The organism is Streptomyces sp. NRRL S-37, assembly GCF_000721605.1.
GTDB lineage: Bacteria > Actinomycetota > Actinomycetes > Streptomycetales > Streptomycetaceae > Streptomyces.
In genome coordinates, this window is the sequence record NZ_JOIZ01000021.1 from 1 (window position 1) to 114770 (window position 114770).

Here is a 114770-nt window from a genome sequence, read left to right on the forward strand (position 1 = left end):
CGGCATACGAGATTTCTGCCTGTCTCGTGGGCTCGGAGATGTGTATAAGAGAGCGGTGCTGGGCTCTGGTCATGACCTTGCGCATGGGGGACCCCGTTCGACGGGCCCGGAGCGGCCGGGGCTGTACCGGGCGGTAACTTCGTGGTTGGGGATCTTGTACGGGGGCATGCGGTGCGGTGGCAAGGAGGCTGAGGGCGGGCCGGAAGGGCGGGGGAATTCACTTATCAGGGTGATTCAGGGGGTCCCGGCCCCGTGATCACACGGGCGTGCCGGGTGAATTCCCGGACGTGGGTGGACGCGGCCGGGGGTGTGGGCGGGGACCCGATGGGGGACGCCCGCACGTATCCTGAAAGCCCTTCCGGAGCCCCGATCACACGAAAGCGGCCTACCATGCGCGTCTACGTCCCCCTGACCCTTCCCGGGCTTGCCGAGGCGTACCGGACGGGCGCGCTGGGCGACGGGCCGTTCCGCGCGTACGCCGTGACGCCCGCGCTGCGCGAGTGGTACCTCTCCGACGACATCGAAGAGCTGGAGTACGCCGCGCTCAGCCGCGCCGCGCTGGCCTCCCTGCGGCTGCTGGCGGCGGACGCCGGTGCGCCGCGCCGCCGGGTCGTGGTCGCCGTGGACGTGTCCGACGACGCCGCCTCGACCGACCCCGACCGGGGCCTCGACCCGGCCGCCCTCGGCGAGGTGCGGGTCGCCGGCGCCGTACGGCTGGCCAAGGCGGCGGCGGTGCACGTGGACGCGGCGGACGCGGAGGCGGACGTGGCGGCCGCCGCCGACGCGCTGCCCGCGGCGGACGCCGGGGACGACGACGCGCAGTACACGGTGGACGGCGCGGAGGACCACGAACTGCTCTGGTACGCCACCCAGGAGATCCCCAACCTGGTGGGCTGACCTGCGGGTCTCCTCATTGTCAGTGAGGGCGGGTACGTTTTCGGGCATGGGGATGCACACGGACGCGCACATCGTCTGGGACTGGAACGGCACGCTGTTCCACGACGTCGACGCGGTCATCGGAGCGACGAACGCGGCCTTCGCCGAGCTGGGCCTGGAGCCGCTCACGCTGGAGCGGTACCGGGAGCTGTACTGCGTGCCGGTGCCCAAGTTCTACGAGCGGCTGATGGGGCGGCTGCCCAGCGCGGCCGAGTGGGAGCTGATGGACTCCACCTTCCACCGCCACTACACGGAGCACCACGTGCGGTGCGGGCTCGCCGAGGGCGTGGAGGAGCTGCTGACGGAGTGGGCGTCGGCCGGCCGCAGCCAGTCGATCCTCAGCCTGTACGGGCACGAGGACCTGATCCCGCTGGTGCGGGGCTTCGGGATCGAGGCGCACTTCATACGGGTCGACGGGCGGACCGGACCGTCCGGGGGCGGCAAGGCGGAGCACATGGTGCGTCACCTGGCCGCGCTGACCGGGGTCGACCCGGTGCGCACGGTGGTGATCGGTGACGCGGCGGACGACGCGGTGGCGGCCCTGCACGCGGGGGCGCGTGCGGTGCTGTACACCGGGGGGTCGCATGGGCGGGCCAGTCTGGAGGCGGTGGGGGTGCCGGTGGTGGACACCCTGCGGGAGGCCGTCGCGGAGGCGGAGCGGCTGGCGGCCGCGGCCTGACGCTGACGTGGGCTCGGGCCGCTGTAGCGGGTGCCGGGGTGGGGCTGGGCCGGGGGGTGTTGCGCAGCCCGGCGCTTACGGGGTGCCTCCCCCACTCTCGGCTTCGCTCGAGCGGGGGGACCCCCATCGCCCACCCGTGCCGCCCTGGGGGTACCTCCCAGGCCCTTAAGGCACTGGGGGAGGCACGACTGCCCGCAGCTAGGAGCGGTGCGGCTGCCCGCAGCCCCAGCGGCACGACTGCCCGCAGCTGCGGCGGTGCACTGTGCAGAACGTCAAAGTTCGCGACCTGGTTTTGTACACATACGGCTCATGACGGGGGGCCTGTAGGGGGCGATAGCCTTGGTGGCGTGATCAGCGCGATAGCTCGCGGGGACCTCGGTGTCCCTGCTGTGCGCCCGGAGAGCACGGACGACATCCGTGACCGGGCGACGGCCGCTGGTCTTCGCGGGCGGCACGGGGCCAAGAGGGCACCCGGGGCGCGGCGCACCTCCCGGGGAAAGGCGTCGCAGAGAGCGACGTCACACCCGTCGGGCGCATCGAATTCGGCCGAGAAGCCCCCGCTCCTCCCACCTCACGGCATAGCGTCGGCACAGACCGGACACCCCGTGTCGTACCACCGCACCACGAGGTCGGAGACCGTACTTCCTTCTACGTCACGCAACGGCGCGCGACAGGAGCCAGAGGACCATGCAGACCAAGCTGGACGAAGCCAAGGCCGAGCTGCTCGAAAGGGCGGCCCGGGTAGCTGAGAACAGCCCGGCCGGGGGGAAACTGCCGACTGGGACGACGGACAAGGGCATGCCCGACCGGGACACCGTGCTCGAGTTCCTCCAGCGCTACTACCTGCACACCGCCCCGGAGGACCTGACCGACCGCGACCCGGTCGACCTCTTCGGCGCCGCCTACTCGCACTACCGGCTCGCCGAGAGCCGCCCCCAGGGCACCGCCAACGTCCGTGTCCACACCCCGACCGTCGAGGAGAACGGCTGGACCTGCAGCCACTCCGTCGTCGAGGTGGTCACCGACGACATGCCCTTCCTGGTCGACTCCGTCACCAACGAGCTGACCCGCCAGGGCCGCGGCATCCACGTCGTCATCCACCCCCAGGTCGTGGTCCGCCGGGACGTCACCGGCAAGCTGATCGAGGTGCTCACCGCCCCCGTCGGCGGCGACCTCCCCCAGGACACCCGCGACCTGCCGCACGACGCGCACGTCGAGTCCTGGATCCACGTGGAGATCGACCGCGAGACCGACCGCGGCGACCTCAAGCAGATCACCGCCGACCTGCTGCGGGTCCTCTCCGACGTCCGCGAGGCCGTCGAGGACTGGGGCAAGATGCGTCAGGCCGCGACCGCGCTGGCCGAGGCGCTGCCCGGCGAGCCCGTTCCCGCCGACCTGCCCGCACCGCAGGTCGAGGAGGCCCGCGAGCTGCTGCGCTGGCTCGCCGACGACCACTTCACCTTCCTCGGCTACCGCGAGTACCAGCTGCGCGAGGACGACTCGCTGGCCGCCGTCCCCGGCACCGGCCTCGGCATACTGCGTTCCGACCCGCACCACGTCACCGACGAGAGCCACCCGGTCAGCCCCTCCTTCGAGCGGCTGCCCGCCGACGCCCGCGCCAAGGCCCGCGAGCACAAGCTGCTGGTGCTGACCAAGGCGAACAGCCGGGCCACCGTGCACCGGCCGTCGTACCTGGACTACATCGGCGTCAAGAAGTTCGACGCGGACGGCAACGTCGTCGGTGAGCGCCGCTTCCTCGGACTGTTCTCGTCCGCCGCCTACACCGAGTCCGTGCGCCGGGTGCCGGTGATCCGCCGCAAGGTCGAGGAGGTCCTGGAGCGCGCCGGCTTCTCGCCGCACAGCCACGACGGGCGCGACCTGCTCCAGATCCTGGAGACCTACCCGCGCGACGAGCTGTTCCAGACCCCGGCCGGCGAGCTCCAGTCCATCGTGACCTCGGTGCTCTACCTCCAGGAGCGCCGCCGGCTCCGGCTCTACCTGCGCCAGGACGAGTACGGGCGCTACTACTCCGCCCTCGTCTACCTGCCGCGCGACCGCTACACCACCGGCGTCCGGCTGCGGATCATCGACATCCTCAAGGAGGAGCTCGGCGGCATCAGCGTCGACTTCACCGCCTGGAACACCGAGTCGGTCCTCTCCCGGCTGCACTTCGTGGTCCGCGTCCCGCAGGGCACCGAACTGCCCGAGCTGTCCGACGCCGACAAGGAGCGCATCGAGGCCCGCCTCGTCGCGGCCGCCCGCTCCTGGGCCGACGGCTTCGCCGAGGCGCTGAACGCCGAGTTCGGCGAGGAGCGCGCCGCCGAGCTGCTGCGCCGCTACTCCGGCGCCTTCGCCGAGGGCTACAAGGCCGACCACACCCCGCGCAGCGCCGTCGCCGACCTGGTCCGCATCGAGGAGCTCGGCGAGGAGCGCGACTTCGCGCTCAGCCTGTACGAACCGGTGGGCGCGGGCGCCCAGGAGCGCCGCTTCAAGATCTACCGCAAGGGGGAGGCCGTCTCCCTGTCCGAGGTGCTGCCGGTGCTCCAGCGGCTCGGCGTCGAGGTCGTCGACGAGCGGCCGTACGAGCTGCGCTGCGCCGACCGCAGCGTGGCCTGGATCTACGACTTCGGCCTGCGGATGCCCCAGGGAGCCGGCGCCGACCAGCTCGGTGACGACGCCCGTGAGCGGTTCCAGGACACCTTCGCGGCGACCTGGACCGGCAAGGCGGAGAACGACGGCTTCAACGCCCTCGTGCTCAGCGCCGGACTGACCTGGCGGCAGGCCGTGGTGCTGCGGGCGTACGCCAAGTACCTGCGCCAGGCGGGCTCCACCTTCAGCCAGGACTACATGGAGGACACCCTCCGTCACAACGTCCACACCACCCGGCTGCTCGTCTCCCTCTTCGAGGCGCGGATGTCCCCGGACCGGCAGCGCGCCGGGTACGAGCTGGTGGACGCGCTCCTCGAAGAGGTCGACGCCGCCCTCGACCAGGTCGCCTCGCTCGACGAGGACCGCATCCTGCGCTCCTTCCTCACCGTCATCAAGGCGACGCTGCGCACCAACTTCTTCCAGGAGACCAGCGGCGGCGTGCCGCACGACTACGTCTCCATGAAGTTCGACCCGACGGCCATCCCCGACCTCCCGGCGCCGCGCCCGGCGTTCGAGATCTGGGTGTACTCGCCGCGCGTCGAGGGCGTGCACCTGCGCTTCGGCAAGGTCGCACGCGGCGGTCTGCGCTGGTCGGACCGCCGGGAGGACTTCCGTACGGAGATCCTCGGCCTGGTCAAGGCGCAGATGGTGAAGAACACCGTCATCGTGCCGGTCGGCGCCAAGGGCGGCTTCGTCGCCAAGCAGCTCCCCGACCCGGCCGTGGACCGCGACGCCTGGCTGGCCGAGGGCATCGCCAGCTACCGGACGTTCATCTCGGCACTGCTCGACATCACCGACAACATGGTGGCCGGCGAGGTCGTGCACCCGGCGGACGTCGTCCGGCACGACGAGGACGACACGTACCTGGTCGTCGCCGCCGACAAGGGCACCGCGACCTTCTCGGACATCGCCAACGAGGTCGCCGAGTCGTACAACTTCTGGCTCGGTGACGCCTTCGCCTCCGGCGGCAGCGCGGGCTACGACCACAAGGGCATGGGCATCACCGCCCGCGGCGCCTGGGAGTCCGTGAAGCGGCACTTCCGGGAGCTGGGCGTGGACACCCAGACCCAGGACTTCACGGTCGTCGGCATCGGCGACATGTCCGGTGACGTGTTCGGCAACGGCATGCTGCTCAGCGAGCACATCCGCCTGGTCGCCGCCTTCGACCACCGGCACATCATCATCGACCCGAACCCCGACGCGGCCGTCTCCTACGCCGAGCGCCGCCGGCTGTTCGAGCTGCCGCGCAGCTCCTGGGAGGACTACGACACCGGGCTGCTGTCGGCCGGCGGCGGGATCTTCCCGCGCAGCGCCAAGTCCATCCCGGTCAACTCGCAGATCCGCGAGGCCCTCGGCATCGAGCCCGGCGTCACCAAGATGACCCCGGCCGACCTGATGAAGGCGATCCTCAAGGCGCCGGTGGACCTGCTGTGGAACGGCGGCATCGGCACGTACGTCAAGGCCTCCACCGAGTCCAACGCCGACGTCGGCGACAAGGGCAACGACGCCATCCGCGTCGACGGCAAGGACCTGCGGGTCTCCGTCGTCGGCGAGGGCGGCAACCTGGGCTGCACCCAGCTCGGCCGCATCGAGTTCGCGTCGCACGGCGGCCGGATCAACACCGACGCGATCGACAACAGCGCCGGTGTGGACACCTCCGACCACGAGGTGAACATCAAGATCCTGCTCAACGGTCTCGTCAAGGACGGCGACATGACCGTGAAGCAGCGCAACAAGCTGCTCGCCGGGATGACCGACGAGGTCGGCCGGCTGGTGCTGCGCAACAATTACGCGCAGAACACCGCCATCGCCAACGCGCTGGCGCAGTCGAAGGACATGGTCCACGCCCAGCAGCGGTTCCTGAAGCACCTGGTGCGCGAGGGCCGGCTGGACCGGGCCCTGGAGTTCCTGCCCACCGACCGCCAGATCCGCGAGCGGCTCGCCTCCGGGCGGGGTCTGACCGGTCCGGAGACGGCCGTGCTGCTGGCGTACACGAAGATCACGGTCGCCGAGGAGCTGCTGGCCACCTCGCTGCCCGACGACCCGTATCTGAAGGTGCTGCTGCACGCGTACTTCCCGACGGAGCTGCGCGAGCAGTTCCCCGACCGGATCGACACCCACCCGCTGCGCCGTGAGATCACCACGACGGTGCTGGTCAACGACACGGTCAACACGGGCGGTACGACGTATCTGCACCGGCTGCGCGAGGAGACCGGCGCGTCGCTGGAGGAGATCGTCCGGGCGCAGACCGCGGCCCGCGCGATCTTCCGCGCCTCGGTGGTGTGGGACGGGGTCGAGGCGCTCGACAACACGGTCGACGCGGACGTCCAGACCCGCATCCGGCTGCACTCGCGCCGCCTGGTGGAGCGCGGTACGCGGTGGCTGCTCAACAACCGGCCGCAGCCGCTGGAGCTCGCGGAGACGGTGGAGTTCTTCGCCGAGCGCGTCGAGCAGGTCTGGTCCCAGCTGCCGAAGCTGCTGCGCGGCGCGGACCTGGACTGGTACCAGAAGATCTACGACGAGCTGAGCGGCGCCGGTGTCCCCGACGAGCTGGCCACCCGGGTCGCCGGGTTCTCCTCCGCCTTCCCGACGCTCGACATCGTGTCGGTGGCCGACCGGACGGGCAAGGAGCCGCTGGACGTCGCCGAGGTGTACTACGACCTCGGTGACCGGCTGCGCATCACCCAGCTGATGGACCGCATCATCGAGCTGCCGCGCGCCGACCGCTGGCAGTCCATGGCCCGCGCGGCGATCCGCGAGGACCTGTACGCGGCGCACGCGGCGGTGACCGCGGACGTGCTGGCGGAGGGCAACGGCTCCTCGACGCCGCAGCAGCGCTTCACCCAGTGGGAGCGGAAGAACGCGGCGCTGCTGGGCCGGGCCCGTACCACGCTGGAGGAGATCCACGGCTCCGACGCGTTCGACCTCGCCAACCTGTCGGTGGCGATGCGGACGATGCGGACGCTGCTGCGGTCGCACTCGTAGACGCGGACGTGTGAGGGCGCCCCGGGCCGTGTCGGGCCCGGGGCGCCCTCGTGTTGTGGTGCCTTGGGTGGGCATCGGCGGGGATCCGGTGCGGGGGCGCCGTTCCGGGCAAGGGTTTATGTGTGACTGTCCGATTTTTGCCGTCCGCTCCACCGGGGGAAGCCGGTGCGCGCCGTGCCGCGGTCCGGCCGGCGGTGGTCGGCCGGACCGCGGCCCTGGCCGTCGCCGGACTCGTTCTCGTCCTGATGGTCCTGGTGATCGTGCGGCTCCCGTGGGCCGGCGACCTGGGCGTGCACGCGGCGACCGTGCAGCGGCTGCGGCACAGCCCGCTCGACCCCGGCGACCCGCTGGTCGACGCGGACACGCCGAGCCCGTACTACTCGCCGTGGACGCTGCTGCTGGGTGCCGTCGCCCGGTGGCCGGGTCTTTCGGTATTCGTGGTGCTGCGGCTGGCCGCCGTCGCCGGACTGGCGCTGCTGGTGACGGGCGTACGGCGGTACGTGCGGACGCTGAGCGCGCACCGGGCCGCGCCCGCGCTCGCCCTGCTGAGCCTGCTGCTGCTGTGGGGCACGACGCCGATGCTGTGGAGCGGCTTCCCGGGGCTGCACTCGCTCGCGCTGACGGTGTCGTATCCGAGTACCTTCGCGCTCGGGCTCGCCTTCCACTTCTGGGCGTGGCTGGCGGGAGCGCTGCGCCGGGGGGCCGGGTGGCCGGTGTGGACCGGACTGGGGGCGCTGTGGGGGGTGATCCTGCTCTGCCACCAGTTCTCGGGGGTCGTGGCCACGGTGGGTGCCGCCGCCACGGTGCTCGCGGCGGGGCGGGCCCGGCGCGTGGTGTGGCCGTGGCTCGGTACCGGGGTGGCGGCGGGGGCGGTGGTGCTGTGGGCGTGGCCGTACTACGACTTCTTCGCGCTGTTCGGCGCGGCGGGGGGCGGGCTGGACGCGGTGCACCGGGGGTTGTACGGGCATCCGGTCGCGCGGTACGGGCTGGTGCTGCTCGGGGTGGCCGCGCTGGTGCCGCGGTGGCGGCGGGACCGGTGGGATCCGCTGGTTCTCTTCGCCGGGCTGGCGGTGGCGGTCGTGGGGGCGGGATGGGTGAGCGGCCACTACGCGTGGGGGCGTGCGCTGCCGGCCGTGGTGATCCCGGCGCAGCTCGCGGTGGCGCTGGAGGCGGTGGGGGCGGGGCGGCGGGGGCTGCGTGCCGGGTGGACGGTCCTGCTGGCCGGAGGGCTGCTGGTCGGGGGGTGGGGGCAGGCGGGGGTGCTGGGGTACGTGGTGCCGCGCGGTGCCCTGCCGGCGGTGGTGGAGGGCCGGTACCGGCCGCCGTGGACGGGGTATCACTGGATCACCCCGTGGGTGCGGTACGGGGACGTGGTCATGGCGGAGGGGCGGGCGGCCCGTCAGGTACCGGCGTACGGCGCCTATACGGTCGCTCCTGGGTATCCCGGCTTCTTCCTGGCGGACGAGGAGCGCCGGGGGGCGGCTACACGGGTGTACTTCGGGGAGCGGACGCCGGCGTCCGTGCGGCGGGGGATCGAGCGGGAGTACGGGGTGCGGTGGGTGGTCGACGGGGGTGGTGTGCTGGGCTCCGCCGGGTTGCGGGAGGTGGCGCGGGGGCCGGAGGGGCAGGTGCTGTATGCGGTGCCCTGAGCTGTGACGGGGGGTGGGGGGCCGGTTTGTTTTTTCGCCCCCGCCGCCCCTTCCCGTCCCGTCCCCGGGGGCTGCGCCCCTGGACCCCCCTTCGGCCTGAACGGCCTCGTCCTCAAACGCCGGACGGGCTGGGAGATCAGGCGCCGGACGGGCTGAGAATGCTCGCCATCAGGCGGGCCGCCCGGCGTACCCGGGGGACGGCCATGCGGCGGGCCGCCGGGTGCAGCACGGTCGCCGTGAGGCCGGTCGGCTGCCAGCGGAGCTGGAGGCGGCCCGGGGGGTGGCCCTCGGGTTCGATGGTGAGCCGGTGGCGTGGGACGCGGGCGGTCAGGGACGGGAAGGCCAGGGGGGCCAGGAGCAGGCCCCGGTTGCCGTGACCCCGGCAGGTCAGGCGGACCATCGGGTGACGCACCCCGGTGAAGCCGCTCAGCGGGAGGCGCGCGGTCGCCGGGTCGAGACGGACGCGGCCCTCGAAGACACCGGGGCGGACCGGGGAGAGCCGGAAGGGGACGGTCAGGCGGCGCCGGCCGGGGGAGACGATCAGGCTCGCGCGCTGGGGGCCGACCGGGAGGCGCAGAGCCGGGTCGTAGGTGCGGACGGTCAGGTCGACGGAAGCCCCGGGCCCCCGGGTAATCTCCGTGATCTCGTGGCGGAACCGGGCGACGGAGAACGGGCGGGTGCCGAGCTCCAGCTCGGTCAGGTCCAGTTCGCGGCGGGCGCCCGCCGACCCGGGGACCCGCCCGCCCCAGTACGTACGGCCGTCCGGGCCCGTGGTCAGCTCCCTCGGGGCGACACCGTCCCCCAGTTCCCGGGCCGCCCACCGGGCCTCGGCCAGCCGCCGGTCGCGGACGAGCTGGAGCACCACCCGCTCGGCGCGGGGCAGCCGGGCGTACGCGCCCGGCGACAGGGTCTCCAGGTACGGGTTCACCAGGTCCGCGAAGGCCGCCAGCCACTCCTCGTCCCGGTAGGGCAGGTCGCCCGCGTACATCCGGAAGTCGTGCTTCAGGAACTTGTGGTCCTTGTCCTCGCGCAGCCCCTCGTGCCCGCTCTCGGCCAGGAAGGCGTCGATCAGCCGCTGGACGTGGATCCGGTCGCGGACGTTGCCGATCAGATGCCGCTGGTTGGAGATGGACGCGGCGCCGGAGCCGGCGTACGGGGCGACGTACCAGAGGTACACCGGCTCGGGGATGATCGTGAACCGCTTCGCCAGGCAGTACGCCTGGGCCGAGAAGAGCTGGTCCTCGTAGTGGATGCCCTCGGGGAAGCGCAGGCCGTGCCGGTCGAGGAAGGCGCGGGCGTACATCTTGCCGGTGGACAGGTGCTCGAAGAACAGCCGCGGATCGGCCTCGATGCCGTCCAGGGTGCGGCGTTCGCGCACGAGGTGCGGCATCCAGGTGGAGCGGCGGCCGGTGTCCACCCGGATCCGCCGCACCGCGCCCATCGCGAAGTCGAGGTCGCGCTCGCGGTGCGCGGCGAGCAGCGAGGCGACCGACTCCGGCGGGAGCTCGTCGTCGCTGTCGAGGAACATCAGGTACGGCGCCCGCGCGATCTCCAGGGCGCGGTTGCGCGGCGCGCTGCACCCGCCGCTGTTCTCCGGCAGCCGCAGGTACCGGATACGGCCGTCGCGGGCCGCCAGCGCCCGCGCCACCCGGGGGGTGTCGTCCGTGGAGTGGTCGTCGCTGATGACGATCTCGATGTTCCGGTGGGTCTGGCGGCGCACGGACTCCACCGCGCGGGGGAGCCGTCCGGCGTCGTTGTGCACGATCACCGTGACGGTCACGTCGGGGAGCCGGGGAGTGTTCATGACGCCTCCTCGGGGGTCGGCGCCGGGGTGCGTTCGCCGAGCGGCAGCACCGGCGGCAGCGACGCCTCGTCCTGGCCGAGGAAGACCCGGCGCACGACGCGTTCGGCGGCGCGGCCGTCGTCGTACTCGCAGAACCGGCGCCGGAAGACGGCCCGCGCCTTCGCCGCGCCGTCGTCGCGCCAGGCGTCGGTGGTGAGGATCCCGGTCAGCTCGTCCTGGGTGCGGGCCACCGGGCCGGGTGCCTCGGCCATCAGGTCGAAGTAGACGCCGCGCGTGGTGCGGTACGTCTCCCAGTCGTCGGCGTGGACGACGATCGGGCGGTCGAGGTTGGCGTAGTCGAACATGATCGACGAGTAGTCCGTGACCAGGACGTCGGCGGCCAGGCACAGCTCCTCCACCGGGTCGTAGGACGAGACGTCCACGACGCGGCCGGAGCGGCGCGGGCCGGCCGGCGGGGAGGCGGGGGAGGCGGCACCGTCGTAGAAGTAGTGGCCGCGCACCAGCAGCACGGTGTCCTCGCCGAGCCGTTCGGCGAGGGCGGCGAGGTCCAGGCGCGGGGTCCAGCCGGCCTCGTAGTCGCGGTGCGTGGGCGCGTACAGGACGGCCCGGCGGCCGGGCGCGATGCCGAGGCGTTCGCGGACCGCGCGGATGTCGTCGGCGCCGGCCGTGTAGTAGACGTCGTTGCGCGGATAGCCGTGATCGAGCGAGACGAACCGCGACGGGTACGCCCTCTCCCACATGCGGGTGGTGTGGCTGTTGGCGGAGATGCTGAAGTCCCATTTGTCGACGCGTTCCAGCAGCGCGTCGAAGTCCAGGCCCTGGGCGGCGGCCGGGAACGGCATCTGGTCCACGCCCATGCGCTTGAGCGGGGTGCCGTGGTGGGTCTGGAGGTGGACCGTGCCGGGGCGTTTGACCACGGCGTTCGGGAAGTTGACGTTGTTGACGAGGTACTTCGCGGTGGCGAGCGTCTCCCAGTAGCGGCGGGTGCCGGGGACGACGTGGTCGGTGCCGGGCGGGAGCAGGGCGGCGTTCTCGGCGGTCACCACCCACACCGGGTGGATGTGCGGGGCGAGTTCGGCGAGCTTCGCGGCGATCGCGGCCGGGTTGCAGGCGACCCCGCGGTTCCAGTAGGCGGCGAACACCGCCAGGCGGGGGTCGACGGGGCGGCGCAGGGCCCTGCGGTACTGCTGCTCGCGGACCTGTGCGCCGAGCCGGCGCCGGCCGGTGCGCACGGTGGACCGCACGGCGCGGCGGGCCCGGTTGGCGGTCTGGAAGGCGCGGTATCTGCCGTAGGCGTCCTCTTCGAGCAGGGAGCGGCGGATGCCCTCGGGGCCGGCGGGGCGCCGGTGGCCCTCGGGGCGGCGGCGCAGGGCGGCGGCCGAGGCCCGGTGGAAGAACTCCCGGGCCACGTCCTCGGGCATGTCGCCGCGGGTGAAGGCGCGCAGGCAGTCACGGACCATGATCTCGTAGAGCACGGTGTAGACGGCGGGGCGTTCGCGGGCGAGGTCGAGGAGGCTCTCGTAGCGGTCGACGAGCGCGTAGTGCTGTGCGGGGGTGAGCGGCGGGAGGGCGGCGGGGCGCAGCCGGCGGTCCTCGTGGGCGATGTGCGGCAGGGCGGCGATGCGGCCGGCGAGCAGCAGGGCGGCGAGGGCCGCGTGCGGTTCGTCGTCGGTGGTGAGCTGCTCCTCGTGCGCCCGCCAGAAACCGGCGCGCAGGACGCGGGTGCCGAGCAGCGGGGTCAGGCGCAGCAGGTAGGCGCTGTCGTCGAGGGCGAGGTCGGTGCGGCCCGCGCGGGCGAGCAGGGGGCCGTCCGCCGAGGGGAGCCCGGAACGGCGCCAGGTGCCGCGCAGGTGGTCCAGGAGCAGGACGTCCACGGCGGCGGGGAGCCCGGCGACCCGTTCGGCGACGGTACGGGTGCTGCCGGGCGGCAGGCCGTCCTTGGCGCGGACGAAGTGCAGCCAGCGGCCGGCGGCCCGCGCCGCCCCCGCCGCCCTGGCCGTCGCGTCGGACGTGCCGTCGGGCAGGGGCAGCACCCGGACGTGCGGGGCGTGCCGCCGGGCGGTCTCGTGGGCCCAGTCGCCGACGGCGGCGACGACGACCTCGGTGTCCGGGAGGGGCCGGTCGGTGAGGGAGTCGAGCAGGCCGGTCAGGTGGTCCTGGGTGTTCGGCCCGTGGACGATGACGCTGAGCTCGGGCATCGCGGGACTCCTTCGGCTGCTCGTCGCTCCGGACGGTCCTCTTCGGTCATATTGGCATCAATACGATGAAGTGGCCGCGCGGGCGTGAGCCTCAGGAGGACACCGGTACCGCCTTCGGCTTGGGCTGCGGCTTGCGGGCCGTGGCCTTGCCCGAGGTGAACGCCTCGTACTCCTTGAGCACGTCCTCCGTCGGTCCGTCCATCAGCAGCTCGCCCCGCTCCAGCCAGAGCACGCGGTCGCAGGTGTCGCGGATCGACTTGTTGTTGTGGCTGACCAGGAACACCGTCCCCGCCCGCTTGCGCAGCTCCCGGATGCGGGCCTCGGAGCGCTTCTGGAAGGAGCGGTCGCCGGTGGCCAGCGCCTCGTCGACGAGGAGGACGTCGTGGTCCTTGGAGGAGGGTCGACTTGCCCGAGCCGTTGGTGCCGATGAGCCCGATCGCCTCGCCCCGGTACGCCACGAAGGAGACCCCGCGCACGGCGTGCACCGTGCGCACACCGGACGCCTTCTCGGCCTGCTTGCGGCGCAGCATGCGGTTGAGGGCGGCGGTGGCGGAGCCGCGTCCGGCGCCGGTGCCGTTGACCCGGTAGACGATGTCGACGCGGTCGGCGACGACCGTGGGGATCCTGGTGTCGCTGCTGTCAGCCACGGCCGTATTTCTCCTCTGCCTTCCAGAAGTACACGAAGCCGATCACACCGGCCAGCAGCGCCCAGCCCACCGCGAACGCCCACACGTGCCCGCACCAGCCCCAGGTTCCCGGAGATGGCCCGGACCCCGGCAAGCACCGAGCTCTGGGTGAAGGTGAACACGAACACGCCCGTCACCAGGAACGGCACGTACACGTCGTGCGGGATGCCCCGGCGGGCGCCCAGCAGCAGGCCGAAGATGAAGAAGTACACGGCCGCGTTCAGCAGCGGGGTCGCCACCTGCCAGAGCTGGCCGAGCTTGGCCTGGCTGTACTGGGCGGTCTCGGCGGGGGGTACCGGGGCGCCCGGTGCGGGGGGAGGTGTGTGGAGGACCTGACTCACATCCGGCGCTTTCGCTAGAGAGAGGGGGTGGCGACGGGCCGGTCGTACGTCGGAACGGCACCGTACCGTCGCAACGGGAGCGTAAGTCGAAAGAACGTCGGAACGCAACCGTTTCGTCGTGACGGTATCGGCCTATGCTGTCCGCATGACGACGAACGCCGACGAGCCCCAGCCGCGTCCGCGCCGCAGGGCGCCCGCCGGGGCCGCCGTACTGCGCGAGGACGTGACGGAGGCCATCCGGGCGGCCGTCTTCGAGGAACTGGCCGCGGCCGGCTACGCGCGGATGTCGATCGAGGGGATCGCGCGCCGCGCGGGCGTCGGCAAGACCGCGGTGTACCGCCGCTGGCGCTCCAAACTGCACCTCGTCCTCGACCTGGTCTCCGCGATCGCCGTCCAGGGCCTGCCCGCGCCGGACACCGGCTCCCTGGAGGGCGACCTGCGCCTGCTGTACGAGGTCACCTCCCGCGCCCTGCGCCACCCCGTCGCCTCGCAGATCCTCCCCGACCTCCAGGCCGAGGCCGCCCGCAACCCCGAGATCGCCGAGGCCCTGCAGAAGGCGCTGCGCGAGGGCCAGGACTCCGTCGCCCGGGGGATCGTCGCGGCGGCACAGGAGCGCGGCGACCTCCGTCCCGGCGCCGACCACGCCCTGGCCCTCGACCTGATCTCGGGCCCCCTGTACTGGCGCTCGGTGGTCATCCGCGGCCCGAAGCCGCCGAAGGGCTACCTGGAGGCGCTGACCCGGGCGACGGCGGAGGCGCTGAAGGCGCTGTGAAGAGGCGCTTCGCGCCCTGAGCTCCCCTCTGCCCGCCGCCGTACGGCGTTGTCAGCGCCCGTTGTGAAGGTGGCCGGCCACGGTCACGCGGAGGTCGCCGGAGGTCAGTTGAGCAGGGTGGTGTCGGCGACCTGCTGGAGGTCGTCGCGGTCGACGCCGCTCGCGGCCTGGACGGCGATCCCGTAGGAGAGGGAGACGACATACCGGGCGAGCCGGTCCCGGCCACTGCCGTGTGACGCGGCGATGACTTTTCCCGGCCCGAGGAGTCTCACCCTTGTTGTCCGACAACACGGGAGGAACGCGTGACTCAGCTCCTGAGAGTCCAGAACTTCAACGTCTCGAGCGACGGCATCGCCGCCGGCAAGAACCAGAGCCTCGAGCTGCCGTTCGGTCTCGAGCATCCCGAGCGGCTGTTCGCGTGGGCCGGCGCCACGGCGAGCTGGCCCATGCGCACCGACCCCGGGGGCAGCCGGGGTCTCGACGACTACTTCACCCGGGACTTCGCGCGCAACATCGGCGCCGAGATCATGGGCCGCAACAAGTTCGGGCCCCAGCGCGGGCCCTGGCAGGACCACGAGTGGCGCGGCTGGTGGGGGGAGGAGCCCCCGTTCCGCACCCCGGTGTTCGTCATGACCCACCACGAGCGTCCTTCGTTCACGCTCTCCGACACCACGTTCCACTTCGTCGCCGGCGACCCGGCCGCGGTCCTCGAGCGGGCGCGAGAAGCGGCGCGGGGCAAGGACGTCCGGCTCGGCGGCGGGGTCACCACCATCAGGCAGTTCCTCGACGCGGACCTCGTCGACACCCTGCACGTGGTGGTCTCCCCGGTGAAGCTCGGGTCCGGACTGCGCCTGTGGGAGTCCCCCGACGAACTGCGCGACCGGTACCACCTGGAGGTCGTGCCCAGCCCGAGCGGCGTGACCCACCACCTGTTCTGGCGGAAGTGACCGGCCCTCGGGGCCGCACTAGAAGGGGGCGCCCAGGGCGTCGCCCACGGCGGAGCCGATGACGGCGCCCAGGGCGCGTTCGGTGCGGGTCGGCATCAGGGGCGGGCCGCCGTCGGCGGGTGCAGGCGCAGCCAGCCGGCCCACGCCGAGGTGATCATGTCGTCGATGTCGTGGCGGGCCTTCCAGCCCAGTTCCGTGGCCGCGCGGTCGGCGGAGGCGACTACGCGGGGCGGGTCGCCGGGGCGGCGCGGGGCGACCACGGGCGGGAGGTCGTGGCCGGTGAGGGCGTTGACGCGGTCGATCATCTCCCGCACGGAGACGCCCTCACCGCGGCCGATGTTGAGGGTGAGGTCCCGGCCGGGGGCGGAGCGCAGCGCGCGGGCCGCCGCGACATGGGCCTCGGCCAGGTCGACGACGTGGATGTAGTCGCGGACACAGGTGCCGTCGGGGGTCGGGTAGTCGTCGCCGAACACGCGCGGGGGCAGACCGTCCGTCAGCCTCTCGAAGATCATGGGGACGAGGTTGGAGACGCCCGTGTCGGCGAGGTCCGGGCGGGCGGCGCCGGCGACGTTGAAGTAGCGCAGGCAGGCCGTCGAGAGCCCGGCCGCTCTGCCGGTCGCGCGGACCAGCCACTCGCCGGCCAGTTTCGTCTCACCGTACGGCGACAGGGGCGCGCACGGGGTCTCCTCCGTCACGAGGGCCACGTCCGGCATGCCGTACACGGCTGCCGAGGAGGAGAAGACGAAGGAGCGGACCCCGGCCGACGTGACCGCGTCCAGCAGGACCCGCAGGCCCTCCACGTTCTCCCGGTAGTAGTGCAGGGGCAGCGACACCGACTCGGCCACCTGCTTCTTCGCCGCCAGGTGGACGACCCCGGTGACCTCGTGGTCCGCGAGGGCGCGCGCCACCCGCTCACCGTCCAGGGTGGAGCCGACCACCAGCGGCACCCCGTCCGGCACCCGGTCGGCGAGGCCGGTGGACAGGTCGTCGTACACCACCGCCCGTTCGCCCGCCTCGGTCATCGCCCGTACGACGTGCGCCCCGATGTAGCCGGCGCCGCCGGTGATCAACCAGGTCATGGACGGCCGTCCCCTCGTCGTTGGCCCGTGCTTCCGCAATCGAACAGGTCGACCCTCAGTGAAGCAGGCGCCACAGCCTTCCGCGCAATACCGGGACGATTCCGCGGACCCCGGCCGCCACGCGCAGGGCCAGCGCACCCGAGTGCGTGGCGTACGGCCGCACCAGCACCACGCCGTGCCGCCGGCTCGGCAGCACACAGCGGCGCAGCAGGCCCGGCCCGGCGAGCGCGTGCGCGGTCACCCGGCGGCTCGAACCGTCCCGGAAGCGCACCCGCAGCCGCAGGTCCCAGGTGCCCGTGCCGAGCGTGGCCAGCCGGTCCGGCCGCACGGTCGTCTCCGCGACCCAGGTGCCGTCGGCGGCCGTCCGCAGCGGCACCGTACGGCGGACCCGGGCGCCGCCCCGGTCCCGGTGGCGCCACTCCACCTCCGCCGCCACCGGTCCGGCCCGTGCCACCCGGCCGTACAGCTCGTGCAGGCGCACCCGCAGCCGTGGGCCGTGCGCGCGGGGGCGCAGTTCCGCGTCCACGGCGAGCGGGAGGAGGGGGACGGGACGGGTCAGCAGGTGTTCCAGGGTGAGTCCGGGCAGGGCGGTTGACCAGCAGGGCGTGCCGTCCGCCGCGCGGGCGTACGGCGGGCACAGCCGGGCCGGCCGGGCCGCCAGCTCCCGCAGCCGGGGCAGGTCGCACGGCTCGGGGGAGGCCAGCACGACCCGCCCGATCAGCCGGCCGGGGGCGACCGGGTCGCGGGCCCGGTCGGCGGCGTCGTACTCCGCGAGGAACGCCCGTGTGTGCGCCCACCACCGGCGCCGGTACTCCTCGTCGTGCAGCGGCAGCTCACGGGCGTACATGCGCAGGTCGTGGTCGAGGAACTTGGCCCGCGCCCTGCGTGCCAGCCGTTTCTGCCCGGCGTCCAGCAGGATCGTGTGGGCGGTGCGGCACGCGCGCGTGCGGGCCCGCCAGTTGTCGACGCCCGCGCGGTCCAGCGAGATCGACAGCCGCCGCGCGGACCGGCGGACGTGCCAGACGTACACCGGGCCGGGGACCAGCGCGACGCGCGGGGCGGCGGCCCACACCCGCGCGGTGAACACGACGTCCTCGTAGGGGAAGCGGCCGTCGGGGAAGCGGATGCCGTGCGCGCGCAGGAAGGCCGTGTCGTAGAGCTTGTTGACGCACAGCGTGTCGTGGACCAGGCGCGGGCGCAGCGCGGGGCGGGCGAGCACGGCGGGCGCGGCGTACAGGGCCGGCTCCCACGGTTCCTCGTGCCCCGACGGCAGCTCGCGGCGCACGCACAGGCCGCCCGCGACCTGCGCGCGGGCCCCGGTCGCGGCGGTGAGCAGCGCGTCCACCGCGCCGGGCGGCAGTACGTCGTCGCTGTCCAGGAACATCACGTACGGCGAGGTCACCGCGGCGAGCCCGGTGTTGCGCGGGGTGCCGCAGCCGCCGCTGTTGACGGGGAGCCGGATCACCCGCAGCCGGGGTTCGCCCTCGGCGAGCCGGTCCAGCAGGCCGGCGCTGCCGTCCGTCGAGCAGTCGTCGACGGCGACGACCTCCCGTACGGCGGGCCCCTGCCCGAGCGCCGAGCGCACGGCGTCGGTCACATGGGCGGCGTCGTCGTAGCCGATGACGACGACGGAGACCTGGGGCTGAGGGGGCTGCATGGCGTCCTCGGGCGCGTCACGGGGCTGCTCCTGCCTCCATTGAGGACGCTCGGCGCGCGCGGCGCACGCCGGCCGCCGTTACGCGCCCTCCGCCACCGCCGTGTCCAGTGCCGCCGTGAGCCGGTGCAGACGGGTGCTGAGGTCGCGGATCTCGTCGATGCCGAAGCCGGTCGCGGCCATGATCCGGCGCGGCACCTCCAGGGCCCGCTCCCGCAGCGCGGTGCCCTCCTCGGTGGGCCGGACCTCCACCGACCGCTCGTCGCGCGCACTGCGCTCCCGGCTCACCAGGCCGGCCGTCTCCAGCCGCTTGAGCAGCGGGGACAGGGTGCCGGAGTCCAGCCGCAGATGCTCGCCGAGCTTCTTCACCGGCAGCGTGCCGTGCTCCCACAGCACCAGCATGACCAGGTACTGCGGATAGGTGAGCCCGAGATCCTTGAGGACCACCCGGTAGACGCCGTTGAAGGCGCGGGAGGCCGCGTTCAGGTTGAAGCAGATCTGCTGGTCGAGGCGGAGCCAGTCGTCCGCGGCGCCCGGCAGCGGGGCCGTCGCGGGGGGTGGGCTCGGGGTGGCTGTCATGGCTCCAGGGTAGCGCTCGCGGGCCATTTGGTTGCGCACAATTCAATTGCGTGCTCTACTTGTGGTCGTACGGCGGCCGGACCCACCGAACCGAAGGGCCCGGCCGCGCCACGACTCGAGAGGGAAGGTCCTTTCCATGGACGCGCTCTACACCGCTGTCGCCACCGCCACCCACGGCCGCGAGGGCCGCGCCGTCACCTCCGACGGCAAGCTGGACCTCGGTCTGAGCGCCCCCGTGGAGCTCGGCGGCAACGGCCAGGGCACCAACCCCGAGCAGCTCTTCGCCGCCGGGTACGCGGCCTGCTTCGGCAGCGCCCTCGGCGTGGTCGGCCGGGCGGCGAAGGTCGACGTCAGCGACGCCGCGGTGACCGCCGAGGTCGTCCTCGGCAAGCAGGGCGAGGGCTTCGCGCTCGCGGTGACGCTGCGCGTCGAGCTGCCCGAGGGCATCGAGGAGGAGACCGGCCGCAAGCTGGTCGAGCAGGCCCACCAGGTCTGCCCCTACTCCAACGCCACCCGCGGCAACATCCCCGTCGACCTCGTCATCGAGTAGTCCCCGGCACCCGCGCCAGCACCTCCCCCGTCCGCCGGCTCCACGCCACCACCACCGCCTCCTCGGGCACCCGCTGCGCGGGCGTCAGCAGCAGCCAGCGCGCGTGGTACCGGCGGACGACCGCGGCCCGCTCCGCGCGGGTCGCACCGGGGTCCAGATACGCGCGCACGTCGGCCGCCCGCCGCAGCCGCTCCGCCTCGTCCAGCGAGGCGTCCGGCCAGGCGGGCGCGGCGAGGTTCGGGCCGTACCCGGCGAGCGCGTGGACGGCGTGGTAGCCGTCGGTGATCACCACCTCGCCCGGTCCGATGTACCGCGCGGCCCAGTCGTACGACGGCCAGTCCGGCGGCCGTGCGAAGCCCGCCGGCACCACCGCCCCCGCGTGCACGGTCAGGAACGCCGCGCACGCCCCCGCCGCCGCGGCCCCGCCCAGCAGCCGCCGCCGCACCGGCCACGGCCGCGGCGCCGCCAGCTCCACCGCCAGCGCGAACTGCAGCGGCACCGGCGTCAGCCCGAGGATCCCGCCGTAGGTGTAGTGGCCGCCGACCCAGCCGTACGCCACCACCAGGCAGTCCAGGACGAACATCAGCACCAGCGGATCGCGCCACGAGGTGCGCCGGGCCCGCAGCCACAGCGCCGGCAACCCGAGCAGCGCCAGCCCGAACCGCCCGCCGAGGTCCAGGTACAGCCGCCGGTGCAGCGCGTCCACGCTGTCGTCCCCGGTCAGCGCGAACACGTCGAAGTACGGCCAGCACGCGGCCGTCAGCAGCGCCACCGCCCCGGTCACCGCCCACCGCCCGGCGACCGCGGCCCCCCACCGCCGCTGCCAGCCGGCGACCAGTGCCACCGCACCCAGCGCCGCCGCGACCGCGGTGATCGGGTGCACCAGCAGGACCAGCCCGTACAGCGTGCCCAGCACCACGTACCCGTGGACCGGGCGCAGCCCGCCCGGCCCCACGTACCGCACGGCCCCCGCGTTCCGGGCCCGCGCCCCCGTCAGCGCCCACGCCCAGAAGGTGAGCCCGATCGCGCACGCCGACGGGTAGGCCAGGTTGCCCGTCATCGACATCAGGTTCAGGTAGCCGCTCCACCAGGCCCGTTCCACTCCCCACAGCAGCGTCATCGCGCCGAGCGCCAGCACCGGCGCCCAGGGGCGCGGGGTCAGCACCCGCACGAAGCGGCCGATCCCGGTCAGCAGCACCAGCAGGTTCAGCGGCCCGGTGAGCCTGAGCACCTCCCAGCCGCCCAGCCCCGTCAGCCGGGCCGCCACGCCCTGCGCCAGCGCGAACGGCGAGTAGGAGGGGCTGCCCGCCCCCGGCAGGTCCGCCATCGGATGCCGGGGGTTCAGCAGGTCGTCCTTGAGGCGCTCGACGACCGCCGCGTGCTGCCCGGCGTCGCAGCACAGCGGCACCCTCCAGTACGCCAGCGACATCAGGAGCCAGAACAGGAAGCCGAAGAACTGGTACGGGGAGGGACGCCAGGTCCCGCCGCCGCGCAGCGCCGTGGCACCGCGCACGGCCGGCCGGACGAGGACTCCGGAGCTCATCGGGCGGTGAGGGAGAAGGGGAGCGTCTCGGGCATCTGCCGTATGTTCCCGGCGAGGTCGACGACATGACCTCGCCTCACCTCATCGAGTGATACGACGGTTCAGCGCGCCGGCTCCACCGGAGCCCCCTGCGCCGGCACCACCACCCGCCGCACCACCGGCTCCAGCAGCAGCGGCACCCCCACCAGCACCAGCCCCGCCCGTGTCCTGTGCCCCTCCGGCACCCGCAGTTCCACCGGGACCGTCACACCCTCCGGCCGGCGCGCCCGGAACTCTCGGCCGTACGGCGGAAGAACTCGCCCTTGCCGGACGGCGGCAGCCGGTCCGGCTTGGAGAGGATGTCGAGGCAGTGCTCACCCGTCTTGGTGTGCGGGAAGGGACGCCAGTGCGCGAGCTCCGGGCGGGCGTCGACGAACCGGAACACCCGCGCGACGAAGTCGTGGCAGTAGACCTTTTGGTTACGCGCCCTGCGGCATCCGGGGGACGCCCGTCACACGAAGGGGCGGACCCGTGACGGCCCGCCCCTTCAACTTCTTTCGTGTTCCCGCTACTTCACCGCGCCCGCCATCACACCGGAGACGAACTGCCGCTGGAACGCGAAGAACACGACCAGCGGAACCACCATCGAGATGAACGCGCCGGGTGCCAGGACGTCGATGTTGTTGCCGAACTGCCGTACCTGGGTCTGCAGGGCGACCGTGATCGGCTGGCTCCCCGAGTCGGTGAAGATCAGCGCGACCAGCATGTCGTTCCACACCCACAGGAACTGGAAGATGCCGAGCGCGGCGATGGCCGGACCGGCCAGCGGCATCACGACCCGTACGAACAGCCGCAGTTCGCCCGCACCGTCCAGCCGGGCCGCCTCCAGCAGCTCCTTCGGGATCTCCGCGAAGAAGTTCCGCAGCAGGAACACCGCGAACGGCAGGCCGAAACCGACGTGGAAGAGGACCACACCGGCCACGGAACCGAAGAGGCCGATGCTGCCGAAGAGTTCGGCGATCGGGATCAGCGCCACCTGCACCGGCACCACCAGCAGCCCCACCACGGCCAGGAACCACCAGTCCCGGCCCGGGAACTCCATCCAGGCGAAGGCGTACCCGGCGAGGGAGCCGATCACCACCACCAGCACGGTCGCCGGGACGGTGATGTACACCGTGTTCAGCAGCGAGCCGGTGATGTCGTCGTTCTCCAGCAGCGTCTCGTAGGCGCCGAAGGTGAGCTGCGAGGGCTCGGTGAACACCTTCCACCAGCCGTCGGCGGCCATGTCCTGCGGGGTGCGCAGGCTGGCCAGCAGCAGCCCGACCGTCGGGACCAGCCAGAACAGGCCCACCACGATCAGGAAGACGCGGACCAGTCCGCCGCTGACCCACTCGCTCAGCCGGGAGCCCAGCGACCGCTCGGCCCTGACGGCGGGGACCGCCTTGGTGACGCCGCCGGTGTCCGCACTCATCGCCGCACCTCCCGCCGCAGCCGCCTGACGTTGAACCACATCACCGGGATGACGAGCAGCAGCAGGAACACCGCGATCGCGCTGGCGATGCCCGGCTGGTCCGACGCGAAGCCCTTGCGGTACAGCTCCAGCGCGAGGACGTTCGCGTCGTCCTGGGACGAGCCCGGCGCGATGATGAAGACCAGGTCGAACACCTTCAGCACGTTGATCATCAGGGTGACGGTGACGACCGCGAGGACCGGCGCCAGCAGCGGCACCGTGACCCGTCGGAACACCTGCCACTCGTTCGCGCCGTCCACCCGCGCGGCCTCCAGCAGCTCCCGGGGCATCCCCGCGAGCCCGGCCGAGATCAGCACCATCGCGAAGCCCGCCCACATCCAGATGTACGAGCCGATGATCGCCGGCGTGACCAGCGACGGGCCGAGCCAGTCGAGGCCGTTGTACGGCTCGGCGAAGTTGCCCGCCGGAAGCCGCAGCCGGGCCCCGTCGGCCTTCGAGGAGAAGGAGAACGCGCCGTCGTCGCCCGCGGTGGCCGTCTCCACCACCTCGCCGTCCTTGACGGCCTCGATCCGCATCCCCGGATAGCCCAGCTCGGCCGCGTCGACGCCGTTCAGCGTGCCGACGCCCTTGCCGCGGGTGAAGTCCTGCCAGGTGGTGCCGGTGATCCGGTCGTCCTCCGGCTCCGGCGGCGCCGCCCGCTCCGCCTCGTCCGGCATCAGGTCGGGGGCGACCCCGACCAGCGGCAGCGTCACCGTCCCACCGGTGCTCACCGTCCCCTTGGTGATGAACGCGCCCCCGCCGGCCGGCTCCAGCGGCGACTCGCGGCCCGGGTGCGCCTTCGGGAACGCCGACGACTGGGCGAAGGTGTCGTGCACCCCCACCCACACCGCGTTCGCCACGCCCTTGTCGGGGTCCTGGTCGTACACCAGGCGGAAGATGATGCCGGCGGCCAGCATCGAGATCGCCATCGGCATGAAGACGACCAGCTTGAACGCCGTTCCCCAGCGCACCCGTTCGGTCAGCACCGCGAAGACCAGACCGAGCGCGGTCGCGATCGTCGGCGCGAACACCACCCAGACGACGTTGTTCTTCAGGGCCGTGCGGATGCCGTCGTCGGTGAACAGGGCCCGGTAGTTGTCGATTCCGGCGAAGCCGTCGCCGGACTGGTCGTAGAAGCTGCGGACGACGGAGTACCCGATCGGGTAGACCACGAGCGCACCGAGCAGCACGAGCGCGGGCAGCAGGAACAGCGCCGCCACGGTGGTGCGGGTGCCGGTGACGCTCTTGCGCGACTTGGGAGCGGCAGGGGCCGCCTTCGGTGCCCCTGCCGCGGTGTCCGACGCCATCGCCGGATCAGTTCCCGTACGCCGCGGCCGCGTCGGCCTCCAGCTTCGCCTGCGTCCCCGCGATGTCCTTGGGGTTCTTCAGGAAGTCCTGGAGGATCTTCCACTCACCCTTGCCGGGCGTGCCGCCGAACGCCTGCGGGGCCTGGTCGGACATGTCGAAGCGGAAGTCGTCACCGGCCGCGACCAGCGCCTCGGCGATCTTCTTCTGCACGTCGTTCGGATACGCCGACGAGTCGACGCTCTTGTTCGGGGAGAGGAAGCCGCCCAGCTTCGCGTGGATCGCCGCCGCGTCGGGGGAGGCCAGGAAGGTGACCAGCGCCTGTGCCGCCTTCGAGTCCTCCAGGATCACGGCCGCGTCACCGCCGGAGACCACCGGCGCGGTGTCACCGACGGCCGGGAACGGGAACACCTTCGCGTCCGTGCCCACCTCCGCCTTGGTCTCGCCGATGTTGACCTGCGCGAAGTCGCCCTCGTAGACCATGCCGGCCTTGGGCTGGTCGCCGCCGGTGAAGGTCTGCGTCACGGACGTCGGGAAGTCGGTCCCCAGTGCGCCGGAGGCGACGTAGTCCTTCTTGCCCCAGATCCCGGCGAGCGTGGTCAGCGCCTCCTTGACGGACGGGTCCGTCCACTTGATCTCGTGCTTCGCGAGCTGGTCGTACTTCTCCGGCCCGGCCTGCGAGAGGTAGACGTTCTCGAACCAGTCGGTCAGCGTCCAGCCCTCGGCGCCGCCGACCGAGAACGGGGTGACACCGGAGTCGTACACCGTCTGCGCGGTGGTGAGCAGTTCGTCCCACGTCTTGGGTTCGGCGGCGCCCGCGTTCTCGAAGACCTGGGCGTTGTACCAGATCAGCGACTTGTTGGCGGCCTTGTAGTAGACGCCGTACTGCTTGCCGTCGACCTTGCCGATGTCCTGCCAGCCCTGCGAGTAGTTCTCGCCGAGCTCCTTGGCCGCCTCGGCGCCGAGCGGCTTGGCCCAGCCCTTGTCGACGGCCTGCTTGATGGCGCCCGGCTGCGGCAGCATCGCCACGTCCGGCGGTGCGCCGCCCGCGACCTTCGAGCCGAGGAAGTTGATGATCGGGTCCTGGGCGGGGACGAAGGTCACCTTGGCGCCGGTGCGCTTCTCGAACTCCGCGAGGACCTTCTTGAAGTTGGCCTGCTCGGCGCCGGTCCACACGGCGGCCACCTCGAGGCTCTCGCCGTCCAGCTTGGGCAAGGTGACGGTGGTTCCGGTGGCGCCGGTCCCACCGCCCTTGTCCTCGTCGTCGCTCTTGTCGTCGTCGCCACCGCCGCACGCGGTGAGCGAGACCGCGAGCACCCCCGCGGCGAGCACCGCGGCGGCCCTGCGGGTGCGGGGGGCCGCCAGGTGGTTCTCAGACGGCCTGCGTGTCCGGATGATCCTGCTCGTCCTGCGCATCACTGCCCCGTTCTTCGTACTCCGTCGAACGCCCAGCGCTGTCCCGTGCGCTCTGGTCTACGCCCGGGGGGTGGGGGTGGCAAGACCGCGTCCCGTGTCAAGTAGGGGATCGTGACCGCGTCGTGACCACGGGTCACGGGCCGGTGAGTACCCCGACTCATGACAGCGCGGACCCCGGGCGGAATGCTGTGGACATGCTCATCAGACGATCGGTCACCGCGGTCGCCCTCCTGGCGGTCACCATGACGGCCTGCGGGACCCAGCAGGGCGGCGGGCAGGCGGCGCAGCCGTCGAGTCCCCGGCCGTCCTTCAGCCCCCGGCCGAAGTGCGCCCAGCCCGCCGGGGCGCCCACGGGGCTGCCCTCCCCCTCCGCGTCCTCCGCGTCCCCCACCGGGAGCACGGACGGTGGCCGGGAGCAGAGCGGGGACGGCGCCCCGCACTATGCCGAGAACCACGCCTACCGGATGCGGGCGTCGATGACACCGGAGAAGAGGGCCTCGGGAGCGGCGTCGGCGAAGCTCATCCGCGCGGAGCTGGAGAAGGTGCGCGAGGAGGGCGGCGCCGGTGAGTACGGCCGCTTCGACGACGAGCGGGTCGCGGCGGCACTGGCCCGTCTCGGCTGCGGCGAGGAGCACGGCGTCTCCATCGGCAACGGGTACTACCACGTGCACACGGGGATCGTCTGTGTGTCCGGCCGGGTGACGGAGGACGAGCTGACCACCGAGGTGCACGGCGCCTACGCCGAGCCTCAGCCCGGAATGGGCCCCTGTGTCGAGAACCGGGGAGGCCACTGACGGGCCTCCGTCCCAGGAGCTAGAGCAGCGACGGCACCTCCGCCGCCGCGACCTGACGGGCCGCCCGCTCCAACGCGCTGGCGAGCAGCGCCAGATCGGTGGGCCCGTTGCCGAGCTCGCGCACCTGCCGGCGGGCCGGCGGATCCCCCATGCGGTGCCACTCCAGGGGCACGACCGTCGGCCGCAGCGTCGCCGTCCGCGGGATACGGCCGGTCACCCGGCCCCCCTGGAACGCCGTCTCCCGCCCGTCCGGCCGGACCACCCGCCCCCGCCCCGGCGCCGGCGCCTCCGGTCCGCCGCCCGGCACCACCGCGTCGAGCGCGACCCGCAGCGACGCCTGCCGCACCGGCTCGCTCTGCGCCGTACGGGCGCAGGGTCCGGTGGCCATCACCAGGTGCACGCCCAGCCGCTCACCGTCCCGCGCCACCGCCTCCAGCGCCCGCATCACCGATCCGGCGGCGGGCCGCCCCGGCGAACCGAGCGCAGGGGACACCAGCGCGTCCAGGTCGTCCACGACCACCACCAGCCGGGGCAGCGGCGGCGCGGCCTCCGTCCTGCGCCGGTCCGCGCCCGGCCGCAGCCGCAGCGTCGAACTGGGCGGGGTGTCGAGGTCCCCGTTGTGCTGCTCCGCGCGGGACGCGACCGCCGTGCGCTGGGCGACCATACGGTCGGACAGCTCCCGCCCGGTGTGCCACTCCGTGAAGTCCGACCGGCCCAGCAGCTCCGCGCGCCGCTTCAGCTCGGCGCTCAGGGACTGCGCGAACTCCCGCATCCGCACCGGGTCGTTGGCGCACAGGTGCGTGGTGACGTGCGGTACGTCCGTACAGACGCGCAGGTCCTCGCCGGGCGCGTCGTCCGTCGTGGGCACGCCCCGGCCGTCGACCAGCACGACGGCCAGCCGGTCGGGACGCTCGGCGGCGGCCAGCGAGGCGACGACCGCCCGCAGCAGTTCCGTACGGCCGCTGCCGGGCGGCCCCTCGACCAGCAGATGCGGTCCGTCGGCGGCGAGGTCGGCGGTGACCGGGCCGCGCGGTCCGGCGCCCAGGACGGCGGTGACGCGTCCGCCGAGCGCCCGGGTGTCGTCGGCCGCGTCCGCCCAGCGGGCCATCAGCGAGGCCGGGGTGGCCCGGGCCAGGCCCAGCTCGTCGAGGAGCCGCGCCGACCGGGGCAGCGGCGCCGACACGTGCGCGTGCCCCTCCCCGTCGGTGCCGTCCGTGCGCAGCGGCGCGAGCGCCCGCGCGAACCGCTCGGCCCAGGCGGGGGAGACCGCGTCGACCGTGGCGAGGGTGCCGTGGCCGACGGGGCCGGTCCCGGTGACCCGCAGCAGCCGCAGGGCGGTCGCCACGTCCCCGCTGAGCAGGGCGACGGCCCCGCACCGCCGGAACGCCGGCGCCGCCGCGCAGGCCGCCTCGTAGGTCTCCGTCACCGGGGACGCGGGGGAGGCGGCGGCCGTCTCGGCGAGGCACACCACGTGGATCCCGGCCCGGGGCCCTTCCAGGGCCAGCCGCGTCACCGCCTCGCGCGCGTCGGGGCCGCCGGGGTCGCCGTCCACGACGACCACGGTGTACGGCCCTTCACCGCCGGATATGCGGGGGGCCGCGTGGGCGTGGTCCGCGAGCCGGCGCAGCAGTTCCCCGGCGCGGGCCGTGGCCTGTTCGTGGTCGTGTGCGAGGAGCAGGCGGCAGTCCTGGCCGTGCCCCGGGCGTACGTGCGGCAGCCAGCCCAGCCAGGACCACTCGGCGGTGCGCTCCGCGAGGGGGCGGGAGCGGTCCGCGGCGATCAGGACGATCTCCAGGGCGTCGGGGGAGTGCAGCGCGGCGAGCTGGGCGAGCACCGCGCGGGCCAGCCCGGCGAGCCGCTCGCGCGGGCCGGCCAGCCCCAGCGAGCCGGCCTCGCGCAGCCCCGAGGTCACCGGTACGGCGGGCAGCAGACCCGAGCCGTCCGGCGCCGGCCGGTCCGCCGTGCCGAGCCGCACCGCGAGCGCCTCCGGGTGGTCCGGCCCGCGCTCCCACAGCCGGGGGCCGGGGCCGAGCGCGGTCAGCAGCAGCGTGGCGGGGTCCGGCCAGGTCTCGGGCAGTACGGGGGTGAAGGGGGCCGGTCCGGCCGTGAACCCGCCCGGCTCCTCACGGCGCCCGTCCCACGCGCCCGCGGCCTCCCGCTCCTGCCGTCCCCCGGTCAGCCGCCGGGCCCAGGCCCCGATACCCCCCCGCTTCCGCCCGGCGGGCGGCTGCGGGACCTCGGTCCCCCGCGGAGGAGTGTCCGTACGGGAACCGCCCCCGCTCCCGCCGAGCCCGTCACCGGCCACGGAAGCGGAACCCCGGCCGGCACGCCGCCCGTCCTGCGCGTCGTCGGCCGTGCGGGCGGGGCCACGGCCCGGCACCTCACCGTGCCGCCCGCCACGGGCATCGTCGGCGTACCACCCGTCCTGCACGTCGTCATCCGCCCGGACGAGGCCGCGGTCCGGCACCCCGCCGTGCCGCCCGCCACGGGCATCGTCGGCGTACCGGCCGTACTGCGCGTCGTCGGCCGCGCGGGAGGAGCCACGGTCCGGCACCTCACCGTGCCGCCCGGCGGCGGGTGCCTCGTCCCGGGAGTCGCCGTGGGCCGCGTCGGAGGGCCGGTGTCCCGGGGCGACGGCACCGTGACCGAAACCGCCGTCGAGGGAGCCGCTGCCCGCGTGGGTCTCGTCACCGACGGGCCCGGGCTGCGACACGCGCCGCCCCTTGGGCACCCGGGGCACGTCCCCGCGCGCCACGACGCGCACCGCCCGCCGGCCGGTGGCGCGTTCCTCCGCCTCGATGTCCGGCGCGCCCCCCTGCCCGGGCACCAGCGGTGCCCGGCCCGTGCGCGGGCCGGGCGGGTCCTGGACGCCGGGAGCGTGCCCGGCGCCGTCGCCGGAGGCGGCCCACTCCGCCGAGCCGTAGGTGTGATGGGTCCGCGCGCGCGGCGGGGACACCGGCTCCGTACGCTCCGCACGCGCGCGTGCGGAGTCGGCGGCGCCCGGGGAACCGCCGGCGTGCCCGGACGCCCCGGCCCCCTCCCCGCCCCGCGCCCCCGGTACCCGTACGTACCCCTCGCCGTCCGGTGTCGTGGCCGCTCGCGCGGAGGGACCCGCCGCCGGGGTCAGGCGCAGGGCCGACTCGCCGATGCGCAGGAGCGCGCCCGGGGCGAGGCGGACCGGGCGGGGGCCCACGCGCCGGCCGTCCAGGGTCGTGCCGTTGGTGGAGTCGAGGTCGGCGACCGAGACGCCGCCGTCCGGGGCGACCGTCACGGCGCAGTGCAGCCGGGAGACGTCCGGGTCGTCGAGCGGCACGTCGGCGTCGGCGGAACGGCCTATGCGGATCTCGCCGCCGTGCAGCAGGTGCACCCCGCCCGCGTCGGGCCCGGCGACCACGTGCAGCCGGGTCGGGGCCTCGTCCAGCTCGGGATGTGGCTCGGGCTCGCCGGGGGCGCCCACGGCCAGCACCGCGCCGTCGATCAGCGGCGGCTCGCCCAGTGTGCAGCGCTGGGCGTCGAGCCGCTGGTCACCGGCGTACAGCACCGGTGAGCCGGACGAGCCGTCACCGCCGGAGACCGCCGCGGCCAGCGCGGAGGCGACCGCGGCCAGGGCCGTGCCCGCGGGTGCCGTGACCAGCACGTCGCAGCTCGCGGCCCGCTCCCGCGCGGGGGAGGAGGGGCCCAGCGGGTCTACGACGGTCAGCCGGATCTGCATCGCCGTCAGCGGTCCCTTCTGCGCGAGCGCCCGCGACGCGGGGGACACCACCGCCCCGCGGATCCCCCGACCGCGGACCTCCCCCACCGCCACACGCGCACGTACGGCCAGTACTGCACGCATCCTCGCACCTGCCACCGACAACGCGCCCGCCCTCCGGCAGCAAATGATCTTGATTGGTCGGCTCTGCCCTCAAAAGTGCCTGACCGGTGAGGAGCGAATGATCGTTCCGAGCCCACTTGAGATCGGTCACGTTCGGCATGCGGCAACCAACGGATCGAGTCGAGCGTCTTTCCTTCGAAAGATTCGGACCCTTCGAACCCGGACGGGGGCCGGTACGTAGGACCCGTCGTGGGATCACCCGCGCAGGATCCGCCGCGAGATCACCGTGAGATCACGTCGAGGACGACCAGCCGGTATCCCGCGCGGCGGCACTACAGTGGGTCGGAACATTCCGTAAGACGGTGGACCACGGTGTACGCCAGGCAAGCAGCAGGGAGCGCGACGTGCGGCCGGTTGGCAGCAAGTACCTCCTCGAGGAGCCGCTCGGTCGCGGCGCCACGGGGACCGTCTGGCGAGCCCGCCAGCGGGAGACCGCGGGCGCCGAGGCGGCCGTGCCCGGACAGCCCGGCGAGACCGTCGCGATCAAGGTCCTCAAGGAGGAGCTCGCGGGCGACGCCGACGTCGTGATGCGCTTCCTCCGCGAGCGGTCCGTCCTGCTCCGGCTCACCCACCCCAACATCGTCCGGGTCCGCGACCTGGTCGTCGAGGGTGATCTGCTGGCACTGGTCATGGACCTCGTCGAGGGCCCCGACCTGCACCGCCACCTCCGCGAGAACGGCCCCTTCACCCCCGTCGCCGCCGCCCTGCTGACCGCGCAGATCGCCGACGCGCTCGGCGCCAGCCACGCCGACGGCGTGGTGCACCGCGACCTGAAGCCCGCCAACGTCCTGCTCAAGCAGCAGAACGGCGAGATGCACCCGATGCTGACCGACTTCGGCATCGCCCGCCTCGCCGACTCCCCGGGCCTGACCCGCACCCACGAGTTCGTCGGCACGCCCGCGTACATCGCGCCCGAGTCCGCCGAGGGCCGCCCGCAGACCTCCGCCGTCGACATCTACGGTGCCGGCATCCTGCTCTACGAGCTGGTCACCGGCCGTCCGCCGTTCTCCGGCGGCTCCGCCCTGGAGGTGCTGCACCAGCACCTGAGCGCCGAACCGCGCCGCCCCTCCACGGTCCCCGACCCGCTGTGGACGGTCATCGAGCGCTGCCTGCGCAAGAACCCCGACCAGCGGCCCAGCGCCGAGAACCTCGCGCGCGGCCTGCGCGTCGTCGCCGACGGCATCGGCGTGCACGCGAACTCCGCGCAGATCGCCGCCGCCGAGAACGTCGGCGCGCTCCTCGCCCCCGACCCGGCCCCCGCGCCCGTACCCGGTACGCCCGGAGCGCCCGGCGACGCCGACCCGACGCAGGTGCTGCCGCACGGCGCGGGCGCCTACGACCCCAACGGCGCGACCAGTGTCCTGCCGCAGACCGGCGGTCCGGCGGGCGCCGCCGACCCCACGGCCGTCATGCCCCCCGTGCCGCCCGGACAGCCCGGCGGCCCCGGAGCCGGCCCGGAGGACCCGCACCCCTGGCAGAGCCAGCTCCGCGCGGCCCGCGACCGCAACGAGCAGACCCAGGTCCAGTACCTCGACCCGAGCGAGGACCCGCTGCGCCGCCGCCCCCAGCGGCAGGTCGCCCGCCCCCAGCAGCCGCCGCAGCAACCGCAGCAGCCGCAGCAGCGACGCCCGCAGCCCCAGCAGCGGCCCGGCCCGGGATACGGCTACCCGCAACAGCCCCCGCCGCAGCAGTACGCCCCGCCGCCGGAGCCGCAGCGCCGGCAGCAGCCCCAGCCGCAGCCGCAGCGTTACGCCCCGCCGCCCCCGCCGCCGGAGCAGCAGCGTCCGGTCCGGGAGCCGCGCCAGCCCCGGCAGCGCGGCGCCAACCCGATGCGCATCCCCGGCCTGGGCTGCCTGAAGGGCTGCCTGTTCACGCTCCTCATCCTGTTCGTCGCGAGCTGGCTCATCTGGGAGCTGAGCCCGCTCCAGGACTGGATCGGCACCGGCAAGGGCTACTGGGACCAGCTCAGCGACTGGTTCGGCTCGGTGACGGGCTGGTTCGAGGACCTGGGCGGCTCCGACGAGCCCTCGGTGCCCTCCGGGACGAACTGAACCGAGCTTGTTTACTGATTTGTCGACACCTGGGGGCTGATTTCCGGATCCGCTGTGAAGGCCGGCGCCCCGGACGCGTAGCTTTGGCGACAACACGCGTCGGTAGGAGCAGTCTTGGCACGGAGAATCGGCAGCCGGTACACCGCCCACCAGATCCTCGGGCGGGGCAGCGCCGGCACGGTGTGGCTGGGCGAGGGCCCCGACGGGCCCGTCGCCATCAAGCTGCTGCGTGAGGATCTCTCCTCGGACCAGGAGCTCGTCGGCCGCTTCGTGCAGGAGCGGACGGCGCTGCTCGGTCTGGAGCACCCGCACGTCGTCTCCGTGCGCGACCTGGTGGTCGACGGCAACGACCTCGCCCTCGTGATGGACCTCGTCCGGGGCACGGACCTGCGCACCCGCCTCGACCGGGACCGCAGGCTGGCCCCCGAGGCCGCCGTGGCGATCGTCGCCGACGTCGCCGACGGCCTGGCGGCGGCCCACGCGGCCGGGGTCGTGCACCGGGACGTGAAGCCGGAGAACATCCTGCTCGACATGGAGGGCCCGCTCGGCCCCGGCGGCTCCCACCACGCCCTGCTCACCGACTTCGGCGTGGCGAAACTCATCGACACCCCGCGCCGCACCCGCGCCACGAAGATCATCGGAACGCCCGACTACCTGGCCCCGGAGATCGTCGAGGGCCTGCCCCCGCGCGCGTCGGTCGACATCTACGCGCTGGCCACGGTCCTGTACGAGCTGCTCGCCGGCTTCACACCGTTCGGCGGCGGCCACCCGGGCGCGGTCCTGCGCCGTCACGTCACCGAGACGGTCGTCCCCCTCCCCGGCATCCCGGACGAGCTGTGGCAGCTGCTGGTGCAGTGCCTGGCGAAGGCCCCGGCGTCCCGGCTGCGCGCCTCCGAGCTGGGCGCGCGGCTGCGGGAGCTGCTGCCGATGCTGGCGGGGATGCCGCCGCTGGACGTGGACGAGCCGGACACCGAGCCCGCGGAAGAGGCGGGCGAGGAGCTCCAGTCCTCCGGGCCCGCCCCGGCCGCCGGGGCGCCGGTGCGGCGCCGCGGCGCGGTCCCGCTGGTGCCGGGCGCGAAACCGGCCGACTCCAACCGTGACACGCACACCTCGATGAGGGTGCCGTCCCCCGACGAGCTGGCCGGCGGCGCCCGGGGCACGGCCCGCGCCCCCCGCGCGGCAGGCGCCCGCCGCCCGGGCTCCGCCCGCAACCGCGCGGTCACCCGCCGCCGCCGGCTCACCCTGGCGGTGGCGGCGGCGGTACTCGTGGCGGCGGGCGTGGGCACGTGGCTGGCCACGACGGAGGACGAGGCGGCCCCGCCCCAGGACACGCGGAACTCGGCCCCCGCGAACCCCTGACCCCCCATAGGGGCGCGGGGAACTGCGCGAACGGGGGTCTGGGGGCGGAGCCCCCAGGGACGGGACGGGAAGGGGCGGCGGGGGCGAAACAAACGACCGCCCCACGGCCGGAAGCCGCCCTGCCCCCACGGGCCCAGCCGGGTAATGCCCCGCCCCGGCCCCGCCGCACTGCGTGGGCCGACGCGCGGAGCCGTTACGCTGGAGGGCGTGGCAGTCGTCGATGTATCCGAAGAGCTCAAGTCCCTCTCCTCGACCATGGAGTCGATCGAGGCCGTTCTGGACCTCGACAAGCTGAGGGCAGACATCGCCGTGCTCGAGGAGCAGGCAGCCGCGCCGTCCCTGTGGGACAACCCGGACGACGCGCAGAAGATCACCAGCAAGCTCTCCCACCTCCAGGCCGAGGTGCGGAAGGCCGAAGCGCTCCGGGGCCGGATCGACGATCTCTCCGTGCTCTTCGAGATGGCCGAGGAGGAGGACGACCCGGACACCCGCGCGGAGGCCGAGGCCGAGCTCGCCGCGGTCCGGAAGGCGCTGGACGAGATGGAGGTCCGGACGCTGCTCAGCGGCGAGTACGACTCCCGTGAGGCGCTCGTCAACATCCGCGCGGAGGCCGGTGGCGTCGACGCCGCCGACTTCGCCGAGAAGCTCCAGCGCATGTACCTGCGCTGGGCCGAGCAGCACGGCTACAAGACCGAGCTGATCGAGACGTCGTACGCGGAGGAGGCCGGCATCAAGTCGACCACCTTCTCCGTCCAGGCGCCCTACGCCTACGGCACCCTCTCCGTCGAGCAGGGCACGCACCGCCTGGTGCGCATCTCACCCTTCGACAACCAGGGCCGCCGCCAGACCTCCTTCGCGGGCGTCGAGATCCTCCCCGTGGTCGAGCAGACCGACCACATCGAGATCGACGAGTCCGAGCTGCGGGTGGACGTGTACCGCTCGTCCGGCCCCGGCGGCCAGGGCGTGAACACCACCGACTCCGCGGTGCGCCTCACCCACCTCCCCACCGGCATCGTGGTCTCCTGCCAGAACGAGCGCTCCCAGATCCAGAACAAGGCCACCGCGATGAACGTCCTCCAGGCCAAGCTCCTGGAGCGGCGCCGTCAGGAGGAGCAGGCCAAGATGGACGCCCTCAAGGGCGACGGCGGCAACTCCTGGGGCAACCAGATGCGTTCGTACGTGCTGCACCCGTACCAGATGGTCAAGGACCTGCGCACGGAGCACGAGGTCGGCAACCCCGAGTCCGTGTTCAACGGCGAGATCGACGGCTTCCTGGAGGCCGGAATTCGCTGGCGCAAGCAGCAGGAGAAGTAACCTCCCGCGCGAACACTGATTTGTCGACAAGGCAACTGCCGTCACTTGGACGGCGGTTGCCTTTTTCGTCCGGTGGTATCCGGGATTTACATCACACTCACAGTTTCGTTTTCGCGCAAAGCGTGCGTAGGGGGACATCGCGTACGCAACGGCCTTGACGTTCTTTTGGAAAATGGGAAGGGTGAAGCGTGGCATGCGTATCTCTGGGGCGCATGTGAACCGGGGGGCGTTTCATCGCAGTTACCCCCGTTGATCACCGCCCCGAGCGCGGCCTCATTGACGATGAGCTACTGGGGGTAGCAACCATATGACGAAGAAGACGCGGATCCGTGTCGCTCGGATCGCGGCCGGCGCCGTGATCGCGGCCGGTGCCTCGCTGTCGGCGGCGGGTGCCGCTTCGGCGCTCGACTTCAACATCGGCATCACCGCCGGCGATGAGCCGGACCCGGGCTGCGACCTCGTGGTCGACCCGGAGTGTGAAGACGAGGGTGAGGAGAACCCGGGCGGGGAGAACCCGGGCGGGGAGAACCCCGGTGGGGAGAACCCGGGCGGGGAGAACCCCGGTGGGGAGAACCCGGGCGGGGAGAACCCCGGTGGGGAGAACCCGGGCGGGGAGAACCCGGGCGGGGAGAACCCCGGTGGCGAGAACCCGGGTGGCGAGAACCCCGGTGGCGAGAACCCAGGTGGCGAGAACCCGGGCGGGGAGAACCCGGGCGGGGAGAACCCCGTAGAGGAGGAGCCCACCCCGGACGACAACGGTGACGGCAACACCGGCACCACCCCGGACGGCGGCAACAACGCCTCTCCGCAGGACCAGGGCTCCTCGGCCCTCACCGAGACCGGCGACGACGTCCCGGCCACCTCGGCCCAGGGCGGCGACGGCAAGGAGCTCGCCGAGACCGGTGCCGCCGAGACCACGTTCCTGCTGATCGGCGCCGCCACGATGATCGCCGGCGGTATCGGCTTCCGGGTGCTGCCGCGCATGATGTCCGGCCGCGGCGGCGCCGCCGCCTGACGGTGGCCGCGCGCGTACGCACCGTACGCATGACGTAGGGCGAAGGGCCCGGAGCGCAACCACGCTCCGGGCCCTTCGCCCATGTCTGCGTGACCGGCGTCAGACGGTCTGGTGGGCGAGCAGCGCCACCGCCGCGACCAGCACCGCCAGCAGCGCGATCAGCGTCATGGGGTTCAGTCCCGCGAAGAAGTTCCCTTGCTGCAGCCGCTCGCGGTTCGCGCGGCACACCGGGCACCGGCCCTCGCTCACGGGCGCGGCGCAGTTCGCGCACACCAGCCGGTCGTACGTCATGCGCTCGCCCTCCTCGCACCGGTTCCAGATGAACAACGCCCACCTTCTCGCGAACGTTCCCCTCCACTGTGCCAGGTTCCCGCGGAAGCTGCGCCGGGTCGCTCCCAGAGGGGTGGTTCCGGGGGTTCGCGGCTGCGGCGCCGTCGGGGTTGCTCGCGCCCACGCGGCGGAGCCGCACACGTCACGGCCCCGCGCCCTCAGGGAGCTGCCCTTACCCCTGGCGCTGGAACAAAAGGGCGCATCTCTTCCACAACCCCTACCGGTGCCTGCGCACGCCTGCCCGGGTCGCGTATGGTCACGCTCATCTACCCCCGGCTAACCGTGGTGCATCCGTGATCCGATTCGACAACGTGTCCAAGGCCTACCCCAAGCAGAACCGCCCCGCACTCAGGGACGTCTCCCTGGAAGTGGAGAAGGGCGAGTTCGTGTTCCTCGTGGGGTCCTCCGGCTCCGGAAAGTCCACCTTCCTGCGGCTGATCCTCCGCGAGGAGCGGGCCAGCCACGGACAGGTGCACGTCCTGGGCAAGGACCTCGCCCGCGTCTCCAACTGGAAGGTGCCGCAGATCCGGCGCCAGCTGGGGACCGTGTTCCAGGACTTCCGTCTGCTGCCGAACAAGACGGTCGCCGAGAACGTCGCCTTCGCGCAGGAGGTGATCGGCAAGTCGCGCGGTGAGATCCGCAAGTCCGTGCCGCAGGTGCTCGACCTCGTCGGGCTCGGCGGCAAGGAGGAGCGGATGCCCGGCGAGCTCTCCGGTGGTGAGCAGCAGCGCGTCGCCATCGCGCGGGCCTTCGTCAACCGGCCCAAGCTGCTCATCTGCGACGAGCCCACCGGCAACCTCGACCCGCAGACCTCCGTCGGCATCATGAAGCTGCTCGACCGCATCAACCGGACGGGCACCACCGTGGTGATGGCGACGCACGACCAGAACATCGTGGACCAGATGCGCAAGCGCGTCATCGAGCTGGAGAAGGGCCGTCTCGTCCGCGACCAGGCACGCGGCGTCTACGGCTACCAGCACTGACGCTCCACGGAAAGGCTTGATCAGACGCCATGCGCGCCCAGTTCGTCCTGTCGGAGATCGGCGTCGGTCTCCGCCGCAACCTGACGATGACCTTCGCCGTCGTCGTCTCCGTTGCCCTGTCGCTAGCCCTGTTCGGCGGGTCGCTCCTGATGAACGACCAGGTGAACACCATGAAGGGCTACTGGTACGACAAGGTCAACGTCTCCATCTTCCTGTGCAACAAGGCTGACGCCGAGTCCGACCCCAACTGCGCCAAGGGCGCGGTGACCGACGACCAGAAGGGTCAGATCAAGACCGACCTGGAGAAGATGTCGGTCGTCGACTCGGTGTCGTACGAGTCGCAGGACGAGGCGTACAAGCACTACAAGGAGCAGTTCGGCGACTCCCCGCTGGCCAGTTCCCTGACGCCGGACCAGATGCAGGAGTCGTACCGCATCAAGCTGAAGGACCCGGAGAAGTACCAGGTCATCGCGACCGCCTTCGACGGGCGGGACGGCGTGCAGTCGGTGCAGGACCAGAAGGGCATCCTGGACAACCTCTTCGGGCTGCTGGAGGGCATGAACATCGCCGCCCTCGCGATGATGGCGCTCATGCTGGTCGTCGCCCTGATGCTGATCGTGAACACGGTGCGCGTCTCCGCGTTCAGCCGGCGCCGCGAGACCGGCATCATGCGCCTGGTCGGCGCCTCCGGCTTCTACATCCAGACGCCGTTCATCATGGAGGCCGCGGTCGCCGGACTCATCGGCGGCATCCTCGCGTGCGGGTTCCTGGTGCTCGGCCGGTACTTCATCATCGACCACGGACTGGCCCTGTCGGAGAAGCTGAACCTGATCAACTTCATCGGCTGGGACGCCGTCCTGACGAAGCTTCCGCTGATCCTCGCGACCAGTCTGCTGATGCCGGCGTTGGCCGCGTTCTTCGCGTTGCGCAAGTACCTGAAGGTGTGACTCTTGCCAAGAGGGGCGTGCGGCCAACCGGCCGTGCGCCCCTTCGCGTTGTCCTAGACTCACCGGCATGTCAGGTCGTGCCCTGTTCTGTCAGCCCCGCCGCATCCGCCGCGGGGCCGCCCTGACCTTGGTGTTCGCGAGCGTGCTCGTCGCCGGCGCGGCCACGGGCAACCTCCCCGAGGCCGACGGCGGGACCACGGCGGAGGGAACCGGTCCGGCCGCTCCCGTCGGCCACCAGGCCGACGTCACCAGGGCGGCCGAGGAAGCCGCCGCCGACGGAACCTCCCCCATGGAGGCCGCCCAGCGGGCCGTCAGCCGCAGCGGGGACCGCTGGGCCGCCGTCTACTCCCCGGACGAGTACGAGGAGTTCGAGGAGGCCCTGGACGGCTGGTACACCGGCGTCGGCCTGTGGGCCCGCGAGCGGGAGGGCCGTATCGAGGTGACGAAGGTGGGCGACGACACGCCCGCCGCCGACGCCGGTATCCGCGCGGGCGACCGGCTGCGCAGCGTCGACGGCGAGCGGGTCGACGGCCGGCCCGTCACGGAGGTCGTCTCCTTACTGCGCGGCGAGACCACCGGCGAGTCCGCCGGCACCACCGTCCGGCTCGGTCTGGAGCGCGGCACGCGCACATGGCACGAGACCGTACGCCGGACCAGGCTGTCCCGGGACACCGTCACGGTCCGCGAGCTCGCCTCCGGGGTGACCGTCGTCAAGGTCGGCGCCTTCACCAAGGGCTCCGGCGACGAGGTCCGCACCGCCGTACGGCAGGCCCCCGCCGGCGCCGGCGTCGTCCTCGACCTGCGCGGCAACTCCGGCGGCCTGGTCGCCGAGGCGGTCACCGCCGCCTCCGCCTTCCTCGACGGCGGCCTGGTCGCCACGTACGACGTCGAGGGCGAGCAGCGCGCCCTGCACGCCGAGCCCGGAGGCGACACCACCAGACCCCTGGTCGCGCTCGTCGACGGCGGCACGATGAGCGCGGCCGAACTCCTCACCGGCGCCCTCCAGGACCGCGGCCGCGCGGTCGTCGTGGGCTCCCGCACCTTCGGCAAGGGCTCGGTCCAGATGCCGACCGAGCTGCCCGACGGCTCCGTCGCCGAGCTGACCGTCGGCCACTACCGCACCCCTTCCGGCCGCGGCGTCGACGGCCATGGCCTCACCCCCGACCTGGAGGCCGACGAAGAGGCCCTCCAGCGGGCCGAGACGGTCCTCAGCGGGCTCGGCCGATAGGGCACCGTCGATAATCGGCTTCCCGCCGGCCCCCTCCGTAGTGCGAAAATGGGCGGCACTATGGCTAAGGAAAAAGGGCGCAAGCTGATCGCGCAGAACAAGAAGGCGCGGCACGACTATCTCGTCATCGACACCTACGAGGCCGGCCTGGTCCTCACCGGCACCGAGGTGAAGTCCCTGCGCCAGGGCCGGGCGTCGCTGGTGGACGGCTTCGTCCAGCTCGACGGCAACGAGGCGTGGCTGCACAACGTGCACGTCCCGGAGTACAGCCAGGGCACCTGGACGAACCACAGCGCGCGGCGCAAGCGGAAGCTGCTGCTGCACCGCGAGGAGATCGACAAGCTGGAGTCCAAGTCCCAGGAGACGGGCCACACCATCGTGCCGCTCGCCCTGTACTTCAAGGACGGCCGCGCGAAGGTCGAGATCGCGCTGGCCAAGGGCAAGAAGGAGTACGACAAGCGGCAGACGCTCCGGGAGAAGCAGGACCGGCGCGAGACCGAGCGGGCGATCTCGGCGGTCCGCAGGAAGCAGCGCGCGTAGGCCCGCGCGGAGCGCCGGGGAATACGCTGGCACCGACCCGCGTTGGTCACGTACGATGGCGACAGCACCCACAGCGGGTGCGGCCCCCTCCTCGGAGGGACTTGAAAAATCAACATGGGGATGATCGGTTTCGACAGCGGCTGTCGAAGCAGGGGAAGCGTGTCGAGGAAGCGGCCATGATCTCGTAAACCACAGGCCGAAAAAAATAATCGCCAATTCCAAGCGATCTGTCTCCCAGGGCGAGCTCGCCCTCGCTGCCTGATCTTCAGGTAGCGAGCAGCGGCTCCCCTACTTAAGGGAGTGTCAGCCCGGGGATGTTCCCGACCCGGATCCTGGCATCAGCTAGGGAACTAAACCTTGATCCCGGTCACGGGGTGAAGAGGGAAACCACACAGTGACTGGGCCCGTCGGAGACTTGTCGGCGTGATCTCCGGGGCCGAGAAAAGCACAGCCGACTGCACACGGAGAAGCCCTGGTTCCGCACCGTTGGACGCGGGTTCGATTCCCGCCATCTCCACTCCACCCCATGTGGGCACAGGCCCCGTCGCTTCGAGCGACGGGGCCTTTGTCATGCGCTCCGGGAAGCCGAGGTGCCGGGCCGATGCCGCCCCGGCCGGTCACGCCCCGCGCGGTGCCGTGCTCGCCCGTTCCGTCAGCCGGGGCGGCAGCAGCGTGGCCTCCGGCACGGGGGCACCGGACAGTTTCCGCAGGAGCAGGTGCACCGCGCGGGTGCCCAGTTCCGCCGACGGCACGGCGACCGAGGTGACCGGGACGCGGGCCGACGCGGCGACGGGGGACGGGCAGACGGCGGTCAGGGACAGATCGCCGGGGACGCTCAGCCCCAGCTCCTCGAAGGCGTCGATCAGCGGATCGATCAGCGGTTCGTTGTGCACGACCACCCCCGTCAGCGACGGCAGCTCACGCACCAGCCGCCCGGCGATCGCGCGGGCGGCGTCACGGCCGGCCCCGCACGGACGCACGGCCGAGGTGAGCCGGTGCCGGTCGGCGGCCGCCGTGAAGCCCTCCACCAGCCGCCGCGCGAACGCGGTCCGCCGCACGTACACCTCCGGCGGCGAGCCGACCAGCGCCACCACCCGGTGCCCGAGCCGCGCCAGATGGTCCACGCACAGTTCACCGGCCGCCCGGAAATCCAGGTCGACACAGGTCAGCCCGTCCGGCTCGGCGGGCACGCCGATCAGCACGGACGGCAAGGACCCCGCGCGTAACAACGGCAGCCGGGAGTCCTGGAGCTGTACGTCCATCACGATCACCCCGTCCGCCAGCCGGGCACCCGCGACGCGCCCGAGGCCCTCCTCGCCCTCGCCCTGGGTGAGCATCAGCACGTCGTGGTCGTGCGCGCGGGCGGCGGTGACCACCGACACCGCGAACTGGGTGACCACCGGCACATGGACACCGGAACGCATCGGGACCGCCAGGGCCAGCACCTTCGACCGGTGGCCGGCCGCGCCCCGGCCACCGCCGTCCGCGCGGTAACCCAGCTCGCGGACGGCCGCCTGCACCCGCAGCCGGGTCGCGTCGGAGATCGGACGCTTGCCGCTGAGCGCGTACGAGACCGTACTGGGGGAGACCCCGGCGCGCCGGGCCACATCCGTGATCTTCACCATCGGGCGTCCTCATCTGCACGGTCCGCGGGGATGCAGAAAGCGGTTTCGAAGCGCTTCGACGGGTGAAGGTATGTGCGGGATCCGTGACCGTCAATGGGCCGGGAGGGAATCGGTGGAGCGGTTCGACGGCCCGAACGGGACAAAGGCACAGAGGGCCACGAGAAGGGCGATCACGGCCGCCGCCACCGGCACGCCGTACCCGGCCGTCGGGGAGGAGGAGTTCCAGCAGATCATGGCCAGGACGCGTCACCCGATCCTCGCCGTGGTCGATTTTCCGCCACTGCCTTCGACGGTTCTGCGCCCTCTCGTGGACCCGGTTCCGCTGTCACCTGTGTCCCTGGTGTGGCGGAAAGGGCTGACTCATCCCGCTCTGGACGCCCTGTGGCGGGCGGCGGCTGTCGTCGCCGCCGAGGAGGGCCGGCTGCGGCTGCCGGGCCGGGGGTGGCTGCCCGAGCGGGACATTGTCGTGATGGCGGCCCGGTGATGTCTCACTCCTGACACGAACGGCCGCCCCGGGAACACGGGACCTCCACGTACGCTACATTCGGTTCCCGAGCACAGTGTGATAACCGGGGCGCTCGGAGCGGGTGGGGGCCCGGTCCGTCGGCGGGTGCTCGGGTCGTACGCGCGCCGGAAGTGTCCTCTGGGGGGAAGTGCGTGCGCGTGGAGAACTGGCGAGAAGACGCCCAACCGAATCGGCCCGAGGCCGTGCCGGCGTTCGACGGGAACGCTGAGGACGAGGACCTGCGTGAGACGAGAGTCCTCCCCCTGAGAGACAAGCCCGCCGACGCGGACGTACGCGACGCCGGTTCCCTCGACGACCGCTGGGCCCGCCTCGGGGTCTTCCCCGGCGGCGACGACAGGACCCAGGTCCTGCCCGACACCACTCACCGCGCGGAGCCCCCCGTCCGGCCCGGACCGCGGACCGGCGACACCCGTGGCCCCGCGGCGCCGACGCCGGGCCGTCCGGACGCTCCCTGGACCTCCGAGCGCCCCGCGGCGCCGAGGCGGACGACGCCGTCCGGAAGCCCGGTGGGCGGTCCCCGGCACGCCGGGCGCCCCGCGGCGCCGCACCGGGCCGCGCCGTCCGAGAGCCGGCCGGACGTTCCCTGGGACACCGAGCGCACCACCGCCCTGCGCGTCCCCCGCCAGCCGGCCGACCCCTCCCCCCGACCGGGCGGGGCACGTCCCTCGGGCGACCGGGGCGCGACCGGCGCCCCGCCGTTCGGCACCGGAGCGGCCGGCTTCCCGCCGGCTTCCGCGGGCCCGTCGTCCGAGGCCAGGACCGCCGTCTTCCCCGCGGCCTCCGGGCACGCGTCGTCCGTCCCCGGTGCGGTCGACGCCCCGACCGAGTTCCTGAGCCCTTCTCCGGACTCCGGCGCCCCGACGGCCTCCCGTACCCCCGTCCGCGACCCCTGGCAGGAGGAGGCCGGCGGCTCCGCCGCGGCCACCCACGACCCGCACGAGGTGACGGTCCAGCTCGACTCCGTGCAGATAGGGGAGGGCCTGGAACTGCGCCGCGCGCCGGGCCGGGCGAGCGGCGGCGGGCAGGACGCCGCCGGCGGTCCCGTGTTCGTCGACGAGTCCGGCCGCCGCAGCCGGCTCTACCGCCGTATCGGCCTGGCCGTCGGCCTCGCCTGCACCGGCTACGCCGTCGTCATGGTCGCCACGCTGCTGTCCGGCAACTCCGACGCCCCCTGGATGCCCGTCCCCGGCCAGGAGGACAAGCCCGCCGGTCAGGTCGAGACGACGCCCCAGCCCACCGGGACGGACACCACACCCGGTTCCGGCACCGGCCTCCTCCCGGGCGGCACGCCGACCACCGGCACCCCGACCCTGCCCGCGCCCGACACCAACGCCCCCGTGGCGGGTGGTGGAACCGGCACCGGGAACCAGCCGGACACCACCGACCCGACACCGCCGACGACCGGGCAGAACAGCACGGACCCGGCCGCCGGCGGTGACGAGGACACCTCCTCCTCACCCTCGGACGACACCGTGAGCGCACCGCCCGCGGACCAGCCGGTGTCGGAGAGCCCCGACCCCGTGACGACCGCCCCCACAGGCGGCGGAGAGGTCAACGGCACCGACGACCGCGCCGATGGCCCCGCCGACCAGCCGGTCGTCGCCGACGACGGCTCCGGCGCACAGCCGGACCCGTCCACCACCCCCGCCGCACAGTCCCCGGAGAACGTCGTCTGATGGCATCCCGCTCCCCCCGTCACCGGCCTCCTCGCCAGGCCCGTGGCGGCTCCCTGCGTCGCCGTGTACCCCTGCGCCTGCTGCTCCCGGTGCTCGTCCTCGTCGCCCTGGCGGCGATGCTCATGCTGCGCGGATACGTGCACAGCGAGATCCTCGCCGACCACCGCGTCCAGAAACCCGCACCCACCACCCAGGTGCCGAAGGACATACTGGAGGGCGGCCCGGTCATCGACGCCCGCACGGGCAAGCCCCAGAGCCTGAGCGTGCCCGACCACCACCTCGTCCTCACCTTCGACGACGGCCCGGACCCGACCTGGACCCCGAAGGTGCTCGACGTGCTGAAGAAGCACGACGCGCACGCGGTCTTCTTCGTCACCGGCACCATGGCCTCCCGCTACCCGGACCTCGTCCAGCGCATGGTCGACGAGGGCCACGAGGTCGGCCTGCACACCTTCAACCACCCCGACCTCGCCCTCCAGTCCACCAAGCGCATCGACTGGGAGCTGTCGCAGAACCAGCTCGCGATCACCGGCGCGGCCGGCATCCGCACCTCGCTGTTCCGCCCGCCGTACTCCTCCTTCGCCGACGCCATGGACAACGAGTCCTGGCCGGTCACCGAGTACATCGGCAGCCGCGGCTACCTCACCGTCGTCAACAACACCGACAGCGAGGACTGGAAGCGGCCCGGCGTCGACGAGATCATCCGCCGCGCCACGCCGCACCATGGCAAGGGCGCCATCGTCCTGATGCACGACTCCGGCGGCGACCGCAGCCAGACCGTCGCGGCGCTCGACGAGTTCCTGCCCGGCCTGAAGGACAAGGGCTACGAGTTCGACAACCTCACCGAGGCCCTGGACGCGCCCAGCGCGCACAGCCCGGTCACCGGCGCCGAACTCTGGAAGGGCAAGGCGTGGATCTTCCTGGTCCAGGCCTCCGAGCACATCACCGACGTCCTGGTGGTCGGCCTCGCGATCATCGGCACCCTGGTCATCGCCCGCTTCGTCCTGATGCTCCTCCTCTCCGGCATCCACGCCCGCCGGGTCCGCCGGAAGAACTTCCGCTGGGGCCCGCCGGTCAACGAACCGGTGACGGTGCTGGTCCCGGCGTACAACGAGGCCAAGTGCATCGAGAACACCGTCAACTCCCTGATGGCGAGCGAGCACCCGATCGAGGTCCTCGTCATCGACGACGGTTCCACCGACGGCACCGCCCGCATCGTCGAGGCGATGGGCCTGCCCAACGTACGGGTGATCCGCCAGCTCAACGCGGGCAAGCCGGCCGCGCTCAACCGGGGTCTGGCCAACGCCCGTTACGACATCGTCGTGATGATGGACGGCGACACCGTCTTCGAGCCGTCCACCGTCCGCGAACTCGTCCAGCCCTTCGGCGACCCCAGGGTCGGCGCGGTGGCGGGCAACGCCAAGGTCGGCAACAAGGACACCCTCATCGGCGCCTGGCAGCACATCGAGTACGTGATGGGCTTCAACCTGGACCGCCGGATGTACGACATCCTCCGCTGCATGCCGACCATCCCCGGCGCGGTCGGCGCCTTCCGCCGCTCCGCCCTGGAGCCCATCGGCGGCATGAGCGACGACACCCTCGCCGAGGACACCGACGTCACCATGGCGCTGCACCGCGCCGGCTGGCGCGTGGTCTACGCCGAGAACGCCCGCGCCTGGACCGAGGCCCCGGAGTCCGTCAGCCAGCTGTGGTCCCAGCGCTACCGCTGGTCGTACGGCACCATGCAGGCCATCTGGAAGCACCGCCGCGCGGTGATCGACAAGGGCCCCTCCGGCCGCTTCGGCCGCGTCGGCCTGCCCTTCGTCTCCCTGTTCATGATCGTGGCCCCGCTGCTGGCCCCGCTGATCGACGTCTTCCTGCTCTACGGCGTCGTCTTCGGCCCGACCCAGAAGACGATCACGGCGTGGCTGGGCGTCCTCGCCATCCAGGCGGTCTGCGCGGCCTTCGCCTTCCGCCTCGACCGCGAACGCATGACCCACCTGATCTCGCTGCCGCTGCAGCAGATCCTCTACCGCCAGCTCATGTACGTCGTGCTGCTCCAGTCCTGGATCACCGCGCTCACCGGAGGCCGCCTGCGCTGGCAGAAGCTGCGGCGCACCGGCGTCGTCGAGGCGCCCGTCGGCGGAGCGGTACCGAGCCAGAGCCGGCGCAGCGATGATCGGAGGCCCGTGGCATGACCCACGGATACACGACCGGTACGGGCACGAGCCCGGAACCGGCGGGCCCGTACGGAACACCGCACGCGGGGAACACGGGCGCGGCCCCGGAGACGCCGTACACGCTCCCGCAGCAGCGCGCGTCCGAGCCGGCACCCGAGCCGGCTCCCGCCCCGGCGGCCAAGAAGCCGGGCCGGGACCGGTATCTGGACCTGCTGCGCTCCATCGCCCTGGTCCGCGTCGTGGTGTACCACCTCTTCGGCTGGGCCTGGCTGTCGGTGCTGTTCCCGTCGATGGGCGTGATGTTCGCGCTGGCGGGCTCGCTGATGGCGCGGTCGCTGAAGCGTCCGGCGTGGAGCGTGATCCGCGGTCGCGTCCGGCGTCTCCTGCCGCCCATGTGGGCGTTCGCGGCGGTCGTGCTGGTGCTGCTGTTCGCGGGTGGCTGGGATCCGGGCGAGGACCCGGACCAGGGCGGCGGTGCCTGGGGTCTGATCAAGCTCTTCAACTACCTCGTGCCGATCGGCGCGCCGCCCTATCCCTGGGAGGCGGGTGCCCCGCTGGACTGGCTGGAGGGCAGCTGGGCCGACCAGGCGGTGGGACCGCTGTGGTACCTGCGCGCCTACCTGTGGTTCGTCATCGCGTCGCCGCTGCTGCTGTGGCTGTTCCGCAAGGCTCCCTGGCCGACGCTGCTCGCTCCGCTCGGTCTGACGGCGATCGTCGGCACCGGCCTGGTGACCATCCCCGGCGAAACGGGCAACGCGGTCACCGACTTCGCGGTCTACGGAAGCTGCTGGATCCTGGGCTTCGCCCATCACGAGGGCATGCTGAAGCAGATCCCGAGGTACGTCTCCGTGTCCTGCGCGTCCCTGGTGATGGCCTTCGGCCTGTGGTGGGCCTCGAACCACCTGGGCTCCGAGGGCTGGGACCTCAACGACATCCCGCTGGCCCAGGCCACCTGGTCGTTCGGCTTCGTCGTGATCCTGCTCCAGTACTCCCCGTCCTGGCAGGAACTCCCCGGCCGGCTGGCCAAGTGGGACAAGCTGGTGACCCTCTCCAACAACCGCGCGGTCACCATCTACCTGTGGCACAACCTGCTGATCATGGCGACGGTCCCGATCATCGACCTGGCCTACCGGCTGCCCTTCATGCAGAGTGAGCGGGCGATGGGCGCTCTGGACAGCGCCTACACGATCTGGATGTTCGTCCTGGTCTGGCCGCTCATCGGCCTGATGATCCTCGCGGTCGGCTGGGTCGAGGACCTCGCGGCGAAGCGCAGGCCACGCCTGTGGCCGAACGGCAGCAAGAGCAAGCGCCCCCAGCCGGGCACCGGGGCGCACCGGGGCTGACGTCACGGCGCTGACACGCGAAACGGGCGAGGGCCGTCGGACAACACTTCCGACGGCCCTCACCCGTTCACTGCCTGGCCGCCTCGGACAGCGGGAAAGTCGTCATGAGCGTCTCCCCGGTGGGCGCACTGCCCGCCCGCGGGATCGCCCTGGACACCTACGGAGCCCGGGGCAGCGGTGAAGAGGAGTTCAACCACGTGGTCGGCACGGCCGGCTCCGACGTCGAGAAGGTGGTCGTGCACGATCCCGGAAAGACGGTCCACGTCACACTCCAGGACGGCCGCTGGACCGCGTGGTGGCCCGACGGCCGGCTGGAGGGCCTGCTCACCGGCACGTTCACCGTCACCTTCACGGACGGGTCGAGTCACACGGTCACCGCGAAGTCGTTGACCGACGGGGGGTGAGGCCGCAGCCTCACGCGCCCTCGCCCCTGGGGACCGTCCCCGTGCACGGGTCGGCTTCAGTCGGCGGCCTCGGTGGGCGTCTGCCCCTGCCGGTCGACGACCCCGCGTTCCATGACGGCGTCGGTACCGAACAGCACGTCGCCCGCGGTACCCGCGGCTCCCTCGACGAAGTACACCTGCGAGCCGATGTAGGCGAGAGTCTTCTCGTCGAATATCAGCACGGATCGGGTCGCGGAACCGGAGGCCTGGTGGGTGATGCCGATGCCGTGGCGCCCGGCCGCGTCGACGGCGTCGGGGATCCAGGTGACGCCGGGGGTGCGGGCGACGGCCCGGTACAGGGCGGAAGCGGTCTCGGGCGGCATGATCACGCTGCCCAGCAGGTCTCCGATCGTCCTGAAGACGGCCTCGTCCTTCGAATCGCCCTTCTCCACCACGGTCCGGGTGCGCAGCAGCTCGAGAAGGTCGTCGGGATCGGTGGGCAGCGAGGCCAGCCATGCGTAGGTGGGATACCGCAGACCGGGGCCCACGGGTGCCGCGGACGTGACGGGGATCAGCTGACCGGGCATCACAGCGTCCTTCCCGCTCGACCGGAGCCAGCCGGTCGTGGTCGTGCGTCCGCGCTTCTGAGTCGTCCAGAGTTCCTCCTTGTGCGCCGCACCGAGCACCACACGACCGCCGAAGGCGCCCTTGTTCTCGCGCGCCAGGCGCTGGACGTACACGAACTGGTTCTCCTCCACCGGCGTCGCGTCCGTCTTCATGGCCGCGGCGGCGATCCGGTCGAGAGTGACGGTTGCGCCGTCGGCTCGGGCCGGTGCGGAAGCGGTGGGCCCGGCCGCCGGTGCGGAGCCGTGGTCGCCGCCGGAGAACGTGACGACCATGGCACCGGCCAGGGCCAGAGCCAGTGCCGTGACGGGCAACGCCAGGGCCGGGCGCGGCAGCCTGCGGCGGGAAGGGGTGGGCGGCATCGCACCGGAAGCGCTGTGGTCGTGGTCGATCTGCTGCATCAGAAGGTCCTTGCAGTGGAGACGGCGGCTCGGCGGAAGGTCCCAGTCGGCCGAAGCAGCCAGCAATTCCTCCGCCTCGCTCCGGGCGGAGCCGGCGCGCGGGTTGTCGGCGTTCATCGGGTTTCCTCCTGCAGAAACAGGGCCGCGATCGCGGCCTCACCTTCTTCCTCTCCGCGACGCTCACGCGGTTCCGCACTTCTTTCGGACGCCGGACCGGCGCTGTACCGGGCCAGTCGCGTCCGGGCGCGGGAGAGCCGGGACCGCACGGTGCCGACCGGAATGCCCAGTGCCTCGGCGGCCTGCCGGTAGTCGAGCCCGGCACCCACGCACAGGGCGATCACCTCACGGTCCCGGCGACTCAGCCGGCGCAGGGCGGCGTGGACCGACGCCAGGCGGTGGGCGTCGTCGATCCGGCCGGCCGTCTCGTCCGCGAAGTCCGCCACCGACCGGGGCTCCGGGGCACGTGCCAGAAAGGCGAGCCGTCGGCGCAGACCGCGGTTGGCGTTGTGCGCCTTGTGCGTGGCGATGCCGAGCAGCCACGGCGTGAGTGAACCGCCGTCCGGTTCCAGCGACCGCCGGGTGCGCCAGGCACCGAGGAAGGTCTCGGACATCACTTCCTCGGCCTCCGACCAGTTGCCGGTCAGTCGCAGGGCATGGCTGTAGACGGCGCGGGCGTTCTGGTCGTACAGGTCCGCGAACGCCGCACGGTCTCCCGCCCGTACTCGCGCCCGCAACGACTCGCTGGGTTCTGTAGGACTCACACCTTCTTCTCTCCGCCCGCCCGGCCGCGTTCCCGTGTCCTACGCCACACCGGCGGTCGCCCGCGATGCTTCCGGCCGACGGCGCCGTCTCGCGCGCCGGATCCCTGCCGCACCCTCAGACTCCCAGCCGGCCAAGGCGCCCGCGTTCTCACCTGCCGGGCGGGACGAGGTCGAGCGCGTGGTCCGGGTACGACACGCAGTGGCCGGTGGCGCGGGCGGTGCCGGCCCAGCCGGTGAGGCGGGCCGGAGCGATCGCGAGATCGCGGCAAGCGGCCGTCGCGCGGCATCCTGGACGTGACCGTAAGGCGACCCGTGCTCATCCGACCGGCAATCAGGTCCCTGACCGGCGACGTCCGTCCGGCCTTGCGGGGTGTGGACGACGAACTTCGTCGCCCCGCACACCGGCCGGCTCCAGCGCACGGTCACGGACCGTGAGACCTCCGGTCCGCACGGAGCCTGCCGGGGCGGCGCCTTCGCGGGCCGCGCCGGGGGCGGATGGCGGGGACGCCCGGGACCAGCGGCAGCAGCGCCTGGCTGTCGCGAACGTTGGCGCCGGACACGCCAAGTGCGAGAGGCAGCCCCTGCCCGTCGGACAGGACGTGCAGTTTGCTGCCCTTCTTGCCCCGGTCGACCGGATTGCGCCCGGTCAGCGATCCCCCCTTTTCGCGCGGACGGAGGCCGCGTCCACGATGGCCGAGGTCCAGTCCACCTCGCCCAAAGTTCGTCAGGAACCAACCGCTGCGACAAACCAACACCCACGGCAAAGCGTCATGCCGCATCAACCTCACACCACGTGAGACACCCTCTAAAAGCGTGAGCATTTCAGCCCGAAGTGTTCACATCCCGCTCATATGAGTGCGTCGGATACGCAAGCCCGCCGAATGCTCACGCTTTTCGGCGCAGTGAGAGACCATGGCCCCTCCAGGGAGGTCGTGTCCGTCGGGTGATGTGGCCGGTCACGTACAGGGAACGTGCGGGTCGCCGCCGAGACGGCCCGGCGTGCGGGCGAGGCGCGGACGCGTCGCGAACTCCGCAGGCCCGGCAGCCGACGGTGGATCGCGGACATGCCCGGGCCCCCGCCTTTCTCCGGCCGCTCGCTCGCTTCCCTCCCGTGCTGGAGCGAGCCGAGTCAAGGGTGGCCCGGAGGGCCATCGGCGGAGCCGACGCGGAGTGGAGCGCAGCGGAACGCAGCGCCCTTTGCTCGGGTCGTGGAGGCACGACCCTGCAAGGAAGCGAGTGGCCCCGACGGTCACTTCATGATGTGCGTGAGGAAGGCGACCCACGTAGTGGGGGAGAGGTCGAGTTGAGGGCCGGGTGTCGTCTTCGAGTCGCGTATGAGGACGGCGGTAGGGGTGGTGGCCACTTCGACGCAGTTGGAGGCGTCGGGGCTGTAGGAAGACTTGCGCCATGGGTAATCGGACATGGTGACTTCAGGTCTCCTGGGCGAGGCGGTGGATCAGGTCGCGGGACTCGGCAGGCTTGAGGGCGTTCGACTCCATGCGGTCGAGCACTGAACGGTACTTGTTCAACTGGGCTTCCGCGTCCAGGAACTCGCACCCGTGGTGGGTGTCCAACTGCACGGTGTCGAGCTGTGGGACGGGACCCAGCAGGTAGTCGATCGACTGTCCCGTTCCAGGGAAGGAACCCTTGCCGAACGGGATGATCCGGACGGTGACGTGTTCCAGTTCGCTCATGTCCAGCAGGTGTCGGAGTTGGGCGCGGACGGTCGTGGAGCCGCCGTACCCCATGTGCAGCGCGGACTCGTGGATCACCGCCGTATAGGGCGGTGGGTCCTCGCGGTGGAGAATGCCTTGCCGCTTGATGCGGTGGGTCACGCGGTGCTCGATCTCGTACTGCCGCAGCGGCGGCACCGCTTCGCAGAAGAGCGCACGGGCGTGGTCCGTGGTCTGTAGCAGCGCTGGGATGTGGACGACCAACGCCACACGCAGGGCTGCCGCGTGGTGCTCTAGTTCGGCGAGGTCGATGAGGCCCACCGGAAGATGCTCGCGGTACTCCTCCCACCAGCCCCGTGACCGCCGCCCGGTCATCGCGGCCAGCGCGTCGACCAGCGCGGTGTCGGGACAGGCGTAGGCGTGTGCCATGGAGTGGATCCGGTCGGCACTGACGGGTGTACGGCCTGTCTCGATCATGCTGATGCGCGCTTGGTTGACGCCGAGTAGTTCACCGGCGCCAGTTGCGGTGAGGCCTGCCCGTTCACGGAGCTTGCGCAGCTCAGCGCCCAGTCTCCGCTGCCGCAGCGTCGGATTGTTCGTGGGCGGCAAAGTGTGTCCCTCCCGGCCGCGAGGCGGCGCGTTTCTCCCTCACGCGAGTGAAGCATGGATGGTTTCCGCTGATTCCGTAGGAACCATCTAACCATCGGCTCTACGGTGGTCACGCAACGCTCGACCGTCCGCTCCGTAAGCCGGAAGTGCACCGCAAACTGCGGCACCGCCACCGTCCGACGGAGTTGTTGAGCGAGCCCAAGTCCCTCCAACTCCCCGGAGACAACCATGGTCACCGTAGCCCCGCCCCACCCCTGGGTGTACGCCCTTCGCCTCCCCCATGACCCCCGCGCGGTACGCGTCGCACGCATGACGGTGCGGGCCGCGCTCGACGGGCACGGCAGGCGGGACGCTCTCGACGTCGTGGAGTTGCTGACGTCGGAGCTGGTCACCAACGCCTACCTGCACACCAAGGGGCCCGCCTCCCTGCGGCTCACCGGGCTGAGCGACGGCCGGCTGAGGGTCGGCGTGTGGGACAGCCACCCGTACGTCCCCGCCCCGTTCGGCGGGGCCGGTGGCGACTCCGTTCCGCCCGCTCGGCCCGGCGCCGAATCCGGGCGTGGGCTGCTTCTCGTCCAGCAGTACGCCGACTCCTGGGGCGGGTGGTCCCTCGGCGACGGCGGGCTGGGGCGAGGGGCCGGGAAGCTGCTCTGGTTCCAGGTGGGCGGGCCTGCCGCACAGCCCCCGCGGCGCTGAAGCCGTCGTACCTCTCACCTGGTCCCCGTGCCGGGTGAGCGCAACGTTCCCTGCCGGTCACCGCCTGCCACAGCGACGAAACGCCCCCTCCCTACCGTCGGGACCAGCCCCTCGCGGCACCGCCCGCGCCCCCGGAGAGCAGTGGAGGCCTCATGACAGCCCGCAGCGGCCGCTGGATTCAGGAGTGGGACCCGGAGGACGAGACCTTCTGGAACCGCGGCGGAGAGAAGATCGCCCGCCGTAATCTCCTCTTCTCCGTGCTGTCCGAGCACATCGGGTTCTCGGTCTGGACGATGTGGTCCGTGCTGGTGCTCTTCATGGGCCCGGAGTACGGGCTGACGCCCGCCGACAAGTTCCTGCTGACGTCGGTGGTCACGCTGGTCGGCGCCGTGGTCAGGGTGCCGTACACCTTCGCCGTCGCGGTCTTCGGCGGACGGAACTGGACGGTGATCAGCGCGGGGCTGCTGCTCGTGCCCACCGTCGCCGCGTTCGCCGTGATGGAACCGGGGACGTCCTTCTCCACGTTCCTGCTGGTCGGCCTGCTGGCGGGGATCGGCGGCGGCAACTTCGCCTCCTCCATGACCAACATCAACGCCTTCTTCCCGCTCAGGAAGAAGGGCTGGGCGCTCGGACTGAACGCCGGCGGCGGCAACATCGGCGTCCCGGTGATCCAGCTCGCCGCCCTCGCGATCATCGGCGCGAGCGGCGGGCCGCGCGTGCTGCTCGGCATCTACATCCCGCTGATCGTCGTCGCCGCCGTGCTCGCCGCGCGGTACATGGACAACCTCGCCTCGGTGAGGAACGACACCGGCGCCGCCAAGGACGCCGCCAGGGAAGCGCACACCTGGATCATGTCCTTCCTCTACATCGGCACCTTCGGCTCGTTCATCGGCTACAGCTTCGCCTTCGGACAGGTGCTGCAGAGCCAGTTCGACCGCACCCCGCTCGAAGCCGCGTACGTCACCTTCATCGGCCCGCTGCTCGGCTCCCTGATCCGCCCGGTGGGCGGCTCGCTCGCCGACCGGTACGGCGGCGCGCGGATCACGCTGTGGAACTTCGTCGCCATGGGCGCGGCGACGATGGTGCTGATCGTCGCCTCCGTGCGGGAGTCGCTGGCGCTGTTCACCGTCGCCTTCGTGGTGCTGTTCGTGCTGACCGGCCTCGGCAACGGGTCGACGTACAAGATGATCCCCGGCATCTTCCAGGCGAAGGCCCTGGCCAGGGGGCTCGTGGGTGAGGAGGCGGCCGCGTACGGGCGGCGGCTGTCCGGGGCCTCCATGGGGCTGATCGGCGCGGTGGGCGCGCTCGGCGGGGTCGGCATCAACCTGGCCTTCCGCCAGTCCTTCCTCTCCTACGGCTCCGGCACCGGCGCGTTCGTCGTCTTCCTGGCCTGTTACGCGGTCTGCTTCGCGGTCACCTGGGCCGTATACCTGCGCCGCCCGGCGGCCCGGCCCACGGACACGGACGCCGCTCCGCAGGAGAAGCCGCAGCTCAGCTACGCCGATGTGTGACGCGAAGTGACGTAACACTGGTGACATGAAGCCGAACCGAGCCTGTCATGGATCGTTGACAGGCTCGATCGGCATGGAGGCGGAGCCGCGCTTTCATGCACGCGGGACGCACCTCCGCGCAGTACACCGACTCGAGCCGGGACGAGAGCCATGTACGACGAACAAGAGCAGCCACCGGAACACGGGCCCCTCGCGGGGTTCACCGTGGGGGTGACCGCGGCACGCCGGGCCGACGAGCTGGGCGCGCTGCTGGAGCGGCGCGGAGCCGCCGTGCTGCACGCCCCCGCCCTGCGGATCGTGCCGCTCGCCGACGACAGCGAACTGCTGGCCGCCACCAAGGACATCATCGGGCAGGCCCCGGACATCGCGGTCGCCACCACCGCCATCGGGTTCCGGGGCTGGGTGGAGGCCGCCGACGGCTGGGGGCTGGGCGAGGACCTGCTGGCGCGGCTGCGCGGGGTGCGGATCCTGGCGCGCGGGCCCAAGGTGAAGGGCGCGATCCGGGCCGCCGGGCTGACCGAGGAGTGGTCTCCGGCGTCGGAGTCCCTGGCGGAGGTGCTCGACCGGCTCCTGGAGGAGGGCGTCGACGGGCTGCGGATCGCCGTACAGCTCCACGGTGAGCCGCTGCCCGGGTTCGTGGAGTCGCTGCGGGCCGGGGGAGCGGAGGTGGTGGGCGTGCCGGTCTACCGGTGGCTGCCGCCGGAGGACCTCGGTCCCGTCGACCGTCTCATCGACGGATGCGTCGCCCGCACCCTGGACGCGGTCACCTTCACCAGCGCGCCCGCCGCCGCGTCCCTGCTGTCCCGCGCGGGGGAACGCGGACTGCTCGACGACCTGCTCGCCGCGCTCGGCCACGACGTGCTGTCCGCCTGCGTCGGCCCGGTCACCGCGCTGCCGTTGCAGGCCCGCGGCATCGACACGGTGCAGCCCGAACGCTTCCGGCTCGGCCCGCTGGTCCAGCTCCTCTGCCGGGAACTGCCCGCGCGGGCGCGCGCGTTGCCCGTCGCCGGGCACCGGGTGGAGATCCGGGGGCACGCGGTCCTGGTGGACGGCGCGCTCCGGCCCGTACCGCCGGCCGGGATGTCGCTGCTGCGGGCGCTGTCCCGGCGGCCCGGCTGGGTCGTCTCCCGCGCGGAGCTGCTGCGCGCCCTTCCGGGCGCGGGCCGCGACGAACACGCGGTGGAGACCGCCATGGCCCGCCTCCGCTCCGCCCTGGGCACCCCGAAGCTGATCCAGACGGTCGTCAAACGCGGCTACCGCCTCGCCCTGGACCCGGTGGCGGAGACGAAGTACGGGGAGGGCTGAGCGCGGCGCGGGGGTTCCGGCGGCCGGGGCGGGCGGGCACTGTGGAAGGGGAACGGCTTCCCGGATCGCTCACCGGCCCCCCTCGCGCGGGGCCACCCTAGGCGGTGGCAGGAACATGGCACTGGGTACGGTCACGGCGGCCTCCTACGAGCTGCGGTTCGACACCGGGCGGGTCTGCCTGGACCTGCTCGCGACCACCCATCCCGTGGAACGGCTCGGCTCCGTGGAGGTGCTGCGCGCCTGGATCACCGGGGCCGGGCTCGTGCCCGCGGGCACCGCGCTCGCCCACGCCGACGCGTCCTGGCCGGTGGCCTTCCGCGAACTGCGCGGGTGGCTCGCCCCGTTGGTGCGTGGCCGGCCGGCGCCCGGTGTCCCCGCGTACGACCTCGCGCTCGCCCGGATCAACGAACTGGCCCGTGCCGCGCCGCCGGTGCCCCGCGCGGTGCCCGGTGAGGGCGGCGTGCTGGTGCGCCGCCTCGACGGCCCGCCCGGCCGCGCGGCGCTGCTCGCGGCCGTCGCGCGGGACGCGGTGGAGCTGCTGACCGACCCCGTCGCGCTCGGGAGCCTGCGGCAGTGCGAGGGCGACAACTGCCCGATCGTGTACGTCGACACGTCCCGGGGGCGCAGGCGGCGCTGGTGCTCCAGCGAGGTCTGCGGCAACCGGGAGCGGGTCGCCCGCCACCGCCGGCGCGCGGCACTCGCGCGGGCCTGAGGGACTCCCGCGCGGTTCACGAAGGGGCGGTCGGAGCGCCTCCCGCGGAAGAGCGCCGAAGTGACGTCGGTTACACCGCAGTTCACCGTCCTCGTGTTGTGATCGGCATCACACCCATGTCGTTGTGTCGGAAATGTAAAGAACCGACGGGGGGATTGTGGGCTCATGTCCCGGTCGTCACCTGACCTCGTGGAAAACTGTCATCTCGCTTTGAACACACGCCTCCTGACGTCCGTACCGGTTGTCGAGCGACCGACTGGGGGATCCCCCGGACACCGGAGGTGGGCGTGCGCAAGGATGCGGCCGTGGCCAATGAACGTGGAGCGAGGGCCCGACATCGCATGTCCTCACAGCCCTCGGAACCAGACGAGGAGCTGATGCGCGCGCTGTACCGCGAGCACGCCGGACCTCTGCTGGCCTACGTCCTGCGGCTGGTCGCCGGAGACCGGCAGCGCGCCGAGGACGTCGTTCAGGAAACGCTCATCCGTGCCTGGAAGAACGCCGGTCAGCTCAATCGGGCGACCGGTTCGGTACGCCCCTGGCTGGTGACGGTCGCCCGGCGCATCGTCATCGACGGCCACCGCAGCCGGCAGGCCCGGCCGCAGGAGGTCGATCCGTCGCCGCTGGAGGTCATCCCCGCGGAGGACGAGATCGACAAGGCGCTGTGGCTGATGACGCTGTCGGACGCACTCGACGACCTGACCCCGGCTCACCGGGAGGTACTCGTCGAGACGTACTTCAAGGGGCGTACCGTCAATGAGGCGGCGCAGACACTCGGCATACCCAGCGGCACCGTCCGCTCCCGGGTCTTCTACGCCCTGCGGTCGATGAAGCTGGCTCTGGAGGAGCGGGGGGTGACGGCGTGACGAGGGTCTACGGGGGATACGGAGAGGGCGGCACGGGTATGTCTGGTCCCATGCAGGGATCACCGGTGCCGAACGAGCACGAGACCGTCGGCGCCTACGCCCTCGGCATCCTCGACGACGCCGAGGCGACCGCCTTCGAGGCGCACCTCGCGACCTGCGAGTGGTGCGCCCAGCAGCTCGACGAGCTCGCCGGCATGGAACCGATGCTGGCCGCGCTCGCGGACCTGCCCGGCACCGGGACGCCCGCGCTGGGCGAGTCGCTGTCCGCCAGGCCCTCCCCGCGCGTGGTGGAGAAGCTGGTCGACGAGGTGGCCGAGCGCCGCGCGCGCAAGCGCCGCCGCAACTTCTACATGGTGGCGGCCGCCGGCGCGCTGATCGTCAGTGGGCCGTTCGTGGCCGTCGCGGCCAGCGGCGGGGGCGACGAAGGGGGTGGTGGGAGCGGTACCAACCAGACGCTCGCGGCCAACCCGGCCAAGGAGGCCTTCGACAAGAGCTCCGACAAGATCATGGCGACCGACCCCACCACCCAGGTCACCGCGACGGTGGCCCTGGAGAAGAAGCTCTGGGGCACCGAGATCGTCTCGGAGCTGAAGAACGTCAAGGGCCCCCAGAAGTGCTCGCTCGTCGCCGTCGGCAAGAACGGCGAGCGCGAGACGGTGAACTCCTGGTCCGTGCCCGGCGAGGGATACGGCCTGCCCGACGCCAAGACGGACAAGGCCAGGCAGCCCCTGTACGTCCAGGGCGGCGCCGCCTTCGCGCCGAACGAGATCGACCACTTCCAGTTCATCACCTTCGACGGTGAGCTGCTCGTCGAGGTCGACGCGTAGGGCCCGCCCGGAGGAGAACCGCGGTTCCGGCCGGCACCGCTCGCGCGGGGGCGACGAGATCGCCCCCGCGCGAGCACGGCCGGGCGCGGGCGTGAGGGCGCCGGCGGCCGGCGACGACGCGGCCGGGGTTCCCCTCCGGAGGGAGCACGTGCCGGGCCCCGCGGGATCCGCGAGGGCGGTCCCGTAGCCGACCGGGGTCCCCTTCGCGTACGGTTGACGGCTGCCCAGCACGTCAGAAGGGGGCCCGGTGGCCGCTCAGGCTCAACAGGAAACCGCGGTCGATCCGGTTCACGACTCCGTTCGCGACCGGGAGATCCGAGTCGAACAGGAACACCTCGACCGGGTGTACCTGCGCCTCGAGGAGAAGATCCACGAGGCCGAGTTCCTCATGCGCGACGCCGCCCGGCGCGGCCAGGTCGGCACGCCCGGTGCCCTCGCCGAACGGGACGCCCAGGTCTTCCGGGCCGGCATCCACCTCAACCGGCTGAACAACGAGTACGAGGACTTCCTCTTCGGCCGGATCGACCTGCTGCCCGGCAAGGACGGCAAGAAGGGCCCCGACGGCGCGTACACCGCCGTCGAGCCCGCGGAGGGCGCCGTACGGCCCGACAACACCGCCGACATCGCCGAGACCCTGCACATCGGCCGTATCGGCGTCCTGGACGAGGACTACGCCCCGCTGGTCATCGACTGGCGGGCGCCGGCCGCCGCCCCCTTCTACCGGTCCACCCCGGTCGACCCCGGCCGGGTCGTGCGGCGCCGCGTCATCCGCTCCAAGGGCCGCCGGGTCCAGAGCGTCGAGGACGACCTGATGCGCCCCGAGCTGACCGCGTCCCTGGACGGCCGCGAGCTGCCCGTGATCGGCGACGGCGCCCTGATGGCCGCGCTCGGCCAGGCCCGTACGCACACCATGCGGGACATCGTGGCGTCCATCCAGGCCGAGCAGGACCTGGTGATCCGCGCCCCCGCCGCCTCCGTCACGTACGTCGAGGGCGGCCCCGGCACCGGCAAGACCGCCGTCGCCCTGCACCGCGCGGCCTACCTCCTCTACCAGGACCGGCGCCGGTACGCGGGCGGCATTCTCATCGTCTCGCCCACCCCGCTGCTCGTCGCCTACACCGAGGGCGTGCTGCCCTCGCTCGGCGAGGAGGGCCAGGTCGCCATCCGCGCCATCGGCTCGCTGGTCGACGGCGCCGAGGCCACGCTGTACGACTCCCCGTCGGTGGCCCGCGCCAAGGGCTCGTACCGCATGCTGAAGGTGCTGCGGAAGGCCGCGCGCGGAGCGCTGGAGCGACACGACGCACCGCAGCGGCTGCGCGTCGTCGCCTTCGGCCGGCGCCTGGAACTGGAGGCGGAGGAACTGGCGGACATCCGCCGCACCGCCCTCGGCGGCACCGCCCCGGTCAACCTGCTGCGCCCCCGCGCCCGCAAGCTGCTCCTGGACGCCCTGTGGGAGCGCTCCGGCGCCGGGAACCGGCACACCGACCCGCAGCTCGCCGCCGAACTGCGCTCCTCCTTCGACGAGGACGTCACCACCGAGGACGACTTCATCGCCTTCCTCGACGCCTGGTGGCCCGAGCTGACCCCGGCGGCCGTCCTGGACGCCATGGCCGACGAGCGGCGCCTCGGCCGCTGGGCCCGGCGGATCCTCAACCCGGGCGAGGTCCGCAAGGTCGCCCGCGCGCTGAAGCGCGACGGGCACTCCGTGCACGACATCGCGATGCTCGACGAGCTCCAGGCGATCCTCGGCGCCCCGGCCCGCCCCCGCAGGAAGCGCGAGCTCGACCCGCTGGACCAGCTCACCGGCCTGGAGGAGCTGATGCCGGTGCGCGAGGAGACGCAGCGGGAGCGGGCCGAACGGCTCGCCCAGGAGCGCGTCGAGTACGCGCACGTCATCGTCGACGAGGCGCAGGACCTCACCCCGATGCAGTGGCGCATGGTCGGCCGCCGCGGCCGGCACGCCACCTGGACGGTCGTGGGCGATCCGGCCCAGTCCTCCTGGTCCGACCCCGACGAAGCCGCCCAGGCCCGCGACGAGGCCCTCGGCACCCGCCCGCGCCGCCGCTTCGAGCTCACCGTGAACTACCGCAACCCCGCCGAGATCGCCGAACTGGCGTCGAAGGTGCTCGCCCTCGCCATGCCGGGGTCGCGGTCACCGAGGGCGGTGCGCTCCACCGGCGTCGAGCCGCGCTTCTCCGTCGCGGAGGGCCCGCTGGGCGAGACCGTGCGCGCGGAGGCGGCCCGGCTGCTGGAGCGCGTGGACGGCACCGTCGGCGTGGTCGTCGCCATGCAGCGCCGCGAGGAGGCCCGGCGCTGGCTCGACGGGCTCGGCGACCGCGTGGTGGCGCTCGGCAGCCTGGAGGCCAAGGGCCTGGAGTACGACGCGACGATCGTCGTCTCCCCCGCGGAGATCGCCGACGAGTCCCCGGCCGGCCTGCGGGTCCTGTACGTCGCCCTGACCCGGGCCACGCAGCAGCTCACCGTGGTCTCGGCGGAGCGCGACGAGCCGGACGCGGCCGGGGTGCCGGATCTGCTGAGGGAGTGAGAGGCGATCGGGGGCGTTCGGAAAAACCGGTTGCGCCACGGGAATGGCCATACCGGATCCGTTTGTTAGCCTGGGTGTGGCACCGGCCCGATCCAAGCCCCCGGGCCCAACCTTAGTCGCTTCGAGCGACCACTTGCCGCGAGGCGAGCATGGCGGGTCGGTGTCACTCAAGCGTTCGAGAGGTCCGCGTCACGCGTCGTGACGCGGGCCTCTTTGTGTGACATGCGTCTCTCCCGTCGTCCGGATCCCTCTCGTGCGAGGGAAGAAATCTTCCGCCGGACGGCACGATCCGATGAACAAAACGTCCGCAATCCGGGGCGGCTACCGCGTACTCAGGGGTAGGTGCGACGATCGGACCGCACGTTCAGCGACACGGTAAAAGCAGAGGAAGTCGGCCATGGCAACGGCGCCCAGCGTCTCCTACTCGATGACGATCCGGCTGGAGGTGCCCGCGAGCGGAACCGCCGTATCGCAGCTCACCACCGCCGTGGAGTCCTCCGGAGGCTCGGTGACCGGCCTCGACGTCACCGCGTCCGGCCACGAGAAGCTCCGTATCGACGTCACCATCGCGGCCTCCTCCACCGCGCACGCCGACGAGATCGTCGAGCAGCTGCGCGGCATCGAGGGCGTCACCCTGGGCAAGGTCTCCGACCGTACGTTCCTGATGCACCTCGGCGGCAAGATCGAGATGGCGTCGAAGCATCCCATCCGCAACCGTGACGACCTGTCCATGGTCTACACGCCCGGCGTGGCCCGCGTGTGCATGGCGATCGCGGAGAATCCCGAGGACGCCCGCCGCCTGACCATCAAGCGCAATTCCGTTGCGGTCGTGACGGACGGCTCGGCGGTGCTGGGCCTGGGCAACATCGGCCCGAAGGCCGCGCTGCCGGTGATGGAGGGCAAGGCGGCCCTGTTCAAGCGGTTCGCCGGCATCGACGCCTGGCCGCTCTGCCTGGACACCCAGGACACCGACGCGATCGTCGAGATCGTCAAGGCCATCGCCCCCGGCTTCGCCGGCATCAACCTCGAGGACATCTCCGCCCCCCGCTGCTTCGAGATCGAGGCGCGGCTGCGTGAGGCCCTGGACATCCCCGTCTTCCACGACGACCAGCACGGCACCGCGATCGTCGTCCTCGCCGCCCTGACCAACGCCCTGCGGGTCACCGGCAAGGCCATCGAGAACATCCGCGTCGTGATGTCGGGGGCCGGCGCCGCCGGCACGGCCATCCTCAAGCTGCTGATCGCCGCCGGGGTGAAGAACGCCGTGGTGGCCGACATCCACGGCGTCGTGCACGCCGGCCGCGCCGACCTCGTCGACGCCGCCCCCGGCTCCGCGCTGCGCTGGATCGCCGACAACACCAACCCCGAGAACCTCACCGGCACCCTCAAGGAGGCCGTGCGCGGCGCGGACGTCTTCATCGGCGTCTCCGCCCCGAACGTCCTCGACGGCACGGACGTGTCCGCGATGGCCGAGGACGCGATCGTGTTCGCGCTCGCGAACCCCGACCCCGAGGTGGACCCGGCAATCGCCCGCCAGACGGCGGCCGTTGTGGCCACCGGCCGCTCCGACTTCCCCAACCAGATCAACAACGTGCTGGTCTTCCCGGGCGTCTTCCGCGGCCTGCTCGACGCCCAGTCCCGCACCGTCAACACCGAGATGATGCTCGCCGCCGCCCAGGCCCTCGCCGACGTGGTCACCGAGGACGAGCTCAACCCGAACTACATCATCCCCAGCGTCTTCAACGACAAGGTCGCGGGCGCCGTCGCCGGCGCGGTGCGCGACGCGGCGAAGGCGGCGGGGGCGTCGGCCTCGTAGGGCACGGGGACGCCATGAGGGCTGTGAGGATCACCACGGCCGGTTGGAAACGGCGCGTCGGGGCACCCGGAGATCCTGGCCGCCCTCTATGGTGGCGGCCGGGCCGTGGCGCTCTTCGTGTGACTCCCCGGGGTGTTCTCACGACTCCTGCGGGTGCCGGATTGGCATTACCGCCGCAGGTAGAGGCAGGATGCGTCCCTGGGCGCGAGGGTCCGACGAGGGACCCGGGTCCGGGGACCCACCGAGGAACCTGGCAGCATCGGCTTGGCCGTGCCCGACATGCGGCTCCGCCGCGTGGCACGCCTCAACGGCAAGAAGAACACGGGAGTAACAACATGAACCGCAGTGAGCTGGTGGCCGCGCTGGCCGACCGCGCCGAGGTGACCCGCAAGGACGCCGACGCCGTGCTGGCCGCGTTCGCCGAGGTCGTCGGCGACATCGTCTCCAAGGGCGACGAGAAGGTCACCGTCCCCGGCTTCCTGACCTTCGAGCGCACCCACCGGGCCGCGCGCACCGCGCGCAACCCGCAGACCGGTGAGCCGATTCAGATCCCCGCGGGGTACAGCGTGAAGGTGTCGGCGGGCTCGAAGCTCAAGGAAGCCGCCAAGGGCAAGTGACCTTGCCTTTTTAAGAGCGTCGTGGGCAACTGCGGGCCGGCTGTGGCTGGTCGCGCAGTTCCCCGCGCCCCTTCGGGGCGCTTTCGCTTACGCCGATGGGGCGGTCACCCGAACTCGGGTGACCGCCCCATCGGCGTTCGTGTGGCGGCTTGTGTCAGCCCAGGGCCTTGCCCGGGAGTTCGACCTTCGCGCCCAGTTCCACGAGCTTTTCCATGAAGTTCTCGTAGCCGCGGTTGATCAGGCCGATGCCGTGGACGCGGGAGGTGCCCTGGGCGGCGAGGGCGGCGATGAGGTACGAGAAGCCGCCGCGCAGGTCGGGGATGACCAGATCCGCGCCCTGGAGCTTCGTCGGGCCCGAGACGACCGCCGAGTGGAGGAAGTTGCGCTGGCCGAAGCGGCAGTCGGAGCCGCCCAGGCACTCGCGGTAGAGCTGGATGTGCGCGCCCATCTGGTTGAGCGCGGAGGTGAAGCCCAGCCGGGACTCGTAGACCGTCTCGTGGACGATGGACAGGCCCGTCGCCTGGGTCAGCGCGACCACCAGCGGCTGCTGCCAGTCCGTCTGGAAGCCCGGGTGCACGTCCGTCTCCAGCGCGATGGACTTCAACTGCCCGCCGGGGTGCCAGAATCGGATGCCCTGGTCGTCGATCTCGAAGGCGCCGCCGACCTTCCGGAAGGTGTTCAGGAACGTCATCATCGAGCGCTGCTGGGCGCCGCGGACGTAGATGTTGCCCTCGGTCGCCAGCGCCGCGGACGCCCAGGAGGCGGCCTCCAGGCGGTCGGGCAGGGCACGGTGGGTGTAACCGCCGAGCTTGTCCACACCGGTGACGCGGATGGTCCGGTCGGTGTCCATCGCGATGATGGCGCCCATCTTCTGCAGGACGCAGATCAGGTCCTCGATCTCCGGCTCCACCGCCGCGTTGGACAGCACGGTGACGCCCTCCGCGAGGACCGCCGTCAGCAGCACCTGCTCGGTCGCGCCGACCGAGGGGTACGGCAGCCGGATCTTGGTGCCACGCAGCCGCTGCGGGGCCTCCAGGTACTGGCCGTCCGCCCGCTTCTCGATCGTCGCGCCGAACTGCCGCAGCACGTCGAAGTGGAAGTCGATGGGCCGGCCGCCGATGTCGCAGCCGCCGAGACCCGGGATGAACGCGTGCCCGAGCCGGTGCAGCAGCGGGCCGCAGAACAGGATCGGGATCCGCGAGGACCCGGCGTGGGCATCGATGTCAGCGACATTGGCGCTCTCCACATGCGTGGGGTCGAGCACCAGTTCGCCGGGCTCCTCGCCCGGACGGACCGTCACGCCGTGCAGTTGCAGCAGACCCCGTACGACCCGGACGTCGCGGATGTCGGGCACGTTGCCCAGACGGCTCGGTGCGCTGCCCAGCAGCGCGGCGACCATGGCCTTCGGTACGAGGTTCTTCGCACCGCGGACACGGATCTCGCCCTCCAGCGGGGTCCCGCCGTGGACAAGCAGTACGTCATCGACGTCGTTGACGGTCATGAATCTCGCGTTCCGTGGGGAGTGGGGCAGGGGCCAGAAGGGAAAGGGTAATCGCCCCCGGCCCCCCTTCCGTAAGCCCGGACAGGGCCCCGGAACGTCATGGGTCTGTCACAACACGAAGCGTTTGCGGCCGGGCACACGGGGTCACCGCCCCCGTCGTGCGCCGGGCGTGCTCCGGTCCGCCCTGAGCTGCGTTCACTCGCGTACCCCCGTTGCCTCCCCACGCGGGAGCGAGATGCGGGATCATGTCTGGCATGACCGAGGTGTCCTCGCTCACAGGGCGGCTGCTCGTGGCCACTCCCGCCCTGGCGGACCCGAACTTCGACCGCGCGGTGGTGCTCCTCCTCGACCACGACGAGGAGGGCTCCCTCGGTGTCGTTCTCAACCGTCCGACGCCGGTGGACGTGGGCGACATCCTGGAGGGCTGGGGGGACCTGGCCGGCGAACCGGGTGTCGTCTTCCAGGGCGGCCCGGTGTCGCTGGACTCGGCCCTCGGGGTCGCCGTCGTCCCCGGCGGTACGGCCGCGGAGGCCGCGCCGCTGGGCTGGCGCCGGGTGCACGGCGCGATCGGGCTGGTCGACCTGGAGGCCCCGCCGGAGCTGCTCGCCTCCGTCCTCGGCTCGCTGCGCATCTTCGCCGGGTACGCCGGCTGGGGGCCCGGCCAGCTCGAGGACGAGCTGGTGGACGGCGCCTGGTACGTCGTGGAGTCGGAGCCCGGTGACGTCTCCTCCCCGTCCCCGGAGCGGCTCTGGCGCGAGGTGCTGCGCCGCCAGCGCAACGAGCTGGCGATGGTGGCCACGTATCCGGACGACCCTTCGCTCAACTGATGCGTGCGGGCTTCAGTACCCTTGGCAGTTATGAGCACTCTTGAGCCCGAGCGCGGGACTGGTACGGGGACCCTCGTCGAGCCGACGCCGCAGACCTCCCACGGCGACGGTGACCACGAGCGCTTCGCCCACTACGTCCAGAAGGACAAGATCATGGCGAGTGCCCTCGACGGGACCCCCGTCGTGGCGCTGTGCGGCAAGGTGTGGGTGCCCGGCCGCGACCCGAAGAAGTACCCGGTGTGTCCCATGTGCAAGGAGATCTACGAGTCCATGGGCGCCGGCGACGACGGCAAGGGCAAGGGCGACAAGTAGTCCGTCCTCTCCCCTCCGTCGGTCCGGTCCTCTCGGGCCCCCGGGGCGCGCTTTGCGTGCCCTGGGGGCCTTTGTGCTGTCCGCGCGTTGCGCAGGGCGCTTCCGCCGGTCACGGAGTGGTGGAGACCTCTTGTGGTGCGGTTCACCCAGTCCCTAACCTCCGGTGTGTTGTGCACAGCGAAATCGCCATTGCATATGTTGCAACGCGTTCGGAGGAGCTACTCCATGAAGCTGTCCGCCCGCCTGGCCGTCGTCGCGGCCGTCCTCGCCACCGCCGCCTGCGCACCCCAGACCTCCGGCACCTCCTCCTCCGACAAGGACGAGAAGACCGGCACCCTCCGCGTCTGGCTCTTCCAGGAGGTCAACAACAAGCCCAAGGAACAGGTCGTCGACTCCGTCCTCGCCGCGTTCGAGAAGGCGCACGACGACACCGACGTCACCGTCGAGTACATCCCCGTCGAGACCCGCGCCCAGCGCATCAAGGCCGCCTTCAACGACCCGAAGTCCGCGCCCGACCTCATCGAGTACGGCAACACCGACACCGCCGGCTACGTGAAGGACGGCGGACTCGCCGACATCACCGAGGAGTTCGGCGCCTGGGACGAGGCCGAGGACACCGACCCGACCGCCAGACAGTCGGTCACCGTCGACGGCAAGGTCTACGGAGCCCCGTACTTCGTCGGCGTCCGCGCGCTCTACTACCGCACCGACGTCTTCGACGAACTCGGCCTCGGCGTCCCGAAGACCCAGGCCGAACTGATCTCCACCGCGAAGGAGATCCACACCGCCAGACCCGGGCTGTACGGCATCGCGGTCGGCGGCGCCTACACCTACGGCGCGATGCCCTTCATCTGGGCCCACGGCGGCGAACTCGCCACCGGCAAGGAGGGCTCGTACGCCTCCGCCATCGACAGCGCCGCATCCCGCAAGGGCATCGAGGCGTACACCTCCCTCTTCGGCGACGACAACTGCCCGGCCGCCAAGTGCGCCGGGATGGGCGGCAACGACACGGTGACCGCCTTCGCCGCGGGCAAGGCCGCCATGGCGATCGGCGGCGACTTCAGCCACGCGGCCGTCGAGGCCGGGAAGGTCAAGGGCAAGTACGCCGTCGTGCCGCTGCCGGGCGTCGAGGCCGGGTCCATCGCCCCCGCGTTCGCCGGCGGCAACAACCTCGGCGTGCTGAAGTCCACCTCGCACCGCACCCTCGCCGTCGACCTGATGAAGCGGCTCGCCTCGAAGGAGGCGCAGGGCGCGCTCTTCGAGGGCATGGGGTTCCTGCCCACCTTCTCCGACGTGCGGGAGCAGGTGGCCGCGAAGGAGGCCTTCGTGAAGCCGTTCGTCGAGACGCTGGCGGCCGACACGAAGTTCGTGCCGGCGTCGGCGGCGTGGGCGCGGATCGACTCGTCGCTGGTGCTGCCGACGATGTTCCAGGAGGTCGTGAGCGGTAAGAAGAGCGTGGCCGCCGCCTCGGCGGACGCGGCGAAGAAGATGAACGAGGCGTTCGGATCCGCCGGATGACCGTGCCTACGAGCTCGAGGGCTGTGAAGCCCGGGCGGGTGCGGGTGGTCCGTGGTTCCTCGCGCCCACGCGGCGGCAGCCGCGGATCCAGTACAGCCCCGCGCCCCTTTCGGGGACGCTCCAGCGCACCCTGGCTGTATCTCGCGCCCGCTCTTGTCGTCCTTGGAGGGCTGCTCGCCTACCCGGTCTATCAGCTCGGGCTGATTTCGCTCTTTCACTACACCCAAGCCCAGGTCAGTGGCGGTGAGCCCACCACCTTCGAAGGGTTCGGGAACTATGCCGAACTCTTTGCCGATGAGCAGTTCTGGCAGGTGTTGCTGGCCACCGTGGTGTTCGCGGCTGCCTGTGTGGTGTGCACGCTGACTGTGGGGTGTGCGCTCGCCGTGCTGCTCACCCGCGTGCGGGCCGTGCCCCGGCTGACGTTGATGCTGGCCGCGCTCGGCGCGTGGGCGACCCCCGCGATCACCGGGTCCACGGTCTGGCTGTTCCTCTTCGACGCCGACTTCGGGCCGGTCAACCGGGTACTGGGACTCGGCGACCACTCGTGGACGTACGGCAGGTTCAGCGCCTTCTTCCTCGTCCTGCTCGAAGTGGTCTGGTGCTCCTTCCCGTTCGTGATGGTGACGGTCTACGCCGGGATCCGCGCCGTACCGTCCGAGGTGCTGGAGGCCGCCTCCCTGGACGGGGCCTCGCAGTGGCGGATCTGGCGCTCGGTGCTCGCCCCGATGCTCCGGCCGATCCTGGTCGTCGTCACCATCCAGTCGGTCATCTGGGACTTCAAGGTCTTCACCCAGATCTACGTCATGACGAACGGCGGGGGCATCGCCGGCCAGAACCTGGTCCTGAACGTCTACGCCTACCAGCAGGCGTTCGCGTCCTCGCAGTACAGCCTCGGCGCGGCGATCGGCGTGGTGATGCTGCTGATCCTGCTCGTCGTGACGCTGGTGTACCTGCGACTGCTGCGCCGCCAAGGAGAGGAACTGTGAGCCTTGTGAGCCGGAACGGGAAACCCCGGGTGAATCCTGTGCGCCGGTTCGTACGGCGTCCGGGGCGGGCGGCGGCCGAGGCGGCGGCGCTGCTGACCGCCGCCGTGGTGGCCTTCCCGTTGTACTGGATGGTGCTGAGCGCCTTCAGACCGGCCGGGGAGATCGAGTCGGCCGAGCCGCGGCCCTGGACGCTCGCGCCCACACTGGACTCGTTCCGGCGGGTGTTCGGACAGCAGGAATTCGGCCGGTACTTTCTCAACAGCGTCGTCGTCGCTCTCGCCGTGGTGATCGCCTCCGCGCTGATCGCCTTTCTCGCCGCGACCGCCGTGACGCGATTCCGGTTCCGGCTGCGGACCACCTTGCTGATCATGTTTCTGGTGGCCCAGATGGTGCCCGTGGAGGCGCTGACCATCCCGTTGTTCTTCGTCATGCGGGACTTCGGCCAGTTGAACACGCTGTGGTCGCTGATCCTGCCGCACATCGCGTTCTCCCTGCCCTTCGCGATCTGGATGCTGCGGGGGTTCGTGAAGGCCGTTCCACAGGCGCTGGAGGAGGCCGCCTACATCGACGGAGCGAGCCGCGCGCGCTTTCTCTGGCAGATCCTTTTCCCGCTCGTCCTGCCGGGCCTCGTGGCCACCAGCGTGTTTTCTTTCATCTCCACCTGGAACGACTTCCTGTTCGCCAAGTCCTTCATCATCAGCGACATTTCGCAGTCGACCCTGCCGATGGCGCTGCTGGTCTTCTACAAACCCGACGAGCCGGACTGGGGCGGCGTCATGGCGGCGTCCACGGTGATGACGATTCCGGTACTGGTCTTCTTCGTACTCGTACAGCGACGTCTGGTCTCCGGACTGGGCGGCGCGGTAAAGGACTGACATGACCGACGTGACCTCGACTACGGATCTCGTCCCCGCGCCCCGGGCCGTGGAGGGGCCGATGCGCTGCGGTGTCGAACTGACCCCCGCCACCACACTGTGGGCCGGGTCCGGTACGGAAACCACGGAACGCTGGCTGCGCTCCACACTCGGACCCGCCCTGGGGCTGCCGCTGCGGCCGGGCCCCGAGGACGCCCGCGACAGCCTGCGGCTGCGCGTCGACGACACGCTCGCCCCCGAGGCCTACCGCCTCGCCGTCGTCACCAACTGGGGCATCGAGATCACCGGCGGGAGCGCCGCCGGTGTCTTCTGGGGCGCCCAGACCCTGCGCCAGCTGCTCGGGCCGGACGCCTTCCGCAAGGCGCCCGTGCGGCCCGGCATCACCCGTGGAATCCCGCACCAGATCATCGACGACGCGCCCCGCTTCCGCTGGCGCGGACTCATGCTCGACGTGGCCCGGCACTTCATGCCCAAGGAAGGCGTGCTGCGCTATCTCGATCTGATGGCGGCGCACAAACTCAACGTCCTCCACTTCCACCTGACGGACGACCAGGGCTGGCGCATCGAGATCCAGCGGTATCCGGAGCTCACCGGGACCGGATCCTGGCGCGCCCGGACGAAAATCGGCCACCGCGCCTCACCGCTGTGGGACGACAGGCCGCACGGCGGTCACTACACCCGGGACGACATCCGCGAGATCGTCGCCTACGCCGCCGAGCGGCATATCAGCGTCGTCCCGGAAATCGACGTACCCGGCCACTCGCAGGCCGCCATCGCCGCGTATCCGGAACTCGGCAACTCCGATGTCATCGACACCGCCTCCCTGACCGTCTGGGACACCTGGGGGATCAATCCGAACGTACTCGCCCCCACTGACAACACCCTGCGCTTCTACGAAGGGGTGCTCGAGGAAGTCCTGGAACTGTTCCCCGCGGACGCCGGACCGTTCTCGCCGTTCGTGCACATCGGCGGCGACGAATGCCTCAAGGACCAGTGGCGCGAGTCGGACGCCGCGCAGAAACAGATCGGCAACCTCGGTCTGCCGGACGAGGACGCGCTCCAGTCCTGGTTCATCGGGCACTTCGACCAGTGGCTCACCGCGCGGGGGCGGCGGCTGATCGGCTGGGACGAGATCCTGGAGGGCGGCCTGGCGCCGGGCGCCGCGGTGTCGTCCTGGCGCGGCTACTCCGGCGGGGTCGCCGCCGCCCGCGCGGGGCACGACGTGGTCATGTGCCCCCAGCAGTACGTGTACCTGGACTACCGTCAGGACGCGGGCCCCGACGAGCCGGTGCCGATCGGGTACGTGCGCACCCTGGAGGACGTCTACCGGTTCGAGCCCGTGCCGTCGGAGCTGACCGGCGAGGAGGCCGCGCGGGTGCTGGGCACCCAGGCCAACGTGTGGACCGAGGTGATGGAGGACCAGGGGCGGGTCGACTACCAGACGTTCCCCCGGCTGGCCGCGTTCTGCGAGGTCGCCTGGAGCGATCTGCCCGCCCCCGCCGACCGGGACTTCGCCGGCTTCGAACGGCGGATGACCGCCCACTACCGGCGCCTGGACGCCCTCGGGGTCGCCTACCGGCCGCCCACCGGACCGCTGCCCTGGCAGCGGCGTCCGGGCATCCTGGGGCGCCCGATCGACGGCCCGCCGCCGGGCCTGTAGCCCGCCCGTTCCGGGTTCCCGGCGCGGGGCGGCCCGCCCGGCGCCGGGAACCCGGAACGGGGTGTGCGCACCTGTTCGGTCCGTCCCGAACGGGTCATGCGAAACGGGTGGAAAAGTCACTGAAGAGTATCGATCCCGAGCGCATCGGTGATGAGGGGAGAAATCGACCACGCCCGGGGTGAGGTGGGCGAATGCCTCCTAGCGGACCCCCGTCCTCGGCACCTGCCAAGATGTGCCAGAGTTGCCACGTCCGCCCTGTCAGGCCGTACCGTACGGCAGCACAGGTGGGACCAGGTGGGGCAGCGGGAAGGGGCAGCCGGACTTGAGCACGCACGCACCGCAGGCGGCGCAGGCCGTGACGCTGCCCACGACACTCGACGAGGCGGTGGCGGCCCTCACGGCGATGCCCGCCGCCGTGCCCGTCGCGGGCGGCACCGACCTGATGGCCGCCGTCAACTCCGGGCAGCTCAGGCCCGCCGCGCTGGTCGGCCTCGGCAAGATCAGCGAGATCCGCGGCTGGCAGTACCTGGACGGACACGCGCTGCTCGGCGCCGGTCTCACCCACGCGCGCATGGGCCGCCCCGACTTCGCCGCCCTCATCCCGGCGCTCGCCGCCTCCGCGCGGGCGGCCGGACCGCCGCACATCCGCAACGCGGGCACCCTGGGCGGCAACATCGCCTCCGCCGCCCCCACCGGGGACGCGCTGCCGGTGCTGGCCGCGCTGGAGGCGACGCTGATCATCGCGGGCCCGGGCGGAGTCCGCCGCGAACTCCCGGTGTCGCACCTGCTGGCCGGGATGGACCTGCTGCGCCCCGGCGAACTCATCGGCTACGTGCGCGTGCCGCTGCTGCACGCCCCCCAGGTCTTCCTGAAGGCGACCGGCCGCACCGGCCCCGGCCGCGCGGTCGCCTCCGTCGCCCTGGTGCTCGACCCGGCCCGCCGCGGGGTGCGCTGCGCGGTGGGCGCCATAGCTCCGATGCCGCTGCGGCCCCTGCAGGCCGAGCAGTGGGTCGCGCAGCTCATCGACTGGGACAACAACCGCGCGATCGTGCCCGAGGCACTGAACGCGTTCGGGGAGTACGTCGCCGCGGCCTGCATCCCCGACGCCGCCCCCGGCGAGGACGGCACCGTCCCACCGCTTCCGCCCGCGGTACTGCACCTGCGGCGCACCGTCGCCGCGCTGGCCCGACGAGCACTGGGGAGGGCGCTGTCGTGACCGACGACCAGCACGGACAGGGCACGCCCCCGGGCGGCAGCCGCTGGGACCCGCTGCCCCAGGGCGACTACGACGACGGCGCCACGGCCTTCGTGAACCTCCCCGAGGGCGGCATAGACGCCCTGCTGGACGCCATGGAGAGCCCGCTCGCCGCGCCCGGCCACGGCTACGTGCCGCCGCAGATCACGGTCGACCCGGCGGCCGGCGCGGGCACCCACCCGGCCGCCACCGGCTCCTGGGGGGTGCCCGGCGCGCCCGTCGACGGCGCCCAGTGGCACGACCCGCAGGCTCCCGGGGCGGGCGCGGCACCGGGGGACCGGTTCACGTACCACCCCGGCGCGACCGGGCAGTGGACCTACGAGGAGCCGGCCGCGGAGAACCCGGCGCCGGGGCACGACGTCACCGGACAGTGGTCGATCCCCGTGGCCGACGGCGACCTGCCGGACGAGTCGGGCGAGTTCACCACGTCCTCCCTGGTCGAGCAGTGGGGCGGCACCCCGCCGGCCACCCTGCCGGGCGGCGCCCCCGCCCCCTGGGCGCCCACGGAGTCCATCGGCCGCCCGTGGGGGCCCGGCGTACCCGGGGTCCCGCAGGACGAGGACCAGGAGCCGCGGAGCGGCGAACACGCCCCCGCGCGGGACCCGCGGGAACCCGGCCCCCGGCCCCACACCGACGCCCCCGCCCCCCAGCGGCCGCCCGGCGCGGTCGCGTACGGCGGACAGCCCCTGCCCGCCGCCGAACCCCTTCCGTACGCCGAGCCGGGAAACCGGGACGAGACCCTCGCGGGTCAGGACGTGTACGGCGGGACGCCGGCTCAGGGCACGCCCGTGCAGCCGTACGCCGAGCCCGGTGACCGGGGCGAGGCCCCCGTGGGTCAGGACGTGTACGGCGGGACGCCGGCTCAGGGCACGCCCGTGCAGCCCGCCGGCGAGCACGCGCCGGAGCGGCCCGGAGCGGATGCCGCTCACGGGCGGCCGGACGCCGGACCCGCGCCGGAGGCCCCGGACACACCCGCTCACACCGCGGAGTTCCACGGCGAGCCCGGCGGCCGGGGCGACGGCCCCGCGTCCCAGGAGCCGTCCGGGCACGCCGGTGGTCACCGGCCGTTCGCCGCCGAGGGTGCCTCGGCCGAACCCCGGGAGCACCCGCACCCCGGCGGCCAGGACGCCCCGGAGCCCGCTCCCGGGGCCGGTGAGGACTCCGAGGCCGCCGAGGACACCCACGGTGCCCCCGAGGCCGCCGAGGGCCCGTCGGAGCCCTCCGCGGCTCCCGCCGAGCCCGCTCCGGACGCGGAACCGGCGACAGGACCCGCCGACGCCGGGTCCCCGGACACCGGCACGGCACCCGGCGCTCCGGACACCCCGGACGACCGGGGCGAGCCGGTCGCACCCCACGACGACCACCCCCTCGCCTCCTACGTGCTCCGCGTCAACGGCACCGACCGGCCCGTCACCGGCGCCTGGATCGGCGAGTCGCTGCTCTACGTGCTGCGCGAACGGCTCGGTCTCGCCGGTGCCAAGGACGGCTGCTCCCAGGGCGAGTGCGGGGCCTGCAACGTGCAGGTCGACGGCCGGCTCGTGGCGTCCTGCCTGGTCCCGGCCGTCACCGCGGCCGGCAGCGAGGTCCGTACCGTCGAGGGACTGGCCCGGGACGGCCACCCCTCGGACGTGCAGCGGGCGCTCGCGCGGTGCGGCGCCGTGCAGTGCGGCTTCTGCGTGCCGGGCATGGCGATGACCGTGCACGACCTGCTGGAGGGCAACCCGGCGCCCACCGAACTGGAGACACGCCAGGCCCTGTGCGGCAACCTCTGCCGCTGCTCCGGCTACCGGGGCGTGGTGAACGCCGTCAAGGAGGTCGTCGCCGAACGCGAGGCGTACGCCGCCTCCGGCGAGGACGACTCCGACGACGAGGCGGAAGCGCCCCGCATCCCGCACCAGGCGGGCCCCGGCGCCGGCGGTGTCAACCCCGCCGCGTTCGGCACCCCCGGACCCGACGAGCAGCCCCATGACCAGCCGTACGGCGAGGACGGAGGCCAGGCGTGACCGACGAAGCAGCCACCGCGCAGGCCGTGCGGGCCGCGGAGGCCGCCCCCGAACCGGAACCGCTCCCGCACGGGCTCGGCGTCTCCCTCCCGGCCGCCGACACCCGCGCCAAGACCGAGGGCACCTTCCCGTACGCCGCCGACCTGTGGGCCGAGGGCCTGCTGTGGGCGGCCGTGCTGCGCTCACCGCACCCGCACGCGCGCATCGTGTCCATCGACACCACCCACGCGCGGGAGATGCCCGGCGTCCGCGCGGTGGTCACGCACGAGGACGTCCCCGGCGACCCGCTGCACGGCCGCGGCACGGCCGACCGCCCGGTCTTCGCCTCCGAGGTCGTACGCCACCACGGCGAGCCCATCGCGGCCGTCGCCGCCGACCACCCCGACACCGCGCGGATGGCCGCCGCCGCCGTCATCGTCGAGTACGAGGTGCTCGACCCGGTGACCGACCCCGAGCAGGCGTTCGAGGCCGAACCGCTGCACCCCGACGGCAACCTGATCCGGCACATCCCGCTGCGCCACGGCGACCCCGACGCGGCCGGCGAGATCGTCGTCGAGGGCCTGTACCGCATCGGCCGCCAGGACCCCGCCCCCATCGGCGCCGAGGCCGGTCTCGCCGTGCCCCGCCCGGACGGCGGCGTCGAGCTGTACCTGGCCTCCACCGACCCGCACGGCGACCGGGACACCGCCGCCGCCGCGTTCGGCCTGGCACCCGATCGGGTGAAGGTCGTCGTCACCGGGGTGCCCGGCGCCACCGCCGACCGCGAGGACCGCGGCTTCCAGCTCCCGCTCGGCCTGCTGGCGCTGAAGACCGGCCTCCCGGTGAAACTCGCCGCCACGCGCGAGGAGTCCTTCCTCGGCCACACCCACCGCCACCCCACGCTGCTGCGCTACCGCCACCACGCCGACGCCGAGGGCAGGCTGGTGAAGGTCGAGGCGCAGATCCTGCTCGACGCGGGCGCCTACGCCGACACCTCCTCCGACGCCCTGGCCGCCGCCGTCGCCTTCGCCTGCGGCCCGTACGTCGTGCCCAACGCCTTCATCGAGGGCTGGGCCGTGCGCACCAACAACCCGCCCTCCGGCCATGTGCGCGGCGAGGGCGCGATGCAGGTGTGCGCCGCCTACGAGGCGCAGATGGACAAGCTGGCCAAGAAGCTCGGCGTCGACCCGGCGGAGCTGCGGCTGCGCAACGTGATGGCCACCGGCGACGTCCTGCCCACCGGCCAGACGGTGACCTGCCCGGCCCCGGTCGCGGAACTCCTGGAGGCGGTCCGGGACTTCCCGCTGCCGCCGCTGCCCAAGGACACCCCCGAGGACGAGTGGCTGCTGCCCGGCGGCCCCGAGGGCGCGGGCGAACCGGGCGCGGTGCGCCGGGGCGTGGGCTACGGCCTCGGCATGGTGCACATGCTCGGCGCGGAGGGCGCGGACGAGGTGTCCACGGCCACCGTGCGGGTCCAGGACGGGGTGGCGACGGTGCTGTGCGCGGCCGTGGAGAACGGCCAGGGCTTCTCCACCCTGGCCCGGCAGATCGTCCAGGAGACCCTCGGCGTCGACGAGGTGCACGTGGCGCCCGTCGACACCGACCAGCCCCCGGCGGGACCGGGCTGCCGGGGCCGGCACACGTGGGTGTCGGGCGGCGCGGTGGAACGCGCGGCGAAGATGGTCCGCACCCAGCTCCTCCAGCCCCTCGCGCACAAGTTCGGCATGTCCACCGAGCTGCTCCAGATCACCGACGGCAAGATCACCTCGTACGACGGTGTGCTGTCCACGACCGTGGCCGAGGAGCTGCACGGCAAGGAGCTGTGGGCCACCGCCCAGTGCCGCCCGCACCCGACGGAGCCGCTGGACGCCTCCGGTCAGGGCGACGCCTTCGTCGGCATGTCCTTCTGCGCGATCCGCGCGGTGGTCGACGTCGACATCGAGCTCGGCTCGGTACGGGTCGTGGAGCTGGCGGTCGCCCAGGACGTGGGCCGGGTGCTGAACCCGGCGCAGCTCGCCGCCCGGATCGAGGCGGGCGTGACCCAGGGCCTGGGCGCCGCGCTCACCGAGAACCTGCGCACGCCGCGCGGGCTGGTCCGCCACCCCGACCTGACCGGGTACGCCCTCCCGACGGCGCTGGACGCGCCGGACGTCCACATCGTGAAGCTGGTCGAGGAGCGGGACGTGGTCGCGCCGTTCGGCGCGAAGGCGGTCAGCGCGGTGCCGGTGGTGACCTCGCCGGCGGCGATCGCGTCCGCCGTACGGGCCGCCACGGGCCGCCCGGTGAACCGGCTGCCGATCCGGCCGCAGGCCGCGGTGGTGACGGCCGGGGGCTGAGCGCCGTTTCGGGTGATTCTCCCGGGGGAGGCAACGCGAACGGTCATTCAGGCGTCTTGTGTGACGGGGGCGTGGCGTTCGCCGCCCTCGGTCCGGGGCGTTGTCAGTGGTGCCGCGTAGTGTTCCGAGAAGTGGGGACGGCCGACGGGTCCGGAAGGGCCGGGCCGTCCTGCCCGGGGCGGTACGTTCGCGGGCCCGGGACCGAGCACACGTATCGCGGGGGAATCATGAGCACGACCGACACCGCTGTCGCGACGGCGATCACACTCACCGGCGCCGGCCTCGATCCCTTCATCACGCACGCGCCCACGCGCGACTGGCTGACCGGTCCCGGACTGCCCTCCGACAGCGGCCTGTTCGGCTTCGCGGAGCTGACCCGGCCCGGCGGCCCGCGCACGGTGGGCGACTCGACGGACGGCCCCGGCGACCGGCTCTCCGCGGAGCTGCGGGACCAGCTGGTCATCGGCGGACTGCTGGGCCCGGCCGGTCTGGAGACGGAGTCGGTGCTGCTCGACGGGGCGACCGGCGAGGTGTCCACGACGTTCCTCTTCCCCGACCGCCCCGACCTGATGGACCGCCGCCCGCTCGCCCCGTCCCTGCCGACGCTGGTGCGGTTCGCGGCGGCGACGGACGAACTGGCGGGCCTGCGAGGGCAGTTCGCCGCCTACGCGGGCCGGTACGGCACCAAGGCGGTCGCGGAGGCCTCCCGGCAGCTCCTGGCGGTCTTCGAGGAGGGCGCGGACGGCGAGCCGGCGCCGTTCTGGCGGATGGCCGCGCTGATCAGGCCGCTGGCCCTGGTGGCGGGCCCCGGCACGGCCTCGGGCCTCGCCCTGGACCTCCCCCTGCGCCTGCTGGACGACGAGTTCGGCCGGGGCGGAGTGGTCCGCTTCGAGGAGGTCGACTTCCCCGCCACGCTCGCCCACGAGCCGACCCGCCGCTTCCTGCGCGAGACGGGCCTGCCGGAGGACGGCTTCCTCTTCCAGCTGGACACCGACCTTCCGCTGCGCACCCTCGCGGAGTACTACACCGACGACCGGGAGCTCCCCGACGCCCGCCTCCCCGCCCGCGCCGAGCACCTGATACGCCTGGGGTACCTCATCGAGGACAACAGCCTGGTCGTCGACGGCACCACGGGCGCGGTGCTCAACTGGAGCGAACCGGAAGGCGTCCTCCACCCCCTGAACACGGACATCTCCACGCTCGCCTTCACCCTCTGGCTGCTCCACCGCGAGCACGCCATCGACGAGGCGTCGGGGCATGCGCTGACCAGCGACACGTACGACCAGCTGGCGTTGACCATGCTGCAGGTGCTGTCGTCCATCGACCCGACGGGGACGACGCCCGACACGGACTGGCACTACTGGACGGAGCTGTTCCAGGACGAGGCGGGCGGCGTGCTGTAGCGCTCCGCAGGGGGTGCTGACGCGGAGGGGCGGGGCGCTCCGGAGAGCACCCCGCCCCTGGGGAGGCCGTGGCGGGAATTGAACCCGCGTACCTCGCTTTGCAGGCGAGTCCCTGGGCCACTCGGGCACACGGCCGTGTCGGTGGCCGGGCGCCGTGTGGGGCGCCTCGCCGTTCCGAACCGGTGTGATGACCGTACGGGGGGCCGGGCGCGGCGGGGAAGGGAAGGCCGGGGGCCGCAATGCGACTGCCATACGCCGTTCATGAAGGACGGCGCCGGTCCTACGACCAAGGTCCCGGTGCCGGCCCCGACCCCCGACAGGGGTCAAACCGTGTCGTGGCCCTTACGCTGGCGGTCATGACCGCCCCGAACCCGCGTGACACCGATGTCACCGATGTCACTGAGCCCGCCGCCGCTCCCTCTCCGGCCGCCGCCCCCGACGAGACCGTGCTGAGCGGCCCCTACCGGGCGCTGAGCATCGGCATCGTCTCCGTGGTGCTGCTGATCGCCTTCGAGGCGACGGCGGTGGGCACGGCGATGCCGGTGGCGGCGCGCGAGCTGGACGGGGTGCCGCTGTACGCGTTCGCGTTCTCGGGGTACTTCACGACCAGCCTCTTCGGCATGGTGCTGTCCGGTCAGTGGTCCGACCGCCGGGGCCCGCTCGCACCGCTGACCTGGGGCATCGCCTCCTTCGCGGCCGGGCTGCTGCTCGCCGGGACGGCCGGGGCGATGTGGCTGTTCATCCTGGGGCGGGCCGTGCAGGGACTCGGCGGCGGACTGGTGATCGTCGCGCTGTACGTGATCGTCGGACGGGCCTACCCGGAGCGGCTGCGGCCGGCGATCATGGCGGCGTTCGCGGCGAGCTGGGTGGTGCCGTCGATCGTCGGCCCGCTGGCCTCCGGCGCGGTGACCGAGCACATCGGCTGGCGCTGGGTGTTCCTCGGCATACCGGTGCTCGTGGTGTTCCCGCTGGCACTCGCGCTGCCGCAGATACGGCGCCTGGCGTCCGGCCCGGTGAACGGGGACACGGACGAGCCCGCCTCCTTCGACGGCCGCCGCATCCGGCTGGCCCTGGCGATCTCGCTGGGCGCGGGCCTGCTCCAGTACGCCGCCCAGGACCTGCGCTGGCTGTCCCTGCTGCCGGGCGCCCTGGGCGTGGCCCTGCTGGTCCCGGCCGTGCTCGGCCTGCTCCCGCGCGGCACCTACCGCGCGGCCCGCGGACTGCCCTCGGTCGTCCTGCTGCGCGGGGTCGCCGCCGGCTCCTTCATCGCGGCGGAGTCCTTCGTCCCGCTGATGCTGGTCACCCAGCGCGGCCTCAGCCCCACCCTCGCCGGATTCTCCCTCGCGGCGGGCGGCGGTACCTGGGCGCTGGGCTCCTGGGTCCAGTCCCGGCCCCGTCTGGAGCCGTACCGGGAACGCCTGATGGCCCTCGGCATGGTGCTGGTGGCGGCGGCGATCGCGGCGGCCCCCAGCGTGCTGATCGAGGCCGTACCGGCCTGGACGGTCGCGGTCGCCTGGGCCTTCGGCTGCTTCGGCATGGGCCTGGTGATCTCCTCCACCAGCGTGCTGCTGCTCCAGCTCTCCGCCCCCGAGGAGGCCGGCACCAACTCCGCCGCCCTCCAGATCTCCGACGGCCTCTCCAACGTCGTCCTGCTGGCCGCGGGAGGCGCCGCCTTCGCGGCCCTCGGCGGCGGCACGGTCAGCCACGCGGCCACGGAGGCCACCGGCTCCCACCCGGCCGCCTTCGCCGCGGTGTTCCTGCCGATGGCGGCGGTGGCACTGGCGGGGGTGTGGGTGGCCACGCGGGTGCGGACGAAATCGGCATAATTCCGGGTGGCGTCGCGTAGTAGCGTCGGGGCATGGCCGGACTGAACCTGTGCTTCACCGACGAAGAGTTCGACGCCTTGCGCGAGCGTGCCGCCGTGGAGGGGCGCAGCATGCGGGCCTTCGCACACGATGCGGTGGTCGCGGCCGTGAACGAGCGTGCGCGGCTGTTCGACGAGGCGGCCGGACAGGTGCTGAAGGCGAGTGAAGAGCTGAACCGGCGGCTCGCCTGACGCACGACCTCACCCGCACCCTCGCCCGATGTGCCGCGCCTCACGAAGCGGCTCGGGCCGGACGTGCCCAAGATCGCACCCGGCTGCCGCGCTCCGCGCGCCGACTGTGACCTCGGTCCCACCCTCGGGTGGCACGGCCGCGTAGCGGCGCCGGTACCTCCGGGCCATCGGTAGGGTGGCCCGGTTGTCATACGCAGCCGCGTCACCCGAGCCACCCCACCGGAGATCGTGACTACCACCGCCGGCACCGCCTCGCACCACCTGTCCCCGGCCTTTCCCGGCCGTGCCCCCTGGGGCACCGCCGGCAAGCTGCGCGCCTGGCAGCAGGGGGCGATGGAGAAGTACATCCAGACGCAGCCCCGGGACTTCCTGGCGGTCGCCACGCCCGGCGCCGGCAAGACGACCTTCGCGCTGACGCTGGCGTCCTGGCTGCTGCACCACCACGTCGTGCAGCAGGTGACCGTCGTCGCACCCACCGAGCACCTGAAGAAGCAGTGGGCCGAGGCCGCCGCGCGGATAGGCATCAAGCTCGACCCCGAGTACAGCGCGGGCCCGCTCGGCAGGGAGTACGACGGCGTCGCCGTGACGTACGCCGGTGTCGGCGTGCGTCCCATGCTGCACCGCAACCGCGTCGAGCAGCGCAAGACCCTCGTCATCCTCGACGAGATCCACCACGCCGGTGACTCCAAGTCCTGGGGCGAGGCCTGCCTGGAGGCGTTCGAGCCGGCCACCCGGCGGCTCGCGCTCACCGGTACGCCGTTCCGCTCCGACACCAACCCCATCCCCTTCGTGGTGTACGAGGAGGGCGACGACGGCATCCGGCGGTCCTCCGCCGACTACACCTACGGCTACGGCTCCGCCCTCGCCGACGGCGTCGTCCGCCCCGTCATCTTCATGTCGTACAGCGGCAACATGCGCTGGCGCACCAAGGCCGGCGACGAGATCGCCGCCCGCCTCGGCGAGCCCATGACCAAGGACGCCGTCAGCCAGGCCTGGCGCACCGCGCTGGACCCGCGCGGCGAGTGGATGCCGGCCGTGCTGCGCGCCGCCGACCAGCGCCTCACCGAGGTCCGCAAGGCCATCCCGGACGCCGGCGGCCTCGTCATCGCCGCCGACCAGGACTCCGCGCGGGCCTACGCCAAGCTGATCCGCGAGATCACCGGCAGCAAGGCCACCGTCGTCCTGTCCGACGACGCCGGCGCGTCGAAGAACATCGACACGTTCAGCAGCGGCACCGACCGCTGGATGGTCGCCGTCCGCATGGTGTCCGAGGGCGTCGACGTCCCCCGCCTCGCGGTCGGCGTGTACGCCACCACCATCTCCACCCCGCTGTTCTTCGCCCAGGCCGTCGGCCGTTTCGTGCGGTCCCGCAGGCGCGGCGAGACCGCGTCCGTGTTCCTGCCGACCATCCCGGACCTGCTCGGCTTCGCCAACGAGATGGAGCGCGAGCGCGACCACGTCCTCGACAAGCCCAAGAAGGAGGGTGAGGAGGACCCGTACGCCGAGTCCGAGAAGGAGATGGAGGAGGCGAACCGGGAGCAGGACGAGGACACCGGCGAGCAGGACATGCTGCCCTTCGAGGCGCTGGAGTCCGACGCCGTCTTCGACCGGGTGATGTACAACGGCGCCGAGTTCGGCATGCAGGCCCACCCCGGCAGCGACGAGGAGCAGGACTACCTCGGCATCCCCGGACTCCTCGAACCCGACCAGGTGCAGCTGCTGCTCCAGAAGCGGCAGGCCCGGCAGATCGCGCACAGCCGCAAGAAGCCGGACACCGAGGCGGATCTGCTCGAACTGCCCGCCGAGCGGCGGCCCGTGGTCTCCCACAAGGAGATGATGGAGCTGCGCAAGCGGCTCAACAACCTCGTCGGCGCGTACGTCCACCAGAGCGGCAAACCGCACGGCGTGATCCACACCGAGCTGCGCCGGGTCTGCGGCGGCCCGCCCTCGGCCGAGGCGACGGCGGGACAGCTGCGCCAGCGGATCGAAAAGGTACAGGAGTGGGCCACGCGCATGCGATGACACCGTGTGCGCGTATGGGGACAAACGGAACCACTTCCCTGGGAGAGTGACCGGATTCTGGACGGAGCCTTCCGCTGACCGAACCGGCTCGCTACTGTCACGCTACGCACACGCCCCGTGGCAGCGCCGCCGCGGAGCGCAGCCGTGAAGCGACTGTGCCCGGGTCACGTCCGGGCCGCCGGCCGATCGGCGGCCTCTGAAGCGCGTGACCGACGGGACTCGGTGACGCCTCTGCCGCGAGGGGGCCGCCGACCTCACCACTAAGGAGTGGGCGTCGTGACCGCGGAGACCTCTCAGACGCTCGACAGAGGACTGCGTGTCCTCAAGCTGCTGGCCGATACGGACCACGGGCTGACCGTCACCGAGCTATCCCACAAACTGGGCGTGAACCGGACTGTTGTCTACCGGTTGCTCGCCACGCTGGAGCAGCACGCTCTCGTACGCCGCGATCTGGGCGGACGGGCCCGGGTCGGACTGGGTGTGCTGAGGCTGGGCCGGCAGGTGCACCCACTGGTGCGGGAGGCGGCGATGCCGGCCCTGCGGTCACTGGCGGAGGACATCGGCGCGACCGCGCACCTGACGCTGGTCGACGGCGCGGAGGCGCTGGCGGTGGCCGTGGTGGAGCCGTCGTGGACGGACTACCACGTGGCGTACCGGGCCGGCTTCCGGCATCCGCTGGACCGGGGGGCCGCCGGGAAGGCGATCCTCGCCGCCCGGCAGCGGACGGCGGACGAGCCGGGGTACACGCTGACGCACGGGGAGCTGGAGGCGGGCGCGTGCGGGGCGGCGGCGCCGCTGCTGGGGGTGACGGGGGTCGAGGGCAGCGTGGGCGTGGTGATGCTGGCGGAGGCCGTCCCGGAGCGGGTGGGCACACGGGTGATGGACGCGGCCCGAGAGGTCGCGGAAGCCTTGCGCTGACGCTCCGCGCCGCGCGTGCGGCGTGCCCGGACCCACGCCTCCCATGCCGCCGCGGGCAGCCGCGCGGCGGGATCGCATTCCGCGCCTTCGCCAAGCCGCGGGCAGCCGTGCGGCGGGACCGCGCTCCGCGCCTTCGCCCAGCCGCGGGCAGTCGTGCCGCAGGGCGATGGGGGTCCCCCCGCTCGAGCGAAGTCGAGAGTGGGGGAGGGGGGGCGCGACGGCACCCCGTCGGCGCCGGGTTGCGCGACGTCCCCCCGGACCGCACCCGCACCGTTCACTGGTGCGGGCCGGGGCCGGTTCACTCACCGGTGCTTGCCGGGTGCCTCCCCCACTCTCGGCTTCGCTCGAGCGGGAGGTACCCCCACCGCCCACCCGTGCCGCCCTGGGGGTACCTCCCAGGCCCTTAAGGGCACGGATGCCCATAACGGCGGCACGTTAGATTGACTTCGTGTTCTCCCGTCTCTCGCGTCCCCAAGCCCTCGCCGTGCTCGGCGCCCCCGTCGTCGCCCTGCTGGCCATCGCCGCGTTCGCCCCGCTGCCCTTCTCCATCGCGCAGCCCGGGCTGACCGCCGACGTGCTCGGGGAGAACAAGGGGACACAGGTCATCACGATCGACGGCGCCCCCGTCCGCAGGACCAGCGGGCAGTTGCGGATGACGACGATCGAGGCGACCTCCCCGGACACCCGCGTCGGCCTCCCGGACGTCATCGACAGCTGGTTCAGCACCGACCAGGCGGTCATGCCCCGCGACTCCGTCTACCCCAGCGGCGACAGCGTCAAGGAGATCGAGCAGTACAACCGTGAGCAGATGGAGGAGTCCCAGGACGAGGCCACCCGGGCCGCCCTGGACTACCTGAACCGCGAGGACGACGGCATCGAGGTCGGTCTCGAGCTCGCCGACGTCGGCGGTCCCAGCGCCGGCCTGCTGTTCTCCCTCGGCATCGTCGACAAGCTGAACGGCGACGGCAGCGGCGGCGACCTCACCGGCGGCCGGATCGTCGCCGGTACGGGCACGATCGACGCGGACGGCACCGTCGGCGCGGTCGGCGGCGTACCCCTGAAGACACAGGCGGCCAGGCGGGACGGCGCCACCGTCTTCCTGGTCCCGAAGGCCGAGTGCTCCGACGCGCGGGCCGAACTCCCCGAGGGCCTGCGCCTGGTCCCGGTCACCACCCTCAAGAGCGCCGTCGACGCCCTGATCGCCCTGGAGAAGGACCCCGGCAACGTCCCCGCCTGCTAGGGGGTGTCGTTTGGATCCTGTCGGGGTCGCGGGGTCTGGCACCGCACCTCGCCGCGTTGTCGTCGGTTGCCAGGGCTCCGCCCTGCCGCCCTCCTCCGCCTTGCGATGCACGGCACCAGACCCCGCTCGGCTTGAGCTACAGGGCACCGCTCACCGGAGCCGACCTGATCCAAACGACACCCCCTAGCCCTCCTTGACGAACCCTTCCTCCACCATCCAGTCCAGCGCCACCTGGTGCGGATCCTCCCCGTCGACGTCCACCCTCGCGTTGAGGTCCTGCGCCACCGTGTTGTCGAGCTTCGCCGTCACCGGGGCGAGCACCTCCGCGATGGCCGGCCACTTCTCGAACGTCTCGGTGTTGACCGTCGGCGCCGCGTTGTAGTTGGGGAAGAACTTCCTGTCGTCCTCCATCACCACCAGGTTCATGGACTTGATCCGCCCGTCGGTGGTGAAGACCTCGCCGTACGTGCAGGCGCCCTTGGCCGTCTGGGTGTAGATGATCCCGGTGTCCATCTGTGTGACGTCGCGCGCCGGGATGTCCATGCCGTACGCCTTCTCCATGCCCGGCAGTCCGTCCGCGCGGTTGGCGAACTCGCCCTCCACGCACAGCGTCACCGCCCCCGGATCGGACTTCGACAGCTCCGCCACCTCGGAGAGGGTCCGCGTGCGGTACTTCTCGTAGTTCGCCTGGCTCATGGCGAGGGCGTAGGTGTTGTTCAGCCTCGACGGTGCCAGCCAGGTCACCCCGTTCCGCACGTCCGCGTCCCGCACCACCTCCCACTGCTTACGAGGGTCGGGGACCGGCCTGCTGTTGCCCTGGTAGGTGATCCACGCCGTGCCCGTGTACTCGAACCCGGCGTCCGCCTCGCCGTTGACGACCGCCTCCCGCGAGCCGACCGAGCCCTGGATGCCGGTCCGGTCGACGACCTCCGCGCCGGCCGCCTGGAAGGCGATGCCCATGATCGCGCCGAGGATGAGCTGCTCGGTGAACTCCTTCGACGTGACGGTGAGCTCCGCGCCCTCCAGCGGCCTCCCCTTGCCGATCGAGCCGGGCTCCACGTCGTCGACCATGGGGGAGCCGCTGGTCAGCCCGCAGCCCGGGGCCGCCGCCAGCAGCGCCCCGGCCAGGAACAGACGAAGACGCCGGCTCATGGGCCCGCCTCCAGACCCCGCGGCCGCAGCAGCAGCTCCGCCAGGGAGGCCAGCCAGTCCACCAGCAGCGCGAGGACGACGGTGAGGACCGAGCCCACCACCAGCACCGGCATCCGCTGGCTGGTGATCCCGGTGGTGATCAGTACGCCGAGCCCTCCGCCCCCGCCGAAGGTGGCCAGCGTCGCCGTGCCGACGTTCAGGACGAGCGCCGTCCGCACACCCGCCAGGATGAGCGGGACGGCCAGCGGCAGCTCCACCCGCGTGAGCACACCCAGCGGGGACATGCCGATGCCGCGCGCCGCCTCCAGCAGCGTCGGGTCGTTGGCCCTCAGCCCGGCGATGGTGTTGGACAGCACCGGCAGCACGGCGTAGGCGATGATGCCGATCAGGGCCGCCCTGCGGCCGATGCCCAGCCAGATCACCAGCAGCGCCAGCAGACCGATGGCCGGGGTCGCCTGGCCCATGTTGGCCAGCGCCATCGCCGCCGGGGTGGCCCTGCGGAACATGCGGCGGGTCAGCAGGACGCCCAGCGGGATCGCGATGACCAGCACGAAGAACGTCGAGATCACGGTGAGCTGGATGTGCTGCCACAGCGCCTTGGTCACCTGCCCGTTCGACAGCGCGTTCCGGGTGAGCGCGTCGAGGTCGGCCTGCTCGAACCAGAGCCAGGTCGCGAGCAGCACGGCGATCAGCGCCACCGGCAGGAACGTCAGCTTCCGCCAGGTCACCCGGGGCGGCTTCACGGCCGGGGGCGGGGGAGGGGCCTCCGCCTCGTCGGGCGCTCCGCCGCCCTCGTCCCGGAAGACATGCCCCCGTACCTCGTGCTCGCCCTCGGGCCGCCGCCCGGAGGAACCGGAAGCGGAGGCCCTCACGCCTTCGCCTCCCCGCCGAAGCCCTCCTGCTCGGCGTGTGTCTGCGCGGACCGCTGCTCCTCGAGGTCGTGCTGGGCGTCCATCGCCTCCAGGCGGTCCGCCTCCAGCAGTTCGTGCACGGAGTTCATCAGCGTCTCCACGTCCACGACACCCTCGTACGCGCCGCGCCGCCCGGTGACCGCGACCCGCCCCGTGTTGTCGGTGAGCACCGCCTCCAGCGCGTCCCGCAGGGTCGCGTCCCGGGTCACCGTGTCGTGCACCAGGGTGCCCGCGCGGGCCAGCGAACCCTTGGCGAGCGTCATGTCGCCGCGCCGGAGCCACTTGTAGGGGCGGCCCCGCTTGTCGAGCAGCAGGATCTCGTTGTGGCCGCTGGAGCGCAGCCGGTCGAAGATGTGCTGGACCGGGTCGTCGACGGTCACCGTCGGATAGTCGGTGATCTCCACGTCCCGCACCCGGGTCAGGTTGAGCCGCTTCAGCGCCGCCCCGGCGCCCACGAACCCCGACACGAAGTCGTCGGCGGGGCTGGTGAGGATCGCCTCCGGGGTGTCGAACTGGGCGATGTGGGAGCGTTCGCGCAGCACCGCGATCCGGTCGCCGATCTTGATCGCCTCGTCGAAGTCGTGGGTGACGAAGACGATCGTCTTGTGCAGCTCCCGCTGGAGCCGGATCAGCTCGTCCTGGAGGTGGTCCCGGGTGATCGGGTCGACCGCGCCGAACGGCTCGTCCATCAGCAGCACCGGCGGGTCCGCCGCCAGCGCCCGCGCCACGCCCACCCGCTGCTGCTGGCCGCCGGAGAGCTGGCGCGGATAGCGGCCGTGGAACTCGCCGGGGTCCAGACCGACCAGGTCCAGCATCTCCTCCACCCGCGCCCGCACCCGGGCCGCGGGCCAGCGCAGCATCCTCGGCACCAGCGCGATGTTCTGCGCCACCGTCATGTGCGGGAACAGCCCGCTCGCCTGGATCGCGTACCCGATCTTGCGGCGCAGCCGCACCGGGTCCATGTCGGTGACGTCCTCGCCGCCGATGCGGATCCGGCCGCCCGTCGGCTCGATCAGCCGGTTGATCATCTTCAGGGTGGTGGACTTCCCGCAGCCCGAGGGGCCGACGAAGATCACGGTCTCGCCCGCCCTGATCTCCATGCTGACGTTGTCGACGGCCGGCAGCGCGCTGCCCGGGTACCGCTTGGTCAGACCCTCCAGCTCGATGGTCGCCCCGACCGACCGGGACTCCGTCCCGGACACCTCAGGACCAGGCGGATCGGGCAGACCGGATGGACCGGACGGATCAGGCACGGATCCCCCTGGAAATGGTCAGCCGCCCGATCAGCACGTACGCGGCGTCGAACAGCAGGGCGAGGACGATGATCCCGAGCGTGCCCGCGAGCACCTGGTTCAGCGCGTTCTTGCTGCCCAGCGAGGCGATCCCGCGGAAGATCAGGTTGCCGAGGCCGGGCCCGGAGGCGTACGCGGCGATGGCGGCGATGCCCATCAGCATCTGCGTGGAGACCCGGATCCCGGTCAGGATCGGCGGCCAGGCCAGCGGCAGCTCCACCCGCGCCAGCCGGGCCGCGCGCGACATCCCGATGCCCTTGGCCGCGTCCACCAGCGACGGGTCGACCCCGCGCAGCCCCACGATCGCGTTCCGCACGATCGGCAGCAGCCCGTACAGCGTCAGCGCGATCACCGTCGGCGGCACCCCGAGCCCCACCACCGGGATCAGCAGACCGATCATGGCCAGCGCCGGGATGGTCAGCAGGGTGGCGGTGGCGGTCGTGGCCAGGTTCCCCGCCCACTCGCTGCGGTAGGTGACCACTCCGATCAGCACACCGAGCAGGGTCGCCACCACCATGCACTGGAAGACGACACTGGCGTGCTGGTAGGTGTCGATGAGCAGCTGCTGATGCCGGCTCCCCAGGTACTCCCAGAAGTTCACCTCTGCTCACCCCAGCTCCGCCAGGTCGGTTCACTCGCCGAGCGCGGCCTGCTCCACCAGCGGGATGATCCGCAGCGGAACGGGGTTCTCCATGACGATCGCCGTGGAGGCCCGGACGATGCCATCAAAACCGACGACGCGGTCGATCACCCGCTGGAGATCGGCGTTGGAACGCGCCACGAGGCGGCACATCATGTCCCCGGTGCCGGTCGTCGTGTGCAGCTCCAGCACCTCCGGCACGGTCGCCAAGTGGGCCCGTACGTCGGCTCCTTGGCCCTGCCGGATCTGCAGCGTGGCGAACGCCGTGACCGGGTAGCCGAGGGCCGCCGGATCCACCTGGGGGCCGAATCCGCGGATGACTCCGTTCGACTGAAGCCGGTCGAGGCGGGCCTGCACGGTCCCGCGCGCCACCCCCAGCCGCCGGGACATCTCCAGCACCCCGATGCGCGGCTCCCGCGCCAGCAGCAGGATGATCCGCCCGTCCAGATGATCGATCGCCATACGGCCCTCCCCAGTGGTCATCCTGTACAGAAAGCCCGTGAACGGGCCCGCACGACTGAACACATTGTCCAGCGAAAAGGCAAACTATTGCGCACCTTGCGGAGCTGTCCCACGCTGCCCCTATGACGCAGACCACACACCACACTCCCGACGTGACCGCCCGGCAGGCCGACCCCTTCCCGGTCAAGGGAATGGACGCGGTCGTCTTCGCCGTGGGCAACGCCAAGCAGGCGGCGCACTACTACTCCACCGCCTTCGGCATGAAGCTGGTCGCCTACTCCGGACCGGAGAACGGCAGCCGCGAGACCGCCGCCTACGTCCTGGAGAGCGGCTCGGCCCGCTTCGTGTTCACCTCGGTGATCAAGCAGTCCACCGAGTGGGGCGCCTTCCTCGCCGACCACGTGGCCGCGCACGGCGACGGCGTCGTCGACCTCGCCATCGAGGTCCCGGACGCCCGCGCCGCGTACGCCTACGCCGTCGAGCACGGCGCCCGCTCCGTCGCCGAGCCGTACGAGCTGAAGGACGAGCACGGCACCGTCGTGCTGGCCGCGATCGCCACGTACGGGAAGACCCGCCACACGCTGGTCGAGCGGAGCGGCTACGACGGCCCCTACCTGCCCGGGTACGTCGCCGCCGACCCGATCGTCGAGCCGCCGGCCCAGCGCTCCTTCCAGGCGATCGACCACTGCGTCGGCAACGTCGAACTCGGCCGGATGAACGAGTGGGTGGAGTTCTACAACAAGGTCATGGGCTTCACGAACATGAAGGAGTTCGTGGGCGACGACATCGCCACCGAGTACAGCGCGCTGATGTCGAAGGTGGTCGCCGACGGCACGCTCAAGGTGAAGTTCCCGATCAACGAGCCCGCCATCGCCAAGAAGAAGTCCCAGATCGACGAGTACCTGGAGTTCTACGGCGGTGCCGGCGTCCAGCACATCGCGCTGAACACCAACGACATCGTGCACACGGTGCGCCAGATGCGCGCGGCCGGGGTCCAGTTCCTGGACACCCCCGACTCGTACTACGACACGCTCGGCGAGTGGGCGGGCGAGACGCGGGTGCCGGTCGACACGCTGCGCGAGCTGAAGATCCTCGTCGACCGCGACGAGGACGGCTACCTGCTGCAGATCTTCACCAAGCCGGTCCAGGACCGCCCGACGGTCTTCTTCGAACTCATCGAACGCCACGGCTCGATGGGCTTCGGCAAGGGCAACTTCAAGGCCCTCTTCGAGGCCATCGAACGAGAGCAGGCCAAGCGCGGCAACCTGTGAGGGCTGAAGCGGACGCCTGTGCCGCGTAGCTGCGGGCAGTCGTGCCTCCCCCAGCGCCTTAAGGGCCTGAGAGGTACCCCCAGGGCGGCACAGGTGGGCGGTGGGGGTACCTCCCGCTCGAGCGCAGCCGAGAGTGGGGGAGGCACCCGGCGAACGGCGGTGAGTGAACCGGCCCCCGGCCCGCACCAGTGGACGGTGCGGGTGCGGTCCGGGGGGACATCGCGCAACCCGGCGCCGACGAGGTGCCGTCGCGCCCACCCGTGCCGCCCTGCGGCACGACTGCCCGCGGCTGGGCGGAGGCGGGATGCGACCCAGCCGTACAGTTGCCCGCGGGAGGGGCAGCGGCCCAGTCGTGCGGCTGATCGGGGGAGGGGCAGCGGCCCAGTCGTGCGGCTGATCGGGGGAGGGGCAGCGGCGGCCCGGTCGCGTGACTGACTGCAGAGCGCCCAGCCGTGGAACGGTCAGTCGGACTCGGGCCCCGCCTGGACGGGCGGTTCGCCCAGGCGGGCCAGGGTTGTTTTCGCCTGCGGTGCCCACAGTGGTGAGAACCACGGATTGAGCTGGAGCGCCTCCTTCAGGTGCCGCCGCGCGGACCCGTACCGCTCCAGTGAGCGCTCGATCATCCCCCGGTGGAACGCGTACAGCGCACTGCGTACGCCGCCCCCTTGCGTCTCCTCGGTCGCCCGTACGGCGAAGGGCAACGCCTCCTCGTGCTTCCCCGCCCGGTGCAGCGCCCACCCCAGCGCGTCCGCCGTCTCCGTCGACGGCTGCCGCACCCACACCTCCCGCAGCCGCCGCACGGCGGCCTTCGCGTCCCCGTGATCCGCCTCGAGCCGCCCCAGCACCAGCGACTCGTCACCCCCGTGCGCGGCGGCCGCCCGCACCCGCTCCCGCACCACCCCGTACTGCGCCCCCGCCGCCCGCTTCCGCCCCAGCGACTCGTACAGCTCACCCAGCTCCAGCGCGTACTCCGGCCGGGGCTGCTTCTCCAGCGCCGTCCGGTACGCGTCCAGCGCCTCCGCCGTCCGCCCCAGCGCCGCCAGCGCCCTGCCCTGCCCCGCCTGTGCCGCCCGCTGGTCGGGGTCGGTCCGCACCGCCTTCCGGAAGTGCCGCAGCGCGTCCTGGCGGTCGCCGCGTTCCCAGGCGAGCTGCCCGGCCCGCTCCAGGTACGCCGCCCGCTCGGCCGGCTCCCCGGCGGCCGACACCGCGTCCGCCAGCTTGACCGCCGCGTCCTCCCGCCGGCCCAGGTCCCGGTACACGGCCGCCGCCCGCGCCATCGCGACGGGACCGGAGCGCAGCTTCTTCAGCCTCTCCAGCAGCCTCCCCGTCTCCTCGTCGTCACCGAGTCCGGCGGACGCCTCGATCAGCAGCGGATACGTCGTCCACCGCTTCGGCTCCAGCTTCCGCGCCGCCTCACCCCACTTCCGGGCCGCCGCGAAGTCCCGCCGGGCGTTCGCCAGCGCGGCCAGCCCCCGCAGCGCCGGGGCGTTCCCCTCCGCCCGCACCTTCAGCGAGGTGCGCAGCGCCTTCTCGGCCCGCGGCCAGTACGCCGGGTCCGCCAGCCGCAGCCCCTGCTCCACCCGGGCCGCCCCGAGCACCGCCCAGGCCTCCGCGTCCCCCGGACGCTCCCGCACCCGTCGCTCGCGTTTCCCGACCAGCGCCTCCAGGTCGGGCAGCGCGGCCGGCACCCCGCTGGTGACCGCCGCCAGCGCCCGCTCTCCCGCATCCGGCGCGAGCGATGCCTGCTGCTCCCAGGGGAGCAGCACCAGCACCCCGCCCAGCACCGCGCACCCGGCGGCCGAGGCGAGCAGCGCCCGTCGGCGCACCCGCCGCCGGGGTTCACGTGGCTTGTCGTCCGTGGCGCACACCGTCATGGCGCACACTGTGCGTCACACCCCGCGTACATAGGATGATCACACTCCGATGGGGCGCGCGTACCTCCGCGGGGTTCACACCGATGGCCCCCGGTGCGACGCTGTGATCATGAGCCGTATCGAAGCGCGACGCGATGAAGACACGGTGGCGGCCGGCCCCCTCGTCGACCGGCTGCTCGGCGGCCTGCCCCCCGAGGCCGTCCTCACCGACCCCGACGTCACGGCCTCCTACGCCCACGACATGGCGAGCTTCTGCCCGGCCGGCAGCCCCGCGGTGGTGGTCCTGCCGCGCACGGTCGAACAGGTCCAGCACGTCATGCGCACCGCCACCGCACTGCGCGTCCCCGTCGTCCCGCAGGGCGCCCGCACCGGCCTGTCCGGCGGCGCCAACGCCACCGACGGCTGCGTCGTGCTCTCCCTGGCCAAGATGGACCGCATCCTGGAGATCAGCCCGGTCGACCGGATCGCCGTCGTCGAACCCGGCGTCGTCAACGCCGCCCTCTCCCGCGCGGTCGGCGAACACGGCCTCTCCTACCCGCCGGACCCCTCGAGCTGGGAGATGTGCACCATCGGCGGCAACATCGGCACCGCCTCGGGCGGGCTGTGCTGCGTGAAGTACGGCGTGACGGCCGAGTACGTCCTCGGTCTCGACGTCGTCCTCGCCGACGGCCGCCTGATGTCCACCGGCCGCCGCACCGCCAAGGGCGTCGCCGGATACGACCTGACCCGCCTGTTCGTCGGCTCCGAGGGCTCCCTCGGCATCGTCGTCCGCGCGGTCCTCGCCCTGCGCCCCAAGCCGCCCGAGCAGCTCGTGCTGGCCGCCGAGTTCTCCTCCTCCGCCGCCGCCTGCGACGCCGTGTGCCGCATCATGGCCGGCGGCCACGTCCCCTCCCTCCTCGAACTCATGGACCGTACGACCGTCAAGGCCGTCAACGACATGGCCCGCATGGGCCTGCCGGAGTCCACCGAGGCCCTGCTGCTCGCCGCCTTCGACACCACCGACCCCGCCGCGGACCTCGCCGCGCTCGGCGCACTGTGCGAGGCCGCCGGCGCCACCCAGGTCGTCCCCGCCGAGGACGCCGCCGAGTCCGAACTGCTGCTCCAGGCACGGCGGTCGTCCCTGGTCGCCCTCGAAGCGGTCAAGGGCACGACGATGATCGACGACGTGTGCGTGCCGCGCTCGAAGCTCGGCGAGTTCATCGACGGCGTCGAGCGGATCTCCGAGAAGTACCGGCTCACCATCGGCGTCGTCGCCCACGCCGGCGACGGCAACACCCACCCGACGGTCTGCTTCGACGCGTCCGACCCGGAGGAGTCCCGGCGGGCCCGCGAGTCCTTCGACGAGATCATGGCGCTCGGCCTGGAACTCGGCGGCACCATCACCGGCGAACACGGCGTCGGCGTGCTCAAGAAGGAGTGGCTGGCGCGCGAACTCGGCCCGGTCGGCCTCGAGATGCAGCGGGCCGTCAAGAAGGCGTTCGACCCGCTCGGAATTCTGAACCCCGGCAAGCTCTTCTGACCGCGAAGGTGCCCGAAACGAGTGGGGTCCGGCCGGACGGGCGGTCAGGTTCCCGCGCGTCTGATAGATGTGGTTCCCCCCGACCCACCCATCGAGCAGATACGGGACGACGGACATGAGCGCCCCAACCCCGGCCCCCGGCGACGACAGGCCCCGCGAAGGGTATTACCCGGACCCGTCCATTCCTGGATATGTCCGGTACTGGAACGGTGCCTCCTGGGTGCCGGGCACGAGCCGTCCGGCGCCCAAGGACGGCGAGTCGCTCGCGCCACCGCCCGGCGCGGGCCCGGCGCGGCCCTCCGTCGAGGAGACCGGGCCGCACTTCTTCGACGAGGACCCCGTCGAGCAGCCGTCCCCGGCAGGGTCCCAGCACGGCAGCCGGCCCGAGCCCGCCTCGGCGTGGGGCGCCGACCGCTCCCACCAGACCGGCTTCGGCGGCGACCAGGACCGCAAGGTGTCCTGGGGCGCCGACCCGAGAGTGCCGCACGCGGCCCCGCCGTCCGCACCGTCCGTGCCCTCCGCATCTTCCGCGCCCTCCGCATCTTCCGCGCCCTCCGCATCTTCCGCGCCGGAGGCCGGGCCCGCGGGCGCGGACACCCCGGACGAGCGGGCCGCGGCCGACTCGGGCAACACCTTCGTGTTCCGCAGACCGGCGTCGGCGTCGGCGCCGAAGCCGCGGCAGGAGGCCGGGACCCCCGGCGGGGAGCGCGCGGACGAGGGCACGATGACCTTTCGCGCCGTCACCCCGCGCACGGGACAGGGCCCCTCGGGACCGCACACGGGCTCCGCCGCCCCCGGGCGGCCCGGGTTCGGGGCCGGGAAGGCGGCAGCCGCACGCGCCGCCGCCGCTGCCGCCACGGCCCCGTCCGGCCCCCAGCAGACCGCCGCCCCGGCCGCCCCCGCACAAACAGCGCCCCCGCAGGCAGCGGGCGCGCCCCTGACGAGCGGCGCCGGCGGGGGCCAGTCCTCCTGGGTGCAGCAGGTGCACCGGCTGGCCGGCGGTGAGGAGCCGCCCGTCGCGCCCTGGAAGCCGCCCGTCGAAGACGTGTTCCAGGCCGCCGCCCGGCGCCAGGCCGCGGCCCGCCCCGCCGCGCTCGGCAGGCGGCTGGCCGCCCGGCTGCTGGACACCGTCGTCCTCGGCGCCGTCACCGCCGTGGCCGCCGTGCCGCTCGGCATGAAGGCGCTGGACCACATCGACGCGAAGATCGAGGCGGCCAAGCTGTCCGGCGAGACCGTCACCGTCTGGCTGCTCGACGGCACCACCTCCGTCCACCTCGGCACCGTCCTCGCCGTCCTCCTCCTCGCCGGTGTCCTCCTGGAGGTGCTGCCGACCGTCAAATGGGGCCGCACCCTGGGCAAGAGGCTGCTGGGCGTCGAGGTGCGGGACATCGAGGCGCACGAGGCGCCGTCCTTCGGCGCGGCCCTGCGCCGCTGGCTCGTCTACAGCGTGCCCGGACTGCTCGTCGTCGGGGTCGTCGGCGTCCTGTGGTGCCTGTTCGACAAGCCCTGGCACCAGTGCTGGCACGACAAGGCCGCGCACACGTTCGTCGCCGCAAGCTGAGCCCCCGTCACCCGTATCGCCGCCGCCGCTGCTCCGGACGGCCGCTCGCCGGATGCGGGGCCGGGGGGTTCACGGTCGACTCGGGGCATGACCACCGAACCGCCCCCCGGCTCCGGCCGGCAGCCGCCGGACGACGACCCGTTCAGAAAGCACCCCCCGCCGGGCGGACCCGACACCCCGGGACCGGGCTCCCCGTACGACACCCCCGGCGGCCCGCCACCGCCGACCGGCGGCGGTGATCCCTACGGCGGTGGCGGCGGCCCCTACGGCGGTGGCGGCGACCCTTACGGCGGTGGCGGTGGCGGCCCCTACGGCGGACCCCCCGGTCCCTCCGACCCCCTCGCCGGCATGCCTCCGCTCGCCGACAGCGGCAGGCGCACGCTCGCCCGCATCATCGACATGATCCTCGTCGGCATCGTCGTCTGGCTGCTCACCTGGCCGTTCGGGGTCAGCGAGTACGACGTCGACGGCGACGAGATCAACGTCGGCAACTCCCTCGCGCAGTCCCTCATCGCCGCGGCCCTCTACATCGCCTACGACACCTTCATGACCGCCCGGGGCGGCCAGACCCTGGGCAAGAAGTGGCTGCGCATGCGGGTGGCCGACCTCGCCGACGGCTCGACCCCCTCCGTGCAGACCGCGCTGATCCGCGCCCTCGTGCTGTGGCTGCCGTTCGCGTTCTGCTGCGCCTGCGTGTGGACCGTGATCGCGGGCGGCTGGAGCTTCTTCGACCGGCCCTACAAACAGGGCCTGCACGACAAGGCGGCCAAGACCGTGGTGGTCAGCACCGGATGAGGGTCAGGACGCCGCGCGCTCCCGCACCGGCTCACGGGCCGGAGGGGCGACGGAGGCCCGTACCGACGGGACCGGCCGGACCGGCTCCGGGGCCGCGGGCCGCTCCGCCACGGCGGGCCGCACCACCGCGACGGGCCGCCGGAGGCCGGGAAGCGGGACCGTCACGGCCACCAGCAGTCCGAGGGCGAGGGCCGAGACGGCGACGACCGCGACGCCCACGACCGAACTCGCTCCGGACAACAGCAGCATGACGAACGTCGAAAAGATCACGGTGCACGAACCGTAAGCGAGCTGAGCGACAGTCGGACGGGGCATGGCCATCGTGTCCTCGGGAGTCGGAGGCTGTCCGCCTGGCTTTCCGCCGGTTCAGGGCGGTTTCGCCAGACGACTCTAACCGCGAGCGTGCCCGAGGGGAACGGACAGTAAGCGTGACCTGACCGACAGGGCCGGTGCACAGGGGGCGCACGGATTCATGGCGTCCACCACGTGGACGGTTGTACGCGCCCGCTCGGGTTCGCGCCGATGTGTCCGGAAAGCGGACCACGGCTCCGCATAGTGCAGTTGAACTGTTCAAGTCAAGGTCTGTTTTTTCTGGCGAACCTCTAGTCAAATGTCGTCACTTGACTACACGCGTTGATCACGTGCGCGCGGGACCTTCCACAGACGGAACCTCCTTCGGCCGCGCGTACGCACGCGGGAGGGGATCTCAAGTGATCAGTAGACCCTGGACGTTCAGAGCGGCCGCGACGGGCGTGGCCCTCGCGGCGGTCACCGCCACCTGCTCTGCGTTCACCGTGGCCCAGGCCGACTCGGCTGACAAGGCCGAGCGTCCCAGCGCCGTGGACCGGCACGACCCGGCGGCGAACAACCACGTCGAGCACGACCTCGAGGGGCCGCTCTCCAAGACGCAGGAGGCCCAGCGGGAAGAGGCGCTCAACCAGGTCATATCCGGTAAGAATTCGGTCAAGAACCGTGACGGTTCGAAGGTCGTCCAGCTCAAGAGCAAGAAGGGCGACAGCAAGTACGTAGAGCTCGGCCGCGAGAAGACCGACAAGATCTTCACGATCCTGGTCGAGTTCGGCGACAAGGTCGACAGCCGCTACGGCGGCGAGGCCGGCCCGCTGCACAACCGGATAGCCAAGCCGGACCGCAAGGTGGACAACTCCACCGCCTGGCAGGAGGACTACGACCAGCGGCACTTCGAGGACCTGTACTTCGGGTCCGGCAAGGGCGTCGACTCGGTCAAGACCTACTACGAGAAGCAGTCCTCCGGCCGCTACTCGGTCGACGGCGAGGTCTCCGACTGGGTCAAGGTCCCCTACAACGAGGCCCGTTACGGCAACAACGCCTGCGGCGACACCAACTGCCCGAGCGTGTGGAACGTCGTCAGCGACGGCCTGAACGCCTGGGTCGCCCAGCAGAAGGCGGCCGGCCGCACCGACGCCCAGATCAAGGCGGACGTCACCCGCTTCGACGAGTGGGACCGTTACGACTTCGACGGCGACGGCGACTTCAACGAGCCCGACGGCTACATCGACCACTTCCAGATCGTGCACGCCGGTGAGGACGAGTCCGCCGGCGGCGGCGCCCAGGGCACCGACGCGATCTGGGCCCACCGCTGGTACGCCTTCGGCACCGACGCCGGCGCCACGGGCCCCGAGCAGAATCGTCTCGGCGGCGCGCAGATCGGCTCCACCGGCATCTGGGTCGGCGACTACACCGTCCAGCCGGAGAACGGCGGACTCGGCGTCTTCGCCCACGAGTACGGCCACGACCTCGGTCTGCCGGACCTCTACGACACCGCCGGCGGCGAGAACTCCACCGGTTTCTGGACGCTGATGTCCTCCGGTTCCTGGCTCGGCACCGGGAAGAAGGAGATCGGCGACCTGCCCGGCGACATGACCGCCTGGGACAAGCTCCAGCTCGGCTGGCTGAACTACGACACCGCCAAGGCGGGCGTCGACTCCTGGCACAAGCTGGGCGTCGCCGAGTACAACACCAAGCACAAGCAGGGCCTCGTCGTCACGCTGCCGAAGAAGGCCGTGACCACCGAGATCATCCCGCCCGCCGAGGGGCAGACGCAGTGGTGGAGCGGCAGCGGTGACAACCTCAAGAACACGCTGACGCGTTCGGTCGACCTGACCGGCACGTCCTCCGCCGAGCTCACCTTCGACGGCTGGTACGAGATCGAGTCCAACTACGACTACCTCTACACCGAGGTGTCCACCGACGGCGGCGCCAACTGGACCGCCCTCGACGGAACGGTCGACGGTCAGCCGATCCCGCGCGACGGCAGCGACAAGCCGGCCCTGCACGGCACGCTCGACGGCTACGAGAAGTTCGCGTACTCCCTCGACGCCTACGCCGGCCAGAAGATCGACCTGCGCTTCCGCTACCAGTCCGACGGCGGCGTGGCCCTCAAGGGCTTCACGGCCGACCGGATCACGGTGACCGCGGACGGCACGCCGGTCTTCTCCGACGACGCCGAGAACGCGGACGCCGCCTGGACGGCCAACGGTTTCACCCGCCAGGGCGCGTCCTTCACCAAGGAGTACGCGCAGTACTACATCGCCGAGAACCGCCAGTACGTGTCGTACGACGAGACCCTCGAGGTCGGCCCGTACAACTTCGGCTACACGTCCCGCCCGGACTGGGTCGAGCACTACGCGTACCAGAACGGTCTGCTGATCTGGAAGTGGGACACCTCCCAGGCGGACAACAACACCAGCGAGCACCCGGGCACCGGTCTGATCCTCCCGATCGACTCGCACCCGACCGCGCTGAAGTGGTCCGACGGCACGCTGATGCGCAACCGCATCCAGACCTACGACGCGACGTTCAGCAAGTTCCGCACCGAGGGCATGACGCTCCACAAGGCGGACGTGGCGAAGTGGATCCCGTCGTCGAAGGGCGTGTCGGTCTTCAACGACCGCACGAACACCTACTACGACCCGGAGAACCCGGGTGGCGGTGTCCAGGTCACTGACACCAACACGAAGATCAAGATCACCAAGGAGGCCAAGGACGGCTCGACGATCGAGCTCGAGGTCGGCCCCGCGGGTAGGTAAATAGTATCTTCGCAGGTCAGAGCATGATCGGCGGTGACCCCCTGGCGGGTCACCGCCGATCCGTGTTTAGGTGCCTCCTGTGGCTCTCTTATTGACACCAGTGGACACGGGGGTATGACCGCATGGCCGCAGGAGGTTTCTGCAAGCTGCCGAACGGCACGGTGGTGGTGGCACTGAACCTGCCCAGCCCCGCCGCCGACGCCCCTGCCGGGGTCCGCGTCCTCGTCCACGCCCAGAACCGCGCCCGGGCCCTGACCAGGCTCCGCAACCTGGGCCTGCGCTCCATCTACCTGCGCGGCAACGCCGCCCCGCCCACCCCCGACGAGATCACCGCGGTCCTCCACCACCCCGACGGCCTCATATGGCGCACCACCCCCGACACCACCCTGACGGTAGAACTCTGGCACCCGATAAAAGCCCTACTCAGACGCCCAGCAACCCCCGCGTGACCGCGGGCAGCCGTGCCGCGTAACTGCGGGCAATCGTGCCTCCCCCAGTGCCTTAAGGGCCTGGGAGGTACCCCCAGGGCGGCACGGGTGGGCGGTGGGGGTACCTCCCGCTCGAGCGAAGCCGAGAGTGGGCCGCCGAGCGCAGCTCCTCCAGCGCCCGCTCAGTGGTCTCCGCCGCTACCCCGGCGGTGAGATCAAGCAGCACCTGCGTGCGAAACCCCTCGCGGGCAGCATCAAGCGCAGTCGCCCGCACACAGTGATCCGTGGCGATCCCCACCACATCCACCTCGCCGACCCCCCGCTCCCGCAGCCACTCCGCCAGCGGCGTCCCGTTCTCGTCGGCCCCCTCGAACCCGCTGTAAGCGGCCGAGTACGCCCCCTTGTCGAACACGGCGTCGATCGCCCCCGAGGTCACCGCGGGGGCGAAGTTCGGGTGGAACCCGACCCCCTCCGTCCCGGCGACACAGTGCGCGGGCCAGGACCGTACGAAGTCGGGGTTGTCGGCGAAGTGCCCGCCGGGCGCGATGTGGTGGTCACGGGTGGCCACCACGTGCCGGTAGCCGCCGGCCGAGGCGGCCTGGCCGATCAGCTCGGTGATGGCGGCGGCCACGTCCGCCCCGCCGGCCACGGCGAGGCTGCCCCCCTCGCAGAAGTCGTTCTGTACGTCGACGACGATCAGTGCGCGGCGCATGGTCGGTGTCCTTCGGCTGTGGGATCGGGTGAGGTCGGGTGGGGGCGGGCCCGGCCGGGTGAACCTCCGAGCCTATGGAATCGGGGACGGCGCGGACAGGGGTACGACAGGGCGGCCGGAAGCCCCCGCCCGCGCACCGGGAGCCCCGCCCCGCGCAGAGGGGGCACGCTTTCACCTACCCGACGGCCCGTGCGCGTACTCCGTCGGAAGGACGGGTTCCCCGCGGGAGAGCTGGGTGGCGGACAGCGGCAGGCCCGCGCGGGCCGCCGCGTGCCGGTCGCGGACCACGTCCAGCGGCTCCCGGGCGATCACCTCACCGTCCTCGATCAGCGGCACCAGCAACTGCCGCCCGGCCAGCTCGTCGGGCACCGGGCCGGTGCCGACCACCTCGGCCTCGGCGACGCCGTACGCGTCCAGCCGCCGCGCGGCCCACTTGCGGCCGCCGATGGAGGTCTTCCCGCCCGTGGACTTCTTCGCCACCGGCACCAGCGGCGCCTTCGGGCCGGCGGACTCCGCGCGGGCGACCAGCTTGTACACCATGGACGCCGTCGGGTGCCCGGAGCCGGTCACGAGCTGGGTCCCCACGCCGTACGCGTCCACGGGCGCCGCCGCCAGCGAGGCGATGGCGTACTCGTCCAGGTCCGAGGTCACGATGATCCGCGTGCCGGTGGCGCCCAGCTCGTCCAGCTGCTGCCGCACCCGGTGCGCCACCAGCAGCAGGTCCCCGGAGTCGATCCGTACGGCGCCCAGCTCCGGCCCCGCGACCTCCACGGCCGTACGGACCGCCTCGGCCACGTCGTAGGTGTCCACCAGCAGCGTCGTACCGCCGCCGAGGGAGTCGACCTGGGCCCGGAAGGCGTCCCGCTCGCTGTCGTGGAGCAGGGTGAAGGCGTGGGCGGAGGTGCCCACGGTGGGGATGTTGTAGCGGAAGCCGGCCGCCAGGTCGGAGGTGGAGGCGAAGCCGCCGACGTAGGCGGCCCGGGAGGCGGCCACCGCGGCCAGCTCGTGGGTGCGCCGGGCGCCCATCTCGATCAGCGGCCGGTCCCCGGCGGCGGAGGACATCCGGGAGGCCGCGGCGGCGATCGCCGAGTCGTGGTTGAGGATCGACAGGATCACCGTCTCCAGCAGCACGCACTCCGCGAAGCTGCCCTCGACCCGCATGATCGGCGAGCCCGGGAAGTACACCTCGCCCTCGGGGTAGCCCCAGATGTCACCGGAGAAGCGGTAGCCGGCCAGCCAGTCCAGGGTCTCCTCGTCGACGATGTCCTTCTCGCGCAGGAAGCCGATCACGCCCGGGTCGAAGCGGAAGTTCTCCACCGCGTCCAGCACCCGCCCGGTGCCGGCCACCACGCCGTAGCGGCGGCCGTCCGGCAGCCGCCGGGTGAAGACCTCGAACACGCTGCGCCGCCCGGCGGTGCCGGCCTTCAGCGCGGCCCGCAGCATCGTCAGCTCGTACTGGTCAGTGAAGAGTGCCGTCGACGGAACATCCACCGGCAGCCCAAGGTCCGCTGTGTTCATACCAGGGATGCTACCCCCATTTCGTCAGTTTGACGATTTCGGTCCGGGTGCCGGAACAGCGGGCCGGTTTGTGCGACCACCCCCCTGCGGTGGCAGCATGGGCTGTGTGACGTCACCCGCACCCCTGGAGATCGAACGCACCGAACCGGCGGAGGAGGCCTTCGCCGTACCCGAGCCCGACGTCCCGTGGGTCACCATCGTCCACAACGACCCGGTCAACCTCATGAGCTACGTGACGTACGTCTTCCAGTCGTACTTCGGCTACAGCAAGGACAAGGCCACCAAGCTCATGCTCGACGTCCACCACAAGGGCCGGGCGGTCGTCTCCAGCGGCACCCGCGAGGAGATGGAACGCGACGTCCAGGCCATGCACGGCTACGGCCTGTGGGCCACCCTCCAGCACGACCGGAAGTGACCGATCCGGACATGACCCGCCCCCGCCCGCAGGACCGGAAGCAGCCGAACGCCGCCATGCCAGGAACCTTCGAACCGCTCCCCGGCGGCGGCGCGGCCGTCGCCCTCGACGACGTCGAGATCTCCATCATCCGGTCCCTGGCCGTGCAGCTCATGGAGCTCATCGGCCCCGGCCCGGCCGAGGACGACGCCGCCGACCCGCTCGCCGGACTCTTCACCGAGGGCCCGAGCGAACCCCCCTCCGACCCCGTGCTGCGCCGCCTCTTCCCGGACGCCTACAGCGACCCCGAGGGCGCCCCGCGGGGCAAGGAGGCCGAGGAACAGCGGGCCCACTCCGCCGAGTTCCGCCGCTACACCGAGAACGACCTGCGGGCCGGCAAGCGCGACAACGCCCTCGCGGTGATCCGCTCCCTGGACGCGCTCGCCCCGGCCGGTGAGGGCGGCGCGGTGCTGCGGCTGTCGCCGGAGGCGTCACGCCAGTGGCTCGGCGCCCTCAACGACCTGCGCCTGGCCATCGGCTCCCGCCTGGAGATCCGCGACGAGGACGACAGCGACCTCCTCTTCCACCTCCCCGACGAGGACCCGCGCAAGCCGATGGTGATGGCGTACCTGTGGCTCGGCGGACTCCAGGAGACCCTCGTCACCACCCTCATGCCATGACCTCGCGGTGGGACCCGCGGTGGGACCCCATGCCGTGAGTCGACACAGGATGTCCGGAAAAGTCCGCTGACGCGTTCGCTCAGAGGACACTCAAATCCGGATAACGATCCCGTCAAAGAGCCCGGCACGTATGGGCCCTTCAGGTGTCTTTTGTCCACTTCTCCCTGTGAGGCGCGCCACGCACCGCCCGTGTGATCAGTATGGCGGCCGTGATAAATCTTCACGACCGCCCGGCGAACACCACCCGTATGTTCCGCCGGGTGCGCCACCGAGCCGGCGACCGCCGGCCAGGCACGGGCGGACTCCCAGAGCCCGCCCAGCTCCATCAGTCCGGGGGGATCGAGACCCGATCCGAGGCCGACAGCGGCCCGGGTCGGCATGGAGAAAGGCGCACCACACATGGCCTCACCGCAGGTCGACACGGAGTCCGTACCCGAGGAGGGGTACGAGCGCGGCCTCAACAGCCGCCAGGTCCAGATGATCGCGATCGGCGGCGCGATCGGCGTCGGGCTCTTCCTGGGAGCCGGCGCGAACATCGCCAAGGCCGGACCCAGCCTGATCGTCATGTACGCCCTCGCCGGCGTCATCATCTTCTTCATCATGCGGGCCCTCGGCGAGCTCCTGCTCTACCGCCCCGTCTCGGGCTCGTTCGCCGAGTACTCGCGTGAGTTCCTCGGCCCCTTCTTCGGCTACTTCACCGGCTGGACGTACTGGCTGATGTGGGTGGTCACCGGCATGGCCGAGCTGACCGCCGCCGCCATCTACATCAACTTCTGGTTCCCGGCCATCCCGCAGTGGACGTCGGCCCTGGTCTTCCTGATCATCCTGTTCGGCGCCAACCTGATCTCGGTGAAGCTCTTCGGCGAGATCGAGTTCTGGTTCTCCATGGTCAAGGTCACCGCCATCATCGGCATGATCGTGATCGGCCTCGGCGTGCTCACCCTCGGCTTCAGCCAGGCCGGCGACACCGCCGCCGTCTCCAACCTCTGGGCCTTCGACGGCTTCTTCCCCAAGGGCATCGGCTCGTCCCTGATGACCCTCCAGGGCGTCATGTTCGCCTACCTCGCCGTCGAACTCGTCGGCGTCACCGCCGGCGAGTCCGAGAACCCCGAGAAGACCCTGCCCAAGGCGATCAACACCCTGCCCTGGCGCATCGCCCTCTTCTACGTCGGCGCCCTCACCGTCATCCTGTGCGTGGTCAAGTGGACCGAGTTCTCCGACGGGGTCAGCCCCTTCGTGAAGGCGTTCGCGGTCATCGGCATCCCGGCCGGCGCCGGCATCGTCAACTTCGTCGTCCTCACCGCCGCCCTGTCCTCCTGCAACTCCGGCATGTACTCCACCGGCCGCATGCTGCGCAACCTCGCCGACAACGGCGAGGCCCCGAAGGTCTTCCAGCGGCTGTCCTCCACCAAGACCCCGGCGCTCGGCATCGCCACCTCCGTGGTCTTCATGGGCATCGGCGTCGTCCTGAACTACACCGTCCCGGAGAAGGCCTTCGGCTACGTCACCTCCGTCGCCACCGCCGCCGGCATCTGGACCTGGCTGATGATCCTGATCAGCCACGTCCTCTACCGCCGCCAGGTCGTCGCGGGCCGCCTGCCCGCCTCCGCCTTCCCGGCGCCCGGCGGCTCCGTCTGCTCCTACATCGCCATCGCGTTCCTGCTCTTCGTCACCGCCCTGATCGCGATGGACGCGGACTCCAGGATCTGCCTGTACGTCATGGCCGGCTGGGCCGTCGCCCTCGGCATCGGCTGGGCCGTCCTCAAGACCCGCAACCCGCAGGTCACCCAGCGCGGCGAAGGCCACTTCGAGAAGGTGGGCTGACCTCCACCCAGGACGCCGGGGGCAGGGAGTACTCGTGGCACCCCCTGCCCCCTCCGCTCAAGGCGTCCGGCATACGGGCCGTTCCGTACCACCCCTCGGTACGGAACGGCCCGTCTGCTTATCCTGAGCCCCATGCTGACCATCACCCAGGACCTCTACGACCGGATCGTCGCCCACGCCCGCGAGGACCACCCCGACGAGGCGTGCGGCGTGCTGGCGGGCCCGGTGGGCGCCGGCCGCCCCGAGCGCTTCGTCCCCATGCTGAACGCGGCCCGCTCACCCACCTTCTACGAGTTCGACTCCCAGGACCTGCTCAAGCTCTACCGCGAGATGGACGACCGGGACGAGGAACCGGTGGTCATCTACCACTCCCACACCGCCACCGAGGCCTACCCCTCCCGCACCGACATCTCCTACGCCAACGAACCCGGCGCCCACTACGTCCTGGTCTCCACCGCCGACACCGACGGCGCCGGAGAGTTCCAGTTCCGCTCCTTCCGCATCCTGGAAGGCGAGGTCACGGAGGAGGAGGTCAAGGTCGTGGAGGCCTACTGAACCGGCCCCGACGCACCGGCCGACACGGCCCCCGAACCGGCGAACACGGCCCCGATCCCACATCCCGGAAGAAAGGTGTCCGAAGCGTGAGATCACACTCGGGAGACCGGTCCGGGAATCGATACGATGACCCCATGGTTCTCCACGACGTGAGCGAAAAAGCGCCGGGCACCCTGCTCGTGGCGCGGCTGCACGTCGACCTGTGCAGGCTGAACAGCGCCATCTGTTGATCTTCCGCTGACGCCGTGGACCCGTGAGCCGCGGCGAACTGCCGCGCGCCACCACGCGCCCCGACGAACCCACGACAGACCCTTCCGACAGGAGCCCTCAGCCATGGCCATCGAGGTCCGCATCCCCACCATCCTCCGCCAGTACACCGACGGTCAGAAGGCGGTGGAGGGCACGGGGGACACCCTCGCCGAGCTCTTCAACGACCTCGAGACCCGGCACACCGGCATCCACGCCCGCATCGTGGACGGCGAACAGCTCCGCCGCTTCGTCAACGTCTACCTCAACGACGAGGACGTCCGCTTCCTCGACGGCATCAACACCAAGCTGTCCGACGGCGACAACGTCACGATCCTGCCGGCCGTCGCCGGCGGTATGGCCTGACCGGCGATGCGTTACGACTCCCCGCTGGCCGCGGTGGGCAACACCCCCCTGGTGCGCCTGCCGCGGCTCTCGCCGTCCGCCGACGTCCGGATCTGGGCCAAGCTGGAGGACCGCAACCCCACCGGCTCGATCAAGGACCGCCCGGCCCTGTTCATGATCGAGCAGGCGGAGAAGGACGGCCGCCTCACGCCGGGCTGCACGATCCTCGAACCCACCAGCGGCAACACCGGCATCTCCCTCGCCATGGCCGCCAAACTCAAGGGCTACCGCATGGTCTGCGTGATGCCCGAGAACACCTCCCAGGAACGGCGCGACCTGCTCGGCATGTGGGGCGCCGAGATCATCTCCTCCCCGGCCGCCGGCGGCTCCAACACCGCCGTACGCGTCGCCAAGGAACTCTCCGCCGAGCACCCCGACTGGGTGATGCTCTACCAGTACGGCAACCCGGACAACGCCGGCGCCCACTACGCCACCACCGGCCCGGAGATCCTCGCCGACCTCCCTTCCCTCACCCACTTCGTCGCAGGACTCGGCACCACCGGCACCCTCATGGGCGTCGGCCGCTACCTGCGCGAGCACAAGCCCGACGTCAAGATCGTCGCCGCCGAACCGCGCTACGACGACCTCGTCTACGGCCTGCGCAACCTCGACGAGGGCTTCGTCCCCGAGCTGTACGACGCCTCCGTCCTCACCACCCGCTTCTCCGTCGGCTCCGCCGACGCCGTCACCCGCACCCGCGAACTCCTCCAGCAGGAGGGCATCTTCGCCGGCGTCTCCACCGGCGCCGCCCTGCACGCGGCGATCGGCGTCGCCAACAAGGCCCTCAAGGCCGGCGAAAGCGCCGACGTCGTCTTCGTCGTCGCCGACGGCGGCTGGAAATACCTCTCCACCGGCGTCTACACCGCCGCCACCACCGAAGAGGCCATCGCCACCCTCCAAGGCCAGCTCTGGGCATAACCCCACAGCCCACAGCCACGACAAGGGGCCGGAGCCCGACTCCGGCCCCTTTCGCATGCCCCGCGGAAGATCACTCCCGCCCGCCGTCACCCCTCCCGGACCCCCGCCCCCTCCGGGACCGGTGCCCCCGCCCCCACCCGTCGACGAGCGCGGAGACGAGCGCGAGCAGTACCACCGCGACGAGCGCGAGCCACCAGGCCGTGTCCATGCCCCGACCGTACCGGCGCGCACCCCTGCCCCGCGCCCCTCCCGGTCCCGCCGTGCGCCGCTTCCAGCCGAACCGGTGACACCACAGGTGAGTTCGCCCACAACAGCCCCTGGCGGAGGAGCGACCACAGGTTTTGCGCCTTACGCTCGACAAACCGCACGACCCCCGTCTCTCCACACCCGCCAGCGGAGGTTTCTGCTTCATGAAGCTCACCGTCGTCGGCTGCTCGGGGTCGTTCCCGTCCGCGGAATCGGCCTGCTCGAGCTACCTCGTCGAGGCCGACGGCTTCCGGCTGCTCCTCGACATGGGCAACGGCGCCCTGGGCGAGCTGCAGCGCCACTGCGGTCTCTACGACCTCGACGCGATCTTCCTCAGCCACCTGCACGCCGACCACTGCATCGACATGTGCGCCTACTTCGTGGCGCGCTACTACCGGCACGACGGCGGCCGCTGCGCCCCCCTGCCGGTCTACGGACCCGAGGGCACCGAGCACCGGCTCACCACCGCCTACGCCGACACCCCCTCGGCCTCCTCCATGAGCGAGGTCTTCGACTTCCACACCGTCAAGCCGTCCACCTTCGAGATCGGCCCGTTCCTCGTCCACACCGAGCGCGTCGCGCACCCGGTCGAGGCGTACGGCATCCGCATCGAGCACGGCGGCAGGACGCTGACGTACTCCGGTGACACGGGCGTCAGCCCCGCACTCGACGACCTCGCCCGCGACGCCGACCTCTTCCTGTGCGAGGCCGCCTTCACGCACGGCAAGGAGGACATCCCCGACCTGCACCTCAACGGCCGCGAGGCGGGTGAGACGGCGGCCCGCGCGGGCGCCCGCCGCCTGATCCTCACCCACATCCCCCCGTGGACCGACCCGCAGGTCAACCTCACCGACGCCCGCGAGGTCTACACCGGCCCGGTGGGGCTGGCCGCGCCCGGGGCGACGTACGAGATCTGAGTACGCCCGGCACAAAGGGGGAGGGCCCCGGAACCGACTCGGTTCCGGGGCCCTCCCCTTCGTACGGGGGCCGCTCACGCCTTGGTGAGGTCCTCGACCTCCTCCTCGGGCTCACGGCCCGGGGTCGGAAGGTTGAACTTGACGATCGCGAAGCGGAAGGTCACGTAGTAGATCGCCGCGAACACCAGGCCGATCGGAATGATCAGCCAGGGCTTGGTCGCCAGGTGCCAGTTGAGCGCGTAGTCGATGAAGCCGGCCGAGAAGTTGAAGCCGGCGTGCACGCCCAGGGCCCACGTCACCGCCATCGAGACGGCCGTGAGCACCGCGTGCAGCACGTACAGGAGCGGGGCGATGAACATGAACGAGAACTCGATCGGCTCGGTCACACCGGTGACGAACGAGGTCAGCGCGAGGGAGATCATCATGCCGAGGACGACCTTGCGGCGCTCGGGGCGCGCGGTGTGCGCGATGGCGAGCGCGGCGGCCGGCAGACCGAACATCATGATCGGGAAGAAGCCCGACTGGAACAGACCGGCGTCCGGGTCCCCGGCCAGGAAGCGGGTGATGTCACCGTGCACGATCTCGCCGGCGGAGTTCGTGAAGTCACCGAGCTGGAACCAGGCCACCGTGTTGACGAACTGGTGCATGCCGACCGGGATCAGCGCGCGGTTCACACCGCCGAACAGGGCCGCACCACCGGCGCCGAGGCCGGTCATCCACTCGCCGAAGTTCGAGATGCCGGTGCCGATGGGCTCCCAGACCAGACCGAAGAACACGCCCACGACGATGCCGACGAACGCCATGATGATCGGCACCAGACGGCGGCCGTTGAAGAAGCCGAGCCAGTCCACCAGCTTGGTGCGGTGGAACCGCTGCCACAGTATGGCGGCGAGCAGACCCATGATGATGCCGCCGAGCACACCCGGGTTGTTGTACGTCGCGGCGACGTCCTCGCCCTTCTTGACCACCGCCTCGGTGACCGGGAACGCCTCGAGCACCTTGCTGTAGACGAGGAAGCCGACCACCGCGGCCAGCGCCGTGGAGCCGTCCGCCTTCTTGGCGAAGCCGATGGCCACGCCTATGCAGAACAGGATCGGCAGCGAGCCGGTCAGGGCACCGCCCGCGTTGTTGAAGACGGCGGCGACCCGGTCCCAGCCCAGACCGTCCTTGCCGAAGATGTCGTCCTGTCCGAGCCGGACCATGATGCCCGCCGCCGGCAGCACGGCGATCGGGAGCTGAAGGCTGCGGCCGACCTTCTGCAGGCCCTGGAACAGGCCGGATCCCCGCTTCTTTGCGGGGGCCGCCGAGGCGGTGGCGGTGCTCATACTTCCTCCATCGGTGGTGGTCTACACCACTAGTGGTGTAGACCTGTTGTAGCACGATGAAGGCCGCATAAGGAACCCACGATTCCTGCTACCGCCGGGCTACACACGGTGCCCGCCCAGGACCCTCGAACGGAACCCCCGCGGGCACACCGAAAAGCCCCCGGACCACAACGTCCGAGGGCTCGAACAGCCACCTCCAGCCTACGAGATCACGCCTTCGACGCGTCCTCCACCTCCTCCTCCGGCTCCCGCCCCGGAGTCCTCAGATCGAACCGCGCGATCGCGAAGCGGAAGACCACGTAGTACACCGCCGCGAAACACAACCCGATCGGAATGATCAGCCACGGCCTGGTCGCCAGATTCCAGTTGATGACGTAGTCGATCAGCCCCGCCGAGAAACTGAACCCGTCCTTCACCCCCAGCCCCCACGTCACCGCCATCGACACCCCCGTCAACACCGCATGGAGCGCGTACAGCACCGGCGCGATGAAGAGGAAGGAGTACTCCAGCGGCTCGGTGATGCCGGTCACGAACGACGTCAGCCCCACCGACAGCATCAGACCACCCACCTCCCTGCGCCGGTGCGGCCTCGCACAGTGCGTGATCGCCAACGCGGCGGCCGGCAGCGCGAACATCATGATCGGGAAGAAACCCGTGGTGAACTGGCCCGCCGTCGGATCGCCCGCCAGGAACATGTTGATGTCGCCATGCACCACCGTGCCGTCCGGCCTGGTGTAACTGCCGAACTGGAACCACATCGGCACGTTCAGGAACTGGTGCAGCCCGATCACCAGCAACGCCCGGTTGGCCACACCGAACACACCCGCGCCCCACGCCCCCAGACCGCTCAGCCAGTCACTGAAACTCTCCAGCGCACCACCGACCGGCGGCCACACCCACAGACACAGCGCCGCGAACACGATCGCCACGAACGCCATCACGATCGGCACCAGCCGCCGCCCGTTGAAGAACCCCAGCCAGTCCACCAGCCGCGTCCGGTGGAACCGCTGCCAGAAATACGCCGCCAGCAACCCGATGACGATCCCGCCGAACACCCCCGGATTCTGGTACGTGAATGCCGACACCGTCCCGTCGGCCACCCGGCAGCCCACCATCGGCACCGCCTTCGACCCCTCCGGACAGTCCTCCGGAAACTGCCGCAGCACGTTGTAATAGACGAGGAACCCCGCCACCGCCGCCAGCGCCGTCGACCCGTCCGCCTTCTTCGCCATCCCGATGGCCACACCCACACAGAACAACAGCGGCAACCCCAGCGAACCGTCCAGCAGCGCACCCCCCGCGCCCACCATCACCTTCGAGACGTTCGTCCACCCCAGACCCTCGTCCCCGAACACATCCGGCTGCCCCAGCCGGTTCAGAATGCCCGCCGCCGGCAGCACCGCGATCGGCAACTGCAGACTCCGCCCCATCTTCTGCAGACCCTGGAACAACCGGTTCCAGCGCTCCCGCGCGGGAGAGACCGCACTCCCGGCGCCGGCCGCACTCTCGGCACTCATCCGGTCCCCTCGACGAAAGCGGTGACGACGGGTTTGGCGGCAGTCCACCCGGTGGTGTAGACCAGTCCGAGGGACGGTTCCGCAGTCGTGACGCCATCATCCGGCCCCCACGACAGGACCGCTCGCAAAGATGGGCCAACTGTGGGTTACTGCGACAAAGCGGTTCGGATCAGGGAGAACGAACATGGCCACCAAGGCTGAGAAGATCGTTGCCGGGCTCGGCGGCATCGACAACATCGAAGAAGTCGAAGGCTGCATCACCCGCCTCCGCACCGAAGTCGTGGACCCCGCCAAGGTCGACGAAGCCGCCCTCAAGGCCGCCGGCGCCCACGGCGTCGTCAAGATGGGCAGCGCCATCCAGGTCGTCATCGGCACCGACGCCGACCCCATCGCCGCGGAAATCGAAGACATGATGTGACCCACGGCCACACCTTCGGGGCCCCTCCCACACCTGTGGAAGGGGCCCCATCCCTTGTACGGCTAGGCTCGACGCCATGTCTCGAATCGACGGCCGCACCCCCGAACAACTCCGCCCGGTCACCATCGAACGCGGCTGGAGCAAGCACGCCGAAGGCTCCGTCCTCGTCTCCTTCGGCGACACCAAAGTCCTCTGCACCGCCTCCGTCACCGAAGGCGTCCCCCGCTGGCGCAAAGGCAGCGGCGAGGGCTGGGTCACCGCCGAATACGCCATGCTGCCCCGCGCCACCAACACCCGCGGCGACCGCGAATCCGTCCGCGGCCGCATCGGCGGCCGCACCCACGAGATCAGCCGCCTCATCGGCCGCTCCCTGCGCGCCGTCATCGACTACAAAGCCCTCGGCGAGAACACCATCGTCCTCGACTGCGACGTCCTCCAGGCCGACGGCGGCACCCGCACCGCCGCCATCACCGGCTCCTACGTCGCCCTCGCCGACGCCGTCGCCTGGGCCCAGGGCAAGAAACTCATCAAGGCGAACCGCCAGCCCCTCACCGGCACCGTCAGCGCCGTATCCGTCGGCATCGTCGCCGGCGTCCCCCTCCTCGACCTCCGCTACGAGGAAGACGTCAAAGCCGACACCGACATGAACGTCGTCTGCACCGGCGACGGCCGCTTCGTCGAAGTCCAGGGCACCGCCGAAGCCGAACCCTTCGCCCGCGACGAACTCAACGCCCTCCTCGACCTCGCCGTCACCGGCTGCACCGAACTCGCCGCCGCCCAGCGCGCCGCGCTTGAAACGGTCCTCGAAAGGTAAAAGAAACACCAAGGCAGCCGGCCGGTGCGGGCAACCGCGCCGGCCGCCGCCGCGTCTGAAGGAGTACGGGCGCACGGACCGACCCCGGGCGCCCGGCCAACGACCAGGGCCGCCCACCGGCCCGACAAGGGGAGGGACCGATCCATGGCCGCAAGCCGCCGACGCCGCACCGCAGCCGTCGCCGCCACCCTGGCGGCCGTCGCGCTGACCGCCGGACTCACCACCGGCTGCGACGCCGTCGACAAGGCACTGGACTGCGTCCAGACCGCCGACGCCATCGCCGACAGCGTCACCGACATGCAGCAGGCCGTCGAGAACGCCGGCAACGACGTCACCCAGCTCGAGGAATCCCTCGAATCCATAGACAAGAACCTCACCGACATCGGCGACAAGACCGACAACGCCGACGTCAGCAAGGCCGTCGACGACCTCGAAAAGGCCGTGCAGAACGTCCGCACCTCCATCGAGAACGGCGACGAGACCCCCGACATCAGCCCCGTCACCGACGCCGCCGGCGAACTCACCAAGGTCTGCACACCGTAGGAACCCGCGCATGGGCCCAGGGATACTGGGCCCATGACCCGCCTGATCCTCGCCACCCGCAACACCGGAAAGATCACCGAACTCCGGTCGATCCTCACCGAAGCGGGCCTGCCCCACGACCTCGTCGGCGCCGACACCTACCCCGACATCCCCGACGTCAAGGAAACCGGCGTCACCTTCGCCGAGAACGCCCTCCTCAAGGCCCACGCCCTCGCCCGGGCCACCGGCCTCCCCGCCGTCGCCGACGACTCCGGCCTCTGCGTCGACGTCCTGGGCGGCGCCCCCGGCATCTTCTCCGCCCGCTGGTCCGGCACCCACGGCGACGACAAGGCCAACCTGGACCTGCTCCTCGCCCAGCTCTCCGACATCGCCGACGAACACCGGGGCGCCTTCTTCGCCTGCGCGGCGGCCCTGGCCCTCCCCGACGGCACGGAACGAGTGGTCGAGGGCCGCCTGATGGGCACCCTCCGCCACACCCCCGCCGGCACGAACGGCTTCGGCTACGACCCGATCCTCCAGCCGGAGGACGAAACCCGCACCTGCGCGGAACTGTCCCCCGCCGAGAAAAACGCGATCAGCCACCGAGGCAAGGCGTTCCGAGCACTGGTACCAGTGGTCCGGGAGCTGCTGGGCTGACCCACGAAAACGCCCCCCACCTTCACTTCAAAGGCGGGGGGCGGTGCGGCCGGAGGGATTCGAACCCTCACGGGAGTTACCCCACTGGGATCTAAACCCAGCGTGACTGCCAGTTCCACCACGGCCGCGTGATGCTGCCCGGCCATGCTAGCGGCCGGGCAGTGGGGTCAGATGCCCAGATCTTTGATGATCTTGGCCACGTGGCCCGTCGCGCGGACGTTGTAGAGGGCGCGTTCGACCTTGCCCTGTTCGTCGACGACGATCGTGGAGCGGATGACGCCCATGTAGGTCCTGCCGTAGTTCTTCTTCTCGCCGTAGGCGCCGTAGGCGTCGAGGACCGTCTTGTCCGGGTCGGCGAGGAGGGTGACCTTCAACGACTCCGCCTCGCGGAACTTGGCGAGCTTCTCCGGCTTGTCGGGGGAGATGCCGATGACGTCGTAGCCGGCGCCGGCCAGCAGCTCCAGGTTGTCGGTGAAGTCGCAGGCCTGTTTGGTGCAGCCGGGGGTGAGGGCGGCGGGGTAGAAGTAGACGATGACCTTGCGGCCCTTGTGGTCGGCCAGGGACACCTCCTTGCCGTCGGCGTCGGGCAGGGTGAAGGCGGGGGCCTCGTCCCCGGGCTGGAGGCGGTCGCTCATCGGTCGGGTCTCCTCGTGCGTGCGCGCTGCGTGGATCGGGTGCCGTGATCGAGGGTAACCGGGGGTCCTGACCGTGCGGGGCGGTGTGGAGCTGACAGACTGTCCGGCACAGGTACACAGGTATCAGTGGATTTCGGAGGCGGCACGGTGGCGGACACGGCGGACACCAGGACCCCGGCGCAGATCGAGGCGGACATCGAGCGCCGTCGTGCGGTGCTGGCCGAGACCTTGGACGAGATCGGTGTGCGGGTGCATCCGAAGACGATCGTGGGGGATGCCAAGGCCCGGGTCGTCTCGAACGTGGATCACACGCTGGGGCGGGCGTATGTCCGGGTCAACAGTGTGGTGAGTGACGTGAAGGCGCAGTTCGTGGACGAGAAGGGTGCGCCGCGGCTGGAGCGGGTGGTTCCGGTGGCGGTGCTGGTGGTGGGGGTCGTGGGGCTGGTGGCTCTGGGGTCCCGTCGGCGCAGGCGATGACCCCGAGCGCGTGCGTTCGGGGCGGATGCAGGTAGGTTTCAGGACGTGAGTGCCAAGAGACACGAGAACGGTTCCCAGGACGACAAGCTGCCCATCCGGATGTTGCACGATCGTGTGCTCGTGCGGCAGGACACGAGTGAGGGTGAGCGGCGTTCGGGGGGCGGCATTCTGATTCCCGCGACGGCGGCGGTGGGTCGTCGGCTGGCCTGGGCCGAGGTGGTCGCGGTGGGGCAGAACGTACGGACCGTGGAGCCGGGTGACCGGGTGTTGTACGACCCGGAGGACCGGGCGGAGGTCGAGGTGCGGGGGACGGCGTACGTGCTGATGCGGGAGCGTGATCTGCATGCCGTGGCCGCGGACCGTTTCGAGGGTTCCGAGGATTCGACGGGGTTGTACCTGTAGATCGGTGGTGGAGAGGGGTTGGTGACTGGGGTCACCAGCCCTTTTCTTGTTTTCGGGCTAGGGTGGGGGGACCCGTGAGGGCCCCGACGAGACGCGCCGTACCGGGGTGAAGGCAAAGACGACGCACCCCCGTTTCCGTTCGTGTCCCGGAGGTGTCTGTCATGGCGTGGGTTCTGTTGATCGTGGCCGGTCTGCTGGAGGTCGGCTGGTCGGTGGGGATGAAGTACACCGACGGTTTCACCCGGTTGGTGCCCAGTGTGCTGACGGGTGCGGGGATCGTGGCGAGCATGCTGCTGTTGTCGTATGCGGCGCGTACGGTGCCGATCGGTACGGCGTACGGCGTGTGGGTGGGGATCGGTGCGGCCGGGGCGGCGGTGCTGGGCATGCTGGTGCTGGGTGAGCCGGTGACGGCGGCGCGGATCTTCTTCATCTGTCTGTTGCTGGTGGCCGTGGTGGGGTTGAAGGCGACGTCCGGGCACTGAGGGGCGGGCGGGCCGGCCGGTCAGGGCCAGCGGCTGTTCTGGATGAGTGAGCCGGGCAGGCCGTCCGGGACGGGGCTGTCGTCGCCGTTGGTGTCGCCTTCGTCGGTGTCGCCGGTGTCGTCGGTGGTCGTTCCGTCGTCGGTTCCGGTGTCGCCGCCGGTGGTGGTGCCGTCGGTCTGTTCCTGGGGTTGTTCCGCTGTGTCCTGGCCGGTGGGTTGTACGGCCGGTGCCTCGCCGTCGCTGTTCGGGGTGCTGGGGGAGGACGGTCCGGTGCTGGAGTCGCCGGGGGGTGGCTGGGTCTTCCAGGCGCCGGGCTGGAGGCGGAGGGTGAAGGGGGTGACGGGTACGCCCTTGAGGGCTTCGTGGGTGTACTGGCCCCAGATCTCGGCGGGGGCGCCGCCGCCGTTGATGCGGGGCAGGCCCATGGCGCCGTAGAGGGGTTTGTGGCCGGCGGTGACGGGGTCCTGGCCCATGACGGCGACGACGGTGGCGAGGTCGGGGGTGTAGCCGGCGAACCAGGCGGCGGTGTCCTCCTCGGCGGTGCCGGTCTTGCCGGCGGCGGGGCGGCCCGCGGTCTGGGCGGCGGTGGCGGTGCCGCTCTCGACGACGCCGCGCAGGACGGAGGTGGTGGTGTCGGCGGCCTGGCGGGTGACGGCCTGGCGGGTGTGGCGGTCGGGCAGGTCGATGGTGCGTCCGTTCTGGGTGACCTTCTCGATCATCGTGTAGTCGCCGTGTTTGCCGTGGTTGGCGAGGGTGGCGTAGGCCTTGGCCATGTCGAGGACGCTGGCGGTGGCGACGCCGAGGGCGATGGAGGGTCCGGCGTCGGAGAGGCTGGGGGTGTCCTCGGACA

97 protein-coding genes, 2 tRNA genes, 1 other RNA gene, 5 pseudogenes and 1 riboswitch (1 of these 106 running past the window's edge) are annotated in these 114770 nt (G+C 71.9%); of the genes and pseudogenes, 67 read left to right on the forward strand and 38 right to left on the reverse strand.

What is annotated here, in order from left to right:
- Positions 1-390 precede the first annotated feature (390 nt).
- The 4 genes from IH50_RS0128605 to IH50_RS0128620 all read left to right on the forward strand — a co-directional run bounded on the left by IH50_RS0128605 (position 391) and on the right by IH50_RS0128620 (position 8898).
- Complete coding sequence (locus IH50_RS0128605) at positions 391-897, forward strand: DUF6912 family protein (RefSeq protein WP_030868439.1); 507 nt, start codon at positions 391-393, stop codon at positions 895-897.
- A gap of 46 nt (positions 898-943) precedes the next feature.
- Positions 944-1615, forward strand: a complete 672-nt coding sequence (locus IH50_RS0128610) for an HAD family hydrolase (protein WP_030868442.1) — start codon at positions 944-946, stop codon at positions 1613-1615.
- Between the two features lie 687 nt (positions 1616-2302).
- Positions 2303-7249, forward strand: a complete 4947-nt coding sequence (locus tag IH50_RS0128615; protein WP_030868444.1) for an NAD-glutamate dehydrogenase — start codon at positions 2303-2305, stop codon at positions 7247-7249.
- 122 nt (positions 7250-7371) lie between these two features.
- Complete coding sequence (locus IH50_RS0128620) at positions 7372-8898, forward strand: hypothetical protein (protein ID WP_030868446.1); 1527 nt, start codon at positions 7372-7374, stop codon at positions 8896-8898.
- Between the two features lie 136 nt (positions 8899-9034).
- On the opposite strand, the gene IH50_RS0128625 is transcribed toward IH50_RS0128620, so the two are convergent.
- The 4 genes and pseudogenes from IH50_RS0128625 to IH50_RS42770 form a co-directional block, all read right to left on the reverse strand.
- Complete coding sequence (locus IH50_RS0128625; protein WP_030868448.1) at positions 9035-10702, reverse strand: glycosyltransferase family 2 protein; 1668 nt, start codon at positions 10700-10702, stop codon at positions 9035-9037.
- Positions 10699-12900: a CDP-glycerol glycerophosphotransferase family protein gene (locus tag IH50_RS0128630; RefSeq protein ID WP_030868450.1), complete on the reverse strand. Its 2202-nt coding sequence runs from the start codon at positions 12898-12900 to the stop codon at positions 10699-10701. The genes IH50_RS0128625 and IH50_RS0128630 overlap by 4 nt, the downstream gene beginning before the upstream one ends.
- Before the next feature lie 91 nt (positions 12901-12991).
- A pseudogene (locus IH50_RS38055) lies at positions 12992-13547 on the reverse strand (ATP-binding cassette domain-containing protein).
- A gap of 23 nt (positions 13548-13570) precedes the next feature.
- Positions 13571-13927: pseudogene (locus IH50_RS42770) on the reverse strand (ABC transporter permease); the annotation flags it as partial.
- A 145-nt stretch (positions 13928-14072) separates the two neighbouring features.
- Between IH50_RS42770 and IH50_RS0128650 the strand changes: the two are divergent.
- Positions 14073-14699 (forward strand): TetR/AcrR family transcriptional regulator, encoded by a 627-nt coding sequence (locus IH50_RS0128650; protein WP_030868456.1) that lies wholly within the window; start codon positions 14073-14075, stop codon positions 14697-14699.
- A gap of 104 nt (positions 14700-14803) precedes the next feature.
- Here the strand turns inward: IH50_RS0128650 and IH50_RS43350 are convergent, their stop codons facing one another.
- Positions 14804-14971, reverse strand: coding sequence for a hypothetical protein (locus tag IH50_RS43350; RefSeq protein WP_199822154.1), 168 nt, complete (start codon positions 14969-14971; stop codon positions 14804-14806).
- 30 nt (positions 14972-15001) lie between these two features.
- Here IH50_RS43350 and IH50_RS0128660 point away from each other — a divergent pair, with 30 nt between their 5' ends.
- Complete coding sequence (locus IH50_RS0128660) at positions 15002-15646, forward strand: dihydrofolate reductase family protein (RefSeq protein WP_030868459.1); 645 nt, start codon at positions 15002-15004, stop codon at positions 15644-15646.
- Between the two features lie 95 nt (positions 15647-15741).
- Here IH50_RS0128660 and galE read toward each other — a convergent pair whose 3' ends face one another.
- From galE to IH50_RS0128680, 3 genes are all read right to left on the reverse strand, one after another.
- A complete protein-coding gene (galE, locus tag IH50_RS0128670; RefSeq protein ID WP_030868462.1) occupies positions 15742-16725 on the reverse strand; it encodes a UDP-glucose 4-epimerase GalE in 984 nt (327 codons plus the stop codon).
- Positions 16726-16780: 55 nt separating this feature from the next.
- A complete protein-coding gene (locus tag IH50_RS0128675; protein ID WP_030868464.1) occupies positions 16781-18382 on the reverse strand; it encodes a glycosyltransferase family 2 protein in 1602 nt (533 codons plus the stop codon).
- 78 nt (positions 18383-18460) lie between these two features.
- The gene (locus IH50_RS0128680; RefSeq protein ID WP_030868467.1) at positions 18461-18958 is read right to left on the reverse strand and encodes a MarR family winged helix-turn-helix transcriptional regulator; all 498 of its coding nucleotides are present in this window, start codon (positions 18956-18958) and stop codon (positions 18461-18463) included.
- A gap of 136 nt (positions 18959-19094) precedes the next feature.
- Between IH50_RS0128680 and IH50_RS0128685 the strand changes: the two genes are divergently transcribed.
- Positions 19095-19508: an organic hydroperoxide resistance protein gene (locus IH50_RS0128685; RefSeq protein ID WP_030868470.1), complete on the forward strand. Its 414-nt coding sequence runs from the start codon at positions 19095-19097 to the stop codon at positions 19506-19508.
- Here the strand turns inward: IH50_RS0128685 and IH50_RS0128690 are convergent.
- The 5 genes and pseudogenes from IH50_RS0128690 to IH50_RS0128715 all read right to left on the reverse strand — a co-directional run bounded on the left by IH50_RS0128690 (position 19498) and on the right by IH50_RS0128715 (position 25261).
- Positions 19498-21051: a membrane protein gene (locus IH50_RS0128690; protein ID WP_030868473.1), complete on the reverse strand. Its 1554-nt coding sequence runs from the start codon at positions 21049-21051 to the stop codon at positions 19498-19500. The genes IH50_RS0128685 and IH50_RS0128690 overlap by 11 nt on opposite strands.
- Before the next feature lie 200 nt (positions 21052-21251).
- Positions 21252-21493 (reverse strand): annotated as a pseudogene (locus tag IH50_RS0128700) (CDP-glycerol:glycerophosphate glycerophosphotransferase); the annotation flags it as partial.
- 105 nt (positions 21494-21598) lie between these two features.
- On the reverse strand, positions 21599-22501 hold the full coding sequence (locus IH50_RS0128705; RefSeq protein ID WP_030868478.1) for a carbohydrate ABC transporter permease: 903 nt from the start codon (positions 22499-22501) through the stop codon (positions 21599-21601).
- A complete protein-coding gene (locus IH50_RS0128710) occupies positions 22498-23847 on the reverse strand; it encodes a carbohydrate ABC transporter permease (RefSeq protein ID WP_030868481.1) in 1350 nt (449 codons plus the stop codon). The genes IH50_RS0128705 and IH50_RS0128710 overlap by 4 nt, the downstream gene beginning before the upstream one ends.
- Before the next feature lie 7 nt (positions 23848-23854).
- Positions 23855-25261 carry an ABC transporter substrate-binding protein gene (locus IH50_RS0128715; protein WP_030868484.1) on the reverse strand — a complete coding sequence of 469 codons (1407 nt, stop codon included), beginning with the start codon at positions 25259-25261 and terminating at the stop codon, positions 23855-23857.
- 194 nt (positions 25262-25455) lie between these two features.
- Between IH50_RS0128715 and IH50_RS42780 the strand changes: the two genes are divergently transcribed.
- A complete protein-coding gene (locus tag IH50_RS42780) occupies positions 25456-26055 on the forward strand; it encodes a hypothetical protein (RefSeq protein ID WP_234328252.1) in 600 nt (199 codons plus the stop codon).
- A gap of 19 nt (positions 26056-26074) precedes the next feature.
- Here the strand turns inward: IH50_RS42780 and IH50_RS0128725 are convergent, their stop codons facing one another.
- Positions 26075-29767 (reverse strand): FHA domain-containing protein, encoded by a 3693-nt coding sequence (locus tag IH50_RS0128725; protein ID WP_030868489.1) that lies wholly within the window; start codon positions 29765-29767, stop codon positions 26075-26077.
- A gap of 506 nt (positions 29768-30273) precedes the next feature.
- On the opposite strand from IH50_RS0128725, the gene IH50_RS0128730 reads away from it, so the two are divergent.
- The 4 genes from IH50_RS0128730 (at position 30274) to IH50_RS0128745 (ending at position 35668) form a co-directional block, all read left to right on the forward strand.
- Positions 30274-31980: a serine/threonine-protein kinase gene (locus IH50_RS0128730; protein WP_030868492.1), complete on the forward strand. Its 1707-nt coding sequence runs from the start codon at positions 30274-30276 to the stop codon at positions 31978-31980.
- A 114-nt stretch (positions 31981-32094) separates the two neighbouring features.
- On the forward strand, positions 32095-33339 hold the full coding sequence (locus IH50_RS0128735; RefSeq protein ID WP_030868495.1) for a serine/threonine-protein kinase: 1245 nt from the start codon (positions 32095-32097) through the stop codon (positions 33337-33339).
- Between the two features lie 207 nt (positions 33340-33546).
- A complete protein-coding gene (gene prfB, locus IH50_RS0128740; RefSeq protein WP_030868498.1) occupies positions 33547-34653 on the forward strand; it encodes a peptide chain release factor 2 in 1107 nt (368 codons plus the stop codon).
- A 307-nt stretch (positions 34654-34960) separates the two neighbouring features.
- Positions 34961-35668 carry a hypothetical protein gene (locus IH50_RS0128745; protein ID WP_030868501.1) on the forward strand — a complete coding sequence of 236 codons (708 nt, stop codon included), beginning with the start codon at positions 34961-34963 and terminating at the stop codon, positions 35666-35668.
- Positions 35669-35767: 99 nt separating this feature from the next.
- Here the strand turns inward: IH50_RS0128745 and IH50_RS0128750 are convergent, their stop codons facing one another.
- Positions 35768-35959 (reverse strand): hypothetical protein, encoded by a 192-nt coding sequence (locus IH50_RS0128750; protein WP_030868504.1) that lies wholly within the window; start codon positions 35957-35959, stop codon positions 35768-35770.
- Positions 35960-36291: 332 nt separating this feature from the next.
- Here IH50_RS0128750 and ftsE point away from each other — a divergent pair, with 332 nt between their 5' ends.
- The 5 genes from ftsE to ssrA all read left to right on the forward strand — a co-directional run bounded on the left by ftsE (position 36292) and on the right by ssrA (position 40216).
- Entirely contained in the window at positions 36292-36981 is a 690-nt protein-coding gene (gene ftsE / locus IH50_RS0128755; RefSeq protein ID WP_030868506.1) for a cell division ATP-binding protein FtsE, read from the forward strand.
- 29 nt (positions 36982-37010) lie between these two features.
- The gene (gene ftsX / locus IH50_RS0128760; protein ID WP_030868508.1) at positions 37011-37928 is read left to right on the forward strand and encodes a permease-like cell division protein FtsX; all 918 of its coding nucleotides are present in this window, start codon (positions 37011-37013) and stop codon (positions 37926-37928) included.
- Positions 37929-37995: 67 nt separating this feature from the next.
- Positions 37996-39156 (forward strand): S41 family peptidase, encoded by a 1161-nt coding sequence (locus IH50_RS0128765; RefSeq protein ID WP_199822156.1) that lies wholly within the window; start codon positions 37996-37998, stop codon positions 39154-39156.
- A gap of 60 nt (positions 39157-39216) precedes the next feature.
- Positions 39217-39696: an SsrA-binding protein SmpB gene (gene smpB, locus IH50_RS0128770; protein ID WP_030868512.1), complete on the forward strand. Its 480-nt coding sequence runs from the start codon at positions 39217-39219 to the stop codon at positions 39694-39696.
- A gap of 116 nt (positions 39697-39812) precedes the next feature.
- Positions 39813-40216, forward strand: a transfer-messenger RNA (tmRNA) gene (gene ssrA / locus IH50_RS39150).
- A gap of 97 nt (positions 40217-40313) precedes the next feature.
- Here ssrA and IH50_RS0128775 read toward each other — a convergent pair.
- Entirely contained in the window at positions 40314-41321 is a 1008-nt protein-coding gene (locus IH50_RS0128775) for a LacI family DNA-binding transcriptional regulator (RefSeq protein WP_030868514.1), read from the reverse strand.
- A 193-nt stretch (positions 41322-41514) separates the two neighbouring features.
- On the opposite strand from IH50_RS0128775, the pseudogene IH50_RS38070 reads away from it, so the two are divergent.
- The 5 genes and pseudogenes from IH50_RS38070 to IH50_RS0128800 all read left to right on the forward strand — a co-directional run.
- Positions 41515-41805, forward strand: a pseudogene (locus IH50_RS38070) (LysR family transcriptional regulator); the annotation flags it as partial.
- A 179-nt stretch (positions 41806-41984) separates the two neighbouring features.
- Positions 41985-43523, forward strand: a complete 1539-nt coding sequence (locus IH50_RS42150) for a hypothetical protein (protein ID WP_199822157.1) — start codon at positions 41985-41987, stop codon at positions 43521-43523.
- Positions 43523-45721, forward strand: a complete 2199-nt coding sequence (locus IH50_RS0128790; RefSeq protein WP_030868523.1) for a polysaccharide deacetylase family protein — start codon at positions 43523-43525, stop codon at positions 45719-45721. The genes IH50_RS42150 and IH50_RS0128790 overlap by 1 nt, the downstream gene beginning before the upstream one ends.
- Positions 45718-47046: an acyltransferase family protein gene (locus IH50_RS0128795; protein ID WP_030868526.1), complete on the forward strand. Its 1329-nt coding sequence runs from the start codon at positions 45718-45720 to the stop codon at positions 47044-47046. Before IH50_RS0128790 ends, IH50_RS0128795 begins: the two co-directional genes overlap by 4 nt.
- Before the next feature lie 104 nt (positions 47047-47150).
- On the forward strand, positions 47151-47450 hold the full coding sequence (locus tag IH50_RS0128800; protein ID WP_051767484.1) for a hypothetical protein: 300 nt from the start codon (positions 47151-47153) through the stop codon (positions 47448-47450).
- A 56-nt stretch (positions 47451-47506) separates the two neighbouring features.
- Here the strand turns inward: IH50_RS0128800 and IH50_RS0128805 are convergent, their stop codons facing one another.
- The 5 genes and pseudogenes from IH50_RS0128805 to IH50_RS0128820 all read right to left on the reverse strand — a co-directional run bounded on the left by IH50_RS0128805 (position 47507) and on the right by IH50_RS0128820 (position 51497).
- Positions 47507-48571 carry a CU044_5270 family protein gene (locus tag IH50_RS0128805; RefSeq protein WP_030868532.1) on the reverse strand — a complete coding sequence of 355 codons (1065 nt, stop codon included), beginning with the start codon at positions 48569-48571 and terminating at the stop codon, positions 47507-47509.
- Entirely contained in the window at positions 48568-49215 is a 648-nt protein-coding gene (locus tag IH50_RS0128810) for an RNA polymerase sigma factor (protein WP_234328253.1), read from the reverse strand. The genes IH50_RS0128805 and IH50_RS0128810 overlap by 4 nt, the downstream gene beginning before the upstream one ends.
- 440 nt (positions 49216-49655) lie before the next feature.
- Positions 49656-49930, reverse strand: a pseudogene (locus IH50_RS42785) (transposase); the annotation flags it as partial.
- Positions 49931-50464: 534 nt separating this feature from the next.
- Positions 50465-50638, reverse strand: a complete 174-nt coding sequence (locus tag IH50_RS39160) for a DUF397 domain-containing protein (protein ID WP_063759513.1) — start codon at positions 50636-50638, stop codon at positions 50465-50467.
- 7 nt (positions 50639-50645) lie between these two features.
- The gene (locus tag IH50_RS0128820; RefSeq protein ID WP_030868538.1) at positions 50646-51497 is read right to left on the reverse strand and encodes a helix-turn-helix domain-containing protein; all 852 of its coding nucleotides are present in this window, start codon (positions 51495-51497) and stop codon (positions 50646-50648) included.
- A 228-nt stretch (positions 51498-51725) separates the two neighbouring features.
- Between IH50_RS0128820 and IH50_RS0128825 the strand changes: the two genes are divergently transcribed.
- The 9 genes from IH50_RS0128825 (at position 51726) to IH50_RS0128865 (ending at position 62392) form a co-directional block, all read left to right on the forward strand.
- Positions 51726-52193: an ATP-binding protein gene (locus tag IH50_RS0128825; RefSeq protein WP_037873068.1), complete on the forward strand. Its 468-nt coding sequence runs from the start codon at positions 51726-51728 to the stop codon at positions 52191-52193.
- 152 nt (positions 52194-52345) lie between these two features.
- Positions 52346-53704, forward strand: a complete 1359-nt coding sequence (locus IH50_RS0128830) for a nitrate/nitrite transporter (RefSeq protein ID WP_030868544.1) — start codon at positions 52346-52348, stop codon at positions 53702-53704.
- Positions 53705-53854: 150 nt separating this feature from the next.
- Positions 53855-55009 (forward strand): uroporphyrinogen-III synthase, encoded by a 1155-nt coding sequence (locus IH50_RS0128835; RefSeq protein WP_030868546.1) that lies wholly within the window; start codon positions 53855-53857, stop codon positions 55007-55009.
- A 115-nt stretch (positions 55010-55124) separates the two neighbouring features.
- Positions 55125-55721, forward strand: coding sequence for a CGNR zinc finger domain-containing protein (locus IH50_RS0128840; RefSeq protein WP_030868548.1), 597 nt, complete (start codon positions 55125-55127; stop codon positions 55719-55721).
- Positions 55722-56002: 281 nt separating this feature from the next.
- Positions 56003-56587 (forward strand): sigma-70 family RNA polymerase sigma factor, encoded by a 585-nt coding sequence (locus IH50_RS0128845; RefSeq protein WP_004930798.1) that lies wholly within the window; start codon positions 56003-56005, stop codon positions 56585-56587.
- Positions 56588-56652: 65 nt separating this feature from the next.
- A complete protein-coding gene (locus IH50_RS0128850) occupies positions 56653-57414 on the forward strand; it encodes a zf-HC2 domain-containing protein (protein WP_078914137.1) in 762 nt (253 codons plus the stop codon).
- Positions 57415-57661: 247 nt separating this feature from the next.
- Positions 57662-59959, forward strand: a complete 2298-nt coding sequence (locus tag IH50_RS0128855) for a HelD family protein (RefSeq protein WP_030868555.1) — start codon at positions 57662-57664, stop codon at positions 59957-59959.
- A gap of 397 nt (positions 59960-60356) precedes the next feature.
- Positions 60357-61775 (forward strand): NAD-dependent malic enzyme, encoded by a 1419-nt coding sequence (locus IH50_RS0128860; protein WP_030868557.1) that lies wholly within the window; start codon positions 60357-60359, stop codon positions 61773-61775.
- Between the two features lie 335 nt (positions 61776-62110).
- Positions 62111-62392: an HU family DNA-binding protein gene (locus IH50_RS0128865; protein ID WP_004987462.1), complete on the forward strand. Its 282-nt coding sequence runs from the start codon at positions 62111-62113 to the stop codon at positions 62390-62392.
- A gap of 154 nt (positions 62393-62546) precedes the next feature.
- Here IH50_RS0128865 and murA read toward each other — a convergent pair whose 3' ends face one another.
- Positions 62547-63893: a UDP-N-acetylglucosamine 1-carboxyvinyltransferase gene (gene murA, locus IH50_RS0128870; protein WP_030868561.1), complete on the reverse strand. Its 1347-nt coding sequence runs from the start codon at positions 63891-63893 to the stop codon at positions 62547-62549.
- A 254-nt stretch (positions 63894-64147) separates the two neighbouring features.
- Here murA and IH50_RS0128875 point away from each other — a divergent pair, with 254 nt between their 5' ends.
- From IH50_RS0128875 to IH50_RS0128920, 10 genes are all read left to right on the forward strand, one after another.
- Complete coding sequence (locus IH50_RS0128875; RefSeq protein WP_030868563.1) at positions 64148-64720, forward strand: YqgE/AlgH family protein; 573 nt, start codon at positions 64148-64150, stop codon at positions 64718-64720.
- Between the two features lie 30 nt (positions 64721-64750).
- The gene (locus IH50_RS0128880) at positions 64751-65032 is read left to right on the forward strand and encodes a DUF3039 domain-containing protein (protein ID WP_030868565.1); all 282 of its coding nucleotides are present in this window, start codon (positions 64751-64753) and stop codon (positions 65030-65032) included.
- 225 nt (positions 65033-65257) lie between these two features.
- Complete coding sequence (locus tag IH50_RS0128885; RefSeq protein ID WP_030868566.1) at positions 65258-66550, forward strand: extracellular solute-binding protein; 1293 nt, start codon at positions 65258-65260, stop codon at positions 66548-66550.
- Positions 66547-67536 (forward strand): carbohydrate ABC transporter permease, encoded by a 990-nt coding sequence (locus IH50_RS0128890; RefSeq protein WP_051767485.1) that lies wholly within the window; start codon positions 66547-66549, stop codon positions 67534-67536. The genes IH50_RS0128885 and IH50_RS0128890 overlap by 4 nt, the downstream gene beginning before the upstream one ends.
- Before the next feature lie 29 nt (positions 67537-67565).
- Complete coding sequence (locus tag IH50_RS0128895; RefSeq protein ID WP_030868574.1) at positions 67566-68411, forward strand: carbohydrate ABC transporter permease; 846 nt, start codon at positions 67566-67568, stop codon at positions 68409-68411.
- A 1-nt stretch (position 68412) separates the two neighbouring features.
- The gene (locus tag IH50_RS0128900) at positions 68413-70071 is read left to right on the forward strand and encodes a beta-N-acetylhexosaminidase (protein WP_030868578.1); all 1659 of its coding nucleotides are present in this window, start codon (positions 68413-68415) and stop codon (positions 70069-70071) included.
- Positions 70072-70393: 322 nt separating this feature from the next.
- Positions 70394-71287 carry an FAD binding domain-containing protein gene (locus IH50_RS0128905; protein ID WP_030868581.1) on the forward strand — a complete coding sequence of 298 codons (894 nt, stop codon included), beginning with the start codon at positions 70394-70396 and terminating at the stop codon, positions 71285-71287.
- Positions 71284-73329: a (2Fe-2S)-binding protein gene (locus tag IH50_RS0128910; RefSeq protein ID WP_030868585.1), complete on the forward strand. Its 2046-nt coding sequence runs from the start codon at positions 71284-71286 to the stop codon at positions 73327-73329. Before IH50_RS0128905 ends, IH50_RS0128910 begins: the two co-directional genes overlap by 4 nt.
- Entirely contained in the window at positions 73326-75644 is a 2319-nt protein-coding gene (locus tag IH50_RS0128915; protein WP_030868589.1) for a xanthine dehydrogenase family protein molybdopterin-binding subunit, read from the forward strand. Before IH50_RS0128910 ends, IH50_RS0128915 begins: the two co-directional genes overlap by 4 nt.
- Positions 75645-75871: 227 nt before the next feature.
- A complete protein-coding gene (locus IH50_RS0128920) occupies positions 75872-77047 on the forward strand; it encodes an SUKH-4 family immunity protein (protein ID WP_030868592.1) in 1176 nt (391 codons plus the stop codon).
- Positions 77048-77110: 63 nt separating this feature from the next.
- On the opposite strand, the gene IH50_RS0128925 is transcribed toward IH50_RS0128920, so the two are convergent.
- Positions 77111-77182, reverse strand: a tRNA-Cys gene (locus IH50_RS0128925).
- A gap of 221 nt (positions 77183-77403) precedes the next feature.
- Here IH50_RS0128925 and IH50_RS0128930 point away from each other — a divergent pair.
- The 5 genes from IH50_RS0128930 to IH50_RS0128950 all read left to right on the forward strand — a co-directional run bounded on the left by IH50_RS0128930 (position 77404) and on the right by IH50_RS0128950 (position 83283).
- Complete coding sequence (locus tag IH50_RS0128930) at positions 77404-78873, forward strand: MFS transporter (protein WP_030868595.1); 1470 nt, start codon at positions 77404-77406, stop codon at positions 78871-78873.
- Between the two features lie 32 nt (positions 78874-78905).
- Positions 78906-79103 (forward strand): hypothetical protein, encoded by a 198-nt coding sequence (locus tag IH50_RS0128935; protein ID WP_030868600.1) that lies wholly within the window; start codon positions 78906-78908, stop codon positions 79101-79103.
- 228 nt (positions 79104-79331) lie between these two features.
- On the forward strand, positions 79332-81125 hold the full coding sequence (locus IH50_RS0128940) for a DEAD/DEAH box helicase (protein WP_030868602.1): 1794 nt from the start codon (positions 79332-79334) through the stop codon (positions 81123-81125).
- A gap of 276 nt (positions 81126-81401) precedes the next feature.
- A complete protein-coding gene (locus IH50_RS0128945) occupies positions 81402-82043 on the forward strand; it encodes an IclR family transcriptional regulator (protein WP_030868605.1) in 642 nt (213 codons plus the stop codon).
- Between the two features lie 448 nt (positions 82044-82491).
- On the forward strand, positions 82492-83283 hold the full coding sequence (locus IH50_RS0128950; RefSeq protein ID WP_030868608.1) for a S16 family serine protease: 792 nt from the start codon (positions 82492-82494) through the stop codon (positions 83281-83283).
- 183 nt (positions 83284-83466) lie between these two features.
- Here the strand turns inward: IH50_RS0128950 and IH50_RS0128955 are convergent, their stop codons facing one another.
- Genes IH50_RS0128955 through IH50_RS0128975 form a run of 5 tightly spaced genes read right to left on the reverse strand, consistent with a single transcriptional unit; the run spans position 83467 to position 87740 of the window.
- Positions 83467-84435 carry a glycine betaine ABC transporter substrate-binding protein gene (locus IH50_RS0128955; RefSeq protein ID WP_030868611.1) on the reverse strand — a complete coding sequence of 323 codons (969 nt, stop codon included), beginning with the start codon at positions 84433-84435 and terminating at the stop codon, positions 83467-83469.
- Positions 84432-85307: an ABC transporter permease gene (locus IH50_RS0128960; RefSeq protein ID WP_030868613.1), complete on the reverse strand. Its 876-nt coding sequence runs from the start codon at positions 85305-85307 to the stop codon at positions 84432-84434. Before IH50_RS0128960 ends, IH50_RS0128955 begins: the two co-directional genes overlap by 4 nt.
- Entirely contained in the window at positions 85304-86572 is a 1269-nt protein-coding gene (locus tag IH50_RS0128965) for a betaine/proline/choline family ABC transporter ATP-binding protein (RefSeq protein ID WP_051767498.1), read from the reverse strand. Before IH50_RS0128965 ends, IH50_RS0128960 begins: the two co-directional genes overlap by 4 nt.
- A 19-nt stretch (positions 86573-86591) precedes the next feature.
- On the reverse strand, positions 86592-87239 hold the full coding sequence (locus IH50_RS0128970; protein WP_030868616.1) for an ABC transporter permease: 648 nt from the start codon (positions 87237-87239) through the stop codon (positions 86592-86594).
- A 30-nt stretch (positions 87240-87269) separates the two neighbouring features.
- Positions 87270-87740, reverse strand: coding sequence for an Lrp/AsnC family transcriptional regulator (locus IH50_RS0128975; protein ID WP_030868617.1), 471 nt, complete (start codon positions 87738-87740; stop codon positions 87270-87272).
- A gap of 122 nt (positions 87741-87862) precedes the next feature.
- On the opposite strand from IH50_RS0128975, the gene hppD reads away from it, so the two are divergent.
- Positions 87863-89011 (forward strand): 4-hydroxyphenylpyruvate dioxygenase, encoded by a 1149-nt coding sequence (gene hppD / locus IH50_RS0128980; RefSeq protein WP_030868621.1) that lies wholly within the window; start codon positions 87863-87865, stop codon positions 89009-89011.
- Positions 89012-89472: 461 nt separating this feature from the next.
- On the opposite strand, the gene IH50_RS0128985 is transcribed toward hppD, so the two are convergent.
- Positions 89473-90885, reverse strand: a complete 1413-nt coding sequence (locus IH50_RS0128985; protein ID WP_030868623.1) for a tetratricopeptide repeat protein — start codon at positions 90883-90885, stop codon at positions 89473-89475.
- 103 nt (positions 90886-90988) lie between these two features.
- On the opposite strand from IH50_RS0128985, the gene IH50_RS0128990 reads away from it, so the two are divergent.
- The 3 genes from IH50_RS0128990 to IH50_RS0129000 all read left to right on the forward strand — a co-directional run bounded on the left by IH50_RS0128990 (position 90989) and on the right by IH50_RS0129000 (position 94760).
- A complete protein-coding gene (locus IH50_RS0128990) occupies positions 90989-92404 on the forward strand; it encodes an FAD-binding oxidoreductase (protein ID WP_030868626.1) in 1416 nt (471 codons plus the stop codon).
- A gap of 115 nt (positions 92405-92519) precedes the next feature.
- Positions 92520-93965 carry an RDD family protein gene (locus IH50_RS0128995; protein WP_030868628.1) on the forward strand — a complete coding sequence of 482 codons (1446 nt, stop codon included), beginning with the start codon at positions 92520-92522 and terminating at the stop codon, positions 93963-93965.
- A gap of 87 nt (positions 93966-94052) precedes the next feature.
- A complete protein-coding gene (locus tag IH50_RS0129000; RefSeq protein ID WP_030868631.1) occupies positions 94053-94760 on the forward strand; it encodes an RDD family protein in 708 nt (235 codons plus the stop codon).
- A gap of 3 nt (positions 94761-94763) precedes the next feature.
- Here IH50_RS0129000 and IH50_RS0129005 read toward each other — a convergent pair whose 3' ends face one another.
- Positions 94764-95081, reverse strand: a complete 318-nt coding sequence (locus tag IH50_RS0129005; protein ID WP_030868634.1) for a hypothetical protein — start codon at positions 95079-95081, stop codon at positions 94764-94766.
- A gap of 389 nt (positions 95082-95470) precedes the next feature.
- Between IH50_RS0129005 and IH50_RS0129010 the strand changes: the two genes are divergently transcribed.
- Together IH50_RS0129010 and IH50_RS0129015 are read left to right on the forward strand one after the other, a co-directional pair.
- Positions 95471-97828, forward strand: a complete 2358-nt coding sequence (locus IH50_RS0129010; protein ID WP_030868637.1) for an immune inhibitor A domain-containing protein — start codon at positions 95471-95473, stop codon at positions 97826-97828.
- 122 nt (positions 97829-97950) lie between these two features.
- Positions 97951-98277 carry a hypothetical protein gene (locus IH50_RS0129015; protein ID WP_030868639.1) on the forward strand — a complete coding sequence of 109 codons (327 nt, stop codon included), beginning with the start codon at positions 97951-97953 and terminating at the stop codon, positions 98275-98277.
- A gap of 52 nt (positions 98278-98329) precedes the next feature.
- On the opposite strand, the gene IH50_RS0129020 is transcribed toward IH50_RS0129015, so the two are convergent.
- Both IH50_RS0129020 and IH50_RS0129025 read right to left on the reverse strand, forming a co-directional pair.
- Positions 98330-98968, reverse strand: coding sequence for a nicotinamidase (locus IH50_RS0129020; RefSeq protein WP_051767486.1), 639 nt, complete (start codon positions 98966-98968; stop codon positions 98330-98332).
- Between the two features lie 171 nt (positions 98969-99139).
- Positions 99140-100486, reverse strand: a complete 1347-nt coding sequence (locus tag IH50_RS0129025; RefSeq protein ID WP_030868645.1) for a nicotinate phosphoribosyltransferase — start codon at positions 100484-100486, stop codon at positions 99140-99142.
- Positions 100487-100583: 97 nt separating this feature from the next.
- Between IH50_RS0129025 and clpS the strand changes: the two genes are divergently transcribed.
- The 7 genes from clpS (at position 100584) to IH50_RS0129060 (ending at position 105508) form a co-directional block, all read left to right on the forward strand.
- On the forward strand, positions 100584-100901 hold the full coding sequence (clpS, locus tag IH50_RS0129030) for an ATP-dependent Clp protease adapter ClpS (RefSeq protein ID WP_030868648.1): 318 nt from the start codon (positions 100584-100586) through the stop codon (positions 100899-100901).
- A 56-nt stretch (positions 100902-100957) separates the two neighbouring features.
- Positions 100958-101560, forward strand: coding sequence for a DUF2017 domain-containing protein (locus tag IH50_RS0129035; protein WP_030868650.1), 603 nt, complete (start codon positions 100958-100960; stop codon positions 101558-101560).
- A gap of 399 nt (positions 101561-101959) precedes the next feature.
- Positions 101960-103384: an amino acid permease gene (locus IH50_RS0129040; RefSeq protein WP_030868653.1), complete on the forward strand. Its 1425-nt coding sequence runs from the start codon at positions 101960-101962 to the stop codon at positions 103382-103384.
- Between the two features lie 132 nt (positions 103385-103516).
- Positions 103517-103939, forward strand: a complete 423-nt coding sequence (locus IH50_RS0129045; RefSeq protein ID WP_030868656.1) for a Mov34/MPN/PAD-1 family protein — start codon at positions 103517-103519, stop codon at positions 103937-103939.
- A gap of 134 nt (positions 103940-104073) precedes the next feature.
- Positions 104074-104169 (forward strand): putative leader peptide, encoded by a 96-nt coding sequence (locus IH50_RS43355; protein WP_324617155.1) that lies wholly within the window; start codon positions 104074-104076, stop codon positions 104167-104169.
- A gap of 103 nt (positions 104170-104272) precedes the next feature.
- Positions 104273-104551 carry a MoaD/ThiS family protein gene (locus tag IH50_RS0129055; RefSeq protein ID WP_030868659.1) on the forward strand — a complete coding sequence of 93 codons (279 nt, stop codon included), beginning with the start codon at positions 104273-104275 and terminating at the stop codon, positions 104549-104551.
- Between the two features lie 6 nt (positions 104552-104557).
- Positions 104558-105508, forward strand: a complete 951-nt coding sequence (locus tag IH50_RS0129060; protein ID WP_030868663.1) for a PLP-dependent cysteine synthase family protein — start codon at positions 104558-104560, stop codon at positions 105506-105508.
- 70 nt (positions 105509-105578) lie between these two features.
- Here the strand turns inward: IH50_RS0129060 and IH50_RS42155 are convergent, their stop codons facing one another.
- Positions 105579-105716 carry a hypothetical protein gene (locus tag IH50_RS42155; RefSeq protein WP_199822158.1) on the reverse strand — a complete coding sequence of 46 codons (138 nt, stop codon included), beginning with the start codon at positions 105714-105716 and terminating at the stop codon, positions 105579-105581.
- 202 nt (positions 105717-105918) lie between these two features.
- Between IH50_RS42155 and IH50_RS0129070 the strand changes: the two genes are divergently transcribed.
- The gene (locus IH50_RS0129070; RefSeq protein WP_030868665.1) at positions 105919-106671 is read left to right on the forward strand and encodes an MBL fold metallo-hydrolase; all 753 of its coding nucleotides are present in this window, start codon (positions 105919-105921) and stop codon (positions 106669-106671) included.
- A gap of 74 nt (positions 106672-106745) precedes the next feature.
- Here IH50_RS0129070 and IH50_RS0129075 read toward each other — a convergent pair whose 3' ends face one another.
- Together IH50_RS0129075 and IH50_RS0129080 are read right to left on the reverse strand one after the other, a co-directional pair.
- Positions 106746-107996 carry a PTS transporter subunit EIIC gene (locus IH50_RS0129075; RefSeq protein ID WP_030868668.1) on the reverse strand — a complete coding sequence of 417 codons (1251 nt, stop codon included), beginning with the start codon at positions 107994-107996 and terminating at the stop codon, positions 106746-106748.
- Positions 107997-108205: 209 nt separating this feature from the next.
- Positions 108206-109513, reverse strand: coding sequence for a PTS transporter subunit EIIC (locus IH50_RS0129080; RefSeq protein ID WP_030868672.1), 1308 nt, complete (start codon positions 109511-109513; stop codon positions 108206-108208).
- A 184-nt stretch (positions 109514-109697) separates the two neighbouring features.
- On the opposite strand from IH50_RS0129080, the gene IH50_RS0129085 reads away from it, so the two are divergent.
- The 4 genes from IH50_RS0129085 (at position 109698) to rdgB (ending at position 111924) form a co-directional block, all read left to right on the forward strand.
- Positions 109698-109931: a glucose PTS transporter subunit EIIB gene (locus IH50_RS0129085; RefSeq protein ID WP_030868674.1), complete on the forward strand. Its 234-nt coding sequence runs from the start codon at positions 109698-109700 to the stop codon at positions 109929-109931.
- A gap of 76 nt (positions 109932-110007) precedes the next feature.
- Positions 110008-110745 carry a ribonuclease PH gene (gene rph, locus IH50_RS0129090; protein WP_030868677.1) on the forward strand — a complete coding sequence of 246 codons (738 nt, stop codon included), beginning with the start codon at positions 110008-110010 and terminating at the stop codon, positions 110743-110745.
- Between the two features lie 144 nt (positions 110746-110889).
- Positions 110890-111288, forward strand: a complete 399-nt coding sequence (locus IH50_RS0129095) for a hypothetical protein (RefSeq protein WP_030868679.1) — start codon at positions 110890-110892, stop codon at positions 111286-111288.
- Between the two features lie 33 nt (positions 111289-111321).
- The gene (gene rdgB / locus IH50_RS0129100; RefSeq protein ID WP_030868681.1) at positions 111322-111924 is read left to right on the forward strand and encodes an RdgB/HAM1 family non-canonical purine NTP pyrophosphatase; all 603 of its coding nucleotides are present in this window, start codon (positions 111322-111324) and stop codon (positions 111922-111924) included.
- A 44-nt stretch (positions 111925-111968) separates the two neighbouring features.
- Here the strand turns inward: rdgB and IH50_RS0129105 are convergent.
- Together IH50_RS0129105 and bcp are read right to left on the reverse strand one after the other, a co-directional pair.
- A tRNA-Leu gene (locus IH50_RS0129105) sits at positions 111969-112052 on the reverse strand.
- A gap of 39 nt (positions 112053-112091) precedes the next feature.
- The gene (gene bcp, locus IH50_RS0129110; RefSeq protein WP_030868683.1) at positions 112092-112559 is read right to left on the reverse strand and encodes a thioredoxin-dependent thiol peroxidase; all 468 of its coding nucleotides are present in this window, start codon (positions 112557-112559) and stop codon (positions 112092-112094) included.
- Between the two features lie 147 nt (positions 112560-112706).
- Between bcp and IH50_RS0129115 the strand changes: the two genes are divergently transcribed.
- From IH50_RS0129115 to IH50_RS0129125, 3 genes are all read left to right on the forward strand, one after another.
- On the forward strand, positions 112707-113036 hold the full coding sequence (locus IH50_RS0129115; protein ID WP_030868686.1) for a DUF3618 domain-containing protein: 330 nt from the start codon (positions 112707-112709) through the stop codon (positions 113034-113036).
- A gap of 45 nt (positions 113037-113081) precedes the next feature.
- Positions 113082-113438, forward strand: coding sequence for a GroES family chaperonin (locus IH50_RS0129120; RefSeq protein WP_030868687.1), 357 nt, complete (start codon positions 113082-113084; stop codon positions 113436-113438).
- Positions 113439-113504: 66 nt separating this feature from the next.
- Positions 113505-113566, forward strand: a riboswitch (guanidine-III (ykkC-III) riboswitch).
- A 33-nt stretch (positions 113567-113599) separates the two neighbouring features.
- Complete coding sequence (locus IH50_RS0129125) at positions 113600-113920, forward strand: DMT family transporter (RefSeq protein WP_030868691.1); 321 nt, start codon at positions 113600-113602, stop codon at positions 113918-113920.
- A 20-nt stretch (positions 113921-113940) separates the two neighbouring features.
- Here the strand turns inward: IH50_RS0129125 and IH50_RS0129130 are convergent, their stop codons facing one another.
- Positions 113941-114770, reverse strand: partial view of a transglycosylase domain-containing protein gene (locus IH50_RS0129130; protein WP_030868694.1) — the 3' portion only. The gene runs 1507 nt beyond the window's last position; 830 of the gene's 2337 nt are visible here — the last part of the coding sequence; its start codon lies beyond the right edge, outside the window — the gene reads right to left on this strand; the stop codon is at positions 113941-113943.

What these genes read in the sequence shown, in the direction of transcription:
- IH50_RS0128985 (WP_030868623.1), bottom strand. Translation starts at nt 90,885, where the DNA reads ATGACGGTGTGCGCCACGGACGACAAGCCACGTGAACCCCGGCGGCGG.
- hppD (WP_030868621.1), top strand. Translation starts at nt 87,863, where the DNA reads ATGACGCAGACCACACACCACACTCCCGACGTGACCGCCCGGCAGGCC.
- IH50_RS0128790 (WP_030868523.1), top strand. Translation starts at nt 43,523, where the DNA reads ATGGCATCCCGCTCCCCCCGTCACCGGCCTCCTCGCCAGGCCCGTGGC.
- IH50_RS0128995 (WP_030868628.1), top strand. Translation starts at nt 92,520, where the DNA reads ATGAGCGCCCCAACCCCGGCCCCCGGCGACGACAGGCCCCGCGAAGGG.
- IH50_RS0128955 (WP_030868611.1), bottom strand. Translation starts at nt 84,435, where the DNA reads ATGAGCCGGCGTCTTCGTCTGTTCCTGGCCGGGGCGCTGCTGGCGGCG.
- IH50_RS43355 (WP_324617155.1), top strand. Translation starts at nt 104,074, where the DNA reads ATGGTTCTCCACGACGTGAGCGAAAAAGCGCCGGGCACCCTGCTCGTG.
- IH50_RS0129015 (WP_030868639.1), top strand. Translation starts at nt 97,951, where the DNA reads ATGGCCGCAGGAGGTTTCTGCAAGCTGCCGAACGGCACGGTGGTGGTG.
- IH50_RS0129060 (WP_030868663.1), top strand. Translation starts at nt 104,558, where the DNA reads ATGCGTTACGACTCCCCGCTGGCCGCGGTGGGCAACACCCCCCTGGTG.
- IH50_RS0128975 (WP_030868617.1), bottom strand. Translation starts at nt 87,740, where the DNA reads ATGGCGATCGATCATCTGGACGGGCGGATCATCCTGCTGCTGGCGCGG.
- IH50_RS0129085 (WP_030868674.1), top strand. Translation starts at nt 109,698, where the DNA reads ATGGCCACCAAGGCTGAGAAGATCGTTGCCGGGCTCGGCGGCATCGAC.
- IH50_RS0128745 (WP_030868501.1), top strand. Translation starts at nt 34,961, where the DNA reads ATGACGAAGAAGACGCGGATCCGTGTCGCTCGGATCGCGGCCGGCGCC.
- IH50_RS0128920 (WP_030868592.1), top strand. Translation starts at nt 75,872, where the DNA reads ATGAGCACGACCGACACCGCTGTCGCGACGGCGATCACACTCACCGGC.
- IH50_RS0128860 (WP_030868557.1), top strand. Translation starts at nt 60,357, where the DNA reads ATGGCAACGGCGCCCAGCGTCTCCTACTCGATGACGATCCGGCTGGAG.
- IH50_RS0128890 (WP_051767485.1), top strand. Translation starts at nt 66,547, where the DNA reads ATGACCGTGCCTACGAGCTCGAGGGCTGTGAAGCCCGGGCGGGTGCGG.
- IH50_RS42780 (WP_234328252.1), top strand. Translation starts at nt 25,456, where the DNA reads ATGCTCATCAGACGATCGGTCACCGCGGTCGCCCTCCTGGCGGTCACC.
- IH50_RS0128830 (WP_030868544.1), top strand. Translation starts at nt 52,346, where the DNA reads ATGACAGCCCGCAGCGGCCGCTGGATTCAGGAGTGGGACCCGGAGGAC.
- clpS (WP_030868648.1), top strand. Translation starts at nt 100,584, where the DNA reads ATGGGCTGTGTGACGTCACCCGCACCCCTGGAGATCGAACGCACCGAA.
- IH50_RS0129095 (WP_030868679.1), top strand. Translation starts at nt 110,890, where the DNA reads ATGGCCGCAAGCCGCCGACGCCGCACCGCAGCCGTCGCCGCCACCCTG.
- IH50_RS0129035 (WP_030868650.1), top strand. Translation starts at nt 100,958, where the DNA reads ATGCCAGGAACCTTCGAACCGCTCCCCGGCGGCGGCGCGGCCGTCGCC.
- IH50_RS0129025 (WP_030868645.1), bottom strand. Translation starts at nt 100,486, where the DNA reads ATGAACACAGCGGACCTTGGGCTGCCGGTGGATGTTCCGTCGACGGCA.
- IH50_RS0129125 (WP_030868691.1), top strand. Translation starts at nt 113,600, where the DNA reads ATGGCGTGGGTTCTGTTGATCGTGGCCGGTCTGCTGGAGGTCGGCTGG.
- IH50_RS0128765 (WP_199822156.1), top strand. Translation starts at nt 37,996, where the DNA reads ATGTCAGGTCGTGCCCTGTTCTGTCAGCCCCGCCGCATCCGCCGCGGG.
- IH50_RS0128685 (WP_030868470.1), top strand. Translation starts at nt 19,095, where the DNA reads ATGGACGCGCTCTACACCGCTGTCGCCACCGCCACCCACGGCCGCGAG.
- IH50_RS0128680 (WP_030868467.1), bottom strand. Translation starts at nt 18,958, where the DNA reads ATGACAGCCACCCCGAGCCCACCCCCCGCGACGGCCCCGCTGCCGGGC.
- IH50_RS0128840 (WP_030868548.1), top strand. Translation starts at nt 55,125, where the DNA reads ATGGCACTGGGTACGGTCACGGCGGCCTCCTACGAGCTGCGGTTCGAC.
- IH50_RS0129080 (WP_030868672.1), bottom strand. Translation starts at nt 109,513, where the DNA reads ATGAGTGCCGAGAGTGCGGCCGGCGCCGGGAGTGCGGTCTCTCCCGCG.
- IH50_RS0129070 (WP_030868665.1), top strand. Translation starts at nt 105,919, where the DNA reads ATGAAGCTCACCGTCGTCGGCTGCTCGGGGTCGTTCCCGTCCGCGGAA.
- IH50_RS0129045 (WP_030868656.1), top strand. Translation starts at nt 103,517, where the DNA reads ATGCTGACCATCACCCAGGACCTCTACGACCGGATCGTCGCCCACGCC.
- IH50_RS0128615 (WP_030868444.1), top strand. Translation starts at nt 2,303, where the DNA reads ATGCAGACCAAGCTGGACGAAGCCAAGGCCGAGCTGCTCGAAAGGGCG.
- IH50_RS42155 (WP_199822158.1), bottom strand. Translation starts at nt 105,716, where the DNA reads ATGGACACGGCCTGGTGGCTCGCGCTCGTCGCGGTGGTACTGCTCGCG.
- IH50_RS0128880 (WP_030868565.1), top strand. Translation starts at nt 64,751, where the DNA reads ATGAGCACTCTTGAGCCCGAGCGCGGGACTGGTACGGGGACCCTCGTC.
- rdgB (WP_030868681.1), top strand. Translation starts at nt 111,322, where the DNA reads ATGACCCGCCTGATCCTCGCCACCCGCAACACCGGAAAGATCACCGAA.
- rph (WP_030868677.1), top strand. Translation starts at nt 110,008, where the DNA reads ATGTCTCGAATCGACGGCCGCACCCCCGAACAACTCCGCCCGGTCACC.
- IH50_RS0128725 (WP_030868489.1), bottom strand. Translation starts at nt 29,767, where the DNA reads ATGCAGATCCGGCTGACCGTCGTAGACCCGCTGGGCCCCTCCTCCCCC.
- IH50_RS0128835 (WP_030868546.1), top strand. Translation starts at nt 53,855, where the DNA reads ATGTACGACGAACAAGAGCAGCCACCGGAACACGGGCCCCTCGCGGGG.
- IH50_RS0128935 (WP_030868600.1), top strand. Translation starts at nt 78,906, where the DNA reads ATGGCCGGACTGAACCTGTGCTTCACCGACGAAGAGTTCGACGCCTTG.
- IH50_RS0128750 (WP_030868504.1), bottom strand. Translation starts at nt 35,959, where the DNA reads ATGACGTACGACCGGCTGGTGTGCGCGAACTGCGCCGCGCCCGTGAGC.
- murA (WP_030868561.1), bottom strand. Translation starts at nt 63,893, where the DNA reads ATGACCGTCAACGACGTCGATGACGTACTGCTTGTCCACGGCGGGACC.
- IH50_RS0128710 (WP_030868481.1), bottom strand. Translation starts at nt 23,847, where the DNA reads ATGGCGTCGGACACCGCGGCAGGGGCACCGAAGGCGGCCCCTGCCGCT.
- IH50_RS0128885 (WP_030868566.1), top strand. Translation starts at nt 65,258, where the DNA reads ATGAAGCTGTCCGCCCGCCTGGCCGTCGTCGCGGCCGTCCTCGCCACC.
- IH50_RS0128865 (WP_004987462.1), top strand. Translation starts at nt 62,111, where the DNA reads ATGAACCGCAGTGAGCTGGTGGCCGCGCTGGCCGACCGCGCCGAGGTG.
- IH50_RS0128625 (WP_030868448.1), bottom strand. Translation starts at nt 10,702, where the DNA reads ATGAACACTCCCCGGCTCCCCGACGTGACCGTCACGGTGATCGTGCAC.
- smpB (WP_030868512.1), top strand. Translation starts at nt 39,217, where the DNA reads ATGGCTAAGGAAAAAGGGCGCAAGCTGATCGCGCAGAACAAGAAGGCG.
- IH50_RS0129040 (WP_030868653.1), top strand. Translation starts at nt 101,960, where the DNA reads ATGGCCTCACCGCAGGTCGACACGGAGTCCGTACCCGAGGAGGGGTAC.
- galE (WP_030868462.1), bottom strand. Translation starts at nt 16,725, where the DNA reads ATGACCTGGTTGATCACCGGCGGCGCCGGCTACATCGGGGCGCACGTC.
- IH50_RS0129075 (WP_030868668.1), bottom strand. Translation starts at nt 107,996, where the DNA reads ATGAGCACCGCCACCGCCTCGGCGGCCCCCGCAAAGAAGCGGGGATCC.
- ftsX (WP_030868508.1), top strand. Translation starts at nt 37,011, where the DNA reads ATGCGCGCCCAGTTCGTCCTGTCGGAGATCGGCGTCGGTCTCCGCCGC.
- IH50_RS0129005 (WP_030868634.1), bottom strand. Translation starts at nt 95,081, where the DNA reads ATGGCCATGCCCCGTCCGACTGTCGCTCAGCTCGCTTACGGTTCGTGC.
- IH50_RS0128610 (WP_030868442.1), top strand. Translation starts at nt 944, where the DNA reads ATGGGGATGCACACGGACGCGCACATCGTCTGGGACTGGAACGGCACG.
- IH50_RS0128930 (WP_030868595.1), top strand. Translation starts at nt 77,404, where the DNA reads ATGACCGCCCCGAACCCGCGTGACACCGATGTCACCGATGTCACTGAG.
- IH50_RS0128705 (WP_030868478.1), bottom strand. Translation starts at nt 22,501, where the DNA reads ATGAGTGCGGACACCGGCGGCGTCACCAAGGCGGTCCCCGCCGTCAGG.
- IH50_RS0128605 (WP_030868439.1), top strand. Translation starts at nt 391, where the DNA reads ATGCGCGTCTACGTCCCCCTGACCCTTCCCGGGCTTGCCGAGGCGTAC.
- IH50_RS0128875 (WP_030868563.1), top strand. Translation starts at nt 64,148, where the DNA reads ATGACCGAGGTGTCCTCGCTCACAGGGCGGCTGCTCGTGGCCACTCCC.
- IH50_RS39160 (WP_063759513.1), bottom strand. Translation starts at nt 50,638, where the DNA reads ATGTCCGATTACCCATGGCGCAAGTCTTCCTACAGCCCCGACGCCTCC.
- IH50_RS0129055 (WP_030868659.1), top strand. Translation starts at nt 104,273, where the DNA reads ATGGCCATCGAGGTCCGCATCCCCACCATCCTCCGCCAGTACACCGAC.
- IH50_RS0128795 (WP_030868526.1), top strand. Translation starts at nt 45,718, where the DNA reads ATGACCCACGGATACACGACCGGTACGGGCACGAGCCCGGAACCGGCG.
- IH50_RS0128630 (WP_030868450.1), bottom strand. Translation starts at nt 12,900, where the DNA reads ATGCCCGAGCTCAGCGTCATCGTCCACGGGCCGAACACCCAGGACCAC.
- IH50_RS0128690 (WP_030868473.1), bottom strand. Translation starts at nt 21,051, where the DNA reads ATGAGCTCCGGAGTCCTCGTCCGGCCGGCCGTGCGCGGTGCCACGGCG.
- IH50_RS0129000 (WP_030868631.1), top strand. Translation starts at nt 94,053, where the DNA reads ATGACCACCGAACCGCCCCCCGGCTCCGGCCGGCAGCCGCCGGACGAC.
- IH50_RS0128650 (WP_030868456.1), top strand. Translation starts at nt 14,073, where the DNA reads ATGACGACGAACGCCGACGAGCCCCAGCCGCGTCCGCGCCGCAGGGCG.
- IH50_RS0128675 (WP_030868464.1), bottom strand. Translation starts at nt 18,382, where the DNA reads ATGCAGCCCCCTCAGCCCCAGGTCTCCGTCGTCGTCATCGGCTACGAC.
- bcp (WP_030868683.1), bottom strand. Translation starts at nt 112,559, where the DNA reads ATGAGCGACCGCCTCCAGCCCGGGGACGAGGCCCCCGCCTTCACCCTG.
- IH50_RS0128900 (WP_030868578.1), top strand. Translation starts at nt 68,413, where the DNA reads ATGACCGACGTGACCTCGACTACGGATCTCGTCCCCGCGCCCCGGGCC.
- IH50_RS0128775 (WP_030868514.1), bottom strand. Translation starts at nt 41,321, where the DNA reads ATGGTGAAGATCACGGATGTGGCCCGGCGCGCCGGGGTCTCCCCCAGT.
- IH50_RS0128800 (WP_051767484.1), top strand. Translation starts at nt 47,151, where the DNA reads ATGAGCGTCTCCCCGGTGGGCGCACTGCCCGCCCGCGGGATCGCCCTG.
- IH50_RS0129020 (WP_051767486.1), bottom strand. Translation starts at nt 98,968, where the DNA reads ATGCGCCGCGCACTGATCGTCGTCGACGTACAGAACGACTTCTGCGAG.
- IH50_RS0128825 (WP_037873068.1), top strand. Translation starts at nt 51,726, where the DNA reads ATGGTCACCGTAGCCCCGCCCCACCCCTGGGTGTACGCCCTTCGCCTC.
- IH50_RS0128715 (WP_030868484.1), bottom strand. Translation starts at nt 25,261, where the DNA reads ATGCGCAGGACGAGCAGGATCATCCGGACACGCAGGCCGTCTGAGAAC.
- IH50_RS0128805 (WP_030868532.1), bottom strand. Translation starts at nt 48,571, where the DNA reads ATGAACGCCGACAACCCGCGCGCCGGCTCCGCCCGGAGCGAGGCGGAG.